83 protein-coding genes, 1 tRNA gene, 3 rRNA genes and 2 pseudogenes (2 of these 89 cut by a window edge) are annotated in these 115,343 nt (G+C 70.5%); 62 read left to right on the plus strand and 27 right to left on the minus strand.

Features of this window, described 5'->3' with window-relative positions:
- Window positions 1-605, plus strand: the final stretch of a protein-coding gene (locus OHU35_RS30750; protein ID WP_233878725.1) for an AAA family ATPase. Its footprint begins 2,200 nt before the window's first position; only the last 605 of its 2,805 coding nucleotides appear in the window; its start codon lies beyond the left edge, outside the window; its stop codon occupies window positions 603-605.
- A 193-nt stretch (window positions 606-798) separates the two neighbouring features.
- On the plus strand, window positions 799-2,442 hold the full coding sequence (locus OHU35_RS30755) for an RNA polymerase sigma factor (protein ID WP_189728086.1): 1,644 nt from the start codon (window positions 799-801) through the stop codon (window positions 2,440-2,442).
- On the opposite strand, the gene OHU35_RS30760 is transcribed toward OHU35_RS30755, so the two are convergent.
- Entirely contained in the window at window positions 2,387-3,112 is a 726-nt protein-coding gene (locus OHU35_RS30760; RefSeq protein ID WP_189728088.1) for a glycerophosphodiester phosphodiesterase, read from the minus strand. The two genes, OHU35_RS30755 and OHU35_RS30760, sit on opposite strands and share 56 nt — an antisense overlap.
- Window positions 3,109-4,227: an adenosine deaminase gene (locus tag OHU35_RS30765; RefSeq protein ID WP_189728239.1), complete on the minus strand. Its 1,119-nt coding sequence runs from the start codon at window positions 4,225-4,227 to the stop codon at window positions 3,109-3,111. Before OHU35_RS30765 ends, OHU35_RS30760 begins: the two co-directional genes overlap by 4 nt.
- 186 nt (window positions 4,228-4,413) lie before the next feature.
- Between OHU35_RS30765 and OHU35_RS30770 the strand changes: the two genes are divergently transcribed.
- The gene (locus tag OHU35_RS30770; protein ID WP_189728090.1) at window positions 4,414-5,067 is read left to right on the plus strand and encodes a DUF4190 domain-containing protein; all 654 of its coding nucleotides are present in this window, start codon (window positions 4,414-4,416) and stop codon (window positions 5,065-5,067) included.
- Window positions 5,068-5,136: 69 nt separating this feature from the next.
- Window positions 5,137-5,601, plus strand: coding sequence for a DUF4190 domain-containing protein (locus OHU35_RS30775; RefSeq protein ID WP_189728092.1), 465 nt, complete (start codon window positions 5,137-5,139; stop codon window positions 5,599-5,601).
- Between the two features lie 68 nt (window positions 5,602-5,669).
- Here OHU35_RS30775 and OHU35_RS30780 read toward each other — a convergent pair whose 3' ends face one another.
- Window positions 5,670-6,239, minus strand: a complete 570-nt coding sequence (locus OHU35_RS30780) for an NADAR family protein (protein ID WP_189728094.1) — start codon at window positions 6,237-6,239, stop codon at window positions 5,670-5,672.
- Between the two features lie 199 nt (window positions 6,240-6,438).
- Here OHU35_RS30780 and OHU35_RS30785 point away from each other — a divergent pair, with 199 nt between their 5' ends.
- The 7 genes from OHU35_RS30785 (at window position 6,439) to OHU35_RS30815 (ending at window position 14,201) form a co-directional block, all read left to right on the plus strand.
- Window positions 6,439-7,974, plus strand: coding sequence for a gamma-aminobutyraldehyde dehydrogenase (locus OHU35_RS30785; protein WP_189728096.1), 1,536 nt, complete (start codon window positions 6,439-6,441; stop codon window positions 7,972-7,974).
- Window positions 7,975-8,030: 56 nt separating this feature from the next.
- Window positions 8,031-9,278 (plus strand): spermidine/putrescine ABC transporter substrate-binding protein, encoded by a 1,248-nt coding sequence (locus OHU35_RS30790; protein WP_189728098.1) that lies wholly within the window; start codon window positions 8,031-8,033, stop codon window positions 9,276-9,278.
- Between the two features lie 5 nt (window positions 9,279-9,283).
- The gene (locus OHU35_RS30795) at window positions 9,284-10,429 is read left to right on the plus strand and encodes an ABC transporter ATP-binding protein (protein WP_405507576.1); all 1,146 of its coding nucleotides are present in this window, start codon (window positions 9,284-9,286) and stop codon (window positions 10,427-10,429) included.
- Window positions 10,429-11,358 (plus strand): ABC transporter permease, encoded by a 930-nt coding sequence (locus OHU35_RS30800; RefSeq protein ID WP_189728102.1) that lies wholly within the window; start codon window positions 10,429-10,431, stop codon window positions 11,356-11,358. The genes OHU35_RS30795 and OHU35_RS30800 overlap by 1 nt, the downstream gene beginning before the upstream one ends.
- Window positions 11,358-12,158, plus strand: coding sequence for an ABC transporter permease (locus OHU35_RS30805; protein ID WP_189728104.1), 801 nt, complete (start codon window positions 11,358-11,360; stop codon window positions 12,156-12,158). Before OHU35_RS30800 ends, OHU35_RS30805 begins: the two co-directional genes overlap by 1 nt.
- Window positions 12,159-12,176: 18 nt before the next feature.
- Window positions 12,177-13,595, plus strand: coding sequence for an FAD-binding oxidoreductase (locus OHU35_RS30810; protein WP_189728106.1), 1,419 nt, complete (start codon window positions 12,177-12,179; stop codon window positions 13,593-13,595).
- 150 nt (window positions 13,596-13,745) lie between these two features.
- The gene (locus tag OHU35_RS30815) at window positions 13,746-14,201 is read left to right on the plus strand and encodes a hypothetical protein (RefSeq protein WP_189728108.1); all 456 of its coding nucleotides are present in this window, start codon (window positions 13,746-13,748) and stop codon (window positions 14,199-14,201) included.
- 16 nt (window positions 14,202-14,217) lie between these two features.
- Here OHU35_RS30815 and OHU35_RS30820 read toward each other — a convergent pair whose 3' ends face one another.
- Window positions 14,218-14,880 carry a phosphatase PAP2 family protein gene (locus tag OHU35_RS30820; RefSeq protein WP_189728110.1) on the minus strand — a complete coding sequence of 221 codons (663 nt, stop codon included), beginning with the start codon at window positions 14,878-14,880 and terminating at the stop codon, window positions 14,218-14,220.
- A gap of 66 nt (window positions 14,881-14,946) precedes the next feature.
- Between OHU35_RS30820 and OHU35_RS30825 the strand changes: the two genes are divergently transcribed.
- Both OHU35_RS30825 and OHU35_RS30830 read left to right on the plus strand, forming a co-directional pair.
- On the plus strand, window positions 14,947-16,674 hold the full coding sequence (locus tag OHU35_RS30825) for an acyltransferase (protein WP_189728112.1): 1,728 nt from the start codon (window positions 14,947-14,949) through the stop codon (window positions 16,672-16,674).
- 29 nt (window positions 16,675-16,703) lie between these two features.
- Window positions 16,704-17,306 carry a DinB family protein gene (locus OHU35_RS30830; RefSeq protein WP_189728114.1) on the plus strand — a complete coding sequence of 201 codons (603 nt, stop codon included), beginning with the start codon at window positions 16,704-16,706 and terminating at the stop codon, window positions 17,304-17,306.
- 26 nt (window positions 17,307-17,332) lie between these two features.
- Here OHU35_RS30830 and OHU35_RS30835 read toward each other — a convergent pair.
- Window positions 17,333-17,530: pseudogene (locus OHU35_RS30835) on the minus strand (hypothetical protein); the annotation flags it as partial.
- 193 nt (window positions 17,531-17,723) lie between these two features.
- Complete coding sequence (gene gabT / locus OHU35_RS30840) at window positions 17,724-19,058, minus strand: 4-aminobutyrate--2-oxoglutarate transaminase (RefSeq protein ID WP_189728116.1); 1,335 nt, start codon at window positions 19,056-19,058, stop codon at window positions 17,724-17,726.
- Window positions 19,059-19,311: 253 nt separating this feature from the next.
- On the opposite strand from gabT, the gene OHU35_RS30845 reads away from it, so the two are divergent.
- The 3 genes from OHU35_RS30845 (at window position 19,312) to OHU35_RS30855 (ending at window position 24,904) form a co-directional block, all read left to right on the plus strand.
- Window positions 19,312-21,507 (plus strand): ATP-binding protein, encoded by a 2,196-nt coding sequence (locus OHU35_RS30845; protein WP_189728118.1) that lies wholly within the window; start codon window positions 19,312-19,314, stop codon window positions 21,505-21,507.
- Window positions 21,508-21,642: 135 nt separating this feature from the next.
- Complete coding sequence (locus OHU35_RS30850) at window positions 21,643-23,337, plus strand: PucR family transcriptional regulator (RefSeq protein WP_233878723.1); 1,695 nt, start codon at window positions 21,643-21,645, stop codon at window positions 23,335-23,337.
- Between the two features lie 121 nt (window positions 23,338-23,458).
- A complete protein-coding gene (locus tag OHU35_RS30855) occupies window positions 23,459-24,904 on the plus strand; it encodes an aldehyde dehydrogenase family protein (protein ID WP_189728122.1) in 1,446 nt (481 codons plus the stop codon).
- Window positions 24,905-25,001: 97 nt separating this feature from the next.
- Here the strand turns inward: OHU35_RS30855 and OHU35_RS30860 are convergent, their stop codons facing one another.
- Window positions 25,002-27,839 (minus strand): glycoside hydrolase family 3 C-terminal domain-containing protein, encoded by a 2,838-nt coding sequence (locus OHU35_RS30860; protein ID WP_405507581.1) that lies wholly within the window; start codon window positions 27,837-27,839, stop codon window positions 25,002-25,004.
- A gap of 371 nt (window positions 27,840-28,210) precedes the next feature.
- Here OHU35_RS30860 and OHU35_RS30865 point away from each other — a divergent pair, with 371 nt between their 5' ends.
- The 7 genes and pseudogenes from OHU35_RS30865 to OHU35_RS30895 all read left to right on the plus strand — a co-directional run bounded on the left by OHU35_RS30865 (window position 28,211) and on the right by OHU35_RS30895 (window position 39,207).
- Complete coding sequence (locus OHU35_RS30865; protein WP_189728127.1) at window positions 28,211-29,899, plus strand: extracellular solute-binding protein; 1,689 nt, start codon at window positions 28,211-28,213, stop codon at window positions 29,897-29,899.
- Window positions 29,900-29,925: 26 nt separating this feature from the next.
- Window positions 29,926-30,969 carry a sugar ABC transporter permease gene (locus OHU35_RS30870; protein WP_189728129.1) on the plus strand — a complete coding sequence of 348 codons (1,044 nt, stop codon included), beginning with the start codon at window positions 29,926-29,928 and terminating at the stop codon, window positions 30,967-30,969.
- Window positions 30,966-31,919: a carbohydrate ABC transporter permease gene (locus tag OHU35_RS30875; RefSeq protein ID WP_189728131.1), complete on the plus strand. Its 954-nt coding sequence runs from the start codon at window positions 30,966-30,968 to the stop codon at window positions 31,917-31,919. The genes OHU35_RS30870 and OHU35_RS30875 overlap by 4 nt, the downstream gene beginning before the upstream one ends.
- 163 nt (window positions 31,920-32,082) lie before the next feature.
- Window positions 32,083-34,293: a 1,4-beta-glucanase gene (locus OHU35_RS30880; RefSeq protein WP_405507582.1), complete on the plus strand. Its 2,211-nt coding sequence runs from the start codon at window positions 32,083-32,085 to the stop codon at window positions 34,291-34,293.
- Window positions 34,293-36,272 carry a beta-galactosidase gene (locus OHU35_RS30885; protein WP_405507584.1) on the plus strand — a complete coding sequence of 660 codons (1,980 nt, stop codon included), beginning with the start codon at window positions 34,293-34,295 and terminating at the stop codon, window positions 36,270-36,272. Before OHU35_RS30880 ends, OHU35_RS30885 begins: the two co-directional genes overlap by 1 nt.
- Window positions 36,269-38,457 (plus strand): annotated as a pseudogene (locus OHU35_RS30890) (glycosyl hydrolase family 95 catalytic domain-containing protein). Before OHU35_RS30885 ends, OHU35_RS30890 begins: the two are co-directional and overlap by 4 nt.
- Window positions 38,458-38,493: 36 nt before the next feature.
- Window positions 38,494-39,207, plus strand: coding sequence for a glycoside hydrolase family 12 protein (locus OHU35_RS30895; protein ID WP_405507585.1), 714 nt, complete (start codon window positions 38,494-38,496; stop codon window positions 39,205-39,207).
- A 30-nt stretch (window positions 39,208-39,237) separates the two neighbouring features.
- On the opposite strand, the gene OHU35_RS30900 is transcribed toward OHU35_RS30895, so the two are convergent.
- From OHU35_RS30900 to OHU35_RS30915, 4 genes are all read right to left on the minus strand, one after another.
- On the minus strand, window positions 39,238-39,723 hold the full coding sequence (locus tag OHU35_RS30900; RefSeq protein ID WP_405509364.1) for a sulfotransferase family protein: 486 nt from the start codon (window positions 39,721-39,723) through the stop codon (window positions 39,238-39,240).
- Window positions 39,684-40,106 carry a hypothetical protein gene (locus tag OHU35_RS30905; RefSeq protein ID WP_308400964.1) on the minus strand — a complete coding sequence of 141 codons (423 nt, stop codon included), beginning with the start codon at window positions 40,104-40,106 and terminating at the stop codon, window positions 39,684-39,686. Before OHU35_RS30905 ends, OHU35_RS30900 begins: the two co-directional genes overlap by 40 nt.
- 110 nt (window positions 40,107-40,216) lie before the next feature.
- The gene (locus tag OHU35_RS30910; protein WP_405507586.1) at window positions 40,217-42,259 is read right to left on the minus strand and encodes a TIM-barrel domain-containing protein; all 2,043 of its coding nucleotides are present in this window, start codon (window positions 42,257-42,259) and stop codon (window positions 40,217-40,219) included.
- Between the two features lie 70 nt (window positions 42,260-42,329).
- On the minus strand, window positions 42,330-43,343 hold the full coding sequence (locus OHU35_RS30915) for a LacI family DNA-binding transcriptional regulator (RefSeq protein ID WP_405507588.1): 1,014 nt from the start codon (window positions 43,341-43,343) through the stop codon (window positions 42,330-42,332).
- Window positions 43,344-43,665: 322 nt separating this feature from the next.
- Between OHU35_RS30915 and OHU35_RS30920 the strand changes: the two genes are divergently transcribed.
- The 7 genes from OHU35_RS30920 to OHU35_RS30950 all read left to right on the plus strand — a co-directional run bounded on the left by OHU35_RS30920 (window position 43,666) and on the right by OHU35_RS30950 (window position 53,019).
- Complete coding sequence (locus OHU35_RS30920; RefSeq protein WP_405507589.1) at window positions 43,666-45,606, plus strand: acyl-CoA dehydrogenase family protein; 1,941 nt, start codon at window positions 43,666-43,668, stop codon at window positions 45,604-45,606.
- A gap of 94 nt (window positions 45,607-45,700) precedes the next feature.
- A complete protein-coding gene (dxr, locus tag OHU35_RS30925) occupies window positions 45,701-46,957 on the plus strand; it encodes a 1-deoxy-D-xylulose-5-phosphate reductoisomerase (RefSeq protein ID WP_189728148.1) in 1,257 nt (418 codons plus the stop codon).
- Between the two features lie 8 nt (window positions 46,958-46,965).
- Window positions 46,966-48,258 carry an RIP metalloprotease gene (locus tag OHU35_RS30930; protein WP_189728241.1) on the plus strand — a complete coding sequence of 431 codons (1,293 nt, stop codon included), beginning with the start codon at window positions 46,966-46,968 and terminating at the stop codon, window positions 48,256-48,258.
- 169 nt (window positions 48,259-48,427) lie between these two features.
- Window positions 48,428-49,585: a flavodoxin-dependent (E)-4-hydroxy-3-methylbut-2-enyl-diphosphate synthase gene (ispG, locus tag OHU35_RS30935; protein WP_189728150.1), complete on the plus strand. Its 1,158-nt coding sequence runs from the start codon at window positions 48,428-48,430 to the stop codon at window positions 49,583-49,585.
- 157 nt (window positions 49,586-49,742) lie between these two features.
- Window positions 49,743-50,591: a GNAT family N-acetyltransferase gene (locus OHU35_RS30940; RefSeq protein WP_189728152.1), complete on the plus strand. Its 849-nt coding sequence runs from the start codon at window positions 49,743-49,745 to the stop codon at window positions 50,589-50,591.
- 93 nt (window positions 50,592-50,684) lie between these two features.
- On the plus strand, window positions 50,685-51,215 hold the full coding sequence (locus OHU35_RS30945; protein WP_189728154.1) for a GNAT family N-acetyltransferase: 531 nt from the start codon (window positions 50,685-50,687) through the stop codon (window positions 51,213-51,215).
- Window positions 51,216-51,318: 103 nt separating this feature from the next.
- The gene (locus OHU35_RS30950) at window positions 51,319-53,019 is read left to right on the plus strand and encodes a proline--tRNA ligase (protein WP_359896392.1); all 1,701 of its coding nucleotides are present in this window, start codon (window positions 51,319-51,321) and stop codon (window positions 53,017-53,019) included.
- A gap of 39 nt (window positions 53,020-53,058) precedes the next feature.
- On the opposite strand, the gene OHU35_RS30955 is transcribed toward OHU35_RS30950, so the two are convergent.
- Genes OHU35_RS30955 through OHU35_RS30965 form a run of 3 tightly spaced genes read right to left on the minus strand, consistent with a single transcriptional unit; the run spans window position 53,059 to window position 55,003 of the window.
- On the minus strand, window positions 53,059-53,958 hold the full coding sequence (locus tag OHU35_RS30955) for an aminoglycoside phosphotransferase family protein (RefSeq protein ID WP_189728158.1): 900 nt from the start codon (window positions 53,956-53,958) through the stop codon (window positions 53,059-53,061).
- 47 nt (window positions 53,959-54,005) lie between these two features.
- Window positions 54,006-54,470 (minus strand): ferritin-like domain-containing protein, encoded by a 465-nt coding sequence (locus OHU35_RS30960; protein WP_233878721.1) that lies wholly within the window; start codon window positions 54,468-54,470, stop codon window positions 54,006-54,008.
- Complete coding sequence (locus OHU35_RS30965) at window positions 54,467-55,003, minus strand: hypothetical protein (RefSeq protein WP_405507593.1); 537 nt, start codon at window positions 55,001-55,003, stop codon at window positions 54,467-54,469. Before OHU35_RS30965 ends, OHU35_RS30960 begins: the two co-directional genes overlap by 4 nt.
- Window positions 55,004-55,209: 206 nt before the next feature.
- On the opposite strand from OHU35_RS30965, the gene rimP reads away from it, so the two are divergent.
- The 9 genes from rimP (at window position 55,210) to OHU35_RS31010 (ending at window position 67,063) form a co-directional block, all read left to right on the plus strand.
- The gene (rimP, locus tag OHU35_RS30970) at window positions 55,210-55,710 is read left to right on the plus strand and encodes a ribosome maturation factor RimP (protein WP_184598386.1); all 501 of its coding nucleotides are present in this window, start codon (window positions 55,210-55,212) and stop codon (window positions 55,708-55,710) included.
- Window positions 55,711-55,712: 2 nt separating this feature from the next.
- The gene (gene nusA, locus OHU35_RS30975; protein ID WP_189728164.1) at window positions 55,713-56,723 is read left to right on the plus strand and encodes a transcription termination factor NusA; all 1,011 of its coding nucleotides are present in this window, start codon (window positions 55,713-55,715) and stop codon (window positions 56,721-56,723) included.
- Between the two features lie 102 nt (window positions 56,724-56,825).
- Window positions 56,826-57,122: a YlxR family protein gene (locus tag OHU35_RS30980; RefSeq protein ID WP_189728166.1), complete on the plus strand. Its 297-nt coding sequence runs from the start codon at window positions 56,826-56,828 to the stop codon at window positions 57,120-57,122.
- Window positions 57,123-57,268: 146 nt separating this feature from the next.
- Window positions 57,269-60,331, plus strand: a complete 3,063-nt coding sequence (infB, locus tag OHU35_RS30985) for a translation initiation factor IF-2 (protein ID WP_233878719.1) — start codon at window positions 57,269-57,271, stop codon at window positions 60,329-60,331.
- A gap of 259 nt (window positions 60,332-60,590) precedes the next feature.
- Window positions 60,591-60,884 (plus strand): DUF503 domain-containing protein, encoded by a 294-nt coding sequence (locus OHU35_RS30990; RefSeq protein WP_405507596.1) that lies wholly within the window; start codon window positions 60,591-60,593, stop codon window positions 60,882-60,884.
- Between the two features lie 45 nt (window positions 60,885-60,929).
- Entirely contained in the window at window positions 60,930-61,382 is a 453-nt protein-coding gene (gene rbfA / locus OHU35_RS30995; RefSeq protein WP_189728170.1) for a 30S ribosome-binding factor RbfA, read from the plus strand.
- Window positions 61,379-62,284 (plus strand): tRNA pseudouridine(55) synthase TruB, encoded by a 906-nt coding sequence (gene truB / locus OHU35_RS31000; RefSeq protein WP_189728173.1) that lies wholly within the window; start codon window positions 61,379-61,381, stop codon window positions 62,282-62,284. The genes rbfA and truB overlap by 4 nt, the downstream gene beginning before the upstream one ends.
- Window positions 62,285-62,547: 263 nt before the next feature.
- Complete coding sequence (locus OHU35_RS31005; protein WP_405507599.1) at window positions 62,548-65,943, plus strand: trypsin-like peptidase domain-containing protein; 3,396 nt, start codon at window positions 62,548-62,550, stop codon at window positions 65,941-65,943.
- A 163-nt stretch (window positions 65,944-66,106) separates the two neighbouring features.
- Window positions 66,107-67,063, plus strand: a complete 957-nt coding sequence (locus OHU35_RS31010) for a bifunctional riboflavin kinase/FAD synthetase (protein WP_189728177.1) — start codon at window positions 66,107-66,109, stop codon at window positions 67,061-67,063.
- Here the strand turns inward: OHU35_RS31010 and OHU35_RS31015 are convergent.
- The 7 genes from OHU35_RS31015 to OHU35_RS31045 all read right to left on the minus strand — a co-directional run bounded on the left by OHU35_RS31015 (window position 67,060) and on the right by OHU35_RS31045 (window position 77,691).
- Window positions 67,060-68,133, minus strand: a complete 1,074-nt coding sequence (locus tag OHU35_RS31015) for an oligopeptide/dipeptide ABC transporter ATP-binding protein (RefSeq protein ID WP_405507601.1) — start codon at window positions 68,131-68,133, stop codon at window positions 67,060-67,062. The genes OHU35_RS31010 and OHU35_RS31015 overlap by 4 nt on opposite strands.
- Window positions 68,130-69,149 (minus strand): ABC transporter ATP-binding protein, encoded by a 1,020-nt coding sequence (locus OHU35_RS31020; RefSeq protein ID WP_359897386.1) that lies wholly within the window; start codon window positions 69,147-69,149, stop codon window positions 68,130-68,132. The genes OHU35_RS31015 and OHU35_RS31020 overlap by 4 nt, the downstream gene beginning before the upstream one ends.
- A complete protein-coding gene (locus OHU35_RS31025; protein ID WP_189728183.1) occupies window positions 69,146-70,060 on the minus strand; it encodes an ABC transporter permease in 915 nt (304 codons plus the stop codon). The genes OHU35_RS31020 and OHU35_RS31025 overlap by 4 nt, the downstream gene beginning before the upstream one ends.
- Window positions 70,057-71,103 (minus strand): ABC transporter permease, encoded by a 1,047-nt coding sequence (locus OHU35_RS31030; protein WP_189728184.1) that lies wholly within the window; start codon window positions 71,101-71,103, stop codon window positions 70,057-70,059. The genes OHU35_RS31025 and OHU35_RS31030 overlap by 4 nt, the downstream gene beginning before the upstream one ends.
- Before the next feature lie 19 nt (window positions 71,104-71,122).
- Window positions 71,123-72,973 (minus strand): ABC transporter substrate-binding protein, encoded by a 1,851-nt coding sequence (locus tag OHU35_RS31035; protein ID WP_405507604.1) that lies wholly within the window; start codon window positions 72,971-72,973, stop codon window positions 71,123-71,125.
- Between the two features lie 297 nt (window positions 72,974-73,270).
- Complete coding sequence (locus tag OHU35_RS31040) at window positions 73,271-76,945, minus strand: SCO5717 family growth-regulating ATPase (protein ID WP_405507606.1); 3,675 nt, start codon at window positions 76,943-76,945, stop codon at window positions 73,271-73,273.
- 443 nt (window positions 76,946-77,388) lie between these two features.
- Window positions 77,389-77,691 carry a DUF397 domain-containing protein gene (locus tag OHU35_RS31045; RefSeq protein ID WP_189728195.1) on the minus strand — a complete coding sequence of 101 codons (303 nt, stop codon included), beginning with the start codon at window positions 77,689-77,691 and terminating at the stop codon, window positions 77,389-77,391.
- Between the two features lie 297 nt (window positions 77,692-77,988).
- Here OHU35_RS31045 and rpsO point away from each other — a divergent pair, with 297 nt between their 5' ends.
- The 5 genes from rpsO (at window position 77,989) to OHU35_RS31070 (ending at window position 83,413) form a co-directional block, all read left to right on the plus strand.
- Window positions 77,989-78,276 (plus strand): 30S ribosomal protein S15, encoded by a 288-nt coding sequence (gene rpsO, locus OHU35_RS31050; protein WP_189728200.1) that lies wholly within the window; start codon window positions 77,989-77,991, stop codon window positions 78,274-78,276.
- A gap of 294 nt (window positions 78,277-78,570) precedes the next feature.
- On the plus strand, window positions 78,571-80,787 hold the full coding sequence (locus OHU35_RS31055) for a polyribonucleotide nucleotidyltransferase (RefSeq protein WP_189728202.1): 2,217 nt from the start codon (window positions 78,571-78,573) through the stop codon (window positions 80,785-80,787).
- On the plus strand, window positions 80,784-82,163 hold the full coding sequence (locus tag OHU35_RS31060) for a pitrilysin family protein (RefSeq protein WP_189728204.1): 1,380 nt from the start codon (window positions 80,784-80,786) through the stop codon (window positions 82,161-82,163). The genes OHU35_RS31055 and OHU35_RS31060 overlap by 4 nt, the downstream gene beginning before the upstream one ends.
- A 28-nt stretch (window positions 82,164-82,191) precedes the next feature.
- Window positions 82,192-82,944 (plus strand): 4-hydroxy-tetrahydrodipicolinate reductase, encoded by a 753-nt coding sequence (dapB, locus tag OHU35_RS31065; protein WP_189728206.1) that lies wholly within the window; start codon window positions 82,192-82,194, stop codon window positions 82,942-82,944.
- 13 nt (window positions 82,945-82,957) lie between these two features.
- Window positions 82,958-83,413 carry a hypothetical protein gene (locus OHU35_RS31070; protein WP_359897376.1) on the plus strand — a complete coding sequence of 152 codons (456 nt, stop codon included), beginning with the start codon at window positions 82,958-82,960 and terminating at the stop codon, window positions 83,411-83,413.
- Between the two features lie 69 nt (window positions 83,414-83,482).
- Here the strand turns inward: OHU35_RS31070 and OHU35_RS31075 are convergent, their stop codons facing one another.
- Window positions 83,483-84,037, minus strand: a complete 555-nt coding sequence (locus tag OHU35_RS31075) for a hypothetical protein (RefSeq protein ID WP_189728210.1) — start codon at window positions 84,035-84,037, stop codon at window positions 83,483-83,485.
- A gap of 112 nt (window positions 84,038-84,149) precedes the next feature.
- The gene (locus OHU35_RS31080; RefSeq protein WP_189728212.1) at window positions 84,150-84,389 is read right to left on the minus strand and encodes a hypothetical protein; all 240 of its coding nucleotides are present in this window, start codon (window positions 84,387-84,389) and stop codon (window positions 84,150-84,152) included.
- 175 nt (window positions 84,390-84,564) lie between these two features.
- Here OHU35_RS31080 and thyX point away from each other — a divergent pair, with 175 nt between their 5' ends.
- The 8 genes from thyX (at window position 84,565) to OHU35_RS31120 (ending at window position 94,841) form a co-directional block, all read left to right on the plus strand.
- Window positions 84,565-85,305 (plus strand): FAD-dependent thymidylate synthase, encoded by a 741-nt coding sequence (thyX, locus tag OHU35_RS31085; RefSeq protein ID WP_189728213.1) that lies wholly within the window; start codon window positions 84,565-84,567, stop codon window positions 85,303-85,305.
- Between the two features lie 211 nt (window positions 85,306-85,516).
- Window positions 85,517-86,416, plus strand: a complete 900-nt coding sequence (gene dapA / locus OHU35_RS31090) for a 4-hydroxy-tetrahydrodipicolinate synthase (protein WP_359897373.1) — start codon at window positions 85,517-85,519, stop codon at window positions 86,414-86,416.
- Between the two features lie 156 nt (window positions 86,417-86,572).
- Window positions 86,573-88,258 carry a ribonuclease J gene (locus tag OHU35_RS31095; RefSeq protein ID WP_359897371.1) on the plus strand — a complete coding sequence of 562 codons (1,686 nt, stop codon included), beginning with the start codon at window positions 86,573-86,575 and terminating at the stop codon, window positions 88,256-88,258.
- 502 nt (window positions 88,259-88,760) lie between these two features.
- Window positions 88,761-90,286: ribosomal RNA gene (locus OHU35_RS31100) — 16S ribosomal RNA — on the plus strand.
- A 302-nt stretch (window positions 90,287-90,588) separates the two neighbouring features.
- A 23S ribosomal RNA gene (locus tag OHU35_RS31105) occupies window positions 90,589-93,708 on the plus strand.
- 91 nt (window positions 93,709-93,799) lie between these two features.
- Window positions 93,800-93,916 (plus strand): 5S ribosomal RNA (rrf, locus tag OHU35_RS31110).
- Together the 16S, 23S and 5S rRNA genes form the textbook arrangement of a ribosomal RNA operon.
- A gap of 114 nt (window positions 93,917-94,030) precedes the next feature.
- On the plus strand, window positions 94,031-94,693 hold the full coding sequence (locus OHU35_RS31115) for a DegT/DnrJ/EryC1/StrS family aminotransferase (protein ID WP_189721939.1): 663 nt from the start codon (window positions 94,031-94,033) through the stop codon (window positions 94,691-94,693).
- A 72-nt stretch (window positions 94,694-94,765) separates the two neighbouring features.
- Window positions 94,766-94,841: transfer RNA gene (locus OHU35_RS31120), tRNA-Thr, on the plus strand.
- A 43-nt stretch (window positions 94,842-94,884) separates the two neighbouring features.
- Here OHU35_RS31120 and OHU35_RS31125 read toward each other — a convergent pair.
- Window positions 94,885-97,638: a SpoIIE family protein phosphatase gene (locus OHU35_RS31125; protein ID WP_189721892.1), complete on the minus strand. Its 2,754-nt coding sequence runs from the start codon at window positions 97,636-97,638 to the stop codon at window positions 94,885-94,887.
- 378 nt (window positions 97,639-98,016) lie between these two features.
- Here OHU35_RS31125 and OHU35_RS31130 point away from each other — a divergent pair, with 378 nt between their 5' ends.
- The 10 genes from OHU35_RS31130 (at window position 98,017) to OHU35_RS31175 (ending at window position 112,958) form a co-directional block, all read left to right on the plus strand.
- Window positions 98,017-103,512: a HAMP domain-containing protein gene (locus tag OHU35_RS31130; RefSeq protein ID WP_359889052.1), complete on the plus strand. Its 5,496-nt coding sequence runs from the start codon at window positions 98,017-98,019 to the stop codon at window positions 103,510-103,512.
- A 307-nt stretch (window positions 103,513-103,819) separates the two neighbouring features.
- Window positions 103,820-104,500 (plus strand): two-component system response regulator, encoded by a 681-nt coding sequence (locus tag OHU35_RS31135; protein WP_189721890.1) that lies wholly within the window; start codon window positions 103,820-103,822, stop codon window positions 104,498-104,500.
- A 127-nt stretch (window positions 104,501-104,627) separates the two neighbouring features.
- Window positions 104,628-107,384, plus strand: a complete 2,757-nt coding sequence (locus OHU35_RS31140) for a DNA translocase FtsK (RefSeq protein ID WP_405507614.1) — start codon at window positions 104,628-104,630, stop codon at window positions 107,382-107,384.
- Between the two features lie 256 nt (window positions 107,385-107,640).
- Window positions 107,641-108,489 (plus strand): helix-turn-helix domain-containing protein, encoded by an 849-nt coding sequence (locus OHU35_RS31145; RefSeq protein ID WP_189721888.1) that lies wholly within the window; start codon window positions 107,641-107,643, stop codon window positions 108,487-108,489.
- A gap of 93 nt (window positions 108,490-108,582) precedes the next feature.
- Complete coding sequence (gene rimO / locus OHU35_RS31150) at window positions 108,583-110,061, plus strand: 30S ribosomal protein S12 methylthiotransferase RimO (RefSeq protein ID WP_405507616.1); 1,479 nt, start codon at window positions 108,583-108,585, stop codon at window positions 110,059-110,061.
- On the plus strand, window positions 110,058-110,906 hold the full coding sequence (gene pgsA / locus OHU35_RS31155) for a CDP-diacylglycerol--glycerol-3-phosphate 3-phosphatidyltransferase (RefSeq protein ID WP_359889046.1): 849 nt from the start codon (window positions 110,058-110,060) through the stop codon (window positions 110,904-110,906). The genes rimO and pgsA overlap by 4 nt, the downstream gene beginning before the upstream one ends.
- The gene (locus tag OHU35_RS31160; protein ID WP_359889043.1) at window positions 110,903-111,325 is read left to right on the plus strand and encodes a CinA family protein; all 423 of its coding nucleotides are present in this window, start codon (window positions 110,903-110,905) and stop codon (window positions 111,323-111,325) included. Before pgsA ends, OHU35_RS31160 begins: the two co-directional genes overlap by 4 nt.
- A 109-nt stretch (window positions 111,326-111,434) precedes the next feature.
- Window positions 111,435-111,815 (plus strand): helix-turn-helix domain-containing protein, encoded by a 381-nt coding sequence (locus OHU35_RS31165; protein WP_003993396.1) that lies wholly within the window; start codon window positions 111,435-111,437, stop codon window positions 111,813-111,815.
- A 224-nt stretch (window positions 111,816-112,039) separates the two neighbouring features.
- Window positions 112,040-112,510, plus strand: coding sequence for a Dps family protein (locus OHU35_RS31170; protein ID WP_189721884.1), 471 nt, complete (start codon window positions 112,040-112,042; stop codon window positions 112,508-112,510).
- Between the two features lie 133 nt (window positions 112,511-112,643).
- A complete protein-coding gene (locus tag OHU35_RS31175) occupies window positions 112,644-112,958 on the plus strand; it encodes a hypothetical protein (RefSeq protein WP_359889039.1) in 315 nt (104 codons plus the stop codon).
- On the opposite strand, the gene OHU35_RS31180 is transcribed toward OHU35_RS31175, so the two are convergent.
- The 3 genes from OHU35_RS31180 to OHU35_RS31190 all read right to left on the minus strand — a co-directional run.
- On the minus strand, window positions 112,906-113,670 hold the full coding sequence (locus OHU35_RS31180) for an SDR family NAD(P)-dependent oxidoreductase (RefSeq protein WP_405507620.1): 765 nt from the start codon (window positions 113,668-113,670) through the stop codon (window positions 112,906-112,908). The two genes, OHU35_RS31175 and OHU35_RS31180, sit on opposite strands and share 53 nt — an antisense overlap.
- Window positions 113,671-113,702: 32 nt before the next feature.
- On the minus strand, window positions 113,703-114,533 hold the full coding sequence (locus OHU35_RS31185; protein ID WP_359889033.1) for a DNA-formamidopyrimidine glycosylase family protein: 831 nt from the start codon (window positions 114,531-114,533) through the stop codon (window positions 113,703-113,705).
- Window positions 114,534-114,669: 136 nt separating this feature from the next.
- Window positions 114,670-115,343 carry the 3' end of an ATP-dependent helicase gene (locus tag OHU35_RS31190; RefSeq protein ID WP_405507622.1) on the minus strand. The gene runs 4,252 nt beyond the window's last position, so only the last 674 of its 4,926 coding nucleotides appear in the window; its start codon lies off the right edge, out of view; its stop codon occupies window positions 114,670-114,672.

Consider the following 115,343-nt stretch of genomic DNA (forward strand, 5'->3'; position numbering starts at 1 on the left):
TCACCCCGTGGCGCTCCGCCGCCGCCGAATGCCGGCTGGCCCTCGGCAGCCCCCAGGAGGCGCTCGCCCTGGCCGAGGAGGAGCTGCGGCTGGCCCGGGTGTGGGGCACGCCCCGCACGGTCGGCCGCGCCCTCAGGGTGCTCGGCACGGTCACCGGCGGCCGCCGGGGCCTGCGCCTGGCCGAGGAGGCCGTCGCCCTCCTCGCGGACGCGCCGGCCGCCACGGAGGGGGAGCTGGTGGCCGCGCTCCTCGCGCAGGGCCGGCAGCTGACCGCCGCGGGCGAACGCGTCCGCGCCCGGGCCTGTCTGCGGACCGCCGCGGAACGCGCCGAGCGCCTGGGCGCGGTGCGGCTGCGGACCCTGGCGGAGGAGGCCCTGCGCGAGGGCGGGGCCCGCCGCGCCGCCACCGCCCGCACCGGCTCCGGCGCCCTCACCGGGAGCGAGCTGCGCATCGCCCGGCTCGCGGCCGGCGGCCGTACGAACGCCGAGATCGCCGGCCTCCTCCACCTCGCCCGGCGCACCGTGGAGACCCATCTGACCAGCACGTACAAGAAGCTGGGCATACGGCGGAGAGGTGAGCTGGGGCAGGCGCTGAGCAAGGACTGACCCCGCGGAGCGAAGCTCTCGGCGCCAGGACCCGGTGCCGAGGCTCGGCGCAAAAAAGTGTTATCGCCTCGCCCTTCACGCCGTCTCCACCTTGTGATCCCCGACATAGCGGGGACCCCGGGACCTGCTGAGAGGGTGCGTGCGGAACATCAGCGATCCGGACATCAGTGATCCCAGGCGTCGAGAGGCCACCGTGGACAGTCAGCACTGGCGCGCCACCGTCACGGCGGCGCAGGACGGCGACCGGCAGGCGCTGGACGAGCTGGTCGCGGGCTGGCTGCCGCTGGTCTACAACATCGTGGGCCGGGCCCTGAACGGCCACGCCGACGTCGACGACGTCGTCCAGGAGACCATGCTGCGCGCGGTCGGCAACCTCGGCTCCCTGCGCGACCCGGACAGCTTCCGGTCCTGGCTGGTGGCGATCGCCATGCGGCAGATACGGGACCGCGCGCGTCGCAGGACCCCGGACCGGCTGCAGGAGACGGCCTCCTCCGACTTCGCCGAACTGACCGTGCTGCGGCTCCAGTTGGATGGCCAGCGGCGCGAGGTCGCCGAGGCGGCGCGATGGCTCGACGACGAGGACCGGCAACTGCTGTCGCTGTGGTGGCTGGAGGTCGCGGGCGAACTGACCCGGCGCGAACTGGCCGCCGCCGTCGGCATCACCCGGCAGCACGCCGCCGTGCGCGTCCAGCGGATGAAGGAGCGCCTGGAGACCTCGCGCGGCATCGTCCGCGCCCTGGACGGCGCCTGTGCCGACCTGCGCGAGCTGACCGGCCGCTGGAACGGCCGGCCCGACTCGGTGTGGCGCAAACGGCTGGCCCGCCACATCCGCGGCTGCGGCTACTGCGGCGACACCCGCGCGTCCGTCGTACCGGCGGAACGCCTCCTGGTCGGCATCGCGCTCGTCCCGCTGCCCGTCGGGTTCACCCTGTCGCTCGCCTTCGGCGGCAAGACGGCCGTGGCCGCGGGCACCGCAGGCTCCGTCGGCTGGTCGGCCAAGCTGCTCGGCGCCCTCACCAAGCCTGCCGTCGCGATGACCGCCGGCGCGACCATCGTCGCGGGCGGCGCCTACGTCGTCACCCAGCCGCCGGACGCCCCGCCGCCCCGGGCCGCGGTCACCCCCACGGCCACGGCCACCACGCCCGGACCACCCCCACCGTCCTCCGCGCCGCCCGCCCCGAAGCCCACGCCGACGAAGAAGGCCGACCTCTACGGCACGGTCGTCGACGCCGTGGACCGCGCACCCGACCCGAACACCCGGCCCGCCGCCCTGCCGCGCCGCCCCGAGGCCGGCATCACCAGCACCGGCGGCCCGAAGGCCGTCATGCAGCACCGGGGCGACAGCGTGACGCTGAGCGGCCGGGGCTATGTCCTGGTCCGCTGGCAGATCTCGCCCAAGTCCCGGCCCGGCGCGCTGGTCATGCCCTCCTGGACCGGCCTGAAGGGCAAGCTCTTCCACGTGGCCTCCGGCGGCTGGCGCCGGTTGGACGACCCACTGGCCGGCGCCCCGGACGGCTACGCCACCGGCATGGGCGGGCCCGCCATCGGATACGCCGAACTGCCGTCAGGCACCCAGCAGATGTGGCAGAACGAGTACTTCTGGGTCGACGGCACCGTCACCCTCACCCAGAACGAACGGGGCTGCGACTACGGCCTGACCGTCTTCCCGTCGAACCGGCAGGCCGTGGAGGAGGACATCAACGCCGGTCCCGCCCAGGGCGCCCTCCGCTACGGCCTCGTCCGCGACACCGGCACGGACAGCGCGCCGGTGCCGCAGTACGTCACCCGCTCGACCCCGGCCGATCCGGCGACGGTGGCGCAGCGCTCGCGCGTGTAGCGCACAGCTCGTCGACGCGGTTGGTCGTGATCGAGTCCACCCCGGCGGCCAGGAGCCGTCGCATGGAGCGGCGGGTGTCGGGGGTCCACACGGACAGCAGGTACCCGTCGCGGTGCACCTGCTCGGCGAGGGGCCGGTCCACCAGGGAGAAGCGGTAGTTGAGCCAGCGCGGGCGGATCGCCTCCAGCAGGCCCGGCCGGGGCGGGGCCAGGGTCGTCCAGGTGAGGGCGATCTCCGCGTCCGGGTCCGCCGCGCGTACGGCGAGCATGGTCTCGGCGCCCGCGCAGTAGTACACGCGGTCCGCCGCCCCGGCCTCCCGTACGGCGTCCATGACCCGGCGCACCGCCCGCACGCCGGGCGAGCCGGGCAGGTCGATCATCACCCGGTGCCCGTCGGTCGCGGCCAGCGCCTCCGCCAGGGACGGCACCCCGCCGCCGGTCAGCCCGCGCACCTCCTCCCAGGACAGCGCGCGCACCGGCCGCTCCTGCTCCCACAGGCGCTTCAGCGTCTCGTCGTGCAGCAGCACCGGCACGCCGTCCCGGGTCAGGCGTACGTCGATCTCCACCGCGTCCGCGCCCCGTCGAAGCGCGGAACGCAGCGAGGCGACGGTGTTCTCGCGGTGCCGGTAGGGGTCGCCACGGTGGCCGACGGCGAGGGGAACAGGGGTCACCGGTCGAGCCACCCCGCGGTGTACGTGTCGATCTCGCCCTTGATCCGGGCCTTGCCCGCCGCGTCCAGGAACGACACGTCGACGGCGTTCTTCGCCAGCTCGGCCAGGCCCCGCTCGTCGAGGCCGAGCAGCCGGGCGGCCACCGCGTACTCGTTGTCGAGGTCGGTGCCGAACATCGGCGGGTCGTCGGAGTTGATCGTGACGACGACCCCGGCCTCGACGAACTCCTTGATCGGGTGCTCGTCGAGGGTGGCGACCGCGCGCGTGGCGATGTTGGACGTCGGGCACACCTCCAGCGCGATCCCGTGCTCGGCGAGGTGCGCGAGGAGCTTCGGGTCCTGCGCGGAGCTGGTGCCGTGGCCGATGCGCTCGGCCCGCAGATGCGTGAGGGCGTCCCACACCGTCTCCGGGCCGGTGGTCTCACCGGCGTGCGGTACGGAGTGCAGCCCGGCCGCTATCGCCCGGTCGAAGTACGGCTTGAACTGCGGACGCGGCACGCCGACTTCGGGCCCGCCCAGGCCGAAGGAGACCAGGCCCTCCGGGCGCAGCCGGTCGTCGGTGGCGAGCCGGGTCGTCTCCTCGGCGGCCTCCAGACCGGCCTCGCCGGGGATGTCGAAGCACCAGCGCAGCACGGTCCCGAACTCGGACTCGGCGGCCTTGCGGGCGTCCTCGATCGCGTCCATGAAGGCACGCTCGTCGATGCCGCGGCGGGTGGAGGAGAACGGCGTGATGGTCAGCTCGGCGTACCGCACCTGCTGCCGTGCCAGGTCACGGGCCACCTCGTAGGTGAGCAGCCGGACGTCCTCCGGGGTGCGGATCAGATCGACGACCGACAGGTACACCTCGATGAAGTGGGCGAAGTCGGTGAAGCTGAAGTAGTCGACCAGGGCCGCGGGATCGGTCGGCACCTTGGAGTCGGGATGCCGGGCGGCCAGCTCGGACACGATCCGGGGAGAGGCGGAACCCACGTGGTGCACATGCAGTTCGGCCTTGGGCAGTTCCGCGATGAACGCCGCGAGATCGCGCGGGGCGCGGGGGTCGACAAGATGCTGGGTCAAGGGTTCCTCCCCGGAACGGCGCCCCGGCCGGCACGAGGCGGGCGGGGCGCGGGTGATCGGCTGATCGATGACTCGGATTCATCGTATGCGGTAGGTGCAGCGCCCCTTCTTTTCAGGGGCGCGGGGCGGTATCGATATGCGGCTCCGCCGCGTGGGCGCGATCAACCCCCACGCACCCGCACGATGGCACGCACCGAACTGCCCCGTAGCATGACGGCACGAACGATCCCGGGGGGATACACGATGACGGACGCGACGCAGCCAGACGGAAACAGCCACGACCCGTGGGCGCCTCCGGAGAGCAAGACCTCACTCGACAAGAACCAGACGCCTCAGCCGCCCTCCGTGCACGACCAGGCCACGGTCACCTCGATGCCGGGCTTCACCCCGCCCACCGGCACACCGCAGTTCGACAACACCGGCTCCGGCCCCACCGTCCCACCCCCGCCCGCCGCCCCCGGCGGCTACGGTTACCCCGGCTACCCGCAGACGGGCTCGGGCTACCCCCAGACGGGCTCCGGCTACCCCCAGGCCGGCTACGGCTGGCCCGGCATGCCCCCGGCCCCCCAGAACGGCATGGGCATAGCGGCGATGGTGCTCGGCATCGTCTCCTGCACGCTGTTCTGCCTCTACGGCATCGTCTCCCTCGTCACCGGCATCCTCGCCGTGGTCTTCGGCATCAAGGGCCGCAAGCGGGCCGAGGCGGGAGTCGCCACCAACCACGGCCAGGCCCAGGCGGGTCTGATCATGGGCATCATCGGGATCATCCTCGGCATCACGGTGATCGTCCTGATCGCCGTCGGCATCACGGCCGCGATCAACAGCGACACCTCGTCCGACGACGACCCGTACTACGGCGCCCGCGGCCCCGTGGCCACCGCCCCGTCCCACCGCTGAAACACCCGTCCTCCTCGGCGGACTTGGCTACTACGATGCCTTGGTCTGACAACGGAGGGGAGATCGTCCATGTCCAACACCAACCCCACACCCGGTGGGTTCGGTCCGCCGTCCCAGCCCCCGCAGCAGCCGGCCCCCGGCTACGGCTATCCGCAGCAGTCCGGCCCGGGCTACGGCTACCCCCAGGGCAGCCCCGGCTACCCGGCCGCGCCGCCCGTGGGCTACCCGCAGGCGCCCGGCTACGCGATGCCCGCGCAGCCGAGCAACGGCATGGGAACCACCGGACTGGTGCTGGGCATCATCGGCGTGGTGTGCAGCGTGACCTTCCTGCTGTGGTTCTTCGGCGTGATCCTGGGCATCCTCGCGATCATCTTCGGCGCCATCGGCCGGGGTAGGGCCACCCGTGGTGAGGCCACCAACAAGGGCGCGGCGACCGCCGGCCTGGTCTGCGGCATCATCGCGACCGTGATCCTGCCGCTGCTGGGGTTCCTGCTCTTCGCCAGCATCATGGGCGGACTCGGCGCGGCGAGCTGAAACCGCTGCTCACAGGGGGCCGGTCCCCAGGACCGGCCCCTCTCTCATGCCCTCACTCATGCCCGCACTCAGACCCCGCGCAGCCGCTCCCGCGCCGCCATCAGCGCGAACCCCAGCAGGTTGGGCCCCCGCCACCGCTCCGGATCCGACGCCGCCTCGTCGTCCGCGGCCAGCCCGATGCCCCACACCCGGTCCACGGGGCTGGCCTCGACCAGCACCCTCTCGCCCGTGTTCAGCAGGAACTCCCGCAGCCCGGGATGCGCGGCGAACTTGTGGACGCTGCCGTCGACGACGATCCGGAACCGCTCCCGCTCCCACAGCGCCTCGTCGAAACCGCGCACCAGCCGCCCGGCCTTCTTCGCCTCGGCGGGATGCCCTGCGGCCAGCACGGCACGCTCCGCCGCCGCGTCCCCGAACAGCCGGGCCTTGCCCGCCATCATCCAGTGCTCGGCCGTCGCGTACTCCACGCCGGCCACCGTGAACGGCGCGGGCCACCACTGGCTCAGACAGCTCGCCCCGATCGTGCCGTCCGGCCGCGGCCGGTGTCCCCAGAAGTGCAGATACCTGATCCTCGCCCCGCCCCGGGACGCCCTGATCAGGGCCTCCCGGGAGACGACCGCCCCCGTGATCTTCTCCATGCACGCGAGTCTGGCACGCACCACTGACACACCGTCCCGCCTTTTCGCGGCGGACTCGACACCTGGTCGACAGATTCCGTCGCGTAACCAAAAATCAACAACGGAATCACTTGTTGGTGTGTCATTGCTCTGCCAGGATCGGCACTCAAATCGAGCCTGAGCCACGCCGGCCCCACCAGGGGACACGGAGGAGAGCGACATGCACAACCCGGGCAACGCCACCCCGGACCGATTTCCGGCCGCGGAGCGCTTCGCGGAGGGCGCGCAGTTCATCGCGGGCCGTCTGACCAGGGGCACCTCCGGCCGTACCCACGCGGTCGTCGACCCGGCGTCGGGCGAGGAGGTCCTCCGCTACGAACTGGCCGGCACGGCCGACGTCGACCGGGCCGTCGCCGCGGCCCGCGAGGCCTTCCCCGGCTGGGCGGGGGCCACGCCCGGCGAGCGTTCCGACGCCCTGCACCGGTTCGCCGCGGTCCTGGCCGACCGGGCCGAGGACTTCGCCCGCGCCGAGTCGCTGCAGTGCGGCAAGCCGCTGAAGCTGTCCCGCGAGTTCGACGTCCCCGGGACCATCGACAACACCGCCTTCTTCGCCGGTGCCGCACGGCATCTCCAGGGGCAGTCCGCCGGTGAGTACTCCGGCGACCACACGTCGTACGTCCGGCGTGAGCCCATCGGTGTCGTCGGGTCGATCGCGCCCTGGAACTATCCCCTCCAGATGGCCGCCTGGAAGGTCCTCCCGGCGATCGCGGCGGGCAACACCATCGTCCTGAAGCCCGCCGAGCTCACCCCGCTGACCTCGCTGCTCTTCGCCCAGGCGGCGACGGACGCGGGGATCCCGGACGGTGTGATCAACATCGTCACGGGCACCGGCAGGGAGGCCGGTGAGCACCTCGTCGGCCACCCCGACGTGGCCATGACCTCCTTCACCGGCTCCACCGCCGTCGGCAAGCGCGTCGCGGAGATCGCCACCGCCACCGTCAAGCGCCTCCATCTGGAGCTCGGCGGCAAGGCGCCCTTCGTGGTGTTCGACGACGCCGACCCGGAGGCCGCCGCCCACGGCGCGGTCGCGGGCGCGCTCATCAACACCGGGCAGGACTGCACGGCCGCCACGCGCGCGTATGTGCAGCGGCCGCTGTACGAGGCCTTCGTGCAGCGGACCGCCGCGCTCATGGAGAGCGTCCGGCTCGGCGATCCCTTCGCCCCCGGCACCGACCTCGGACCGCTGATCTCGCACGTCCAGCGGGACCGGGTCGCCGGCTTCGTCGACCGGGCGCGTGCCTACGCGCGCGTGGTGACCGGCGGAGAGGCACCGGAAGGCGAGCTGGCCAAGGGCGCCTACTACCGGCCGACCCTCATCGCCGACGCCGCCCAGGACAGCGAGGTCGTCCAGTCCGAGATCTTCGGTCCGGTCCTGGTCGTGCTGCCCTTCGACACCGACGACGAGGGCATCGCGCTCGCCAACGACACGCCGTACGGGCTGGCGGCCTCCGCCTGGAGCCGGGACGTGTACCGGGCCAACCGGGCCACGCGCGAGATCAAGGCGGGCTGTGTCTGGGTCAACGACCACATCCCGATCATCAGTGAGATGCCGCACGGCGGTCACAAGTCCTCCGGCTACGGCAAGGACATGTCCGCGTACTCGTTCGAGGAGTACACCCAGATCAAGCACGTCATGTTCGACAACACCGCGGTGGCGGCCAAGGACTGGCACCGCACCGTCTTCGGGGACCGATAGCCGCACTCAGGCCGCCCGACCCGCGGCCGCCCACCCTCCGAAAGGGCACCACGCGCATGGAGCAGTACGAGCCCGACCGCCTGTCCCCGGCCCAAGTGGCCGCCATGCGGCGCAGCTTCAGGAACGGCAGGGCCGCCCTCACCCGGCGGTCCCTGCTCCGCGCCTCCGCCGGCGGGGCGCTCGCGGCCGGCGGACTCGGGACGCTGAGCGCCTGCGGCATCCCGGCGGCGGGCCAGTCGCAGGGCGGCGTCTCGGCGCAGGACCACTCGGCCAAGGAGAAGACCGTCTCCTTCTCCAACTGGACCGAGTACATGGACGTCGACGACAGCGGCAAGCACCACCCGACGCTGGAGCAGTTCACCGAGCGCACCGGCATCAAGGTCAAGTACACCGAGGACATCAACGACAACAACGAGTTCTTCGGCAAGATCAAGCCGCAGCTCGCCGCGGGCCAGGACACCGGCCGCGACCTGATCGTCCTCACCGACTGGCTGGCCGGACGGCTCATCCGCCTGGGCTGGGCGCAGAAGCTCGACCCGAGCAACCTGCCGCACGCCTACGCCAACCTGTCGGCCCAGTTCCGCAGCCCCGACTGGGACCCGGGCCGCGCCTACTCGTACGTCTGGCAGGGCATCTCCACCGTCATCGCGTACAACAAGAAGGCCCTCGACGGCGTCGAGGTGAAGTCGCTCTCCGACCTGCTCGACAACCCCAAGCTCAAGGGGCGTGTGGGCTTCCTCTCGGAGATGCGCGACAGCATCGGCATGACGCTGCTCGACATGGGCAAGGACCCGGCGGACTTCACCGCCGACGACTACGACGCGGCCATCGCCCGGCTCCAGAAGGCCGTCGACAAGGGCCAGATCCGCCGCTTCACCGGCAACGACTACACCTCGGACCTGACCAGCGGCGACTTCGCGGCCTGCGTCGCCTGGGCCGGGGACGTCGTCCAGCTCAAGGCGGACAGCCCCGACATCGACTTCCTCATTCCGGACAGCGGGTACGTGACGTCGACCGACAACCTGCTGATCCCCAACAAGGCCCGTCACAAGACGAACGCCGAGCGGCTCATCGACTTCTACTACGAGCCCGAACAGGCCGCCGAACTCGCCGCGTACATCAACTACGTGTGCCCCGTCGACGGGGTGAAGGCCGAGCTGGAGAAGATCGACAAGGACGCGGCGAACAACCCGCTGATCATCCCCGACAAGGCCATGGCCGCGAAGTCCCACGCCTTCCGCTCGCTGAGCTCGAAGGAAGAGACCGAGTTCGAAGCGAAGTTCGCGAAGCTGACGGGGGCGTGACCACCATGACGAACAAGACAGACCCCACCGGCGAAGTCCGCCTCGAGGGCATAGCCAAGACCTACGGCGCCTTCACCGCCGTCCACCCGCTCGACCTGACCGTGCCGCAGGGCTCCTTCTTCGCCCTGCTCGGCGCGTCCGGCTGCGGCAAGACCACCACCCTGCGCATGATCGCCGGCCTGGAGGAACCTTCCTCCGGGACCGTGTCGCTGGGCGACCAGGACGTGACGGCGCTCCCGCCGTACAAGCGGCCGGTGAACACGGTCTTCCAGTCGTACGCCCTCTTCCCGCACCTCGACATCTACGAGAACGTCGCCTTCGGTCTGCGCCGGCGCGGCGTCAAGTCGGTGAAGAAGCAGGTCGGGGAGATGCTCGACCTCGTGCAGCTCGGCGAGCAGGCCCGTAAGAAGCCGCACCAGCTCTCCGGCGGCCAGCAGCAGCGCGTCGCCGTGGCCCGCGCGCTGATCAACCACCCCAAGGTGCTGCTGCTCGACGAGCCGCTCGGCGCCCTCGACCTCAAGCTGCGCCGCCAGATGCAGCTGGAGCTCAAGCGCATCCAGACCGAGGTCGGCATCACCTTCGTGCACGTCACGCACGACCAGGAGGAGGCCATGACCATGGCCGACACGGTCGCCGTGATGAACGCGGGCCGCGTGGAGCAACTGGGCGCGCCCACCGACCTCTACGAGAACCCGCGCACCACGTTCGTCGCCAACTTCCTCGGCACCTCGAACTTCATCGAGGCCGAGGTCGACTCCAAGAGCGGGGAGGAGATCGTGCTGAAGGCGGGCGGCGGCAAGCTCGTCCTGCCCGGGGCCCGGTGCGGAGCGCCCGTGACGGCCGGCGGAAAGGTGCTGGTCGGGGTCCGCCCGGAGAAGATCTCCCTCACCCACGCGGACGACGCCGGCGAGATACCCGAGGGCCGCAACCGCATCACCGGCCGGATCGCCGACTCCAGCTTCATCGGCGTCTCGACGCAGTACGTCGTCGACAGCCCGGTCTGTTCCGACTTCGAGGTCTACGCCCAGAACATCGACCGCGACCCCCGGCTGGTGCCCGGCGCCGAGGTCGTCCTGCACTGGAACCCGGCCCACACCTTCGGCCTGGACGCCAACCAGGACGCCGACGCCGGAGTGGAAGAGGCGGCCTGATGTCCACACTCACCGAGGCGCCACCGCCCCTCGCACCGGAAGCCCCCGAGCCGAAACCCCCGAAGCGCAGGGGCCGCTGGACGCCGTACTGGCTGCTGCTCCCCGGCATCCTCTGGCTGCTGGTCTTCTTCGCGCTGCCGATGATCTACCAGGCCTCTACGTCCGTACAGACGGGCTCCCTGGAGGAGGGCTACAAGGTCACCTGGCACTTCGCCACGTACTGGGACGCGCTGTCCGCGTACTGGCCGCAGTTCACCAGGTCGGTGCTCTACGCCGGCACCGCCACGATCCTGTGCCTGCTGCTCGGCTACCCGCTCGCGTATCTGATCGCCTTCCGCGCGGGCCGCTGGCGGAACCTGATCATGATCCTGGTGATCGCGCCGTTCTTCACCAGCTTCCTGATCCGCACCCTGGCCTGGAAGACGATCCTCGCGGACGGCGGCCCGCTGGTCGGCGCGCTCGACACGCTGCACGTCCTGGACGTCACCAACTGGCTCGGCTGGACCGCCGGCGACCGCGTCCTGGCCACGCCGCTCGCCGTGGTGTGCGGTCTGACGTACAACTTCCTGCCGTTCATGATCCTGCCGCTCTACACCTCGCTGGAGCGCATCGACGGCCGGCTGCACGAGGCCGCGGGCGATCTGTACGCCCGGCCCTGGACGACCTTCCGCAAGGTCACCTTCCCGCTGTCGATGCCGGGTGTCGTCTCCGGCACGCTGCTCACCTTCATCCCGGCGACCGGCGACTACGTCAACGCCGACCTTCTCGGCTCCACGGACACCCGCATGGTCGGAAACGTCATCCAGACGCAGTTCCTGAGGGTGCTGGACTATCCGACGGCGGCCGCACTCTCCTTCATTCTCATGGCGGCCATTCTGCTCATGGTCACCCTCTACATCCGCAGGTCGGGGACGGAGGATCTGGTCTAATGCCCTTCGTCAACTGGCTCAAGAGAAATCTCGTCGTCATCGCGGGACTGCTGACACTCGGCTATCTCCTGCTGCCCAACGTCATCGTGACGGTGTTCTCCTTCAACAAACCGAAGGGGCGCTTCAATTACGAATGGCAGCGGTTCTCCCTGGACGCCTGGAAGGACCCGTGCGGGGTCTCCGACCTGTGCGGCTCGCTGTCGCTCAGCCTCCAGATCGCGGTATGGGCGACGCTCGGTGCCACCCTCCTCGGCACCCTGATCGCCTTCGCGCTGGTCCGCTACCGGTTCCGCGCCCGCGGTGCCGTGAACTCGCTGATCTTCCTGCCGATGGCGATGCCCGAGGTCGTCATGGCCGCCTCGCTGCTCACCCTGTTCCTCAACATGGGCGCCCGGCTGGGCTTCTGGACGATCCTCATCGCACACATCATGTTCTGCCTGAGTTTCGTGGTCACGGCCGTGAAAGCACGCGTCATGTCGATGGATCCAAAACTGGAGGAGGCGGCACGGGACCTGTACGCGGGCCCGGTGCAGACCTTCGTGCGGGTCACCCTGCCGATAGCCGCCCCCGGAATCGCGGCGGGCGCTCTGCTCGCCTTCGCCCTCTCCTTCGACGACTTCATCATCACCAATTTCAACGCCGGCTCGACCGTCACCTTCCCCATGTTCGTCTGGGGCTCGGCGCAGCGTGGAACGCCCGTTCAGATCAATGTCATCGGCACGACCATGTTCGTCGTCGCCGTACTGTTCGTTCTGGCTTCCATGGCCGTCGGAAATCGCCGCAACAGGCAAAAGGCATAACCGTAGGGAGTTGAAATCATGGCCCCGAGCGCCATGAATCAGTGGACTCGTTCGCTCTCCGACGTCCAGCCGGTCCCGTACTGGCTGGACGACCCCGGCCGGCCCCGTCCGGAACCCGCGCTCACCACCTCCGAGACCTGCGACCTGCTGGTCGTCGGCGGCGGCTACAGCGGACTGTGGACGGCGTTGATCGCCAAGGAACGCGACCCGGGACGGGACGTGGTGCTGGTGGAGGGCCGCGAGGTGGGCTGGGCCGCCTCCGGCCGCAACGGCGGATTCTGCGCCGCCTCCCTCACCCACGGCCTGCCCAACGGCCTCGCCCGCTGGCCCGACGAGATCCACACGCTCCAGGAGCTCGGCACCCGCAACCTCGACGCCATCGAGGCCGCCGTCGCCCGGCACTCCATCGACTGCGACTTCGAACGCACCGGCGAGATCGACGTCGCCACCGAGCCGTATCAGGCGGCGGAACTGCGCGACTGGCACGAGGAGACGGCCCGCCGGGGCCTCGCCGAGGACGTCGAGTTCCTGGACGCGGAGGCCGTACGGGAGCAGGTGGACTCACCCACCTTCCAGGCGGGCCTGTGGGACCGCAGGGGTGTCGCCATGCTGCACCCGGCGAAGCTCGCCTGGGGCCTCAAGCAGGCGTGCCTCCGGCTCGGCGTCCGCGTCTACGAGCACACCCCGGCGCTGACCCTGAAGCCGTACGGCCCCGGCATGGCCGTACGCACGCCCTACGGCCGGATCCGCGCCCGCCAGGTCGCCCTCGGCACGAACATCTTCCCGAACCTGGTCAGACGCGTCCGCTCGTACACCGTCCCGGTCTACGACTACGCCCTGATGACCGAGCCGCTCACCGCCGGCCAGCTGGCGTCGATCGGCTGGAAGAACCGCCAGGGACTCGGCGACAGCGCCAACCAGTTCCACTACTTCCGCCTGTCCGCCGACAACCGGATCCTGTGGGGCGGCTACGACGCGATCTACCCCTACGGCGGCCGCGTCCGCGCCGAGTACGACGACCGCCCGGAGACCTACGCCAAGCTCGCCGGGCACTTCTTCACCTGCTTCCCGCAACTGGAGGGCGTCCGCTTCAGCCACGCCTGGGGCGGCGCGATCGACACCTGCTCCCGCTTCTCGGCGTTCTTCGGCACCGCCCACCAGAAGAAGGTCGCCTACGCGGCGGGCTACACGGGCCTGGGCGTCGGCTCCACCCGCTTCGGCGCCGAGGTGATGCTGGACCTGCTGTCCGGCGAGCCCACGCAACGCACGGAACTGGAAATGGTCCGCAAGAAGCCCCTCCCCTTCCCTCCGGAGCCCTTCGCCTGGACGGGCATCGCCCTGACCAAGTGGTCCCTGGCCCGCGCGGACGCCCAGGGCGGCCGCCGCAACCTGTGGCTGCGCACGATGGACCGGCTGGGGCTGGGCTTCGACAGCTGATCGAGCGGGGTGTGAGCCGGTTCACTCCAACGAGGTGCCGGAACCCGCGTAATGACCGTACGGAGACCCCCTTCTCCCTCGTGACGCCCTCGGGACGCGCCGCGCGTCCGCGAGATTCACGAGCTTCACGAGAGAACAGGGGGTCTCCTCATGACCGGTGCGAAGACGGCGGTCGAGTGGCTCGCATCCGCCGCACCCGACCCCGAGGCCTGCCGCTGGGAGTGGGAGCGCAACCCGCTCGGGGTCGCGCTGCTGCCGGCCGGCGGCGCCTGGGACGTGCTCATCCTGCCCGGAGACCTCGGCTACGCCACGCTCGACGTGCTCACCCGCGTGCTCGACCGGCCGGGGCCCGTGCTCGTCGACTTCGGCGACGAGCGCATCGGGTTCTTCGTGCCGCCGGGCACCGCGGCCCGCTGGCTCGGCACGGGCATCAGGACGGCGGGCGCCGGCACCTGGATCGTCGTGCCGTACCCGGGCCGTTCCTCCCCCGGCGGCGTCCGCTGGCTGATCCCACCGGACGGCTCGGGCATGCTGACGGACCCGACGCTGCTGGAACTGGCGATGCACGAGGCGGCGGCGCGGCTGGCCACGGAATGGGACGGCTAGGACACATGGCCGGGACTCACCGCGGCTGCTCGGCGGTCCCTCGCCTCAGCAGCAGCCACAGCGAGGAGAGCAGCACCGCACACAGACACCAGCTGGCCGCCACGTCCAGGGGCCAGTGGTAGCCACGGCGGACCAGGCCGTAGCTCGCGCCGAGGACGAGGGCGGCGCAGACGGCGACCAGGGCGCCGCGGGCGAGGGGCGTGCGGAGCCGGGGGAGCAGGAGCAGGGCCGAGCAGCCGTAGGCGATGGCGGCCGTGGCGGTGTGGCCGGAGGGGTAGTAGCCGGTGCCCGGCGGGACGGCCGGGGTGCCCGGGCGGTCCGTGAGGTCCTTGAGCGGGATGATCAGCGCCGGGACCAGGGCCATGAGAACGGCAGCGGCGGTGACCGGCAGCCACCAGCGTTCCGTACGGCGGGTCCGCAGGGCGACGTATCCGAGGGCCACGGCGAGGACCGGGACCGCGACCTGGACGTTGCCGAGGTCGGCGAGGAGTTCGGAGTAGCGGTCCGGGTGGACGAGTTGGCGGCTGGCGCGCTCGTCGAGGCGGATGAGCGGGCCGTCGGCGACGACCTGCCAGGTGATCAGGACGAAGAGCAGAGCCGGGAGGCTGAGCAGAAGGGCCAGGACGCGCGAGTATGTCGCGGTGGGCTCGTCGCGAACCTGGTTCCCGGAGATCGGCATGGGACACAGCTTGGCACGGGCACGGATGTTCCTTGCCCACCCCGCGCGACCCCTGTGGAGGATCACGTGAACCAGCCGGAGAGCGACGACGGCCTCTTCGACCACTGCCCGTGGCTCTACGCCGAGCAGGCGTCGCAGGCGCAGCGTGCGGCACAGGAGCAGCGCCGGAAGCGGCTCCTCGCGGGGGCGGGGACGGTACAACTGGGCGAGGGCTGCTTCGTCGCGCGGACGGCCGCCGTGTACCCGGACCACCTGGACCTGGGCGACCGCTCGTACATCGCGGCCCACGCGTATGTCACCGGCGACATACGCACCGGCGCCGACTGCACGATCAACCCCTTCACCGTGGTGCGCGGCACCGTCGCCCTCGGGGACGGCGTACGCGTCGGTGCCCACAGCTCGCTGCTCGGCTTCAACCACGGGACCGATCCCGACCTGCCGGTCCACCGGCAGCCGGTCACCAGCCGCGGGATCACGATCGGGGACGACGTGTGGATCGGCTCGCACGTGGTCGTCCTGGACGGCGTCACCATCGGCGACCACTGCGTCATCGGCGCGGGCGCCGTCGTCACCAAGGACCTGCCCGCCTGGACGATGGCGGCCGGCAACCCGGCCCGCCGCATCAGGGACCGCCGCGATCCGCGCGAAGCGGAGCCCGGCCGTGGGACAGGGGGGAGTACGGCACCGGGCGGTACCGCGCCGCGCCCCGCCGGCACCCCCGCCCTCGTCGAGGAGCTCTCGGCCTTCGCCGGGGCCGCCCGTGCGCAGGCGGTCGATGTGCTGGACCGCTGCTGGCGGCCGGACACGCGCCGGTATGCCGACCGGCCCGGCGCCGAGCCCACCGTGCGGGCGCACTGCGACGCCGTCGAGATCGCCGACCTCCTCCTCGGGGAGGCGCCGTCCCAGCTGCCCGCCGCCGAGCACGTGGCACGACTGCGCGGCCTCCAGGACCCGGCCACCGGCCTGATACCCGAGTACGGCGCACCGCCGCCGCTCCCCGGCCCGGCCGGAGTGCCGGACGACGGGGCCCCGGCCTATCACGTGCTGTGCGTGGGGTACGCGCTGGACCTGCTCGACAGCTCCTTCGCCCACCCCGTCCACGCGGTCCGCCGCACCACCGCGGAGCAACTGGTCCCCCACCTGGCCCGACTGCCCTGGCACGACCGTGCCTGGCACGCCGGCGCGTGGGTCGACTCCTGGGCCACGGCCGCGCACTGGAACCTGCGCCTCGGCGCGGAACCGGCCGCGCCCGGGGCACTGGAGGCGCTGTTCGGCCGGCTGCACACCCGGGTCGACCGCCGTACCGGCATGTGGGGTTCGCCCACACCGCGGGACGGACACCTCCAGCCGGTCAACGGCTACTACCGGCTCACCCGCGGCTCCTTCGCCCAGTTCGGCCTGCCCGTGCCGTACCCGGAGCGCGTGATCGACACGGTCCTCGACCACACACGCGACCCCCGCCACTTCGCACCCGGCCGCGAGAACGCCTGCAACATCCTGGACGTCATCCACCCCCTGTGGCTCTGCGCCCGGCAGACCACCCACCGCTCCGAAGAGGCCCGCGCCTGGGCGGCGGCCCAGCTCACCGCCGCCCTGCGCCACTGGCATCCCGGCCAGGGCTTCGCCTTCGGCCCGGCCCCCGACGGCACCGGCCCGGGCCGAGACCCCGGCCTCCAGGGCACGGAGATGTGGCTCGCGATCATCTGGCTGCTCGCGGATGTCGTCGGTGTCGCCGACGCCCTGGGCTACCGGCCGCGCGGCATCCACCGCCCGGAGCCCGCTCTGCCCGGCTGATTGTCAGTGCCGGGTGCCAGACTCCCCGCATGACCGAACCCAACCCGAAAGCCGACCTGCTCCGTTACCTCCAGGACGCCCGCGGCGCCCTGCTCTGGAAGCTCGAAGAGCTCTCCGAGTACGACGTCCGCCGCCCGCTCACGCCGACCGGGACCAACCTGCTGGGCCTGGTCAAGCACGTCGCCGGGGTGGAGCTGGGGTATTTCGGCGACACGTTCGGGCGGCCCTATTTCGTCGAGGAACCGCCCCCGTCCTGGTGGTACACGGAAGACGCCGAACCCAACGCGGACATGTGGGCCACGGCGGACGAGTCGCGTGAGCAGATCGCCGGGCTCTATCGCGCGGCGTGGGAGCACTCGAACCGCACGATCGAGACGCTGGCACTGGACGCGACCGGTCAGGTCCCGTGGTGGCCCGAGGAGCGCCGGGAGGTGACGCTGCACCACATCCTGGTCCGGGTGATCGCCGACACGCAGCGGCACGCCGGCCACGCCGACATCGTGCGCGAACTCATCGACGGCAGTGTCGGGCTGACGAAGCGCACCGACACCATGCCGGAAGGCGATCAGGACTGGTGGGAGAACCACAGACGCCGGCTGGAGCGCGTCGCGCGGGAGGCCGATGACAGCTGATCCGGCTCGCGAGCCGCGGCGGAAGAGGAGAGGGAGGTCGGCCGCCCCGGAACAGGGGGGGTGGTTCCGAGGCGGCCGTCCGGACCGGAACGTCGCGCGCCCCGGGGGGTTTGGGGCGGGCGACTGTCCGATCGGTGAGGAGATCCAGAGCCTCGGGCTCCGGTTGTGTGCGCGAGGGCACGACCAGGTCGAAGCTGGGGAGGCCCCGGCCTGATGTCACCCACAGTCCCCTGTGGGCGGGGGTGTATCTCTCATCTGGTTAGAACCTACGACAGGGGCTGGGCGGAGGACAGGCCATAGGGCCGCCTGTCATCCACCTCGCACACCTTCTTCACACGCTCTGCCGCTCGCCGCCCCGGGAGCGGAACCGGGACGGCTCACCTGCCCCGACGGCGGCTCAGATGCGCAACTGCCGTGTCAGATACGGGCGAAGGCCTGCTCGATGATGTCGAGGCCCTCGTTCAGCAGGTCCTCGCCGATCACCAGCGGGGGCAGGAAGCGGAGCACGTTGCCGTAGGTGCCACAGGTCAGGACCAGCAGGCCCTCCGCGTGGCAGGCCTTGGCGAGCGCGGCGGTCGCCTCCGGGTTCGGCTCCTTCGTGGCACGGTCCTTGACCAGCTCGATGGCGATCATCGCGCCGCGCCCGCGGATGTCGCCGATGGCGTCGTACTTCTCGGCCATGGCGGTGAGGCGGGCCTTCATGACCGCCTCGATGGCCTTCGCCCTGGCGTTGAGGTCGAGCTCCTTCATCGTCTCGATGGAGCCGAGCGCACCGGCACACGCGACGGGGTTGCCGCCGTAGGTGCCGCCCAGGCCGCCCGCGTGCGCCGCGTCCATGATCTCGGCGCGACCGGTCACGGCGGCCAGCGGGAGACCGCCGGCGATGCCCTTGGCGGTGGTGATCAGGTCCGGGACGATGCCCTCGTCCTCACACGCGAACCACTGCCCGGTACGGCAGAAGCCGGACTGGATCTCGTCGGCGACGAAGACGATGCCGTTGTCCGAGGCGAACTTGCTGATCGCCGGCAGGAAGCCCTTGGCCGGCTCGATGAAACCGCCCTCGCCGAGCACCGGCTCGATGATGACAGCGGCCACGTTCTCCGCGCCGACCTGCTTGCTGATCTGGTCGATGGCCTGCGCGGCGGCCTCGGGGCCCGCGTTCTCCGCGCCGGTCGGCCAGCGGTAGCCGTACGCCACCGGCACCCGGTAGACCTCGGGAGCGAACGGCCCGAAGCCGTGCTTGTACGGCATGTTCTTCGAGGTCAGCGCCATGGTCAGGTTGGTCCGCCCGTGGTAGCCGTGGTCGAACACGACGACTGCCTGGCGCTTGGTGTAGGAGCGGGCGATCTTGACGGCGTTCTCGACGGCCTCGGCGCCGGAGTTGAACAGGGCGCTCTTCTTGGCGTGGTCACCGGGGGTCAGCTCGGCGAGCGCCTCGGCGACCTCGACGTACCCCTCGTACGGCGTGACCATGAAACAGGTGTGGGTGAAGTCGGCGAGCTGGGCGGAGGCCCGGCGGACGACGGCCTCGGCGGAGGCACCGACGGACGTCACGGCGATGCCCGAGCCGAAGTCGATGAGCCGGTTGCCGTCGACGTCCTCGATGATCCCGCCGCCCGCGCGCGCCGTGAACACGGGCAGTACGGAGCCCACACCCTGCGCGACCGCGGCGGTGCGGCGGGCCTGCAGTTCCTGCGACTTCGGTCCGGGGATGGCGGTGACGACGCGGCGCTCCTGCGGAAGTGAGGTCATGCGGGGCTCCTGGGGTGGTGCGGACGGTGTTCTTGCGGACGCTTGCCTTCTTTTCTCGCAGGCTAGGGCGGGGAAAGGGGGGTGGGCATGCTCCATGTGGGCGTTGTCGGAGGGGCGGCTTGTCCGGGGTGGACATGGCGCTCTGGTGGGCTGCTGCCCACGACCCGGCCGTGTAAGCGGTGAACTCCCCAGGGGAGGGCGTTAGATTGGCACGCTGATGGTGGACGGAGCGGCTGGTCAGGGGGCAAGGGCGATGGACAGCGACGGGACGCAGGAGGCGCGGGGTACGCATGCGAATCCCGTACCGCGTCCGGCGGGGGCGCCGGAGGTGCCCTCGGTGCCACCGAACGGCCCCGGCGAGCCACCGGGCGGCCGGAGCGGGCCCCCGGCCGGACCGGCCGTGCCGCCCCGGCCCACGCGGGCTCCCGGGACCCCGCCGGTGCCCGACGGCTCGTCCTTCATGACCTGGCTGCGCACGCCCCGGCCCGACGCGGCGCCCGGCGTCTGGCGGTTCGGACACCGGCCGCGGCCCGCGGAGGAGCCCGAGGAGATCCCCACCCGGCAGTTGCTGAGCGGGGCGCTGATCGCCTTCCTGGTGGGATGGCTGATCTGGTCGCTGCTGCAGAACGGGTACCTCGGCAACTGGTGGTGGGTGCCGTTCGACCTGATCATTCCCGATGCCTGGCGCGGCGGCGACAGCGATCTCGGCGAGACCGGCACGTTCATCGTGTACCAGGGATACGAGCTGCTCGTCGCCCTGGGGATCATGGTCGGGGTGGCCCGGCTCGGCCGCTGGGGCGAGGTGTGGCGCCGCTTCGTCGTCCCACGCTTCCGCCGGCCGGAACCCCAGACGGCCCAGCGGGACCCTCAGGACGACCCGGCCCAGTGGAACGAGCTCCGCGCCGCCGGAGCCGTCGACGCCGCCGAGCGGCTCGCCGCCGAGGCACGCTCCGGGCTCATGCGGGACGTCGACCACGCCCGGATCCTCCGTGCCTGGCAGGGCGTGCGCACCGGACGGCACAGCCTCGCCACCTTCAGCTCCACCGTCCTGCGGGACGGCGCCGCCGCCTGCCTCCACCCCTCCGGAGAGCGCGACCTGCCCGCCCGCCTCGCCCGGCACGACCTCGTCACCGGGCAGGTGCGGCTGGGGACCACCGTCGACGACATCCGTAACCCGTACGCCTACCGAGGCGCGGGGCTCGGTCTGGGACCCGACCTGCTCGGCACCTCGCTCGTGGCCGTCGGCCCCGCCGGGTCAGGCAAGACCGGTACCGTCGTCCGGCCGCTCGCCGAGTCGCTGTGTCTGCACGCGCTGGCCGGGCGGGCCGCCGTGGTCGTGGTCGGAGCGGCGGGCGCGGGGCTCGGGCCGGCCGACGCGTACGACGTCGTCGTGCGGATCGGGAACCAGGACTCCGAGTACGACCTCGACCTGTACGGCGGGACCGCCGACCCGGACGAGGCCGCGGCCGTGCTCGCCGAGGCACTCGTCGGGGACCTCGCCGATCCGCACCCGGGCAGTGACACCCGGCGCTCCACGACCGTCCTCGCCCAGCTGCTCGGACCGTTCCGGGCCGTGCACGGGCGTTTTCCCTCCGTACCGGAGCTGCGGCAGCTCCTGGACGGCGCTCCCGGGCCGTTCGCCGCGCTGCGGCAGGGGCTGCAGGACTCCGGGCAGGAGTCGCTGCTGCGGGAGCTCGACGCCCGCGAGCGGCAGATGGGGCAGCCCGGAGACGTCGGCGGAGTGCTCGCGGACCGGGTCGCGCTGCTGGACCGTCCCGCCTTCGCCTCGTTCTTCGACACGTCCGGGGCCACCCGGCCCTTCACCCTCAAGGCCCTCGACCACCCCGTGCGGGTGCGGATCGATCTGCCCGAGCGCGGGCACGCCGACGCCTCCCGGATGCTGGCGCGGCTGGTGCTCGCGCAGTTCTCGGCGAGTGTCGCGGTGCGCGAGGACCGGTCGCTGTTCGCCTGCCTGGTGCTGGACGACGCGACCGGCGTGGTGACGCCGGAGGCCGTGCGCGGCATCCAGCGGCTGCGGTCCGGCAACGCCGGTGTCGTGCTCACCCTGCGGACGCTGGACGACGTGGCCCGGCCGCTGCGCGGACCGCTGCTCGGGGCCACCGGATGCCGGATGGCGCTGTCGGGGCTGACGCCCTGGGACGGGCAGGACTTCGCCGAGGTGTGGGGCAAGGAGTGGATCGAGGCCCGGGACGTCACCGACCGGCAGATCATCGCCGAGACCCCGGCCGGCAAGGCCGTGCACATGCTGCGCCGGGTGATCACCGGAAAGGCGCCGACCGCGCGGGCGGTGACCGTGCGGCAGGTCGAGCGGGAGCGCTGGTCAGCCTCCGAGCTGGCGCACGGCGTACCGGCGGGGCACGCGGTGCTGTCGCTGACCGATGTGAAGGGCGAGCACGCGCCGCCGCTGCTGGTGGATCTGCGGGGCTGACGCCCGCCGGCACGGAGTGGGTACGCGGGGACCGTACGGTGAGGCAGAATCATCACAGGTCGTTCATACGCGGCGGCCAAATGAGCACAGAGATCACACAGCACCGCACAGCCCTGACGCAGACATGAAGGCCTCATGCCCCCGACGCTCGCCTCGCTCGTCCACCACTCCGCGCTGAAACTGACCGTGCGGGCGGGCGAAGACCGCCTTGACGTGCCGGTGCGCTGGGCACATGTCAGCGAGCTGGCCGACCCCGTGCCCTACATGGAGGGCGGGGAGCTGCTGCTGATCACCGCGCTCAAGCTGGACGCCGAGGACCCGGAGACCATGCGCCGTTACGTGCGGCGGCTGGCCGGGGCCGGAGTGGTCGGGCTCGGCTTCGCCATAGGCGTCAACTACGAGGAGACGCCCAAGGCGCTCGTCGACGCGGCCGGGGAAGAGGGCCTGCCGCTGCTGGAGGTGCCGCGCCGCACCCCTTTCCTCGCCATCAGCAAGGCCGTGTCCGCCGCGATCGCCGCCGACCAGTACCGGGCCGTCACGGCCGGGTTCGCCGCTCAGCGTGAGCTGACCCGGCAGGCGCAGACCGGCGGACCGGAAGGGCTGCTGTCCGCGCTGGCCTCGCAGGTCGACGGGTGGGCGGCGCTGTACGACGCCTCGGGCGCCGTCGTCGCCACGGCACCGGAGTGGGCCGGCCGGCGCGCCGCGCGGCTCACCGGCGACGTCGAGCGGCTGCGGGAACGCCCCGCGCCCGCCTCCTCGGTGGTCGGCGGGCCGGAGAACGAGGACCGGGTCGAGCTGCACACCATCGGCACGGGCCGGCGCCCTCGCGCGGCCCTCGCGGTCGGTACGGCCGCCGCCCTCGGCACCGCCGAGCGCTACGCCGTCCACTCGGCCATAGCGCTGCTGACCCTGACCACGGAACGCTCCCGGTCCCTCCAGGCCGCCGAGCAGCGGGTCGGCGCCGCGGTACTGCGGATGCTGCTGGCCGGGGAGCCGGACCACGCCCGCACGGTCGCCGGGAGCCTGTACGGCGAGCTGCTGGACGCGCCGTTCCGGATGCTGGTCGCGGAGCGGGTGCCGGTGTCGGCCTCGGCCGCGCTGGCCCGTGCCGAGGCCCGGGCGGGCGTCCCGGCCGTGGACCGGCCGTCGGCCGCCGCGCTCGCCGCCGCCGACACCGGCGGCGACCCCCTCGCGGCGCTCGCCGACGTCATGGAGTCCGCCGCGGCCCGGGCCGGCGAGGCCGTCCTGGTGGTGCCGGAGGGGGAGCGGCTGGTGGTGCTGGCCGCGGACCGCGGTGCCGCCGCCGCGGCCTGCGGGGAGTACGCGGCAGCCCTGGAGGCGGCCCGGGCGGGCGTACGCGAGAAGGTGCCTGGCGGGGAGGAGGCCGAGCTGGTCGTGGGCCTTTCGGCACCGGCCGGGCCCATCGCCGCCTCCTCCGCGTACAAGCAGGCCGAGCAGGCCCTGTCGGTGGCCCGGCGGCGCGGACGCGTCCTGGTGGAGCACGAGCAGATGGCGGCCGGATCCGTGCTGCCGCTGCTGGCGGACGACGCGGTGCGGGCCTTCGCCGACGGGATGCTGCGGCCGCTGTACGAGCACGACGCCACGGGCCGCGGCGACCTCGTCGCCTCCCTGCGCGCCTGGCTGTCCCGGCACGGCCAGTGGGACGCGGCGGCGGCCGACCTCGGCGTCCACCGGCACACCCTGCGCTACCGCATGCGCCGCGTCGAGGAGATCCTCGGCCGGTCCCTGGACGACGCGGACGCGCGGATGGAGCTCTGGCTGGCCCTCAAGGCGACGACCACGGAACCGGCCCCGTCCGCCAAACCGTAGTGTTCACGACCGGCACTGCTACACCCCGTACAAACGCCGTTCGGCCGCCCCGCCCCTACCGTGGGAACCCGCACCACAGGAACCACGGAACCACCCCCGACGCCGAAGGGCCGGAACTGAGATGACTTCCACCCACGCCTTCTGGCTCGCCGGCCGCCAGGCCACCGGCGAGGACACCTTCGACGTCGGCTCCCCGTGGGACGGGCGGCTCGTCGGCCGGGTGAGCGTGCCGACGGACGCGCAGGTCGAGGAGGCCGTGGCCGCCGCGTACGCCGTGCGGGACGAGTTCGCCGCCACCCCCGCCCACGTGCGGGCCGCCGCCCTCGACCACGTCAGCAAGCGCCTCGTCGAGCGCACCGAGGAGATCGCCCGGCTGATCTCCGCCGAGAACGGCAAGCCGCTCAAGTGGGCGCGCGGCGAGGTCGGACGGGCCGTGTCCGTCTTCCGGTTCGCCGCCGAGGAGGCCCGGCGCTTCAACGGCGGTGAGGCCCAGCGCCTCGACACCGACCTGGGCGGCCAGGGGCGGCTCGCCCTCACCCGCCGTTTCCCGAAGGGTGTCGTGCTCGGCATCGCGCCCTTCAACTTCCCGCTCAACCTCTGCGCCCACAAGATCGCCCCGGCCATCGCCGCCGGCACGCCGATCATCCTCAAGCCGGCCCCGGCCACCCCGCTGTCCGGCCTGATCATCGGCGACCTGCTCGCCGAGACCGAGCTGCCGGCGGGCTCCTGGAGCGTCCTGCCCGTCGCCAACGACAAGATGCCGGCCCTCGTGCAGGACGAGCGCCTGCCCGTCATCTCCTTCACCGGCTCCGAGAAGGTCGGCTACGCGATCATGGACTCGGTGCCGCGCAAGCACTGCACCCTGGAGCTGGGCGGCAACGGCGCGGCCGTCGTCCTCGCCGACTGGGCGAGCGACGAGGACCTGGACCGGGCGGCGCAGCGCATCGCCACCTTCTCCAACTACCAGGGCGGCCAGTCCTGCATCTCCGTCCAGCGCGTCATCGCCGACGCCTCGGTGTACGACCGGCTCCTGCCGCGCGTCGTCGCCGCCGTCGAGGCCCAGGTCACCGGCGACCCGGGTGACGACGCGACCGACGTCGGCCCGCTGGTCAGCGAGGACGCCGCCAAGCGTGTCGAGACGTGGGTCCAGGAGGCCGTGGACGCCGGTGCCGCGCTGCTCACCGGCGGTAAGCGGGACGGCGCCTCGTACGCGCCGACCGTCCTGGCCGACGTACCGGCCGACGTCACGATCTCCTGCGAGGAGGTCTTCGGTCCGGTCCTCACCGTGCAGAAGGTGAACGGCGAGGCCGAGGCCTTCGCCGCCGTCAACGACTCCAAGTACGGCCTCCAGGCGGGCGTCTTCACGCACGACCTCCAGACCGCCTTCCGTGCCCACCGGGCCCTGGAGGTCGGCGGTGTCGTCGTCGGCGACGTGCCGTCCTACCGCGCCGACCAGATGCCGTACGGCGGCGTCAAGCAGTCCGGCGTGGGCCGCGAGGGCGTGCGGTTCGCCATGGAGGACTACACCTACGAGCGCGTGCTGGTCCTGACCGGAATCGAGCTCTAGCTCATGGGAACCATTTTCATATAGGCTCTGCGAAGAGGCCCGGCACCGATGCCTTCCGGTGCCGGGCCCCTTCTGTGCGCCGGCCTGCTCCGGACCCTCAGCCGGAGAAGCCGACGTGCGCGAGCCGCAGCGGGCCGCGCAGCCTGAGACGGACCTCGTGCACGCCCGCGGCGGCGAGGGAAGCGCCGAGGGAGACGTAGTCGTACGGACCCGAGGTGGGGGCGCTCGTCGACAGCACCGCGAGGGCCGGGCCGCCGTCGAGGGACACTTCGACCGTGCCCTCGCCGGCCACCTCCACCGTCACCTCGCTGATGCCGTGGCCGAAGTCGCAGTCGCGGTAGACCAGTTCACCCGTGGCCCCGCCCGCCGGCGTCACCGCGTCGCCCGACACCTTCGTCCGGTCGACGATCTCGATGCCGCTCTGCTCGTCGAAACCGGCCGCGGCCAGGCCGCCCGCGACGACCGGGCGCGGCAGGGTGGGCTCGCCCTCCAGCGTGACGGCCGTCCGCAGCCGGACGTCCTCGCTCGAGGCCCCGGCCAGCAGCTCGTACGCGCCCGGCGCCACGCGCCACCGGTCCTGGGTCACGTCCCAGAACGCGAACGCGGACAGCGGGACCTCGAAGCTCAGCTCCGCCGTCGTGCCGGGGGCGAGGGTGACGCGGCGGTGGTCCAGCAGCTCGCGGCGCGGACGCGGCACGGTCGGGTCGACGGCCCGCGTGTAGAGCTGCGCGACCTCGTCGGCGGTGACGTCACCGGTGTTCCTGACCGAGAACGAGACATGCAGTGTGCCGCCCTCGACCCGGGTCGTCAGGCCGTCGTACGCGAACGACGAGTACGACAGGCCGTGCCCGAACGGGAACAGGGGCGTGCCCTCGAAGTACAGATACGTCTGGCGGGCGCCGATCACGTCGTAGTCGAGGAGGCCGGGCAGATCGGCGTCGTCTGCGTACCAGGTCTGCGGCAGGCGGCCGGCGGGGGAGACGTCGCCCGCCAGCACACGGGCCAGGGCGGTGCCGGTCGCCTGGCCGCCGTGCGCGGTCCACAGCACGGCCGGGAGGGTGGCCGGGTCGACGGCGTACGGGTAGGCGGAGACCAGCGCCAGCACGGTCGCCGGGTTCGCCGCGCGGGCGGCCCGCAGCAGCCGCTCCTGGTGCTCCGGCAGACGCAGGGTCGTACGGTCCTCGGTCTCACGGCCGTTGATGTGCGGGTCGTTGCCCGCGACCACCACGACCACGTCGGCCTCCGCGGCGGCCCGCGCCACCGCGTCCTCGCCGCGCTCGGCGACGACCAGCTCGAACACCTCGGGATCTTCCTCGGCAACCTTCACGCCGTCGGCGGAGACACACACGTGGCGACCCGTTCCCACGTGCTTCAGGAGGTGCCCGCCATCGTGCGGTTCCAGGCGGAACGTCTCCTGGACGACCCAGCCGCCCGGCTGGTCGGCGGAGGCGCGGACCCGGCCGTCCTCGGCGACCGAGAGGTAGCGGCCGTCGGGCGCGCGCAGCGTCAGGACGCCCTCGCCCCAGTCGACCAGCGCCAGTTCGGTGCCGGTCGCGTCGGTGGTCAGCGGGGGCAGGTCCGTGCGGCCCGCGAGCAGCGCCGGGTCGAGCGCTCCCTCGGCGCCGCGCACCTCGTCGGCGGCGTCCTCCGCCACCGGCACATGCAGGAACACGCCCGCGGAGGTCTTCAGCCGGACCCGGTCCACACCCTCCGCGAACTCCACCCGCTCCGCGCCGAACCGCTCGTACAGCCCCTCCAGCGGGGTCGAGCGGTGGATCAGCGTGCCGCTGTACCAGTCGAGCTTGCACTCGTCGGCGAGCAGCCCGACCACGGCGATCCGGGTGTCCGGGGCGAGCGGCAGCACTCCGTCGTTCTTCAGCAGCACGACGGCCTGCTCGGCCGCCTCCTGGGCGAGGGCGCGGTGCCCCGGGGAGTCGAACTCGCTGGTGGCGTCGTGCGGGTCGTACTCCGGGTCGAACTCGCCGAGGCGGAAACGGACCGAGAGCTGGCGGCGGACGGCCGTGTCGAGGTCGGCCTCGGTGAGCAGACCGCGCTCCAGGGCGACGCGCAGCCGCCCCGTCATCTGCGAGGAGTCCGTGCCGTGGTCGGTGAAGCTGTCGACGCCCGCCACGAGGGAGGCGGCGGTGGCCTCCTCGTGGGTGTCGAAGTAGTGCTCGGAGTCGACCAGGTTGCTCGGCGCGCCCGCGTCCGAGCAGACCAGCAGCTCCTCGTCGGTCCAGGCCCGCAGATGCTCGCCGAGGTAGGGGGAGACGTGGTTCGGCCGGCCGTTGACCAGGTTGTACGCGGGCATCACCCCGGCCACCGCACCCGCCTCGACGGTCTCGCGGAAGGCTCGCAGGTCGTACTCGTGCAGCACGCGCGGGCGCACCGAGCTCGACGTCGTCGACCGGTCCGTCTCGTTGTTGTGGGCGAGCCAGTGCTTCAGCACGGGCGCGGTGCGCCAGTAGGTGGGGTGGTCGCCGCGCAGGCCGTGCGTGTAGGCGGTGGCGATCGCCGAGGTGAGCTTCGGGTCCTCCGAGTAGCCCTCTTCGTTGCGGCCCCACAGGGGGTGGCGCAGCAGGTTGACCGTCGGTGCCCAGACGTTGAGGCCGACGCGCTCGTCCTTGCCGCGCATCGCGCGGACCTCCTTGGACACCGCGTCGCCGACCCGCCGCACCAGCTCCGGGTTCCAGGTGGCGCCGAGGCCGACCGCCTGCGGGAACACCGTCGCCGGGCCCATCCATGCCACGCCGTGCAGGGCCTCCTGGCCGGTGCGGAAGGCGGCGACGCCGAGCCGCTCGACGGCGGGCGCGAACTGGTGCAGGAAGGCGGTCTTCTCCTCGCGCGTGAGCCGCGACAGGAGGTCGTCGATCCGCTTCGCGAACGGCAGGCGCGGATCGCGGAACGGCGGCGTGGGCGGCGTGTGTGCGGTCACGTGGGAATCCCTTTGCGATGGAGCGGTGAGACGCTTTCGAAGCGCTTCGATGCTGGTTCGACGTGGGGGTGGGTGTCAAGACACCTCGGCGCAACAACTCCGACCCTGCGGCGCCATTCCAAGCGCCATTTGTGTCAGATCGCGATCGTGCACACCTCGGGAGAATCTTGGAATCGCCCCTTGTGCACCCCTGGGTGTTCACTTAATCTCGCAGCAACATCGAAGCGCTTCGACTGTGAAGTCCGCCACCCGGTGGTGCGCATTCCTCGTCACTCGTCGGAGTATCGCTTCGGCTCAGCCAGTTCCACTCGAGACACCGCAGCCGACGGCCCTCCGCCGGGTGTCCTGGTGTGCCATGAAGGGTTGACGCAATGACGCCGAACGCCGCCTCCGCCTCCTCCGGACCGAGCCGGAGATCCTTCCTCGCCTCCACGGCGGTCGCCACCGCCGCTGTGGCGGGCGGGATGCCGTTGCTCGCCGCCTGCGGCGGCGGGCAAGAGGGACAGAAGGACGGAGCCACGTCGGGCAAGAAAGCCGCGAAGATCCTCCCGGCCTACGTCGCGTCGAACGTCGTGACCCCGGACCTCCCCTCCAAGAACGGCTCGCCGGTCGGCTTCACCAAGGCGATCCCGGCGGCCGAGCTGAAGACCTCGGTGTCGCAGAAGCTGGGCAGCGGCGGCAAGCTGACCATCATGGCCCCCTACTGGGGCGCCCCGCCCAAGGGCGACAACCCGTACTACACGGCCATGAACAAGGCCATCGGCGTGGACATCACCTGGCAGAACCAGGACGGCGTCACGTACGACCAGAAGCTCGGCGCGATCCTCGCCTCCAGCGACATCCCCGACGCCGTGGTGGTGCCCGACTGGAACCTGACGGGCCGGATACCCACCGCGATCAACGCCAAGTTCGCCGACCTCGGCCCGTACCTTTCCGGCGACAAGGTCAAGGACTACCCGAACCTCGCGGCCGTGCCCTCCGACGCGTGGCAGCGCGGCATCTTCGGCGGCCAGCTCCGCGCGATCCCGATGCCGAACTCCTCCGTCACCACCATGGCGGCCATGTACCGCAAGGACATCTTCGAGAAGGAGGGCTACGCCGTCCCGAAGAGCCCCGAGGAGTTCCTGTCCTGGGCGAAGGAGGCGACCCGGGCCAAGTCGAAGGTCTGGGCCTGCGACGACATGAAGTGGTCGGCGCTGCAGATCTTCGGTGTCCAGCCGGGCGGCGACAAGGCGCTGTGGTGGAACATGGAGGACGGCAAGCTCGTCAACCGCATCGAGACCGAGCAGTACCTGGAAGCCCTGGAGTGGACGCGCAAGCTCTACGCGGCGAAGGTGGTCCACCCGGACGCGGTCTCGGGCAAGGCGGGCGGCAGCGCGGCCAACCGCTTCACCGCCGGACAGGTCCTGGTCTACAACAACAACATCTCCGACTGGTGGGGCAAGACCGCCGAACAGCGGACCCAGAACCCCGACTTCGAGATGGGCGTCTTCGACGTCTTCGGGCCGGACGGGGGCGATCCCACGCTCTGGGCCAGCCAGCCGGGCGGCATGTTCACCTTCGTCAGCAAGAAGGCCAGCAAGCAGCAGATCAAGGACTTCCTCGCGCTCTGCAACTACTGCGCCGCTCCGTACGGCACCAAGGAGTTCATGCTCACCGCCTACGGCGTCGAGGGCACCGACTACACGGTGAAGAGCGGCCTGCCGACCAAGACGCAGCAGGGCATCAACGAGGTCAGCAGCACCTATGACCTCACCGGCAACCCCGCACCGTACGTCGCCTACCCCGACTTCCCCGACATCACCCGGGGCATCGTCGAGTGGCAGCAGCGCATGGGCGCCTTCACCAAGAAGACCTCCTTCTACGGGCTGACCGTCACCGAGCCCACCCGCTGGGCCAACCTCGCCGACGACTTCGAGCAGCTCGAGGACGACGTGGTGCGCGGCCGGAAGAAGATCAGCGACGTGCAGCAGGCCGTGTCCGACTGGAAGAAGAAGGGCGGCGACGACCTGCGCGACTGGTACAAGAAGCTGCTCGACGACAACGGCTCGGCGAACTGATCCGGGGCTCAGGCAAGGAGACGGCCGTGTCCAACAGCACGGTGCCTCGGACTCCGACCGAGGCAAAGACCCCCGCGAGGACTCAGGCGGCGTCCGGCGGCGCCGCCGCACGCCGGGCCCGCGGCGAGAAGAAGAAGTCGGGCAAGCTGAGCCTGAAGGTCAGATTCAGGCGTGACCGCACGCTGATCCTCATGACACTGCCGGCGGTCCTGCTGATCCTGGTCTTCAACTACATACCGATCCTCGGCAATGTGGTGGCCTTCCAGGACTACGACCCGTACGCCGGCGACAACGGCTTCGTCGCCATCTTCAACAGCCCCTGGATCGGCTTCGAGCAGTTCGAGCGGATCTTCGCCGACTCGGCCTTCTGGCACGCGGTGCAGAACACGCTGGTGCTGTTCTTCCTGCAACTGGTGCTCTACTTCCCGATCCCCATCCTGCTCGCGCTGCTCATCAACAGTGTGGTCAGGCCCCGGGTGCGGGCGGTCGCCCAGGCGGTCATGTATTTGCCGCACTTCTTCTCCTGGGTCCTCGTCGTCACCGTCTTCATGCAGATCTTCGGCGGCGCCGGAATCATCGCCCAGACCCTGCGCCAGCACGGCTACGAGGGCTTCGACGTGATGACCGACCCGGAGGTCTTCAAGTACCTGGTCACGGCCCAGACCGTCTGGAAGGACGCGGGCTGGGGCATCATCGTCTTCCTCGCCGCGCTCTCCTCGGTCTCGGGCGACCTGTACGAGGCCGCCGCCATGGACGGCGCAGGACGCTGGCGGCGGATGTGGCACATCACGCTGCCCGCCCTGCGACCGGTGATCGCCCTCCTGCTCGTGCTGCGCGTCGGCGACGCCCTCACCGTCGGCTTCGAGCAACTCCTCCTCCAACGACAAGCCGTGGGTGTCAACGCCTCCGAGGTCCTCGACACCTACGTGTGGTGGAACGGCATCCGCAACCAGGACTTCAGCTATGCCGCCGCCGCCGGGCTCATCAAGGGTGTGGTCGGGCTGGCGCTCGTACTGATCGCCAACAAGGTGGCCCATCTCATGGGCGAGCAGGGGGTGTACAAGAAGTGACCGCCGTCCTCGACACTCCGCCCGACGACGCGCCGCACGTCTCGAAACCGAGCCGCTGGGCCGCCCCGCCCCGCCCCGTCTGGGAGGAGCCGCCCAACAAGGCCGGACTGGCCGGCAAGGGCATCGCCCTGACCCTGGCCTGCCTGGCCATCCTCTTCCCGCTGTGGATCGTCATCGTCACCAGCCTCCAGTCGAAGAAGACCATCGACGAGGCCGGCGGCCTGGTGGTGATCCCCAAGGGCATCACCTTCATCGCCTACCAGGAACTCCTCAGCGGCGGCCAGGTCCAGAAGGCCGCCCTGGTGAGCATCGGCGTGACCGTGGTCGGCACGCTGTTCAGCATGACGGTGTCGGTCCTGTGCGCGTACGGCCTGTCGCGCAGCGGCTCGCTCGGCCACCGCGGCATCCTGATGACACTGCTGGCGACGATGTTCTTCGGGGCCGGCCTCATCCCCACCTACCTGCTGGTGCAGGCCCTCGGCCTGACGGACACCTATCTGGCGCTGATCCTGCCCAGCGCCGTCAGCGTCTTCAACATCCTGGTGCTCCGCGCGTTCTTCATGAACATCTCCCAGGAGCTGATCGACAGCGCCCGCATCGACGGCGCCGGCGACTGGCGGATCCTGTGGAAGATCGTTCTGCCGCTCTCCCGGGCGGTCCTCGCGGTGATCGGCCTCTTCTACGCCGTGGGGTACTGGAGTGCCTGGTTCAACGCGTCGATCTACCTGACCGACCAGGAGATGATGCCGCTGCAGAACGTGATGATCCAGCTGGTGCAGATGCAGCAGCGTCCGGTGGGACTCCAGGCACAGATCAACACCGGGCAGCTCTCGCCGCTCGCGATCCAGATGGCGGTGATGGTGATGGCCCTGCTGCCGGTGGCCGTCCTCTCCCCCTTCGTCCAGAAGCATTTCAAGAAGGGCATGCTCACGGGGGCCGTCAAGGGGTGACGCCCTTGTCTCGAGTCTCGCCGTAGGGCTGTCGGTTGTTTGTGTCCGCGGCTGCGCTGTGGTCGTTCGCGCCCGCGCGGCGGAGCCGCAGATCGATGCAGTCCCGCGCCCCCAAAAAAGGGCCTCCGCCCCCCTCCCTGTCTTGTAAGGACCGAGGTACGTCATGCGCACTTTCCACCTCAGCAGACGCGCTGTGCTCGCCGGGACCGCCGCCACCGCCGCCGTCGCCGCACTTCCGATCGTCCAGGGCAGCGCTCAGGCCGCCACGCCCGCGGCCGCCGCGGGAACCGCGTACCGCTGGCGCAACGCGGTCCAGGGCGGCACCGGGTTCGTCACCGGCGTGCTGTTCCACCCCTCCGTCCGAGGCCTCGCCTACGCCCGTACCGACATCGGCGGCGCCTACCGCTGGGACGACCGGACCGACCGGTGGGTCCCGCTGACCGACCACATCGGCTGGGACGACTGGAACCTGCTCGGCGTGGAGGCCATGGCGGTCGACCCGGCCCACCCGAACCGGCTGTACCTCGCCCTCGGTACGTACGCGCAGTCCTGGGCCGGCAACGGGGCCGTGCTGCGGTCAGAGGACCGCGGGGCCACCTGGAAGCGCACCGACCTCACCGTGAAGCTCGGGGCCAATGAGGACGGGCGTGGGTGCGGGGAGCGGCTGCTCGTGGACCCGCGGGACAGCGACACCCTGTGGCTCGGCACCCGGCACGACGGACTGCTCAAGTCGACCGACCGGGGCGCCACCTGGAAGGCGGTGGGCTTCCCGGCCACGCCCAGCGCCACCGGCCAGGGCGTCACGCTCCTGGTCGCGGCGGGCCGTACGGTCTACGCCGGCTGGGGCGACTCCGACGGTACGGCCGGCAAGCCCAACCTGTACCGCACGTCCGACGCCACGACCTGGGAGGCCGTCCCCAAGCAGCCCGCCGGCACCGCCGCCAAGGTGCCGATCCGGGCCGCGTACGACCGGCACACGCGCGAGCTGTACGTGACGTACGCCAACGCCCCCGGCCCCAACGGCCAGTCCGACGGCAGCGTGCACAAGCTGCGGACGACGGACGGGAAGTGGACCGAGGTCACGCCGGTGAAGCCCGGCGGGGCGACGGAGGACGGCGGGACCGACTCCTTCGGGTACGGCGGTGTCGCCGTCGACGCCCGCCGGCCCGGCACCGTCGTCGTCTCCACCAACAACCGCTGGGCGCTGGTCGACACCCTGTACCGGACCACCGACGGCGGCCGCACCTGGAAGTCCCTGAAGGACAAGGCCGTCCTCGACGTCTCCGAGACCCCCTACCTCACGTTCGGCGCGGACAAGCCCAAGTTCGGGTGGTGGATCCAGGCCGTCGGCGTCGACCCCTTCGACTCCGAGCACGTCGTCTACGGCACGGGCGCGACCCTCTACGGCACCCGCGACCTCAAGCACTGGGCGCCGCAGATCCGGGGTCTGGAGGAGGCGTCCATACGCCAGCTGATCTCCCCTCCGGCCGGAGAGGCGCACCTGATCAGCGGGTCCGGGGACATCGGCGTGATGTACCACGAGCGGCTCACCGCCTCCCCCTCCCGCGGCATGGCGTCGAACCCGGTGTTCGGCACGGCGACGGGGCTCGCGCTGGCCGCGGCCGAGCCGTCGTACGTCGTGCGGGCCGGGTGGGGCGACAACGGCAACGGCGCCTACTCGAACGACGGCGGCAAGAGCTGGGCGCCCTTCAAGGCCCAGCCGGCCATGGCCAGGTCCGCGCCGGGGCCGATCGCCACCAACGCCGACGGCAGCGTGCTGCTGTGGTCCTTCGGCTCGGCCAACCCGGGCTACCGCTCGGCGGACAACGGTGCCACCTGGTCCGAGGTCGCCACCTTCCCGAAGGGCGCCGTCCCGGTCGCGGACCCTGCCGACGCGACGCGTTTCTACGCCTTCGACACCACGACCGGGACGCTCCACGCCAGCACCGACAGCGGCAAGACCTTCACCGCGCGCGCCACCGGCCTGAACTCGGGCGACAGCGAATTCCAGCTGGCCGCGGCCCCGGGCCGCTCCGGCGACCTGTGGCTGAGCCTGAAGTGGAACGGGCTGTACCGCTCCACCGACGGCGGCGCCACCTTCACCAAGGTCGGCAGCTGCTGGGCCTCGTACACCCTCGGCTTCGGCAAGGCCGCCGAGGGCGCCTCCTACCCGGCCCTCTACCTGGTCGGCTCCACCGAGAGCAGCACCGCCGTGTACCGCTCCGACGACGAGGCGAAGACCTGGACGCGGATCAACGACGACCAGCACCAGTGGGGCTGGACCGGCGCGGCCGTCACCGGCGACCCGCGCGTGTACGGCCGGGTCTACATCGCCACCAACGGCCGCGGCGTGCAGTACGGGGAGCCCTCCTGATGTCCGAGAGGAAGCGTCCCGACCTGTCCGATGCCACCTGGGGCCGGCTCCTCTTCGGCGGCGACTACAACCCGGAGCAGTGGCCGGAGGAGACCTGGCACGAGGACGTCCGGCTGATGAAGGACGCAGGCGTCAACTCCGTCACCCTCGGGGTGTTCTCCTGGTCGAAGCTGGAACCGGAACCCGGGGCACGGGAGTTCGGCTGGCTGGACACGCTGATGGACCTGATGCACGAGGGCGGCATCGGGGTCGTCCTCGCCACCCCCACCTCCTCGCCCCCGCCCTGGATGGGCCGGCTGCACCCCGACACCCTGCCCGTCACCGAGGACGGCCGCACCGAGTGGTGGGGCGGCCGGCAGCACTTCTCGCACTCCAGCGCCACCTACCGGCGCCACGCCGCCGCCGTCACCGAGGACCTGGCCGCCCGCTACGGCGGCCACCCGGCCCTGACGATGTGGCACATCAACAACGAGTACTGCACCTTCGACTACGGCGACGAGGCCGCCGCCGCCTTCCGGCGGTGGCTGCGCGAGAAGTACCGCACGCTCGACGCCCTCAACGAGGCCTGGGGCACCGCCTTCTGGAGCCAGGGCTACGACACCTGGGACGGCATCCTGCCGCCCCGCCTGCCCCACTACATGCGCAACCCCGGCCAGGTCCTGGACTTCCGGCGCTTCACCTCCGACATGCTCCTGGAGTGTTACGTCGCCGAGCGGGACATCGTCCGGCGCCACACCCCGGACCTGCCGGTCACCAGCAACTTCATGCCGCTGTGGTTCGGCCAGGACGCCTGGCGCTGGGCGGGGGAGGAGGACGTCGTCTCCGTCGACCTCTACCCCGACCCGCGCGATCCGCTCGGCGCCCAGAACGGCGCCCTGGTGCAGGACATGACCCGTTCCCAGGCGCGCGGGCCGTGGATGCTCATGGAGCAGGCGGCCGGGCCGGTCAACTGGCGCGGAGTGAACCACCCCAAGCCGCGCGGCCTCAACCGGCTGTGGTCGCTCCAGGCCGTGGCCCGGGGTGCCGACGCCGTCTGCTACTTCCAGTGGCGGCAGTCCCGGCAGGGCGCGGAGAAGTTCCACTCCGGCATGGTCAGCCACGCCGGGGAGGAGGGCCGTACGTACCAGGAGGTCAAGCGGCTCGGGGCGGACCTGGCGAGGATCGCCCCCGAGGTGACCGGCCGCCACATCACCGCGAACGTCGCGGTCCTGCACGACTGGAACGCCTGGTGGGCCGGCGCCCAGGACGGCCGCCTCTCCACCCGGGTCGACTACCCGGACGTGCTGCGCGCCTGGCACCGGGCCCTGTGGCAGGCCCACCTCACCACCGACTTCGCGCACCCCGAGCACGATCTGACGCCGTACTCGATGGTCGTCGTGCCCCAGCTGTACGCGCTCACCGACGCGGCGATCGACAACCTCCTCGCCTACGCGCGCGGCGGCGGCACCCTCGTCTGCGGTTTCCTGACCGGCGTCGCGGACGAGGACGACCGGGTGCGCCCCGGCGGCATGGACGCCCGGCTGCGGGAGCTGTTCGGGATCCGCACCCTGCACGAGTGGTGGCCGCTGGACGCGGGGGAGACCGTCGCCTGCGAGGGCTTCCGGGGCACGCTGTGGTCCGAGGAGATCGAGCCCGCCGATCCAGACGACACGAACCGCTACAAGGGCGGCGAACTGGACGGCATGCCCGCCGTCCTGCGCAAGGGCAGCGCCTGGTACCTCTCCACGCTCCCGGAGCCGGAGGCGCTGCGCGACCTGCTGGCCCGGATCGCCGACGGCGCGGGCGTCCGGCCGGTGCTCGACGGCCTTCCCGAGCAGGTGGAGGCCGTACGCCGGGGCGAGCTGCTGTTCCTGCTCAACCACGGCCGCGAGCCGGTGACCGTCGAGGTCCCCGGCACCCACCACGACCTGCTGGCGGGCACGGCCGTCACCGACCGGGTCACCCTCGGCCGCTACGAGGCGGCGGTGCTCCGGCCATGACCGCCTCCACCCCCGTCCACGGCACGTGGGAGCCAGGACCGGCCGGCCGCTGGGAGGACGGCTTCCTGAGCGGCAACGGCCACCACGGCGCCCTTGTGTTCGGTGACCCGGACATCGAGCGGGTCGTCGTCACGCACCACACCCTGGTGCGCCCCAACGGCAGGAACCCCCGGCCGCCGCAGCTCGCCGGGGACCTCCCCGCGCTCCAGGACCGCCTCCTGGCCGGCGACACGACCGCCGCCGAGAGCTTCACCGACGGCCGGCCGCACCAGTGGGTGCAGCCCTTCCACCCCGCCTTCCAGGTCAGACTGCGCCGTCCGCCCGGTGCCCGGCGCGACTACCGCCGCGACGTCGACTTCACCACGGGCGTGGTGCGGGCCTCCTGTGCCGGCTGGACCAGCCGTGTCTTCGTCTCCCGCGCCGACGACGTGATCGTCCAGCAGGTCACCGGCCCCGGCCTCACCCTCGACGTCGACCTGGACCACCGGCTGCCCGGCGCCCCCACCGGACTGGGCATCGGCCACGGCGCCGTCCTCACCCCCGAGGGCGCCCTGCTCAGCCTGCGCGCCCGCTACCCGGACAGTGACCTGGCCTGCACCGGCGTCACCCTGGTCGCCGTCACGGGCGGCACGACGACCCTCGTGCCCCCCGGCGTGCGCATCGAGGGCGCCCGGTCCGTGCTGCTCCTCACCCGGGTGCACCGGCACACCGGCGAACTGGACGTCGTCGCGCAGGGCCGCACCCTGCGTGATCTGCCCCCGGAGTACGACGAGCTCCTCGACCGCCATGTCGCCCTCCACCGCACCGCCTACGAGCGTGTCACCCTCGACCTGGCCGCCGACCCCGCCGAACGGGCCCTGCCGGGCTCCGAGTTGCTGAAGCGGCCCCGCAGCGCCGCCCTGCTGGAGCGCCTCTTCGCGGCCGGCCGCTACCACCTGCTGTCCGCCGGCGGCCTCTTCCCGCCCCGCCTGACCGGACTGTGGAGCGGCGACTGGAACACCGCCTGGTCGGGCGCTTTCACCACCAACGCCAACCTCAACCTCCAGACCGCGTCCGCGGCCGCCGCGGCCCTGCCCGAGGTCACCGAGGCCCACGCGAACCTGATCGACCGCCAGCTCCCGGACTGGCGTGACAACGCCCGCGCGGTCTTCGGTGCCCGGGGTGTCGTCGCGCCCACGCACACCGACGGCGAGTCGGGCCACACGTACCACTTCGCTCGCGAGTACCCCCACCAGCTGTGGACCGCCGGTGCAGACTGGCTGCTCAAGCCGCTCGTCGACCACGACGAGACCCGGGGTACCCGCGACCCGCGCACCGCCGCGGCACTCGCCGAAGTCGCCCTGTTCTACGAGGACTTCCTCACCCGCACGGACGAGCACGGGCAGCTCGTCGTCGTCCCGTCCTACTCGCCCGAGAACCGCCCGGCCAACGCGAGCTGGGGCACCCTCAACGCGGCCATGGACCTCTCAGCGGCCCGCCACGCCCTGCGCACGGCCGCCTCCTACCACCCCGGCCCCGACGCCGACCGCTGGCACGCCCTCGCCGACCGCCTCCCGCCGCACCGGATCAACGCGGACGGGGCACTGGCCGAATGGGCCTGGCCGGGCCTTGAGGACTCCTACGACCACCGCCACTCAGCCACCTCTACGGCGTCTGGCCGCTCGACGAGATCACCCCCTACGACAGCCCCGAACTCGCGGCAGCCGCCCACCGCGCCCTCGAACTGCGCGGCGCCGAGAACGACTCCGCGCACGGCCATCTGCACCACGCGCTCATCGCGGCCCGGCTCAGGGACTCAGACCGCGTCGCCCACGCCCTCGGCCAGGTCCTGGACGGCGACTTCTTCCATGCCTCCCTGATGAGCGCCCACTACCCGAAGCGTGACGTCTACAACGCGGACGCCGCGCACACCCTGCCCGCCGTGCTGATCGAGATGCTCGTGCAGTCGACCCCGGACCGGCTGGTCCTGCTGCCCGCGCTTCCGGCGGCGTATCCGAGCGGCGCACTGCGCGGTGTGCGCACCCGCTTCGGGGCCGAGCTCGACCTCACCTGGACCCGGGACGGCGCCGCCGCCGTCATCAGGCCGGGCCGCACCCACCGCGTCGAACTCCGGACTTCCACCGGCACAGAATCCCTCCACCTGGTCGCCGGAGAAGACCACGTCCTCACCCTGAGGTCGTGGTAGTTCCCCCCCATCCCCCCACCCCATGGAAGGGACACCATGGCATCACGCACCCTCGGCAGGGTCACCAAGGCCCTGCTCGCCCCGGCCCTGGCACTCGGCGCGACCGTAGCCCTCGCCTCCGCCCCCGCCTCGGCCGCCGTCTGGAACTCCTGCGACCAGTGGGCCAACGCGAACCTGAACGGCTACACGCTCTACAACAACATCTGGGGCAGCGGCGCCGGCGCCCAGTGCATCTGGGCCAACTCGGGCACCAACTGGGGCGTCAACGCCAACCACCCCAACACCGGTGGCATCAAGTCCTACCCGAACCAGACGAAGGCGATCAACAAGTCCATCACCTCGCTGGGCTCGCTCTCCAGCAGCTACAACGTCAGCGTCCCGTCGTCCGGCGCGTACAACACGTCGTACGACATCTGGGACACGGACCACGACTACGAGATCATGCTCTGGGTCAACAAGACCGGGGCCGTCGGCCCGATCGGCACCTCGCAGGGCAGCGTCAGTCTCGGCGGCCACTCCTGGACCGTCTACAAGGGCACCAACGGCGCCAACGAGGTGTTCTCGTTCATCCGCACCTCCAACTCCAGCTCCGGCACCGTGAACATCCTGCCGATCCTGAAGTGGATCAAGGACACCAAGGGCTGGATGGGCAACGAGACCATCGGTGACGTCCAGTTCGGCTTCGAGATCACCTCGTCGTCCGGCGGCCTGGACTTCCGCACCAACAGCATGACCGTCAGCAGCAGCTGACGCCGTACCCGGGGCCGGGGCCGACCGCCGTCAAGCGCGGTCGGCCCCGGCCCGCAGCGCGTTGTAGTCCGCGAAGGCCGACTCGACCTCGGCGCGGGTCAGGCCGTAGCGGGACAGGTCGTAGGTGTGGCGGCGGGTGCCCTTGGGACGGGCGACGGCCGCGGGGAGACGGGCCGCGTCGGCCTCGGTCCAGGGGGCGCCGACGGCGGCGTGGAGCTTCGGGGCGCCGGTCGCGGGATCCGAGCCGAGCCACGAGTACGGGGCGTCCACCAGCTGCTCCGGCGGGATGGCGGCCCGGGCCGCGAGACCGCGGGTCATGGCGCGGCTCAGCAGGTCCAGCCAGGTCGCGCCGATGCCGGCCAGGTCGACCGGGCGGGAGCTGACGGCCATGCCGTGCTCGATCAGCGAGCAGAAGGACGCCATGACGGTGACCGGGTCGCGGTGGCACCACACGAGCGTGGCGTCGGGGAAGACCGTTACCGGTAGTCGGCGGTGAAGTCCCGCGCGCGGTGCCAGGTCTGGTACTCGGGGATACGGGCCTGGGAGAACGGCATCAGGGCGTGCGGAAGCGCGAACGTGCGCTCCTCGGGGCCCTCGGCGGCCATCGCGTGGATGTCGCGGAAGCGCGGCGCGAAGAGGTCCGTGCCCTGCACCATCCGGCGCCCGGCGGTGATCGCCTCGCGCCGCTGCCGGGGCGGCAGCTCCAGGTCGGGAGCGAGCAGTTCCAGCCGCCGCACCCGGGCGCGATTGGCCAGGTGCCGTCTGACGTGCGCCTGCGCGGACTGCCAGCCCACCGGAGTGAGGTTCCCGGCCTTCGCCCACCACCCCAGCAGCGCCCGGAAGCCGTCGACGAACTCCCGCAGCAGCAGGTCGGTGAGGGCGAGCGGAGACGAGGACACGCAGAGAACCTAGCCCCTCCAACTGCCCCGTGGTGGGTGGAAGTTGGCCGAACAGTCACGAAGGGGTGGCCGGTAGACCTCCATCGACCCGGCCACCCCTCGCGACACGGCTACTCCGCTACAGGCAGCCGTGCCCCGTCCCGCAGAAAGAGCGGGATGCGGTCCAGCGGGGCGTCGACCGTCACGGCCTGACCGCCCTCGTACGTCTCACCCGTCCACGCGTCCGTCCAGACGGCCCCCGCCGGCAGATACGCCGTACGGGCGGTGGCGCCGGCGGTCAGCACCGGGGCGACCAGCAGATCCGGGCCGAAGAGGTAGGAGTCGTCGACCGACCAGCCGGCCTGGTCGTCCGGGAACTCCAGGAACAGCGGCCGCATCACCGGCAGGCCCTCCTCGTGGGCCGCGCGCATCACGTCCAGCACATACGGCTTCAGACGCTCGCGCAGCCGCAGGTACTTCTCCAGGACGGCCCCGGCCTCCTCGCCGTACGACCACACCTCGTTCGGGCCGCCCGTCATCTCCGGGCCCAGCGGCATGCCCGGGTCGCGGAAGCCGTGCAGGCGCATCAGCGGGGACAGCGCGCCGAACTGGAACCAGCGGACCATCACCTCCCGGTACGCCGGGTCGTCCGGGTCGCCCCCGTGGAAGCCGCCGATGTCGGTGTTCCACCACGGGATGCCCGACAGGGCCGTGTTGAGGCCGGCGGCGATCTGGCGGCGCAGGGTCGGGAAGTCGGTGCCGATGTCACCCGACCACAGGGCGGCGCCGTAGCGCTGACTGCCCGCCCACGCCGAGCGGTTGAGGGTGACGATCTCCTCCTCGCCGGTCGCGAGCAGGCCCTCGTAGAAGGTCCGGGCGTTCTCGGCCGGGTAGGCGTTGCCGACCTCCAGGCCCGGGCCCGCCCAGTAGCGCAGGTTCTCCTGGAAGCCCGGCTTCAGCTCGGGCTCGCAGGCGTCCAGCCAGAACGCCGTGATGCCGTACGGGTCGAGGTAGTTCTCCTTCACCTTCGACCACACGAACTCCCGGGCGTCCGGGTTGGTGGCGTCGTAGAAGGCCACCTGGACCGTGGAGGCGACCTCCTTGTCGGGCCAGTCGGCGTGGGCCATCGGGCCGTACTGGGTGCCGATGAAGTACCCGCGCTGCTCCATGACCGGGTGGTTCTCGCTCAGCGGCGACACCGACGGCCAGACGCTCACCACGAGCTTGATGCCGAGCTCGTCCAGCTCACGCACCATCGCCCCCGGGTCGGGCCACTCCTTCGGGTCGAACTTCCACTCCCCGAGGTGCGTCCAGTGGAAGAAGTCGCAGACGATCGCGGAGATGGGCAGGCCGCGCCGCTTGTACTCCCTTGCCACCGCCATGAGTTCGTCCTGGGTGCGGTAGCGCAGCTTGCACTGCCAGAAGCCCGCCGCCCACTCCGGCAGCATCGGGCTGCGGCCGGTCACCGCGCTGTAGCGGCTCTGGGCACCGGCGGGGTCGCCCGCCGTGATCCAGTAGTCGATCTGCCGGGCCGAGTCGGCGACCCACCGGGTGCCGTTGTGTGCCAGCTCCACGCGGCCGATCGCCGGGTTGTTCCACAGCAGCGTGTAGCCCCGGCTGGAGGTCAGCACCGGGATGCCGACCTCGGCGTTGCGCTGGACCAGGTCCAGCACCAGGCCCTTCTGGTCGAGGCGCCCGTGCTGGTGCTGGCCGAGGCCGAACAGCTTCTCGTCGTCGTAGGCGGCGAAGCGCTGCTCCAGGCGGTGGTGGCCGTTGCCGACGGCCGTGTAGAGGCGCGATCCGGGCCACCAGAAGTGCGCGCGGTCCTCGGCGAGCAGCTCGGCGGAGTCCTCCGTCCGCAGGAAGCGGACCAGGCCCTCGGCGTTCACCTCGACGGTGAGCGCGCCGACGGTCAGCTGCCCTCGGCCGTCCTCGATCTTCACCGTGGACGGCGTCGCCGGGGCCTCGTCGAGCAGCGCGCCCGGGAGCCCCTCGAGGACCGGGCCGCCGAGCCGGGCACGCACCCGGACCGCGTCCGGACCCCACGGCTCGATCCGTACGGTCTCCTGGCGGCCGCTCCACTCCAGCGCGCCGTCCCGCTCGCGGAACGTGCCGACGGTGGGGGAGGACTGCGCCAGGCTCACCTGGGGCTGGGTTTCAGCAGGCTGATTCACGAGGCGGGCTCCTGTGCGGAAGCAGACAAGGGGGTGCCCTGGAAGGGGCGCTGTGCGAGGAACGGGACGACTACGGCCGGCTGGGCGCCGGTCCCGTGCTCGTCCGTACCGTCAGCTCGGGCGCGATCAGCACGACCTCGTCGCTGCCGCGCCCCTCGAGCTTGGCGACCAGGTGGTCCACGGCGTGCCGGCCCATCTCCTGCGCGGGGATGGCGACCGACGTGAGCCGCACGGAGGCCTGCGTCGCGACCTGGTCGGGGCAGATCGCGACCACCGACACGTCCTCCGGCACGGCCCGGCCCTGCTGCCGCAGCAGCGCGAGCAGCGGCTCGACCGCCGACTCGTTCTGCACGATGATCCCCGAGGTGTCCGGGCGCTCGTCGAGGATCCGGGCGAGGGTCACGGCCATCGCGTCGTACCCGCCCTCGCACGGCCGGTGCAGCAGCCGCACTCCCAGCTCCCGGCCACGGGACCGCAGCCCGTCGAGGGTGCGCTCGGCGAAGCCGGTGTGCCGCTCGTAGACGGCCGGGGCCTCCCCGATGACAGCGATGTCGTGGTGCCCCTGCTTCGCCAGATGCTCCACACACAGCGCTCCCGTCGCCCGGAAGTCCAGATCGACGCAGGTCAGACCGGAGGTGTCGGCGGGCAGCCCGATGAGCACGGACGGCTGGTCCGTCGCGCGCAGCAACGGCAGCCGTTCGTCGTCGAGCTCGACGTCCATCAGGATCATTCCGTCGGCGAGCCCGCTCCCGGCGACGCGGCGCACCGCGTCGGGGCCCTCCTCACCGGTGAGCAGCAGCACGTCGTACCCGTGCGTGCGGGCGGAGGTCGCCACCGCGATGGCGATCTCCATCATCACGGGCACATACATGTCCGTGCGCAGCGGGATCATCAGCGCGATGATGTTCGACTTGCTGCTGGCCAGGGCGCGGGCCCCGGCGTTCGGGTGGTACCCGAGCTCGCGGATGCTCCGCTCGACCCGCTGCCGGGTGTTCGCGGAGATGGACCGCTTGCCGCTGAGGACATAGCTCACCGTGCTCGCCGAGACTCCGGCGTGCTGGGCGACCTCGGCGAGGGTGACCATCCAGCTCTCCAAGCTTTGTGAAGCGCTTCGACAATGCGCATTGCTGATATGGGCGGGTGAGAGTGGTTCGACAGTAGCTCCAGCAGGAGTACGTGTCCATAGGTTGTCGAAGCGCTTCGATACCGATTTCCGGGGAGGGGGTCAGTCTCGCGGAAGGCGCTCCGCTGCACCACCGCCGTCGAGCGCGCGACAGAGCCGCACCTTCGGCTGAACGGACGCGCGAGGACTGGTGGGAGCGTCCGGTTTCGGGTACCAACGATCCAGTAGCACTGGTCGGTAACGTACAGTCCTCAATAAACCTAGTTGCGGCGAGGTGCCCCTCATGCCCGCTTCCACCCCTCCCTCTTCCCGTCCCGCCGTCACCGAGCGGGAGGCCCGTGAGGTGGCGGAGGCCGCCCGGGAACAGCACTGGCGCAAGCCCAGCTTCGCCAAGGAGCTGTTCCTCGGCCGCTTCCGGCTCGACCTCATCCACCCCCACCCCCTCCCCGGCGACGAGGCGGCCCAGCGCGGCGAGGAGTTCCTCGCCAAGCTCCGCGACTTCGTCGAGACGAAGGTCGACCCGGCCGTCATCGAGCGCGACGCCAGGATCCCCGACGAGGTGATCGACGGCCTGAAGGAGCTCGGCGCCTTCGGCATGAAGATCGACACCAAGTACGGCGGGCTGGGCCTCACGCAGGTGTACTACAACAAGGCCCTCTCCCTGGCCGGCTCCGCCAGCCCCGCGATCGGCGTGCTGCTCTCCGCGCACCAGTCGATCGGCGTGCCGCAGCCCCTGAAGCTGTTCGGCACGCAGGAGCAGCGCGAGCGCTTCCTGCCGCGCTGCGCCCGCACCGACATCAGCGCCTTCCTGCTCACCGAACCCGACGTCGGCTCCGACCCGGCCCGGCTCGCCACCACCGCGGTGCCCGACGGGGACGACTACGTCCTCGACGGCGTGAAGCTGTGGACCACCAACGGCGTCGTCGCCGACCTGCTGGTCGTCATGGCCCGGGTGCCGAGGAGCGAGGGCCACAAGGGCGGCATCACCGCCTTCGTCGTGGAGACGAACTCGCCGGGCGTCACCGTGGAGAACCGCAACGCCTTCATGGGCCTGCGCGGCATCGAGAACGGCGTCACCCGCTTCCACCAGGTCCGTGTCCCCGCCGCCAACCGCGTCGGCGAGGAGGGCCAGGGCCTGAAGATCGCCCTGACCACGCTCAACACCGGGCGGCTCTCCCTGCCGGCCTCCTGTGTCGCGGCCGGCAAGTGGTGCCTGAGGATCGCCCGCGAGTGGACGGCCGTCCGCGAGCAGTGGGGCAAGCCCGTCGCGCACCACGAGGCGGTCGGCTCCAAGATCTCCTTCATCGCGGCCACCACCTTCGCCCTGGAGGCTGTGACGGACCTGGCCTCGCAGATGGCCGACGAGGACCGCAACGACATCCGCATCGAAGGCGCCCTCGCCAAGCTGTACGCCTCCGAGATGGCCTGGACGATGGCCGACGAACTCGTCCAGATCCGCGGCGGACGCGGCTTCGAGACGGCCGAGTCGCTCCGGGCCCGCGGCGAGCGCGGCGTCCCCGCCGAGCAGCTCCTGCGCGACCTGCGCATCAACCGCATCTTCGAGGGCTCCACGGAGATCATGCACCTGCTGATCGCCCGCGAGGCAGTCGACGCCCACCTCTCGGTCGCCGGTGACCTCATCGACCCCGAGAAGTCCCTGGGCGACAAGGCGAAGGCGGGCGCGAACGCGGGCGCCTTCTACGCCAAGTGGCTCCCCAAGCTCGTCGCGGGACCGGGGCAACTCCCCACCTCCTACGGCGACTTCAAACACGGCGTGGACCTCTCCGGGCACCTGCGCTACGTCGAGCGCACGTCCCGCAAACTCGCCCGTTCCACCTTCTACGCCATGTCCCGCTGGCAGGGCCGGATGGAGTCCAAGCAGGGCTTCCTCGGCCGGATCGTCGACATCGGCGCCGAACTGTTCGCCATGAGCGCGGCCTGCGTACGCGCCGAACTCCTGCGCGGCCAGGGCGAGAACGGCCGCGAGGCCTACCAGCTCGCCGACGTCTTCTGCCGCCAGGCCCGCATCCGGATCGAAGAGCTCTTCAACCGCCTGTGGACCAACACCGACGACCTCGACCGCAAGGTCGTCAAGGGCGTCCTCTCCGGCACGTACGAGTGGCTGGAGCAGGGCATCGTCGACCCGTCGGACGACGGCCCCTGGATCGCGGACGCGACGCCGGGCCCGAGTCAGCGGGAGAACCTGCACCGCCCGATCCGGTAACCGGGCCCTTGCGGGGGCGCGAGCCGTTGTGGCGCGCGCCCCTGGGAGGGGATGCGCTGTCCTCACACGCCACCCTTACGGCAACAATGGAGGAATGAGCGACAGTCCAGCCCCCCTCGCCGATCCCCACCTGGTCTATGACCCCGTAGCGGGCGACGGCCCGAAGGACGTGGTGATCCTCGGCTCCACCGGGTCCATCGGCACGCAGGCCATCGACCTCGTGCTGCGCAACCCCGACCGCTTCCGGGTCACCGGCCTGTCCGCCAACGGCGGCCGGGTCGCCCTGCTCGCCGAGCAGGCGTACCGGCTGCGGGTGCCCACGGTCGCGGTCGCCCGCGAGGACGTCGTACCGGCCCTGCGCGAGGCGCTCTCCGCGCAGTACGGCACGGGCGAGCCGCTCCCCGAGATCCTCGCAGGACCGGACGCGGCCACGCGGCTGGCGGCGTCCGACTGCCACACCGTCCTGAACGGCATCACCGGCTCCATCGGCCTCGCCCCGACCCTGGCCGCCCTGGAGGCGGGCCGCACCCTCGCGCTCGCCAACAAGGAGTCGCTCATCGTGGGCGGCCCGCTGGTCAAGGGCCTCGCCAAGCCCGGCCAGATCATCCCGGTCGACTCCGAGCACGCGGCCCTCTTCCAGGCCCTGGCCGCCGGCACCCGCGCCGACGTCCGCAAGCTGGTCGTCACGGCCTCCGGCGGCCCCTTCCGCGGCCGTACGAAGCAGGAACTGGCGAACGTCACCGTCGAGGACGCCCTCGCACACCCCACCTGGGCGATGGGCCCGGTCATCACGATCAACTCCGCGACCCTCGTCAACAAGGGCCTGGAGGTCATCGAGGCACACCTCCTCTACGACATTCCCTTCGACCGCATTGAGGTCGTCGTGCATCCGCAGTCGTATGTCCACTCGATGGTTGAGTTCACGGATGGATCGACACTGGCCCAGGCGACCCCGCCCGACATGCGCGGGCCCATCGCCATCGGCATCGGCTGGCCCGAGCGCGTCCCCGACGCGGCCCCCACCTTCGACTGGAGCAAGGCCTCGACCTGGGAATTCTTCCCGCTCGACAACGAGGCCTTCCCCTCGGTGAACCTCGCCCGGCACGTCGGCGAGCTCGCGGGCACCGCCCCGGCGGTGTTCAATGCGGCCAACGAGGAGTGCGTGGAGGCGTTCCGCCAGGGCGCGCTGCCCTTCAACGGCATCATGGAGACCGTCACCCGGGTCGTCGAGGAGCACGGCACCCCGAGTACGGGAACCTCACTCACCGTGTCGGACGTCCTCGAAGCGGAGACCTGGGCGCGGACCCGGGCCCGGGAACTGGCGGCACAGACGGCGGAGGCCCGTGCATGACGACCCTGATGTTCATCCTCGGCATAGTTCTCTTCGTGGTCGGCCTGCTGTTCTCGATCGCGTGGCACGAGCTGGGGCACCTGTCGACCGCCAAGCTGTTCGGCATCCGCGTGCCGCAGTACATGGTCGGCTTCGGCCCGACGATCTGGTCGCGCAAGAAGGGCGAGACCGAGTACGGGATCAAGGCCATCCCGTTCGGCGGCTACATCCGCATGATCGGCATGTTCCCGCCCGGCCCCGACGGCCGGCTGACGGCACGCTCCACCTCCCCGTGGCGCGGCATGATCGAGGACGCCCGCACCGCCGCCTACGAGGAGCTCCGGCCGGGCGACGAGAACCGCCTGTTCTACACGCGCAAGCCCTGGAAGCGCGTGATCGTGATGTTCGCGGGCCCCTTCATGAACCTGGTCCTCGCGGTGGCGCTGTTCCTCGGCATCCTGATGGGCTTCGGCATCACCCAGCAGACGACGACCGTCAGCTCCGTCTCCCAGTGCGTCATCGCCCAGAGCGAGAACCGCGACAAGTGCGAGAAGGGCGACGCGGCCAGCCCGGCCGCAGCCGCCGGCCTGAAGGCGGGCGACAAGATCGTCTCCTTCGACGGCGTGCGCACCGACGACTGGAACAAGCTGTCCGACCTCATCCGCGCCACTCCCGGCCAGGAGGTGCCGATCGTCGTCGACCGCAAGGGCCAGGACGTCACCCTCCAGGCGAAGATCGCCACCAACCAGGTCGCCAAGAAGGACTCGAGCGGGCAGATCGTCGAGGGCCAGTACGTCCAGGCCGGCTTCCTCGGCTTCAGCGCGGCCACCGGCGTGGTCAAGCAGGACTTCGGCGAGTCCGTGAGCTGGATGGGAGACCGCATCGGCGACGCCGTCGACTCCCTCGCCGCCCTCCCCGGCAAGATCCCGGCCCTGTGGAACGCGGCCTTCGACGGCGCGCCCCGCGAGGCCGACTCCCCGATGGGCGTGGTCGGCGCGGCCCGCGTCGGCGGCGAGATCTTCACCCTGGACATCCCGCCGACCCAGCAACTGGCCATGGCCCTCATGCTGGTCGCCGGCTTCAACCTCTCCCTGTTCCTGTTCAACATGCTCCCGCTGCTGCCGCTCGACGGCGGCCATGTCGCGGGCGCGCTGTGGGAGTCGCTGCGCCGCAACACCGCCAAGGTGCTGCGCCGGCCGGACCCGGGCCCCTTCGACGTGGCGAAGCTCATGCCGGTCGCCTACGTGGTCGCGGGGATCTTCATCTGCTTCACGATCCTGGTGCTGATCGCGGACGTGGTGAACCCGGTGAGAATCTCCTAGTCATACGCGGTTCCGTGGCGGCCCGGCACTCTTCGTGCCGGGCCGCCCCCCATGGAGTGGCGATGCGGGTGGGATGTGCCCGGCCCCGGTCATGTGCCGTAATCTCGAGGCTCGGAGCCCGCTGCTCACGGGACCGGACCTTGATCCACGACTTGGGGTTGCACAGCAGATGACTGCGATTTCTCTCGGCATGCCGTCCGTACCGACCAAGCTCGCCGAGCGCCGGAAGAGCCGCCAGATCCAGGTCGGGGCCGTGGCGGTCGGCGGAGACGCCCCCGTCTCGGTGCAGTCGATGACGACGACGCGTACGTCCGACATCGGCTCCACCCTCCAGCAGATCGCCGAGCTGACCGCCTCCGGCTGTCAGATCGTCCGCGTCGCCTGCCCGACGCAGGACGACGCCGACGCCCTGTCGACCATCGCCCGCAAGTCGCAGCTCCCGGTCATCGCCGACATCCACTTCCAGCCGAAGTACGTCTTCGCCGCGATCGAGGCGGGCTGCGCGGCCGTCCGCGTCAACCCGGGCAACATCAAGCAGTTCGACGACAAGGTCAAGGAGATCGCCAAGGCGGCCCGGGACCACGGCACCCCGATCCGCATCGGCGTCAACGCGGGCTCCCTCGACCGGCGCCTGCTCCAGAAGTACGGCAAGGCGACGCCGGAAGCGCTGGTGGAGAGCGCGCTGTGGGAGGCCTCGCTGTTCGAGGAGCACGACTTCCGCGACATCAAGATCTCCGTCAAGCACAACGACCCGGTCGTGATGATCGAGGCCTACAAGCAGCTCGCCGCCCAGTGCGACTACCCGCTGCACCTCGGCGTCACCGAGGCGGGCCCGGCCTTCCAGGGCACGATCAAGTCCGCGGTGGCCTTCGGCGCGCTCCTCTCGCAGGGCATCGGCGACACGATCCGCGTCTCCCTCTCGGCGCCCCCCGTGGAGGAGGTCAAGGTCGGCAACCAGATCCTGGAGTCCCTGAACCTCAAGCAGCGCGGCCTGGAGATCGTCTCCTGCCCCTCCTGCGGCCGTGCCCAGGTCGACGTCTACAAGCTGGCCGAAGAGGTCACGGCCGGCCTGACCGGCATGGAGGTCCCCCTCCGCGTCGCCGTCATGGGCTGCGTCGTCAACGGCCCCGGCGAGGCCCGCGAGGCCGACCTCGGCGTCGCCTCCGGCAACGGCAAGGGCCAGATCTTCGTCAAGGGCGAGGTCATCAAGACCGTCCCCGAGTCCAAGATCGTGGAAACCCTCATCGAGGAGGCCATGAAGCTGGCCGAGAAGATGGAGGCGGACGGCATCGCCTCGGGCGAGCCCTCGGTGGCGGTAGCGGGCTGAGGCCTGCCTTTCGGGGGCGCGGGGAACTGCGCGACAAGCCACAACGCACCCGCGCCCGCCGCTGAACCTTCGCTCCCGAACTCCAAGGCGCCCCGCCCAAGCAGCGCAGCTATAGTGCGGAGACCAAAGCCGACCCCAGTGTGTGAGGGCCCCGCACTTGTTGACGCAGACCACCTCACGGGTTCTCGAACCGAGCGACCTGGACGCCGCGCTCGCCGTACTCGACCGCGAGCCGGTCACGAACGCCTTCGTGACGTCCCGGGTGCAGATCGCCGGCCTCGACCCGTGGCGGCTCGGCGGCGAGATGTGGGGCTGGTACGAGGACGGCATGCTGACGTCCCTCTGCTACGCGGGCGCCAACCTGGTCCCGATCTGCGCCACCCCGCGCGCCGTGCGCGCCTTCGCCGACCGGGCCCGCCGGGCCGGCCGCCGCTGCTCCTCCATCGTCGGGCCCGCCGGGTCCACCGCCGATCTGTGGCGACTGCTGGAACCCCAGTGGGGCCCGGCCCGCGACGTCCGCCGCCGGCAGCCGCTCATGGTCACCGACAGCCTGTCGGCCGGCATCGCCCCGGACCCCTACGTCCGCCGCGTCCGCAAGGACGAGATGGAAGCGCTCATGCCGGCCTGCGTGGCGATGTTCACCGAGGAGGTCGGCGTCTCCCCGCTGGCAGGCGACGGGGGCCTCCTCTACCAGGCCCGCGTCGCCGAACTCGTCGGCTCCGGCCGCGCGTTCGCCCGCTTCGACGCGGACGGCAAGGTCGTCTTCAAGGCAGAGATCGGCGCCGCGACGGACCGCGCCTGCCAGATCCAGGGCGTATGGGTGGCCCCCGAGTACCGGGGCACGGGCCTGGCGGCCCCCGGCATGGCAGCCGTGCTGCGCTACGCCCTGGCCGACGTCGCCCCGGTGGTGAGCCTCTACGTGAACGACTTCAACACGGCGGCCAGAAGGACGTACCAGAGAGTGGGCTTCCAGGAAGTGGGAGCCTTCATGAGCGTCCTGTTCTGAAGCGCCCCAAAAGGGGCGCGGGGAACTGCGCGACCAGCCACATCCAAGCCGCCACTCGGCAATGAACGGGAACCCCCCTGTAGGCTCCCCGCCATGGACCTGGTGATCGGCCCACTCGACCTCTCCGCTCACGTAGACGAGGCTCTGGCCATCCAAGCCGTGGCTTTCGGCCTCGGCCCGGACGAGGTAGCCGTCCGCCGCCAGATCGTCCTCCGCCACATGACGTACCCGGGCGCCCGCGCCCTCGGCGCGAAAGAGGGCGGAAACCTCGTAGGGTTCGTCTACGGCATGCCCAACGACCGCACCCACTGGTGGTCCACCGTCGTGGAGCCGTACCTCAGGGCGAACCACCACGACCACTGGCTCGACGACTCCTTCGTGATCACCGAACTGCACGTCCACCCCGCCCACCAGAGCCGCGGCATCGGACGCACGCTGATCACCACCATCACCGACGGCGCCGCCGAACCCCGCACGATCCTCTCCGCGATCGACACCGAGAGCCCCGCCCGCGCCCTCTACCGCTCCCTCGGCTACCAGGACCTGGCCCGCCAGGTCCTCTTCCCCAGCGCCCCGAAGCCGTACGCCGTGATGGGCGCCCCGCTCCCGCTCCTGCGCCGCTAACCGATTTCCACCGCCCCGCACCCCCCGGATAACCTCCTGCCATCACCTTCCCCACTCTCGGCTTCGCTCGAGCGGGGGGACCCCCATCAGCAGGAGCTAAACCATGGCGAACGTACCGGTCCAGCGCATGTCCCAGTTGATGGCGAAGACGTTGCGCGACGACCCGGCGGACGCCGAGGTCCTCAGCCACAAGCTCCTCGTCCGCGCCGGGTACGTGCGCCGTACCGCCGCCGGCATCTGGAGCTGGCTGCCGCTCGGCAAGCGGGTCCTCTCCAACGTGGAGCGCATCGTCCGCGAGGAGATGGACGCGATCGGCGCCCAGGAGGTGCTGCTCCCCGCCATCCTGCCGCGTGAGCCCTACGACGCCACCGGCCGCTGGGACGAGTACGGCCCCGAGCTGTTCCGTCTCCAGGACCGCAGGGGCGGCGACTACCTCCTCGGCCCCACCCACGAGGAGATCTTCACCCTGCTGGTGAAGGACCAGGCGTCCTCCTACAAGGACCTGCCGGTGATCCTCTACCAGATCCAGAACAAGTACCGCGACGAGGCCCGGCCCCGCGCGGGCATCCTGCGCGGCCGCGAGTTCCTGATGAAGGACTCCTACTCCTTCGACACCGAGGACGAGGGCCTGGCCCGGTCCTACGCCCTGCACCGCGAGGCCTACCAGAAGATCTTCGCGCGCCTCGGCCTCGACTACCGCATCTGCGCCGCCACCGCCGGCGCGATGGGCGGCTCCAAGTCCGAGGAGTTCCTCGCCCCGGCCGAGGCCGGCGAGGACACCTTCGCCGACTGCCCCAACTGTGACTTCGCCGCCAACACCGAGGCGATCACGTACGAGTTGAAGCCGGTCGAGGCCTCCGGCGTCCCGGCCGCCGAGGACATCCCGACCCCCGACACCCCGACCATCGAGACCCTCGCCGCCTCCCTCGGCGTCCCGGCCTCCGCCACACTGAAGAACCTCCTGGTCAAGGTCGACGGCGAGATCGTCGCCGTCGGCGTCCCCGGCGACCGCGAGGTCGACATGGACAAGGTCGAGGCGCACTTCGCCCCGGCCGCCGTCGAGCTGGTCACCGAGACGGACTTCGCGACCCGTCCCGACCTGGTCCGCGGCTACGTCGGACCGCAGGGCCTGGAGAAGGTCACCTACATCGCCGACCCGCGCGTGGCACCCGGCACGGCCTGGATCACCGGCGCCAACAAGGCCGGCACGCACACGAAGAACGTCGTCGCGGGCCGCGACTTCGAGGTCGGCGAGTACGTCGACGTCGTGGTCGTGCAGGAGGGCGACCCCTGCCCGAAGTGCGGCACCGGCCTCGTCCTCGACCGCGCCATCGAGATCGGCCACATCTTCCAGCTGGGCCGCAAGTACACCGACGCCCTCAAGCTCGACGTCCTCGGCCAGAACGGCAAGCCGGTCCGCGTCACCATGGGCTCCTACGGCGTGGGCGTCTCCCGCGCGGTCGCCGCCCTCGCCGAGCAGAGCGCCGACGACAAGGGCCTGTGCTGGCCCCAGGAGGTCGCACCGGCCGACGTCCACGTGGTCGCCGCCGGCAAGGCCCTGCAGACCGAACTGGCCCTCGACATCTCCGAGAAGCTGGCCAAGGCCGGTGTCCGCGTCCTGGTCGACGACCGCGCCGGCGTCTCCCCGGGCGTCAAGTTCACGGACTCCGAGCTGATCGGCGTACCGCAGATCCTGGTGGCCGGCCGGCGCGCGGCCGACGGCGTCGTGGAACTGAAGGACCGCCGCACCGGCGAGCGCGAGGAGCTGACGGTCGAGGAGGCCATCGCCCGGCTCACCGCCTGAGCGTGCGCGCCCTGTGAGCGCTCCGGTCCTCCGGAGCGCTCACAGCCAGGCCGCGAACTCCAGCAGCAACTCCGCGTCGCGCGGCCGGCCCACCCGCCCCGCCCGCACACCGGACTCCACGGCCCGGAACAGCGTCCACCCGCGCAGCCGCTCCTGGTCCACGTCCAGGGACTCCGCCAGCCGCTTGATCCGGCGCCGGGTCGTGGCCGCGCCGGACGGCTGGGCGATCAGGTCCTCCACCCGGTCGCGGACCAGCCGGGCCAGATCGAAGGCGCACTCGCCGACCACCGGGTCGGGGCCCACGGCCAGCCACGGCATCCGCTCCCCGGCGAGCACCTTGCTCTGCCGGAACGTGCCGTGCAGCAGCCGGTGTTCGGGCGGCGCGGCCAGCAGCTCCTCGCGCGCCGCGAGCGCCAGGTCGACGAGCGGGGCCACCTCGGGATCGGCCTGCGCCCGCGCCCGCATGGCCTCGGCCTGCCGCCCGGTCCGCTCGGCCACGGTCTCGAAGGGGAAGCCGGCGGGCGGCTCGACCCACAGCCGCCGCAGCGTCCCCGCCGCCTCCAGCAGCGCCTTCGCCTCCGGCAGCGACCGCACCGACACATCAGGATGCAGCCGCTCCAGCAGCAGCACACCCTCGGCCGTGAAGGAGTCGAGCAGCTGTACGGCACCCCGCCCGCCCCAGTGCGCGAGCGCGGCCCGCTCCGCCTCCGGGCGGGCCCGGCCCGGCGCCAGCTTGAGCACGGCGGGCGTCCCGTCGGCCGTCCGCACCAGGACGACCAGGCTGCTGCGCCCGCCGGGCATCTGCACCCGTTCCACGGTCAACTCGCGTAGAGCGACGGCCCGCTGCGCCGCCTCGGGCAGCTTCTCCAGCCAGTCGTCACCGTCCGGTGCCGTCTCACCGAGCGCCCTGACCAGGCGCTTCGGCGGTTCGAAAACCATGCGCGAGTCGTTCCCTTCGTGCTGTCCGCGGTGCGTGCCCCAGGAGGTCACGCCGTGGGCGCGGCCGCGGGCGGAGCCGTGTCCGCCCGCTCGGCGAGCCCAGGGAAGGCTACGCTCTCGCCGCGCCAGCGCACCGCCCGCACCGCCGCCTCCCGCAGCGCCTCGGCGGCCAGGACCCGCCGCCCGCCGCCCGCCGCGCGCACCAGGTCGGAGTAGACCCCGGCCACCCGGTCCTCCAGCTCGGCGGCCAGCCGCACGGCGGCCGCGGCGTCCGCCACCGGGAACGGCAGCGCGTACCCGGCGGCCGCGGCCGCGGGCCTGCCCCCCAGGTCCTTCACCTCGCGCGCCAGCGCATCCCTGCGCGCCCGGTGCGCGTCGTACGCCGTCCGTGCCTCAACGCGCTGCCCGTCGCCGATCCGCCCGCCGACGACGCCGTACCCGTACACCGCCGCGTGCTCGGCGGCCAGCGCCGCCTGGAGGGCCCGCAGCTCCTGGTCCTTCGCGTCGCTCACGCGTCACCCTCCGTCAGCAGATAGACGTGCGCCGCCCCGGCGGCCGCCACCGAGGCCAGCAGCCGAGCCAGCTCGCCCTCCACCCCGACCAGTGCCTTGGCCCGCCGGTCGGCGAGCTCCCGCTCCGCGGCGGCGAGCACGGCGACCGCGTCCCGGTCGTTCCCCGGCACGACGGGGGCCGAGGGGGATGAAGGAGCGGAGGAGGCAGAAGAAGAGGGAGTGGAGGGAGACGCCTTCCGGCCGCCGCCGAACGCCCGCGCGTGCCGTACGACCTCCTCCCGCAGCGGCCGCAGCCACTCCGCGAGCCCCGGGCGGGCGGCGATCACCGCGTCGTACCGCTCGGCCAGTTCCTCGCTGTCCCGAGCCGCACGCGCGCGTGCCCGGCGGTCGGCGGCCGACGGGCCGTCGCCCGGGTCACCGGAGTCCTCGTCACCGGCGGTGCAGCCCGCCAGGGCGAGGGCCGTCGAGCCGACGGCGAGCAGACTCCTTCTGCGCGGCCCCGAGCGGGCGCGCGGCAATGGGGGAAACGGCACTTCAGACGTCCTCGGGGGGCTCGTGCGAGAAAGAAGCGACTGGCAGGGCTGCACGCCCGTGATCACGGTACCCGGGCCTTCGCCCGGGACCACTCAGCGGCACCGTTCGTCACCGGGTGGACGGCAACACTCCCTGCGACCGGATACCCTTTGACCAGACACGCGCCCCATCCCACAACAGCACACGCGGCCGAGGAGTCACCCGGATGAGCACCACCCAGAGCGAGAGGCTGCGAGAACTACTGGAACCGCTCGTCAGCTCTCAGGGCCTGGACCTCGAAGAGATCGAAGTGGACTCCGTCGGACGGAAGCGTGTGCTGCGCGTGGTCGTCGACTCGGACACGGGCGCCGATCTGGACCAGATCGCCGATGTGAGCCGCGCGCTCTCGGCGAAGCTCGACGAGTCGGACGCGATGGGCGAGGGGGAGTACACCCTCGAGGTCGGCACCCCGGGCGCGGAGCGCCTCCTCACGGAACACCGGCACTACGTGCGCGCCACGGACCGCCTGGTGAAGTTCCAGCTGGCCGAGGGCGGCGAGCTGGTCGCCCGGATCCTGAAGGTCGACGACGACGGTGTCGACACCGAGATCCCCGGAGTCAAGGGCCGCAAGCCCACCGCACGCAGACTCGCCTTCGACGACATCGTCCGGGCGCGTGTCCAGGTCGAGTTCAGCCGCAAGGACAACAAGAAGGAAGAGGAGGCGTAGCCGTGGACATCGACATGAGCGCCCTGCGGGGCTTGGTTCGGGAGAAGGAGATCTCCTTCGACCTGCTGGTCGAGGCGATCGAGTCGGCCCTCCTCATCGCCTACCACCGCACCGAGGGAAGCCGCCGTCACGCGCGCGTGGAGCTCAACCGGCAGAGCGGCCATGTGACCGTGTGGGCGAAGGAGGACCCTGACGACCTCGAGGAGGGCCAGGAGGCCCGCGAGTTCGACGACACCCCCACGGGCTTCGGCCGTATCGCCGCCACCACGGCCAAGCAGGTCATCCTGCAGCGCCTGCGCGACGCCGAGGACGACGCGACGCTCGGTGAGTACGCCGGCCGCGAGGGCGACATCGTCACCGGTGTGGTCCAGCAGGGCCGCGACCCGAAGAACGTGCTCGTCGACATCGGCAAGCTCGAGGCCATCCTGCCGGTGCAGGAGCAGGTGCCGGGGGAGACCTACCAGCACGGCATGCGCCTGCGGTCGTACGTGGTCCGGGTGGCCAAGGGCGTACGCGGCCCGTCCGTGACGCTGTCCCGCACGCATCCCAATCTGGTGAAGAAGCTGTTCGCCCTGGAGGTGCCGGAGATCGCCGACGGGTCCGTGGAGATCTCCGCGATCGCCCGCGAGGCCGGTCACCGGACGAAGATCGCCGTACGGTCCACCCGGTCCGGGCTGAACGCCAAGGGCGCCTGCATCGGCCCCATGGGCGGCCGTGTGCGCAATGTGATGGGCGAGCTGAACGGCGAGAAGATCGACATCGTCGACTGGTCGGAGGACCCGGCCGAGATGGTCGCGAACGCGCTGTCCCCGGCCCGCGTCTCCAAGGTGGAGATCGTGGACATGGCGACCCGGTCGGCCCGGGTGACCGTGCCCGACTACCAGCTCTCCCTGGCCATCGGCAAGGAAGGGCAGAACGCCCGGCTCGCGGCCCGCCTGACCGGCTGGCGGATCGACATCCGCCCGGACACGGAACCCGCCGGGGAGGGCCCGGAGAATAGCTCCGGGGAATAGATCCAAGCCGCGCGTCGTTCAGATCACGACAGGTTCATGCGCGGCAACTGTTCGAATCCTGCCCCAAAGGGGTGAGGAGCGTACGGGGAGGTAGACTTAACGGTGTCTGGCCGGACGCGCGTCCGCGCATGCCCTGAACGCACTTGTGTGGGGTGTCGGGAGCGAGCGGCCAAGGCCGATCTGTTGCGGATCGTGTTGATCGAGGGCGCATGCGCCCCTGATCCTCGCGGTACGCTGCCCGGCCGGGGTGCGTACGTACACCCCGCCCAGATCTGTCTCGACCAGGCGGTACGCCGACGGGCGTTCACGAGGGCACTGCGCGCCCCGGGACCGCTCGACACAAAGGCGTTGCGCCGATACGTCGAGCAGACAACAGTTGCCGACCAGGCAACACGGTAAAGACGTGTCGCACGGAACACCGTGCGGCTTGGTACCTCGCGAGTCGAAAGCAGGTCGAGATTGCGATGAGCACTCGATGAGTACGCGATGAGTACGCCCATGAACTAGCGACGGTCCGGACGTAACCCGGACCTCAAAGGAGCGAAGTGGCTAAGGTCCGGGTCTACGAACTCGCCAAGGAGTTCGGTGTCGAGAGCAAGGTCGTCATGGCCAAGCTCCAGGAACTCGGTGAATTCGTCCGTTCGGCGTCTTCGACGATCGAAGCGCCCGTCGTACGCAAACTGACTGACGCCTTCCAGGGCGGCGGCAACGGCAAGTCCGCCGCGAAGCCCGCAGCCCCCAAGAAGGCCGCCCCCCGTCCCGCCGCGCCCTCTCCGGCGCAGGCGGCGCGTCCGGCTGCCCCGAAGCCGCCGGCCGCACCCAAGCCCGCAGCGGCCCAGGAGCCGTCGGCCCCCGCGGCCCCGTCGGCCCCCGCGCCGGCCCCGGGTCCGCGTCCGACGCCGGGCCCCAAGCCCGCGCCGCGTCCGGCCCCGGCCGCGCCCGAGTTCACGGCGCCGCCCGCGGCGGCTCCGTCCCCGGCCGCGCCGAAGCCCGCCGGCGGGCGCCCCGGCGCCCCCAAGCCCGGTGGTGGCCGCCCCTCCGGCGGTCCCGGCCAGGGCCAGGGCGGCCAGGGCCGTCCCGGTGGCGAGCGTGGCCCGCGTCCCGGTGCTCCGGCGCCGCGTCAGGGCGGTTCCCGTCCGGCCGGTCCGCGTCCGGGTAACAACCCCTTCACCTCCGGTGGCTCCACCGGTATGGCGCGCCCGCAGGCGCCCCGTCCGCAGGGTGGCCGTCCCGGCCCCGGCGGCCAGGGCGGCGGTCCCCGTCCCCAGGCGCCCGGCGCCCAGGGTGGCGGTCCGCGTCCCCAGGCTCCGGGCGGCAACCGTCCGAGCCCGGGCTCGATGCCGCGTCCGCAGGGCGGCGGCCCGCGTCCCGGCGGTGGTTCCGCCGGTCCTCGTCCGAACCCCGGCATGATGCCGCAGCGTCCCGCTGCCGGCCCGCGTCCCGGCGGCGGTGGCCCCGGTGGCCGCGGTCCCGGTGGCGGCGGTCGTCCCGGTGGCGGCGGCGGTCGCCCGGGTGGCGGCGGCGGCTTCGCCGGTCGTCCGGGTGGCGGCGGCGGTTTCGCCGGTCGTCCGGGTGGTCCCGGTGGCGGTGGCGGCGGTTTCGCCGGTCGTCCGGGTGGTCCCGGCGGCGGTGGCCGTCCCGGCTTCGGTGGTCGTCCCGGCGGTCCCGGTGGCCGTGGTGGCACGCAGGGTGCCTTCGGCCGTCCCGGCGGTCCGGCGCGTCGTGGCCGCAAGTCGAAGCGGCAGAGGCGCCAGGAGTACGAGGCCATGCAGGCCCCGTCGGTCGGCGGTGTGATGCTGCCTCGCGGCAACGGCGAGACCGTTCGCCTGTCGCGCGGTGCTTCCCTCACCGACTTCGCGGAGAAGATCAACGCCAACCCGGCGTCGCTCGTCGCGGTCATGATGAACCTCGGCGAGATGGTCACGGCCACGCAGTCCGTCTCCGACGAGACGCTCCAGCTCCTCGCCGGCGAGATGAACTACACGGTTCAGATCGTCAGCCCGGAGGAGGAGGACCGCGAGCTCCTCGAGTCCTTCGACATCGAGTTCGGCGAGGACGAGGGCGACGAGGAGGACCTGATGGTCCGCCCGCCCGTCGTCACCGTCATGGGTCACGTCGACCACGGTAAGACCCGGCTCCTCGACGCCATCCGCAAGACGAACGTCATCGCGGGCGAGGCCGGCGGCATCACCCAGCACATCGGTGCCTACCAGGTCGCGACCGAGGTCAACGAGGAAGAGCGCAAGATCACCTTCATCGACACCCCGGGTCACGAGGCGTTCACCGCCATGCGTGCCCGTGGTGCGAGGTCGACCGACATCGCGATCCTGGTCGTCGCGGCCAACGACGGCGTCATGCCGCAGACGGTCGAGGCGCTCAACCACGCCAAGGCGGCCGAGGTCCCGATCGTCGTCGCGGTCAACAAGATCGACGTCGAGGGTGCGGACCCGACCAAGGTGCGCGGTCAGCTGACCGAGTACGGCCTGGTGGCCGAGGAGTACGGCGGCGAAACCATGTTCGTCGACATCTCCGCCAAGCAGGGTCTGCACATCGACTCCCTGCTGGAGGCCGTGGTCCTCACGGCCGACGCCTCGCTCGACCTGCGGGCCAACCCGAACCAGGACGCGCAGGGCATCTCGATCGAGTCCCGTCTCGACCGCGGCCGTGGTGCCGTGTCGACGGTCCTCGTCCAGCGAGGCACGCTGCGGGTCGGCGACACCATGGTGGTCGGCGACGCGTACGGCCGAGTCCGGGCGATGCACGACGACAACGGCAACAGCGTTGCCGAGGCCGGTCCGTCGACGCCGGTTCAGGTCCTGGGCCTGACCAACGTCCCGGGTGCGGGCGACAACTTCCTGGTGGTCGACGAGGACCGTACGGCCCGTCAGATCGCGGAGAAGCGCGCCGCCCGCGAGCGGAACGCAGCGTTCGCCAAGCGCACGCGCCGCGTGTCGCTGGAGGACCTGGACAAGGTGCTGAAGGCCGGCGAGGTCCAGCAGCTGAACCTGATCATCAAGGGTGACGCTTCTGGTTCGGTCGAGGCGCTGGAGTCCTCCCTGCTCCAGCTGGACGTCGGCGAAGAGGTCGACATCCGGGTCCTGCACCGCGGCGTCGGTGCGGTCACGGAGTCCGACATCGACCTGGCGATGGGCTCGGACGCGATCGTCATCGGCTTCAACGTCCGCGCTGCCGGACGTGCCCAGCAGATGGCGGAGCGCGAGGGCGTGGACGTCCGCTACTACTCGGTCATCTACCAGGCGATCGAGGAGATCGAGGCGGCCCTCAAGGGCATGCTCAAGCCGGAGTACGAAGAGGTCGAGCTCGGTACGGCGGAGATCCGCGAGGTCTTCAAGTCGTCCAAGCTGGGCAACATCGCGGGTGTTCTCATCCGCTCCGGCGAGGTCAAGCGGAACACCAAGGCCCGCCTGCTGCGCGACGGCAAGGTCATCGCGGAGAGCCTCAACATCGAGGGCCTGCGTCGCTTCAAGGACGACGTCACCGAGATCCGCGAAGGGTTCGAGGGCGGTATCAACCTCGGCAACTTCAACGACATCAAGATCGACGACGTCATCGCGACGTACGAGATGCGCGAGAAGCCGCGGGTGTAACCCACGGTTTCCACCGACCGGCCGACGCGGCACACGCCGCGTCGGCCGGCTGGCCGTTGGCATACCGGTCGGCTTGCCGAGGCGAGTCGGCCGGGGTGCTGGGGCGAAGCCCCGAAAGCCTCCTGGACGACCGTGTCCGGCGGGTGGGCAAAGGAAAACCCCGTCGAGCCACCGGCAGGTTCGCGGTACCGTTCTTGATGTCCCTGCCACCCAAACCGCAGGGCCATCGATCCCGTACCGGCGGGTCATCCGGATACACATGTACGTGGGGACTCTGTCCTTCGACCTGCTCCTCGGCGACCTCCGGTCGCTGAAGGAGAAGCGCTCCGTCGTCCGCCCCATCGTCGCCGAGCTCCAGCGCAAGTACGCGGTGAGCGCGGCCGAGGTGGACCATATGGACCTTCACCGCAGGGCCGTCGTCGGCCTCGCGTTGGTGTCCGGCGACGCGGGGCACCTGAGCGAGGTACTCGACCGGTGCGAACGGCTGGTCGCCGCCCGCCCCGAGGTGGAACTGCTGTCCGTCAGGCGGCGCTTCCACGGCGAAGACGACTGACGACCCAGAGAACGACCCAGACAGGAAAGAACGGGAGACGGACCAGTGGCCGACAACGCGCGGGCTAAAAGGCTGGCGGACCTCATCCGAGAGGTGGTGGCCCAGAAGCTGCAGCGCGGGATCAAGGACCCGCGGCTCGGCTCGCACGTCACCATCACGGACACCCGGGTCACGGGTGACCTGCGGGAGGCGACCGTCTTCTACACCGTGTACGGGGACGACGAGGAGCGCAACGAGGCCGCCGCCGGCCTGGAGAGCGCCAAGGGCATCCTGCGCTCCGAGGTGGGCCGGGCCGCCGGCGTGAAGTTCACGCCGACCCTGACCTTCGTCATGGACGCCCTCCCCGACACGGCCCGGAACATCGAGGACCTCCTCGACAAGGCGCGCCAGTCCGACGAGAAGGTGCGCGAGGCCTCCGCCGGCGCGAAGTACGCCGGTGAAGCCGACCCGTACCGCAAGCCGGACGAGGACGACGAGACGGACGACACCGCCGAATGACCCAGAAGCACACCACGCCCGACGGCCTCGTCATCGTCGACAAGCCGTCGGGCTTCACTTCGCACGACGTCGTCGCCAAGATGCGCGGCATCGCCAGAACACGACGCGTCGGGCACGCCGGCACCCTCGACCCGATGGCGACGGGCGTCCTCGTCCTCGGCGTCGAGAAGGCGACCAAGCTCCTCGGCCACCTCGCGCTGACCGAGAAGGAGTACCTGGGCACCATCCGGCTCGGGCAGAACACCCTCACGGACGACGCCGAGGGAGAGCTCAGCTCCTCCGCCGACGCCTCCGAGGTCACCCGCGACGCCATCGACGCCGGTGTCGCCAAGCTGACCGGCGACATCATGCAGGTGCCGTCCAAGGTCAGCGCCATCAAGATCAACGGGGTGCGGTCCTACAAGCGGGCCAGGGAGGGCGAGGAGTTCGACATCCCGGCCCGGCCCGTCACGGTCTCCTCCTTCGGCGTGTACGACGTCAGGGAGGCCGTCGCCGAGGACGGCACGCCCGTACTCGACCTGGTCGTGTCGGTCGTCTGCTCCTCCGGTACGTACATCCGGGCCCTGGCCCGCGACCTGGGCGCCGACCTCGGCGTCGGCGGCCATCTCACCGCCCTGCGCCGTACCCGCGTCGGCCCCTACAAGCTGGACGCGGCGCGCACGCTCGAAGAGCACCAGCAGGAGCTGGCCGTGATGCCGATCGCCGAGGCCGCGACGGCCGCCTTCCCGCGCTGGGACGTCGACGCCCGGCGGGCCAAGCTGCTCACCAACGGCGTACGGCTGGAGATGCCCGACGAGTACACGGGCTCCGGCCCTGTCGCCGTCTTCGACCCGGAGGGCCGCTTCCTCGCCCTCGTCGAGGAGCAGCGGGGCAAGGCCAAGAGCCTGGCCGTCTTCGGCTGACGGACGGACCGGGGGACCGGTGTCCGCCCGTGGAGCGGCGACCACGGGGTACCTCCACTGCCGCCGCTCCACGGTCCCCCCTCGGTTCCCCCACCCCTAGGGTGTATCCAGCCGTCCCCGTCGGTTCACCCGTCCGTGCGGGCGCTCGGAGTGAACGGGGGGAGCGGAAGGGGGCGCTTTCGCCGAGCGGCCTGTCCCGCTGATCATCGCGCCCCTACCGTCGAAAACGCGAGGGCACGGGTGTACGGCGGGGAGGCTCGACGATGGCGTCGGATCAGGCAACGGCGGCAGCGGAGCAGGCGGGCCCGGCCCCCGACGAAGCCCTCGTCCGAATCCACGACCTCGCCGGCCGTCCCCGCGGTACCGGCTTCCTGGCCGACCACCACGGCACGCTCGTCACCAGCCACGAGGCCGTCGACGGACTGTCCCGGTTCGTCCTGTGCGGGGCCGGGGACCGCCGCCGTGTCGTGACCGCCGACGCGGTCACCCCGCTGCCCGCCTTCGACCTGGCCCTCGTACGGACCGAGTGCCTCGAGGTGCCGCCGCTGCCGGTCACCGTGCGGGACGGGGCCCGGACGGGCACTTATGTGCGGATCGCCGCCGCCGGCTGGCGCGAGGCACGTGTCCTGGGCTCTTCCGCCGCGACGTACACGGCCGTGAACCATGTCCACCGCCTCGACGCGCTGGAGCTGGCGGTCGGCACGGCAGGGCGGGACGCACTGCGGCCGGGCGGCGGAGCGGCCGGCGGCCCCGTGCTCGACGCGGCGACCGGTGCCGTCGTCGGTGTGCTCGGTACGGCGCTCAGCTCCGACCACCGCGACGTCGGGTTCGCCGTACCGCTGCATCCACGGGTCCCCGGCGCGGCGGGCCCGCTCGCCGCACTGCTCGCCGAGAACGCGGCGACGGTCCCCGCGTACGGCGCCGACCTCAACCTGGCCGGGGTACTGGAGCTGACCGGCACATCGGTGGCACTGGACGGCCCTGCCTGCCTCCCGGAACCGGTCGAACGGGCGGCTGTGGCAGCCGAGTTCAGCGCCTTCACGGCAGGCCCGGCCGCCGTCCTCGGCCTCGTCGGTCCGCCCGGCAGCGGTCGTACGACGGAACTCGCGGCGCTCGCGGCCCGCCGGGACCGCGGCGGGCACCCCACACTGTGGCTGCGCGGATCCGAACTGCGGGACGACGACGCCTCGGTGGCGGACGCGGCGGGCCGGGCGCTGGCCCGGGCCGCCCTGGCCATGGCGGCCGACCGTGCCCCCTTGCCGGCCGACCTGGGCGACACCACGCCCGAGCGCCTCGCCGGCCTCGCCCGTGCCTCCGGCCGCCCTCTGCTGCTCCTCCTCGACGCCCCCGAGGAGATGCCGCCGGCCCTGGCCCGCCGTCTGGCCTCGTGGACGGAGGGGACGGTGCGGTGGCTGCGGGAGACGGGAGTGCGGCTGGTGGTGGCGTGCCGGGCGGAGTACTGGGAGGGGGCGCTGTTCCCCGCCGAGGTACTGCACCGGCCGGCCGGTGCGGAAGCGCGGCCCGCGTGTGTCCGCCTCGGCGATCTCACCGAGGACGAGGCCCGGGAGGCCCGCCTGCGGCACGGCATCCCGGACGGCGCCCTCGCCGACACCGATGCCCGGCATCCCCTGGCCCTCCGGCTGCTCGCCGAGATCCGGACCGCCCTCGCCGATGCCACCGTCGTGCCCGCCGCCACCCTCGACCGGCACGACGTCTTCGCCGCCCACCTGGACCTGATGTCCCTGCGCATCGCCGCCCGCCTGGCCGCCGGGAACGGCCTGCGCGGCACCGCCGTACGCCGGCTGGCCGCCAAGGTCGCCGGGCAGGTGCACGAGGCCGCCCGGCGCGGTCTCGGCCCCGGGCCGGGGGATGTGGACCGGGAGGCGTTCGAGGCGGTGTTCCCGTGGGGGCCCGCCCCCGCGCGGCTCGGCGGCGACACCGGCTGGGGGCAGGCCGTTCTCGCCGAGGGGCTGCTCGTGCCCGCCGGACCCGGCTACCGCTTCGCCCACGAGGAACTCGCCAACTGGCTCCAGGGCATGCACCTCGACCTCGACGAGGCCCTGCAGGCCCTGGTCCACCGCCGAGGGGAACCGCCGGCCGACCCCGTGCCACACCATCGCATCGGGCCCGTGATCCAGGCCCTGCTGTTCCTCGCCCGCCAGCACGGCACGGGCCGGCTGGCCTCCCGTCTGGCGGACCTGGTGCACGCACTGGACGCCGACCCGCTGTCCTGGTGGGCCGCCCGGCTGCTCGCCGGGACCCTGTCGGCCGTGCCCGACGCGACGCCGTACACCGAGGTGCTGCGGCTGCTCGCCGACCGGATCGTGGCCTGGCGGCGGCAGGAGCGGCCCGTGCCGGAGGAGGCCGGGCCCGCCTTCTGGACCGGCGTACGGCTGCCGCAGGACGTGCGCCTCGGGCTGCTGCGGCGGCTCGTCCACGCCGACGGCCCGCCGTGCGAGGCCGGCCCCCGTTTCCTCGACGCCGTGGCGCGGCTGCTCACCGCCGACCCCACGGGGGTGCAACCGCTGCTCGCCGACTGGTTCGACGACGAGCGACCGCTGCCCGCCACCCCGCACGCGACCGTGGCCACGGCCGCGCAGGCGCTGCTGCACACTCACCGGAGGCGGGCCCTGGACGAGCTGACGGACGTGCTCGTCGACCGCGCGCACCGGCGGGCCGACGAACTGCTCGCCGTGCTGGCCGAGGAGGAACCGTCCGCGGTGTGCCGGGCCGTGGACCGCTGGGCGCTCGACGAGCGGCCCGGGCGCCGGGAGGCAGCGGTGACGCACGGACTGCGTGTCGCACCGCACGCGAGCACAGGAGAGGACCGGGCCCTCCTGCGTTACGCGGCCCTCGCCCTGCTCGCCCGCCCCGCAGGCCACGCCCTGCACGGGGGCGCACTCGCCCTCCTCGTCCAGGACCCGCACACCCGGGCCAAGTACCTCCCACGGGCGCTGGAGTGCTTCGCGGCGGGCGACCCGCGCTTCCCTCAGGACGTGCCGGCCCGTGCCCTCCTGGCTCATCCCGAGCCGGTCCTCGGCGCCTTCGCGGCGCGGCTGCGGCGGCCGGACGCTGAGGAGGCACTGCGGGCACTCGCCGACGCCACCCCGCCCGGCCTGGCCCGGCGGGTCGCCGCACTGGTCCGGGAGGCGGCGGAGCACCGGCCGGAACTCGCCGGGCAGATGGCCGCGTACGTCGACCAGCGGCTCGACCGGGGCCCTGAGGCCCGGGCCGTGCTGCTGCCCCTGGTCACCGGCCTGCTGGACGGCGGGACGGTACGGCTGCGGTGCGCCCTCGCCGCCGTCCTCACCCCGCCCGGCATCCCCGCCTCCCGTCCGCTGCGCCGCGAACTGCGCGACGCGCTCCTGGCCCGCGAGCACCACACGGACGTGCTGGACGCGCTGCTCCAGGCCGCCGCCCGCAACGGCGGCGACGACCTGCGCGACCTCGTCCACCGTGTCGGCCTGCTCCTCGTGCGCACCCCGGAGGGCGCCGGCCGCTTCGACCGCGCCCTGGTCGATCTGGGCCGGCACGTGCCCGGCTTCGCCGCCCGCGCGGCCGGCTGGCTGGCCGACGCGCCCGAGGAGTGGGCGGCGGTGGTCGGGCCGAGTTCCCACCGGATGATCGAGAACCTGGCGGGCGTACGCGTCCCCGCCTGACAGGATGGCCCGGGCCGGACCGGCCCGGGCGCCGTGCGTCCTGTCACAGCCCATGCCGATGCGGGCCGGAGGCATGCGGCATGGCACCCTTAGACCTGCGCACGAGGCAACCACGGACAACCACGGACACGGTTCGACGAGCTTTCGACAAGGAGCAGGCACAGTGCAGCGCTGGCGTGGCTTGGAGGACATCCCCCAGGACTGGGGGCGCAGCGTCGTCACCATCGGCTCCTACGACGGAGTCCACCGCGGACACCAGCTGATCATCCGGCATGCCGTGAACCGCGCCCGGGAGCTGGGGGTGCCCGCCGTCGTCGTCACCTTCGACCCGCACCCCAGCGAGGTCGTCCGGCCCGGCAGCCACCCTCCGCTGCTCGCCCCGCACCACCGCCGCGCCGAACTCATGGCCGACCTGGGCGTGGACGCGGTGCTCATCCTCCCCTTCACCACCGAGTTCTCGAAGCTCTCCCCGGCCGACTTCGTCGTCAAGGTGCTCGTCGACAAGCTGCATGCCAAGGCCGTCGTCGAGGGCCCCAACTTCCGCTTCGGGCACAAGGCCGCCGGCAACGTGGAGTTCCTGGCCACGCAGGGCAAGACCTACGACTTCGAGGTCGAGGTCGTCGACCTGTACGTGACCGGTGAGGCGGGCGGTGGCGAGCCGTTCTCCTCCACGCTGACCCGGCGGTTGGTCGGCGAGGGCGATGTCGAGGGTGCGGCGGAGATCCTGGGGCGTCCTCATCGGGTGGAGGGCGTCGTCGTCCGAGGTGCCCAGCGCGGGCGCGAGCTGGGCTTCCCGACGGCCAATGTCGAGACGCTGCCGCACACGGCCATCCCGGCCGACGGTGTGTATGCCGGCTGGCTGCATGCCCAGGGCGAAGTGATGCCGGCCGCGATCTCCGTCGGTACGAATCCGCAGTTCGAGGGGACCGAGCGCACGGTGGAGGCATATGCCATCGACCGGGTCGGGCTGGATCTGTACGGGTTGCACGTCGCCGTTGATTTTCTGGCCTTTGTGCGGGGGCAGGCCAAGTTCGACACGCTTGACGCTCTGCTGGAGCAGATGGGGCAGGACGTCAAGAGGTGCCGGGAGTTGGTGGCTGCGGCGGACGGGTCTGCCTAGTCCGCTTGTTTGCCGTCTGCGGGTGCGCGGGGGCTGGTCGCGCAGTTCTCCGCGCCCCTTGAGGGCGATGCCGCAACTGCCCAATGGCAGGCCACCTGCGACTCCCCACCGCCACTCAGCACCTCCAGGTCCTGGCCTCTGCACGCGTCTGCCACTCCCGTTCGTTCCGCCTCGCCGCTCGACAGGATCTGGCAGCGGACGTGGAACCGGCAGCCGGACGGAATGCGCGACGGGTCCGGGGGCTCGCCGGTGAGGACCACCGGGGCGCCCGGGGCCTCCGGGAGCACGGACAGCAGGGCCTGGGTGTACGGATGCCGGGGTGCGGTCAGCACCTGTTCCACCGCGCCCGTCTCCACGATCCGGCCCAGATACATCACGGCGACCCGGTCGGCGATGTTCCACGCCAGTCCCAGGTCGTGCGTGACGACCAGCGCGGACAGGCCGAGCTCGGCGCGCAGCCGCAGCAGCAGGGCGAGGATCTCACCGCGCACGGAGGCGTCAAGCGACGCCACCGGCTCGTCGGCGACGAGGAGTTCGGGTTCCAGGACGAGCGCGCCCGCGATGACGACCCGCTGGCGCTGCCCGCCGGACAGCTCGTGCGGATAGCGCAGGAAGAAGCGCTCCGGGGGCCGCAGCCCGGCCCGGGAGAGGGCCTCGGCGACCGCGGTCCGCTCGTCGCCGCCGTAGCCGTGGATGCGCAGCCCCTCGGCGACCGCGTCGTACACCGTGTGCCGTGGGTTGAGCGAGCCGCTCGGGTCCTGCAGGACCAGCTGGACGCGCTTGCGGTACGCCTTCAGGGACCGGCCGGAGTACTCCAGCGGGCGGCCGTCGAAGGTGACCCGGCCCGCGGTCGGCTCGACCAGGCCCAGCAGCGAGCGGGCCAGGGTCGTCTTGCCGCAGCCGGACTCGCCGACCAGCGCGACGATCTCGCCGGGCCGGATGTCGAGGTCCACCCCGTCCACCGCGCGGGCCCGGGGCCCGCCGTGCCGGCCGGGGAACGTGACGTACAGGCCCTGGGCACTCAGCAGGGGTGCCGTGGTGACGTCGGATGCCGTGGGGGACATGGTCATGGCGTGCCGGGCCTCGCTTCCTCCAGGGCATCGGGCTTCTCGTGGTCCTCGCCGGCTCCGTCAGCAGGCGGGCCGACCAGGACACACGCCGCCCGGCGTTCCTGACCCGCCCCCCGCAGCACCGGGTCCTCCTCGGCGCAGGACTCCAGTGCCACCGGGCACCGGGGATGGAACGTGCAGCCGGACGGCAGCGCTGCCGGGTCGGGCGGGTCGCCCGCCAGTCCTTGCGGCGCGAACCGGGACGCCGGGTCGCCGATGCGCGGGAACGCGGCCGACAGGGCCCTGGCATACGGGTGCCGGGCGTCCTCGTACACCTCGGCGGCCGGGCCCTCCTCGACCACCCGCCCCGCGTACATCACCGCGAGCCGGTCGCAGGTGTCGGCGAGGACCGCCAGATCGTGGCTGATCATGATCAGGCCGAGGTCCTGGTCCGCGACGAGCTGTTCGATGAGCCGCAGGATCTGCGCCTGGATCATCACGTCGAGCGCGGTCGTCGGTTCGTCGGCGATGACCAGCCGGGGGTCGCAGGCCAGTGCCATGGCGATCATGACGCGCTGGCGCTGGCCGCCGGACAGCTCGTGCGGGTAGGCGTCCGCGCGGGCGGCGGGCAGGCCCACCTGCTCCAGCAACTCGCCGGTCTTCTTCTTCGCCCCGGCCGGCGTCGCCTTCCTGTGCAGCAGGATCGGCTCGGCGATCTGGTCGCCGATGCGGTGCACGGCGTTCAGCGAATGCATCGCGCCCTGGAAGACGACGGAGGCCCCGGCCCAGCGGACCGCCCGTACCCGGCCCCACTTCATCGTCAGCACGTCCTCGCCGTCGAGGAGCACCTCCCCGGTGATCCGGGTGCCCGCCGGCAGCAGCCGCAGCAGGGCCAGTGCCAGTGTGGACTTGCCGCAGCCGGACTCGCCGGCCAGGCCGAGCTTCTGGCCCGCGTCCAGGCGCAGGTCGACGCCGCGCACGGCGGCCGCCCCGCCCGCGTACGTCACCGTCAGGTCCCTGACGTCGAGCAGACTCAACGCGACACCCCCAGCCTGGGGTTGAGGACGGACTCCACGGCCCGTCCGCACAGCGTGAACGCCAGCGCCACCACGGCGATGGCGATGCCCGGCGGCACCAGGTACCACCAGTCCCCGGCACTGACCGCGCCCGCCTCCCGCGCGTCCTGGAGCAGCCCGCCCCACGACACGATCGTCGGGTCGCCGAGGCCGAGGAAGGCGAGCGTCGCCTCGGCGAGGATCGCCGTGGAGATGATCAGGGTCGTCTGGGCCAGCACCAGCGGCATGACGTTGGGCAGGACGTGCCGGGACATGATGTGCCGGTGCCCGCCGCCGAGCGCCTTGGCCCGCTCGATGTACGGCCGGGTCTCCACCGCCAGCGTCTGTGCCCGCACCAGCCGGGCCGTGGTCGGCCAGGTGGTGACGCCGATCGCCACGACGGTCGTGGTCAGCGAGCGGGACATCACGGTGGCCAGGGCGATCGCCAGCACCAGCGTCGGCATGACCAGGAACCAGTCGGTGATCCGCATCATCACCGTCGCGTACCAGCCCTTGAAATGCCCGGCCGTCACCCCGATCAGGGTGCCGATCGCCACCGACAGCACGGCGGCGAGCAGCCCGACCAGCAGCGACACCCGCGAGCCCCAGATCACCAGGCCCAGCAGGTCCCGGCCGAACTGGTCGGTGCCGAGCGGGAACTCGGCGCTCGGGCTCTGCATCGGACGCCCCGGCGCGTCGGTCACACTGCTCACGTCCGAGCCGACGAACAGCGGCGCGAACAACGCCAGCAGCGCGCACAGCGCGAGCGCGGTCAGGCCGTACAGCCCCGCCCGCTCGGCGCGGTACTGCCGCCAGAAGCGCGCGACGGAGGCCCGGCGGCGCTGCCGGGCGAGGGCGCGCGGACTCAGGGCCGTGTCGGTCGTCGTCGTCATCGGGCCACCCGGGGGTCAAGCAGCGGATAGACCAGGTCGGCGAGGGTGTTCATCACGATCACCGCGGCGGCGAACACGAAGAACAGGCCCTGCACCAGCGGCAGATCGGGCACGCTCAGCGCCTGGTAGAACAGTCCGCCGAGCCCGGGCCAGGAGAACACCGTCTCCACCAGGATCACGCCCGCCACCGTCCTGCCGAGGTTGATGAAGATCAGCGTCACCGTGGGCAGCAGCGCGTTCGGAACGGCGTGCCTGCGCCGCACGAGATCGTCGCGCAGCCCCTTGGCCCGCGCGGTCGTCAGATAGTCGCTGCCCATCTCGTCCAGCAGCGCCGACCGCGTGACCAGCAGCGTCTGCCCGTACTCCACCGCCACCAGCGTCACCACCGGCAGCACCAGATGGTGCGCCACGTCGAGGACGTACGCGAAGCCCTCCTCGCCGCCCGACTCCATGCCGCCGGTGGGGAACATCCCGGGGAGCGGGCCGATGCCCACCGACAGCACGATGATCAGCAGCAGCCCGAGCCAGAAGGACGGGATGGAGTACAGCGTCAGCGCGAGACCGGTGTTGATCCGGTCCCCGACCGTGCCGCGCCGCCACGCCGAGCGCGTGCCGAGGAAGATGCCCAGCGCGGTGTACAGGACGAAGGCGGTCCCGGTGAGCAGCAGGGTGTTCGGCAGCGCTTCGGTGATCTTGTCGACGACGGGCGAGCGGAACTGGTACGACGTCCCGAAGTCGCCCGTGAGCGCCTTGCCGCAGTAGTCGGTGAACTGCCTCCAGAGCGGCAGGTCGAGCCCGAACTCCCTGCGATAGGCGGCCAGCTGCTCGGCCGACACCTGACGGCCGCCCGTCATGGTCTTCACCGGGTCGCCGGGGATCAGCCGGAAGAGGAAGAAGCTGGTGACGAGCACGGCCAGCAGCGATACGGCGGCCCCGGCCACCTTGCCCGCCAGGTACCGCGGGTACGCGGAGCCCTTGCGTACCCGGGGCCCGGCCGCCGGTTCCCGCTCCTCGACCAGCGCGGGTGTCGCGTCAGCGGTCATGTGTGCCCGCTCGCCCGCGCTACTCGCGGTCCTCGGCGGTGGCCCGCCGCCGCATGACAGCGAAACCGCCGAGCCCGGCGAGGAGCACGACAACGGCGACGACCCCGACCACGACCACCGTGGACGACGCGTTCTCCGACGACCCGCCGGAGTCCGCCGGGACAGCCGACCACCAGCTCCAGTAGCCGTCCTGGCCGTAGATGTTCCCTGCCTTCGCCGGCATGGTGGTGATCGACTTGATCTGGTCCGTCCGGTAGGCCTCGACCGCGTTCGGATACGCCATGACGTTCATGTACCCGAGGTCGTACAGCCGCGACTCCATCTGCTGGACGATGTCCGCCCGTTTGGCGGGGTCGTACTCGGCGAGCTGCCGGGCGTAGAGCTCGTCGTACTTCTTGTCGCAGATGAAGTTGTCGGTGGCACCCGTGTCCTCGGGGGTCGCCGGGAGGGCGCCGCAGGTGTGGATGGACATCACGAAGTCGGGGTCGGGGTTGACCGACCAGCCGTCGAACGCCAGGTCGTACTTCCCGGCGAGCCAGGGGTCGGTCACGTTGTCCAGGCAGTTGAGCTGCACGCCGATGCCGAGCTCGCCCCACCACTCCTGGAGGTACTTGCCGACCGCCTTGTCGTTCGGGTCGGTGGCGTGGCACAGCACGCGGTAGCTGATGGGCTTGCCGTCCTTGCCGACGCGCTTGCCGTCGCCGTTCTTCTTGTAACCCGCCTGGTCGAGCAGCCGGGCCGCCTCGGCCGGGTCGTACGTCAGCTTCTGGCTCGCGGACGGCTTCCAGTAGTACTGCGAGAAGCGCGGCGGGATGTAGCCCTCGCCCTCGACGGCGTGCCCCTGGAACACCTTTTCGATGATGGCCTCGCGGTCGACGGCCATGAACAGCGCGTTGCGCACCCGCTGGTCCAGCAGGGAGGGGTGGCCGTCGCCGAACTTCTTGCCGTTCTTGGCCCTGGCGCCCGGGTTGGTGGCGAGGGCGTAGAAGCGCCGGCCGGGGGCGTCGTTGACCTGGATGTTGTCCGCGCCCTCCAGGGACGCCGCCTGAGCGGGGGTCAGGGACGGCGACCCGGCGACGAACGACACCTCGCCCTTGCGCAGCGCCGACACCGCCGCGTCCTGGTCCTTGTAGTAGCGGAAGACCAGCTCGTCGAACTTCGGCGTCCCGCGCCAGAAGCCCTTGTTGGCCTTGAGACGGACATAGCTGTCGGCCTTGTAGCCGGTCAGCGTGAACGGCCCGTTCCCGACGACGGGGAAGCTCTTGTCGTTGTTGAACTCGGAGAAGTCCGAGACCTTCTCCCACACGTGCTTCGGCACGATCGGCACATCGAGGGAGGTCATCGTGGCCTGCGGCTTCTTCAGCTCGACGACCAGCTTGGTAGGGCTCGGGGCCGTCACCTTCTTGAAGTTCCCGACGTAGCTGCCGTTCGCCGTGGCCGCGCCGTCGTCGGTCATCATCTTGTTGAACGTCCACGCCGCGTCCTCGGCGGTTGCCTGCTTGCCGTCCGACCACTTGGAGTTCGAGCGGATCGTGTACGTCCAGGTCAGCTTGTCCGGCGACGACTCCCACTTGGTGGCCAGGCCCGGGATGGCGTGGTTGTCCTTGGGGTCGTAGCTGGTCAGGTACTCGTACATGAGCCGGTGAATGCTCGTACTGAGCAGCCGGACCGCCAGGAACGGGCTGAGCGAGTCCACGGACTGCGCCACCGCGACGGTCAGCACCTTGCCGTCGTCGGCCGCCCGGGCCTGCTGGGGCGCCGGGTCGAGCGGGGTCGCGAGACCGGCGGTGAGGGTGAGCGCGGCCGCCCCGGCCACGGCGACGAGCCGGAGGCCGCGCGGGAGGCTGCGTGTCTGATCGTTCGTGCCCATGGTCGGACCTCGCGTCATCGCTCGGACGGGAAGGACGGGTTGATCAGCTGTCAGACGTTTGATGTGTGTGTATCAGCGGCCGTCTCCACCCGTCAACGGCGCGTTCACCCCTTGTGGCCTGCGGAAATAACGAATTGACGAGCTTTCCGCGCCCATTGGTCGAGACCACTGACGCCCTCCTGGCCAGGGGCTGGCAACGGATTTCGCCCCTGAACGCGCCGAAGCCCGCGCCGAAGGGGAACGGCGCGGGCCAGGAAGGGGATCGGCCCCTCGAAAGGGGCCGATCGGGTGAGGCGATTACTGCGTCGGAGGCGGAGGCGGCGGAGTCTGACCGTCGGGCTGAGCCGGGTAACCGGGCTGACCCGGCTGGCCCTGCTGGGGGTAGCCGTAGCCCGGCTGCGGGGGCGCGGCCGGGGGCTGCCCGGGCTGGGGGTACGGCTGACCGGGCTGCTGCGGCTGCTGCGGCTGCTGCGGGTACGGCGGCTGCCCGGGCTGCGGGTACGGCGGCTGCCCTGCGGCCTGCGGATACGGCTGACCCGGCTGGGCCGGGGGCTGGCCCTGCTGGGGGTACGGCTGGCCGGGCTGCTGGGGATACGGCTGGCCGGGCTGCTGCGGGTACGGGTACGGGCCCGGCTGGCCCGGGATCGGCTGCCCGGGGACCTGCTGGTCGGGGCCCGGCTGGCCGGGGTACGGGGGCTGGCCCGGGGCCTGCTGGCCGGGCAGCGGCGGGGCGGCCACCGGCGGCGGGTTGCCGTCGGAGGTCCACAGGCCGTGCGCCTGCTGGTGGCGGGTGAAGTCCTCGGCGATCAGTGCCGCGAGGTTGAAGTACGCCTCCCGTACCTTCGGCCGCATCATGTCGAGGTTGACCTCGGCACCGGCGGAGAGATGCTCGTCGAACGGCACGACGACGACGCCGCGGCAGCGCGTCTCGAAGTGCGACACGATGTCCTCGACCTTGATCATCTTGCCGGTCTCGCGCACACCGGAGATGACGGTGAGGGACCGCGAGACGAGGTCGGAGTACCCGTGTGCGGACAGCCAGTCCAGCGTCGTGCTCGCGCTGCTCGCACCGTCCACGGACGGAGTCGAGATGATGATGAGCTGGTCGGCGAGGTCCAGCACACCGCGCATGGCGCTGTAGAGCAGCCCGGTACCGGAGTCGGTGAGGATCACCGGGTACTGCTTGCCCAGCACGTCGATCGCGCGCCGGTAGTCCTCGTCGTTGAAGGTCGTGGACACGGCCGGGTCGACGTCGTTGGCGATGATCTCCAGCCCGGACGGAGCCTGGGACGTGAAGCGCCGGATGTCCATGTACGAGTTGAGGTGCGGGATCGCCTGGACCAGGTCACGGATGGTGGCCCCGGTCTCCCGCCGCACACGGCGCCCGAGGGTGCCGGCATCCGGGTTGGCGTCGATCGCGAGGATCTTGTCCTGCCGCTCGGTGGCGAGCGTGGAGCCGAGGGCGGTGGTCGTGGTCGTCTTGCCCACGCCGCCCTTGAGGCTGATCACGGCGATCCGGTAGCAGGACAGCACGGGCGTGCGGATCAGGTCCAGCTTCCGCTGCCGCTCGGCCTCCTCCTTCTTGCCACCGATCTTGAACCGACCGCCACCGGCCGCCGGACGGCTGCTCTTCGCCTTCTGCTTCTTGCTGTTGAGCAGCCGGTCGGACGACAGCTCCACGGCAGCGGTGTAACCGAGCGGAGCGGCCCCGGGGTTGGTCGGCTGCCGCTGGTCGTGCTGCATGGGCTGCGGCCAGGCGGCGCCGGTCCGCGGGTCCACGGGCTGCTGTCCCGGATGCACCGGCTGCTCGGCCTGACCGGGGTGCGGCGGCTGCGCCTGCGGGGGCACGCCGGGCTGCGGCTGAGGCTGGGCCGGGGGCTGCTGGGGGAAGCCGTAGCCGCCTTGGGCGTTGGGGGCACCGGGGTGGGGGAAGCCGTAGCCGCCCTGAGGGGTGGGCCCCGCAGGAGCCGGTGCTCCCTGCTGTGGGAAGCCGTATCCGCCCTGGGGGTTGGGTGCGGGGGCCGGCGGGGTGTCGGGCTGCTGGGCTGCCGGGGCGTGAGCGCCCTGCTGCGGGAAGCCGTAGCCCCCCTGCGGGTTCGGCGCGGGGGCAGGCGGGACCTCCGGCTGCTGGGCCGGGGGCTGCTGAGCGGCCGGGGCCGGGGCGCCGGGGTGGGGGAAGCCGTAGCCGCCCTGGGCGTCGGGTGCGGCCGGGGCGGGTGCGCCCTGCTGGGGGAAGCCGTAGCCACCCTGTGCGTGGGGCGCTGGGGCCGGACCGCCCTGGTGCGGGAAGCCGTAGCCGCCGGGCTGCGGTGTGGGCTGGGCGGGCGGCTGGTGCGGCGGCATCGGTGCGGGCGGCTGGTTCCAGGCGGCAGGCGCGGGCTGCGGCGCCTGTGGCTGGAACGGCGGCTGCTGGGCCGGTACCGACGGCTGGGGCGGCACGGGCGGCTGCCCCTGCGCGGCAGTCGGCTGCGGCTGAGCCGGCGCGTCCGGATCCGTGGGCTGTGCCTGCGGCTGCGCGGGCCACTGGCTCGCGGGCGCCGGCGCGGCCGGCTGGTACGACGGCGGCAGCGGCGGCACGCCCTGCGGGGCCGGGGGAGTCCAGGCGGGCGGGGCGTCGGACGCACCCGGCCCGGCGGTGTCCTGCGGAACGCCGTCGTCGGGAGCGGCGTCGGCGGGCACGGCGTCCGAGGGCTCCGCGTCGGCGGGCTCGGAGCTCACGGGCTGGGCGTCCGCAAGAGGAGCGTCGTCGGGCTGCGCGTCGGCCGGCTCGGGAGCAGCGGAGTCCTCATCCGAAGGCACGGCATCCACGGGCGCCGGGGGCGCAGGCACCCAGTCCTCGGGTTCGGCATCCTGCGACACGGCCTCGTCGGCTTCGGCCTCCGCTGCCGCATCCTCCGAAGCCTCGTCTTCGTCCCCGGCATCATCGGCAGCGGGGGCGTCCGCACCGGACACGTCAGTCACGTCAACAGCGTCCGCCGTATCCGCAGGCTCGGAGGAAACGCCGTCACCGTCCTCGTCGGCATCGTCAATGGGCGCACCCTCGACATCTCCGCCCGAGTCCTCGTCCTGCTCCTCGTCCACCGGCTCCAGCCGGGCCTCGACCTCCGCCTCGGCGGCACGCTCCGCGATCTCCCGCTTCAGGGCGACGGCGGAGAAGCGCATGGTGGCACCGCTCTCCAGATCACCGTTCCCCGACTCGGCGTCCCCGGCAGCCGGAGTGTCCGGAGCATCCGCAGTCGCCGGCGTCGCCGGAACCTCCGAAGCGGCGGGAGCCACCGGAGGCTGCTCCGAAGCGGCGGGAGCCACCGGAGGCTGCTCCGGAGGGGCGGGCGCGACCGGGGCCTCCGGCGGAGCCGACGGCGTCCACTGCGCCTGGTACCCGCCGACGGGGATGTTCGGTACGGCCGTAGGAGAGGCCGGATCCGCTGCGGGCGTCTCGGGCCGACCCTGCGACTGGGACACCTGCGGCTCGAAGCCGCCCTTCATCGGAAGCCTGGGAACGGCGGAAGGACCCTCCCCGGAGGGCGCGGGCGGCGTGAAGGGCGTACCCGGCGCGGGCGCGGGCGGCGTGAACGGAGCGCCAGGAGCGGGCGCCGGCGCGGGCGGCGTGAAAGGCGCCCCGGGCGCGGGAGCCGGAGCCTGAGACGGACCGGAGGTCTGTCCCGGAAGGGACGAGGTCCCGCCGGAAGCATTCGCGTGCGGCGGCGGAGTGAGCCCCGGCAGCGGCGGCACCGGCCCCTTCGGCGCCCCCGAGCCCCCGGAGTCCGCGGGCGCCCCGGAAGCGCTGGAGTCCTCGGACGCACCCGCCCCCTGCCCCGAGCTCGAACTCGCCGAGGCGTTCTGCGTGTACCAGGCGGGCGGCGCGTAGTCGATGGTGAACTCGCCCGTCACCTCTGCTGCGGACTCCGCGTCGGGCTGGTCATCGCCGGGTGTCGCCCAGCCCCCGCGGATCCCGTCCCGATCGCTGCTCACAGTGTTCCTCCTGGTGTGGTCGAGCACCCTCATGCCGTGCTGGGGCGACCCTTGCTTGTCGTCCGACGTCGTACGAAGTCGATTTGAGGCGTACCGAGGTCGTCCGAGGTCGTCCGATCCACAGGCGCCCCGCTCTCCCCCTGGGGCACCGACGCCCACTCCACGGGTTCTGACGTGGCGCCCCGTCCCAGCCTAATCACCACAAGCCCCGCCTCGGCAGGCCCGTCCACCCCCGAGCACCTGTCCGCCGCGTCACAACCTGCTCAGAAGCTGCCCGGAAGTGACGTACGCAGCACACACTTTGGTGAACAAAAAGGGCGATAAACGTGAAGAACCTCGAACCACCTTGCCAGGAAGGTGCCTTGAAGGTGCCTTGAGGTCACGAGAAAAGGCGACGAGGGGCGGCCGGTCACCGGCTCACCCCTCGTCGCGCTCCGCGACACCTACTGCCCGGCCTCCGCCTGCGGCTCCCCGTTGTGCGCCCCCGGCTCCAGATCGAACTCGCCGTCCCGCGCCCCCAGCACGAACGCCCGCCACTCCGCCTCCGTGTAGCGCAGCACCGTGTCCGGGTCGAGCGAGGACCGCATGGCCACGGCCCCCTCGGGCAGGTACGCGATCTCGACCCGCTCCTCGTGCTCCTCGGTGCCCGGCGCGCTGTGCCACTCGACACCGGAGATGTCGAGCGCGTAGAGCTCGTCCCGCTCCCGCTCCTTGCGTGCCTTGATCTCCTCAGCCGTCTCCGCCATGCCGCAGCGACCCCTTCCCGACGTACCCGTTCCCGAAGTGCGGATCATCGACGTGCGAACGATCCGAACCCGCTCACCCTAGTGGCCCCCTCCGCCCCGGCCGGGAGGTTCGGAGACCAGGGCAAGGACGCCCCTGACCGCCTGGTACCCTGGTCGACGGCCGTTTGTGTACGCACCCCCGGAGCTCACCGCCCTGGAGGCCGCGCCCAGCGGATCCCCGCCTTCCGAGTCATGGAAGCTCCCCCGAGACACAGACCGGGGGCACTCGGTGGCCATCACAGACTACGAGGAGTACGCGTGCCGCTCGACGCCGCTACGAAGAAGCAGATCATCACCGAGTTCGGCCAGAAGGAGGGCGACACCGGCTCCCCCGAGGTCCAGGTCGCCATGCTCTCGCGCCGTATCACGGACCTGACCGAGCACCTCAAGACCCACAAGCACGACCACCACTCCCGCCGTGGCCTGCTGATCCTCGTGGGTCAGCGTCGCCGCCTTCTCCAGTACCTGGCGAAGAAGGACATCCAGCGCTTCCGTGTGCTGGTCGACCGCCTCGGCATCCGCCGTGGTGCGGCGGGCGCCAAGTAAGACGTCGTGAGGGGAGCGGTTCCCGGGGAAAGGGGACCGCTCCCTTTGCTGTACGTGCGTAGTGTCGCCGCCCCTTTGTAGTGTGGTAGCACAACGCATGTCGTACGACACAGGACGTACGACCCAGAACGAGGAGAAGCGCACCTAGCCGCCGCCGGTCCTCGGTAGTGGCCCCCGGGGGAATGCGAGCCCCGAGGGCTTCGATCGAAGACCGGCCCGCACAGCACGGCGCGCTCTCCGCAACCGTCTCCCTGCCACACGGGCAGCCGAGACGAGGACGAGGAGATAACGCTAGTGGAGAACGAGACCCACTACGCCGAGGCCGTCATCGACAATGGCGCCTTCGGCACCCGCACCATCCGCTTCGAGACGGGCCGCCTGGCCAAGCAGGCCGCCGGCTCCGCCGTGGCGTACCTGGACGACGACACCATGGTGCTGTCGGCCACCACCGCCTCCAAGAACCCCAAGGACCAGCTCGACTTCTTCCCCCTGACGGTGGACGTCGAGGAGCGGATGTACGCCGCCGGCAAGATCCCCGGCAGCTTCTTCCGCCGCGAGGGCCGTCCCTCCGAGGACGCCATCCTCACCTGCCGCCTGATCGACCGCCCGCTGCGCCCGTCCTTCAAGAAGGGCCTGCGCAACGAGATCCAGGTCGTCGCCACGATCATGGCGCTCAACCCCGACCACCTGTACGACGTCGTGGCGATCAACGCCGCCTCCGCGTCCACGCAGCTGGCCGGCCTGCCCTTCTCCGGCCCGATCGGCGGCGTCCGCGTCGCGCTGATCAACGGCCAGTGGGTGGCCTTCCCGACGCACTCCGAGCTCGAGGACGCCGTCTTCGACATGGTCGTCGCGGGCCGCACCCTGGAGGACGGCGACGTCGCGATCATGATGGTCGAGGCCGAGGCCACCGAGAAGACCATCAAGCTGGTCGAGGGCGGCTCCGAGGCGCCGACCGAGGAGGTCGTCGCGGCCGGTCTGGACGCCGCGAAGCCCTTCATCAAGGTGCTCTGCAAGGCCCAGTCGGACCTCGCCGCCAAGGCCGCCAAGCCCACCGGCGAGTTCCCGATCTTCCTGGACTACCAGGACGACGTCCTCGAGGCCCTCACCGCCGCCGTCAAGCCGGAGCTCGCCTCCGCGCTGACGATCGCCGCCAAGCAGGAGCGCGAGTCCGAGCTGGACCGCGTCAAGGCGCTCGCCGCCGAGAAGCTCCTGCCGGAGTTCGAGGGCCGCGAGAAGGAGATCTCCGCCGCGTACCGCTCGCTGACCAAGACCCTGGTCCGTGAGCGCGTCATCAAGGAGAAGAAGCGCATCGACGGCCGCGGTGTCACCGACATCCGCACCCTGGCCGCCGAGGTCGAGGCCATCCCGCGGGTCCACGGCTCCGCCGTGTTCGAGCGTGGCGAGACCCAGATCCTGGGTGTCACGACGCTGAACATGCTCCGCATGGAGCAGCAGCTCGACACGCTGTCGCCGGTGACGCGCAAGCGCTACATGCACAACTACAACTTCCCGCCGTACTCCACCGGTGAGACCGGCCGCGTCGGCTCCCCGAAGCGCCGCGAGATCGGCCACGGCGCCCTCGCCGAGCGCGCCCTCGTGCCGGTCCTGCCGACGCGCGAGGAGTTCCCCTACGCGATCCGCCAGGTCTCCGAGGCGCTGAGCTCCAACGGCTCGACGTCCATGGGCTCGGTCTGCGCCTCCACCATGTCGCTGCTGAACGCCGGTGTGCCGCTGAAGGCCCCCGTCGCCGGTATCGCCATGGGCCTGATCTCCCAGGAGATCGAGGGCGAGACGCACTACGTCACCCTCACCGACATCCTCGGTGCGGAGGACGCCTTCGGCGACATGGACTTCAAGGTCGCCGGCACGAAGGACTTCGTGACCGCCCTCCAGCTCGACACCAAGCTGGACGGCATCCCGGCCTCCGTCCTGGCCGCCGCCCTCAAGCAGGCCCGTGACGCCCGCCTCCACATCCTCGACGTGATGATGGAAGCGATCGACACGCCGGACGAGATGTCCCCGAACGCCCCGCGGATCATCACCGTCAAGATCCCCGTGGACAAGATCGGCGAGGTCATCGGCCCCAAGGGCAAGATGATCAACCAGATCCAGGAGGACACCGGCGCCGACATCACGATCGAGGACGACGGCACGATCTACATCGGCGCGGTCGACGGACCGTCCGCCGAGGCCGCCCGCACCACGATCAACGGCATCGCCAACCCGACCATGCCGGAGGTCGGCGAGCGCTACCTGGGTACGGTCGTGAAGACCACCACCTTCGGCGCGTTCGTGTCGCTGCTCCCGGGCAAGGACGGTCTGCTGCACATCTCGCAGATCCGCAAGCTCGCCGGCGGCAAGCGCGTGGAGAACGTCGAGGACGTCCTCGGTGTGGGCCACAAGGTCCAGGTCGAGATCGCCGAGATCGACTCCCGCGGCAAGCTCTCCCTGATCCCCGTGATCGAGGGCGAAGACGACGCAGAGACGAAGGACGACACCGACAAGTGACGTCGAGCAGCTCGACGGCGACGGCCCGCACCTCCTCGGAGGCGCGGGCCGTCGCCCGTACCCAAACCCTGATCAAGGGCACCAACGGCATCGGCACGGTCCGCAAGACCACCCTCCCCGGCGGCCTGCGCATCGTCACCGAGACCCTGCCCTCGGTCCGCTCCGCGACCTTCGGCATCTGGGCGCACGTCGGCTCCCGCGACGAGACCCCGGCCCTGAACGGCGCCACGCACTACCTGGAGCACCTGCTCTTCAAGGGCACCGACCGCAGGTCCGCCCTGGACATCTCCGCCGCGATCGACGCGGTCGGCGGCGAGATGAACGCGTTCACGGCCAAGGAGTACACGTGCTACTACGCACGCGTGCTCGACACCGACCTGCCGCTCGCCATCGACGTCGTCTGCGACATGCTGACGGGCTCCCGGATCCTCGAGGAGGACGTCGACGTCGAGCGGGGCGCGATCCTCGAAGAGATCGCCATGACCGAGGACGACCCGGGCGACTGCGTGCACGATCTGTTCGCGCACACGATGTTCGGCGACAACCCCCTCGGCCGCCCGGTCCTCGGCACGGTCGACACGGTCAACGCCCTCACCGCCGACCGCATCCGCCGCTTCTACAAGAAGCACTACGACCCGACCCACCTCGTGGTCGCCTGCGCGGGCAACGTCGACCACGCGAAGGTCGTACGGCAGGTCCGCGCCGCCTTCGAGAAGGCCGGTGCCTTCAGGGAACCGAGCGCCGAGCCCGTAGCCCCGCGCGGTGGCCGGCGCGCCCTGCGCACCGCGGGCCGTCTCGAGCTGATCGACCGCAAGACCGAGCAGGCGCACGTCGTGCTCGGCATGCCGGGCCTGTCCCGCACGGACGAGCGGCGCTGGGCCCTGGGCGTGCTCAACACCGCGCTCGGCGGCGGCATGTCGTCCCGCCTCTTCCAGGAGGTGCGCGAGAAGCGCGGCCTGGCCTACAGCGTGTACTCGTACACCTCCGGCTTCGCCGACTGCGGCCTCTTCGGCGTGTACGCCGGGTGCAGGCCGTCGCAGGTGCACGACGTGCTGAAGATCTGCCGCGACGAACTCGACCAGGTCGCCGAGCACGGCCTCTCCGACGAGGAGATCGGGCGCGCCATCGGCCAGCTCCGGGGCTCCACGGTCCTCGGCCTCGAGGACACCGGCGCGCTGATGAACCGTATCGGCAAGAGCGAGCTGTGCTGGGGCGAGCAGATGTCCGTCGACGACATGCTGGCCCGGATAACGTCGGTCACCCCGGACGACGTTCGCTCGGTGGCCCGCGAGATCCTGGGACGGCGGCCTTCCCTGTCGGTCATCGGCCCGCTGAAGGACAAACAGGCGGCCCGCCTGCACGACGCCGTCGCCTGACGAACCCCCTGGTGAAGGAGCACAAGAGATGAGCAAGCTGCGCGTGGCGGTCCTCGGCGCCAAGGGCCGGATCGGCTCGGAAGCCGTTCGAGCCGTGGAGGCCGCCGAGGACATGGAACTGGTCGCCGCCTTGAGCCGGGGCGACAAGCTGGAGACGCTGGCCGAGACCGGCGCCCAGGTCGTGGTCGAACTGACCACGCCCGACTCGGTCATGGCCAACCTCGACTACTGCGTGCGCCACGGCATCCACGCGGTCGTCGGTACGACGGGCTGGACCGACGAGCGCCTCGCGCAGCTGAACGGCTGGCTGGAGAAGTCCCCGGAGACGGGCGTGCTCATCGCCCCCAACTTCTCCATCGGGGCCGTCCTGACCATGAAGTTCGCACAGCTCGCCGCCCCGTACTTCGAGTCGGTCGAGGTCGTCGAGCTGCACCACCCGAACAAGGTGGACGCCCCCTCCGGCACCGCCACGCGCACCGCCCAGCTCATCGCCGAGGCCCGCCGCAACGCCGGCTCCGCCCCGGCCCCCGACGCCACGGCCACCGCCCTGGACGGCGCCCGCGGCGCCGACGTCGACGGCGTCCCGGTGCACGCCGTCCGGCTGCGCGGGCTGCTGGCCCACCAGGAGGTCCTGCTCGGCGCCGAGGGCGAGACCCTGACGGTCCGGCACGACTCGCTCCACCACAGCAGCTTCATGCCGGGCATCCTGCTCGGCGCCCGCCGTGTGGGGAGCGTCCCTGGCCTGACCTTCGGCCTGGAACACTTCCTGGACCTGAGCTGAGCCCCTGACCGTCATGCGCGCGAAGCTCACCTACGCCCTCACGGCCGCCGTCCTGGTCGTCTACTTCGTCCTGGTCGGCAGCCGAGGCATCCTGCTCATCGAGACCGGCACGCCCCTCACCGTCACCTTCGGCGTCGCGGTGCTGATCCTGCCGGTCATCGGTCTGTGGTTCCTGTGGAAGAACACGCAGTTCGTCCGCAGGGCCAACCAGCTCGCCGCCGAACTCGACGCCGAGGGCGGCCTGCCCGTCGACGAGTTGAGGCGCACCCCCAGCGGGCGCGTCGACCGGGACTCGGCCGACGAGGTGTTCGCCCGGCGCAAGGCCGAGACGGAGGCCGCCCCCGGCGACTGGCGCACCTGGTTCCGCCTGGCCGTGGCCTACCACGACGCCCGCGACACCCCGCGCGCCCGCAAGGCGATGCAACGCGCGATCGCCCTGCACGACGGCAGGCAGCCCGAAGCCGCCTGAGCCGCACCCACACATGCCGGCGGGGCCGGACCGCGCACGGTCCGGCCCCGCCGGCATGTCATCAGGACGTCAGCGCGGGCCGTACTCGTCGGCCCATGCCCCCACCGCGTCGGCCGCTCGCTCGAACGCCTCCGTCCGGCCCAGGAAGTCCGCGTTGTGCGTCGTCAGCAGCGGCGGCACACCGTCCGCGGCCTGTCCCCGCCGGACGAGCAGCAGCGCCTGGCCCTGCAGGGTCCGGGGGAGCCCCAGCCAGCGCACCGGCTGCTGCACCGTGCGCACCGAGACGACCTGCGCCCAGGGCGCCGTACGTGTCGTGAGGAAACCCACGTGCCGCAGCCCGCGCGCACTCACCCACACGCCCATGCGCAGCAGCCGCAGCGCCCCGGCGATGACGAGCAGCGCGAGAGCGAAGACCAGCCCGGCCGAGGTCGGTTCGGCCGTCGCCGCGATGATGACCGCGGCGAACAGCACGAACGAGGCGAGCAGCAGCGCCAGCGCCGCCGCCCCCACCCGCCACGGCCCCGGGCGGTACGGCCGCCGCCAGGTGTCACGGTCGTCGTGCGGCAGCGGAACGTCGTCCGCCGCGTCGAAAACGCGGTCGGCCGTCAGGAAGGGCAGGGGCACGGCTGGTCCTCACTCGATCCATGCGTGGGCTGTGCCCGGTGAGGCTACCGATCTGCTTCGACGGTCACCACTGGCAGGGGGCCGGATGGAGTCACCGCCGGCCCGCGGTGGCTCAGTGGTTCTGGGACGCCTGCGACTGCTGCGGATGCGAGTCCGGGCGCTCGACCGTCAGCGCGGGTGTCCCGATGACCAGGGAACCCACAAGCCCCGCCACGATGGTCAGGCCCATCAGCCAGCGCCCGGCCTTCTGGCTGACCGACAGCCGCTCACGCGGTGGGGGAGTGATATTGCTGCGGAACCTGTCGGCCTCGGCGACGAAGGCAAACGGTACGGGTTCACGCCGACCGAACATCAGGGTTGTTTCTCCTTCGGGGTGGAACGGATCACTCTCGTCTATAGAGACGAAGGAACTCCCTCAGAGGTGCCCTGTTTCACCGACTTCATTGCGGCACGCCACCGATCGCTCTGATTTCGACGGGCCGTAGAGTGACGTCGCCACACGACGAGATGGGAAGGCCCTGCCAACCGTGACCGACACCCCAGCCGACGACCCCAAGCCCAGCTACCGCAGCGACGTCACCGTCGAGCTGGTCAAGCACACCGCGTCCGACGCGGACGTCCTCTTCGCCGCCCGCGTCTCGACCCTCGGCGAGCAGTCCCTGGAGGAGCTGGACAAGGACCCCGAGCGTTCCAAGGGCCTGATCAACTACCTGATGCGGGACCGGCACGGCAGCCCGTTCGAGCACAACTCGATGACCTTCTTCATCAGCGCCCCGATCTTCGTCTTCCGCGAGTTCATGCGGCACCGCGTCGGCTGGTCGTACAACGAGGAGTCGGGCCGGTACCGGGAGCTCGAGTCGGTCTTCTACGTCCCCGACGAGTCCCGCAAGCTCGTCCAGGAGGGCCGTCCCGGCAAGTACGTCTTCGTGGAGGGCACCCAGGCCCAGCAGGAGCTGGTCGGCCGTGTGATGGAGGACTCCTACCGGCAGGCGTACGAGGCCTACCAGGAGATGCTCGCCGCCGGCGTCGCCCGTGAGGTCGCCCGCGCGGTCCTCCCGGTCGGCCTGTATTCCTCGATGTACGCCACCTGCAACGCCCGCTCGCTGATGCACTTCCTCGGCCTGCGCACCCAGCACGAGCTGGCCAAGGTCCCGTCCTTCCCGCAGCGTGAGATCGAGATGGTGGGCGAGAAGATGGAGGCCGAGTGGGCCCGGCTCATGCCGCTCACCTACGCAGCCTTCAACGCGAACGGCCGCGTGGCGCCGTAACGCGGCCCCGTTCCCCGATCAGGTACACATGTACGGTTCAGCCGTGCGAAGTGTCCGTATTGCGGCATTTCGAGAAGTTCACTTAGCCTGATCGAACGGGTCCGGCACTGCTTGAACCCCCGAGCAGGCAGTGCCGGGCTCCACCTTTGTCACGACTTGTCGCCTGCCCCTAGGGCAGACCCGGTCCTGAGCAACGAGTAGCGTGTAACCCATGGCTCCGACCTCGACTCCGCAGACCCCCTTCGGGCGGGTCCTCACCGCCATGGTCACGCCCTTCAAGGCGGACGGCGCACTCGACCTCGACGGCGCGCAGCGGCTCGCCACCCACCTGGTGGACGCAGGCAACGACGGCCTGATCATCAATGGGACCACCGGCGAGTCCCCGACCACCAGCGACGCGGAGAAAGCGGATCTCGTACGGGCGGTCCTGGAGGCGGTGGGCGATCGCGCCCACGTGGTGGCCGGCGTCGGCACCAACGACACCCACCACAGCATCCAACTCGCCCGTGCGGCGGAGCGCACCGGCGCACACGGCCTGCTCGTCGTGACGCCGTACTACAACAAGCCCCCGCAGGAGGGCCTCTACCGGCACTTCACGGCCATCGCCGACGCCGCCGGCCTGCCGGTCATGCTCTACGACATCCCCGGCCGCAGTGGCGTCCCGATCAACACCGAGACGCTCGTCCGCCTCGCCGAGCACCCGCGCATCGTCGCCAACAAGGACGCCAAGGGCGACCTCGGCCGCGCGAGCTGGGCCATCGCCACCTCCGGCCTCGCCTGGTACTCCGGCGACGACATGCTGAACCTCCCCCTGCTCTCGGTCGGCGCGGTCGGCTTCGTCTCCGTCGTCGGCCATGTGGTCACCCCCGAGCTGCGCGCCCTGGTCGAGGCGTACACCTCGGGTGACGTCCAGAAGGCCACCGAGATCCACCAGAAGCTGCTCCCCGTCTACACGGGCATGTTCCGCACCCAGGGCGTGATGACGACCAAGGCGGCGCTCGCCCTCAAGGGCCTGCCCGCCGGGCCCCTGCGCGCCCCCATGGTCGAGTGCGCGCCAGAAGAGATCGAGCAACTCAAGATCGATCTTGCCGCCGGCGGGGTACAGCTCTGACACCAGACTTCGCGCGGGACTCCCGCGCGCGTGCTTCACAACTGAATAAGCGGGCCACCGGTGCCCGCGCACCCCACACAGACAACTGCTTCTGCACGAACGTCACGCGCGCCACGTGCCCTACCGGTACGTGGCGCGTGTGGTGAGGAGAGTCTTTTGAGTCATCCGCATCCTGAACTCGGCCCGCCCCCGCCGCTCCCCGATGGCGGCCTGCGCGTCACCCCGCTCGGCGGTCTCGGTGAGATCGGCCGCAACATGACGGTCTTCGAGTACGGCGGCCGCCTGCTGATCGTCGACTGCGGAGTGCTCTTCCCCGAGGAGGAGCAGCCCGGAATCGACCTGATCCTGCCGGACTTCTCGTCCATCAGGGACCGCCTCGACGACATCGAGGGCATCGTCCTCACGCACGGCCACGAGGACCACATCGGCGGCGTCCCGTTCCTCCTGCGAGAGAAGCCGGACATCCCGCTGATCGGCTCCAAGCTGACCCTCGCCCTCATCGAGGCCAAGCTCCAGGAGCACCGCATCCGCCCGTACACCCTCGAGGTGACGGAAGGGCACCGCGAGCGCATCGGCCCCTTCGACTGCGAGTTCGTCGCGGTCAACCACTCCATCCCGGACGCGCTGGCCGTGGCCATCCGCACCCCTGCGGGCATGGCGGTCCACACCGGCGACTTCAAGATGGACCAGCTCCCGCTGGACAGCCGCCTCACGGACCTCCACGCGTTCGCACGTCTGAGCGAGGAGGGAATCGACCTCCTCCTCTCGGACTCGACGAACGCCGAGGTCCCGGGATTCGTCCCGCCCGAGCGGGAGATCTCCAACGTCCTGCGCCAGGTCTTCGCCGGCGCCCGCAAGCGCATCATCGTCGCGAGCTTCGCCAGCCATGTGCACCGCATCCAGCAGATCCTGGACGCGGCGCACGAGTACGGCCGCCGGGTCGCCTTCGTCGGCCGCTCCATGGTCCGCAACATGGGCATCGCACGGGACCTGGGCTACCTGAAGGTCCCCCCGGGCCTGGTCGTGGACGTCAAGACGCTCGACGACCTCCCGGACAGCGAGGTGGTCCTGGTCTGCACGGGCTCCCAGGGCGAGCCCATGGCGGCGCTCTCCAGGATGGCCAACAGGGACCACCAGATCCGCATCGTCCAGGGCGACACGGTGATCCTGGCGTCGTCCCTGATCCCCGGCAACGAGAACGCGGTCTACCGCGTGATCAACGGCCTCACCCGCTGGGGCGCCAACGTGGTCCACAAGGGCAACGCCAAGGTCCACGTCTCCGGCCACGCGTCCGCGGGCGAGCTGCTGTACTTCTACAACATCTGCCGCCCGAAGAACCTCATGCCGGTGCACGGCGAATGGCGCCACCTGCGCGCCAACGCCGAGCTGGGCGCCCTGACCGGCGTCCCGCACGACCGCATCGTCATCGCCGAGGACGGAGTGGTCGTCGACCTCATCGAGGGCAAGGCGAAGATCTCCGGCAAGGTCCAGGCGGGTTACGTCTACGTCGACGGCCTCTCGGTCGGCGACGTGGGCGAGCCGGCCCTCAAGGACCGCAGGATCCTCGGCGACGAGGGCATCATCTCCGTCTTCCTGGTCATCGACTCGTCCACCGGAAAGATCACCGGCGGCCCGCACATCCAGGCTCGCGGTTCCGGCATCGAGGACTCCGCCTTCGGCGACGTGGCCCCCCGGATCACGGAGGTGCTCGAACGCTCCGCCCAGGACGGCGTGGTCGAACCCCACCAGCTCCAGCAGCTCGTTCGCCGCACGCTGGGCAAGTGGGTCTCGGACAACTACCGGCGCCGGCCGATGATCCTGCCTGTGGTCGTCGAGGTCTGACGGACCGTCGGGTCCGAGCAGGCGCCAACTGGGAGCGGGGCTCCTCGATTTGCATCGAGGAGCCCCGCTCCAGTAGGTTTACAACTCCTCCCGACGGGGCACCCGGCCAACTCAGCGCCGGGGATCATGCTTCGGCCGAGGGAGGGGAAATCCGACTCAGAAACTTCTGATAAAGTCGGAACCGCCGGAAAGGGAAACGCGAAAGCGGGAACCTGGAAAGCACCGAGGAAATCGGATCGGAAAGATCTGATAGAGTCGGAAACGCAAGACCGAAGGGAAGCGCCCGGAGGAAAGCCCGAGAGGGTGAGTACAAAGGAAGCGACCGTTCCTTGAGAACTCAACAGCGTGCCAAAAGTCAACGCCAGATATGTTGATACCCCGTCTCCAGCATTCGCTGGGACGAGGTTCCTTTGAAAAAACACAGCGAGGACGCTGTGAACGGTCGGGCTTATTCCGCCTGACTGTTCCGCTCTCGTGGTGTCGACCGGATTACCGGTACACATTCACGGAGAGTTTGATCCTGGCTCAGGACGAACGCTGGCGGCGTGCTTAACACATGCAAGTCGAACGATGAACCACTTCGGTGGGGATTAGTGGCGAACGGGTGAGTAACACGTGGGCAATCTGCCCTGCACTCTGGGACAAGCCCTGGAAACGGGGTCTAATACCGGATATTGACCATCTTGGGCATCTTTGATGGTGGAAAGCTCCGGCGGTGCAGGATGAGCCCGCGGCCTATCAGCTAGTTGGTGAGGTAATGGCTCACCAAGGCGACGACGGGTAGCCGGCCTGAGAGGGCGACCGGCCACACTGGGACTGAGACACGGCCCAGACTCCTACGGGAGGCAGCAGTGGGGAATATTGCACAATGGGCGAAAGCCTGATGCAGCGACGCCGCGTGAGGGATGACGGCCTTCGGGTTGTAAACCTCTTTCAGCAGGGAAGAAGCGAAAGTGACGGTACCTGCAGAAGAAGCGCCGGCTAACTACGTGCCAGCAGCCGCGGTAATACGTAGGGCGCGAGCGTTGTCCGGAATTATTGGGCGTAAAGAGCTCGTAGGCGGCTTGTCACGTCGGTTGTGAAAGCCCGGGGCTTAACCCCGGGTCTGCAGTCGATACGGGCAGGCTAGAGTTCGGTAGGGGAGATCGGAATTCCTGGTGTAGCGGTGAAATGCGCAGATATCAGGAGGAACACCGGTGGCGAAGGCGGATCTCTGGGCCGATACTGACGCTGAGGAGCGAAAGCGTGGGGAGCGAACAGGATTAGATACCCTGGTAGTCCACGCCGTAAACGGTGGGCACTAGGTGTGGGCAACATTCCACGTTGTCCGTGCCGCAGCTAACGCATTAAGTGCCCCGCCTGGGGAGTACGGCCGCAAGGCTAAAACTCAAAGGAATTGACGGGGGCCCGCACAAGCGGCGGAGCATGTGGCTTAATTCGACGCAACGCGAAGAACCTTACCAAGGCTTGACATACACCGGAAACGTCTGGAGACAGGCGCCCCCTTGTGGTCGGTGTACAGGTGGTGCATGGCTGTCGTCAGCTCGTGTCGTGAGATGTTGGGTTAAGTCCCGCAACGAGCGCAACCCTTGTCCCGTGTTGCCAGCAGGCCCTTGTGGTGCTGGGGACTCACGGGAGACCGCCGGGGTCAACTCGGAGGAAGGTGGGGACGACGTCAAGTCATCATGCCCCTTATGTCTTGGGCTGCACACGTGCTACAATGGCCGGTACAATGAGCTGCGATACCGCGAGGTGGAGCGAATCTCAAAAAGCCGGTCTCAGTTCGGATTGGGGTCTGCAACTCGACCCCATGAAGTCGGAGTCGCTAGTAATCGCAGATCAGCATTGCTGCGGTGAATACGTTCCCGGGCCTTGTACACACCGCCCGTCACGTCACGAAAGTCGGTAACACCCGAAGCCGGTGGCCCAACCCCTTGTGGGAGGGAGCTGTCGAAGGTGGGACTGGCGATTGGGACGAAGTCGTAACAAGGTAGCCGTACCGGAAGGTGCGGCTGGATCACCTCCTTTCTAAGGAGCACTTCTAAGCCAGGCTTGCCTGGTTCAGAGGCCAGTACATCAGCGAATGTCTGATGCTGGTTGCTCATGGGTGGAACGTTGACTATTCGGCACACTTGATCGTCTTCTCCTTCTAGTACTGCTCTTTGAGTGTGGAACGTTGAGGGGAGCGGGGAGTGTGTCGGGCACGCTGTTGGGTGTCTGAGGGAACGAACTTTTCCTCAGTCGCCGGCCCCAGTGAACTCGCCTGAAAGGGTGGGGTGATGGGTGGCTGGTCGTTGTTTGAGAACTGCACAGTGGACGCGAGCATCTGTGGCCAAGTTTTTAAGGGCGCACGGTGGATGCCTTGGCACCAGGAACCGATGAAGGACGTGGGAGGCCACGATAGTCCCCGGGGAGTCGTCAACCAGGCTTTGATCCGGGGGTTTCCGAATGGGGAAACCCGGCAGTCGTCATGGGCTGTCACCCACTGCTGAACACATAGGCAGTGTGGAGGGAACGCGGGGAAGTGAAACATCTCAGTACCCGCAGGAAGAGAAAACAACCGTGATTCCGGGAGTAGTGGCGAGCGAAACCGGATGAGGCCAAACCGTATGCGTGTGAGACCCGGCAGGGGTTGCGTATACGGGGTTGTGGGATCTCTCTTCTGTTGTCTGCCGGCAACAGGACGAGTCAGAAACCGTTGATGTAGGCGAAGGACATGCGAAAGGTCCGGCGTAGAGGGTAAGACCCCCGTAGTCGAAACATCAGCGGCTCGTTTGAGAGACACCCAAGTAGCACGGGGCCCGAGAAATCCCGTGTGAATCTGGCGGGACCACCCGCTAAGCCTAAATATTCCCTGGTGACCGATAGCGGATAGTACCGTGAGGGAATGGTGAAAAGTACCGCGGGAGCGGAGTGAAATAGTACCTGAAACCGTGTGCCTACAAGCCGTGGGAGCGTCGGACATCAGCTTGCTGATGTCTCGTGACTGCGTGCCTTTTGAAGAATGAGCCTGCGAGTTTGCGGTGTGTTGCGAGGTTAACCCGGGTGGGGAAGCCGTAGCGAAAGCGAGTCCGAATAGGGCGTTTTAGTAGCACGCTCAAGACCCGAAGCGGAGTGATCTAGCCATGGGCAGGTTGAAGCGGAGGTAAGACTTCGTGGAGGACCGAACCCACCAGGGTTGAAAACCTGGGGGATGACCTGTGGTTAGGGGTGAAAGGCCAATCAAACTCCGTGATAGCTGGTTCTCCCCGAAATGCATTTAGGTGCAGCGTCGCGTGTTTCTTGCCGGAGGTAGAGCACTGGATAGGCGATGGGCCCTACCGGGTTACTGACCTTAGCCAAACTCCGAATGCCGGTAAGTGAGAGCGCGGCAGTGAGACTGTGGGGGATAAGCTCCATGGTCGAGAGGGAAACAGCCCAGAGCATCGACTAAGGCCCCTAAGCGTACGCTAAGTGGGAAAGGATGTGGAGTCGCAGAGACAACCAGGAGGTTGGCTTAGAAGCAGCCACCCTTGAAAGAGTGCGTAATAGCTCACTGGTCTAGTGATTCCGCGCCGACAATGTAGCGGGGCTCAAGCGTACCGCCGAAGTCGTGTCATTGCAGCATAAGGGCCAACGCCTGCTGTGATGGGTAGGGGAGCGTCGTGTGCCGGGTGAAGCAGCCGCGTAAGCGAGTTGTGGACGGTTCACGAGTGAGAATGCAGGCATGAGTAGCGATACAAACGTGAGAAACGTTTGCGCCGATTGACTAAGGGTTCCTGGGTCAAGCTGATCTGCCCAGGGTAAGTCGGGACCTAAGGCGAGGCCGACAGGCGTAGTCGATGGATAACCGGTTGATATTCCGGTACCCGCTGTGAAGCGTCAAACATCGAGCATCGTGATGCTAAGGCCGTGAAGCCGTTCCGGACCCTTCGGGGAAAGGAAAGTGGTGGAGCCGCCGGACCAAGCGGTTAGTAGGTGAGTGATGGGGTGACGCAGGAAGGTAGTCCATCCCGGGCGGTGGTTGTCCCGGGGTAAGGGTGTAGGCCGTGCGATAGGTAAATCCGTCGCACACAAGGCTGAGACCTGATGCCGAGCCGATTGTGGTGAAGTGGATGATCCTATGCTGTCGAGAAAAGCCTCTAGCGAGTTTCATGGCGGCCCGTACCCTAAACCGACTCAGGTGGTCAGGTAGAGAATACCGAGGCGTTCGGGTGAACTATGGTTAAGGAACTCGGCAAAATGCCCCCGTAACTTCGGGAGAAGGGGGGCCACATCTGGTGAGAGGACTTGCTCCTCGAGCTGGGGGTGGCCGCAGAGACCAGCGAGAAGCGACTGTTTACTAAAAACACAGGTCCGTGCGAAGCCGTAAGGCGATGTATACGGACTGACGCCTGCCCGGTGCTGGAACGTTAAGGGGACCGGTTAGTCACTCTTCGGGGTGGCGAAGCTGAGAACTTAAGCGCCAGTAAACGGCGGTGGTAACTATAACCATCCTAAGGTAGCGAAATTCCTTGTCGGGTAAGTTCCGACCTGCACGAATGGCGTAACGACTTCTCGACTGTCTCAACCATAGGCCCGGTGAAATTGCACTACGAGTAAAGATGCTCGTTTCGCGCAGCAGGACGGAAAGACCCCGGGACCTTTACTACAGTTTGATATTGGTGTTCGGTTCGGCTTGTGTAGGATAGCTGGGAGACTTTGAAACTCGCACGCCAGTGTGGGTGGAGTCGTCGTTGAAATACCAGTCTGGTCGTGCTGGATGTCTAACCTGGGTCCGTGATCCGGATCAGGGACAGTGTCTGATGGGTAGTTTAACTGGGGCGGTTGCCTCCTAAAGAGTAACGGAGGCGCCCAAAGGTTCCCTCAGCCTGGTTGGCAATCAGGTGTTGAGTGTAAGTGCACAAGGGAGCTTGACTGTGAGACCGACGGGTCGAGCAGGGACGAAAGTCGGGACTAGTGATCCGGCGGTGGCTTGTGGAAGCGCCGTCGCTCAACGGATAAAAGGTACCCCGGGGATAACAGGCTGATCTTCCCCAAGAGTCCATATCGACGGGATGGTTTGGCACCTCGATGTCGGCTCGTCGCATCCTGGGGCTGGAGTCGGTCCCAAGGGTTGGGCTGTTCGCCCATTAAAGCGGTACGCGAGCTGGGTTTAGAACGTCGTGAGACAGTTCGGTCCCTATCCGCTGTGCGCGTAGGAATATTGAGAAGGGCTGTCCCTAGTACGAGAGGACCGGGACGGACGAACCTCTGGTGTGCCAGTTGTTCTGCCAAGGGCATGGCTGGTTGGCTACGTTCGGGAGGGATAACCGCTGAAAGCATCTAAGCGGGAAGCCTGCTTCGAGATGAGTATTCCCACCTCCTTGAGAGGGTAAGGCTCCCAGTAGACGACTGGGTTGATAGGCCGGATATGGAAGCACGGTAACGTGTGGAGTTGACCGGTACTAATAGGCCGAGGGCTTGTCCTCAGTTGCTCGCGTCCACTGTGTTGGTTCTGAAACCACGAACAGCCCCATGCCAGGTCACGGTATGGTGCGGCAGTTTACAGTTTCATAGTGTTTCGGTGGTTATAGCGTTAGGGAAACGCCCGGTTACATTTCGAACCCGGAAGCTAAGCCTTTCAGCGCCGATGGTACTGCAGGGGGGACCCTGTGGGAGAGTAGGACGCCGCCGAACAATCATTGAATGGGTTGGTCCCGTAACTTCGGTTACGGGACCAACCCTTTTTTGTTGCGCGTCACTTGAAGTTCACGTTGCGCGCTCAGCATCCAAAGCATGGGTACTGCTGCAATGCTCAGGGCCGCCGGAGTCGGACTCGGTGACGAGGTCGTCGTGCCGGCCTTCGGGAACGTCGAGGTCGCCGAGGCCGTTGCCATGGCCGGGGCGATGCCGGTGTTCGCCGACATAGATCCTGTCACCTACTGCCTCGACGCCGTCGCTGTGGAAGCGGCGGTAACTCCGCGCACCGCGGCCGTGGTTGTCGTGCACCGCTTCGGGCGGCTCGCCGACATCGCGCGGTTGCACACGTTGGGAGCGCGACACGGACTGCTCGTGCTGGAGCAGGGAGAGTCCGAGGCGCCGTACGACGAGATAGCTCAGCGCAGGGAGCGCGCGGGCTACCTCGACGCGAAGCTGAGGGGAGTGCGGACGCCGGACGACGGTGACGGGCACACCTATCAGCAGTACGTCGTGCGGGTTCCGGGCAACGGGCGACCGGACCGGGACGCCTTCGCGCGGGCTGTGCGGGCCAAGGGAGTTGAATGCCGGGTGCCGGTGAAGACCCCGGTGCATCGGCTGCCCGAATTCCGTCGGTGTGTTTCTCTCCCGGAGACGGAGCGAGCTGCTGACGAGACGCTTGCGTTGCCCGTAGATGCGACGCTGACCAAGCGGGACATGCAGCGGATCGTGTCCGCCTGCAACGCCCTTGGAGGGCTGCTGCAGCCCGCCTTCTGACGTGGTTGGGAGCACGGGTCTGTTCGGGGTATGATCTATTCCGTTGCCGAGCGGGAAACCGCAACGCGACAGGCCCCTATAGCTCAGTCGGTAGAGCGTCTCCATGGTAAGGAGAAGGTCAGCGGTTCGATTCCGCTTGGGGGCTCCAGCAGAAAAGGCCCCACCCGTACGGGTGGGGCCTTCTTCATGTCCTAATCCTTTTGGAGGCCCGGGACGCGCATGGCCAGGATCGCCATGTCGTCGGACGGAGCGTCCGACGCGAAGCGTTCCACCGCGCGCATGATGCGGGCCGCGACCGCTCCGGCTGTCAGGCCCGTGCAGGTCGTGAGGACGTCGGCGAGGCCGTCGTCGCCCAGCATGCGGGCGCCTTCGCGGCGTTCGGTGACGCCGTCCGTGACGCACAGGAGGACGTCTCCCGGGTCGAGGGTGACCGTCTGCTCGTAGAGCTCCAGGTCCTCGATGACGCCGAGGAGCGGCTGAGGTTCGGCTGCCGGTTCGACCGAGCCGTCCTGGCGCAGGCGCAGCGGGAGAGGGTGGCCGGCGCAGACGACCTTCAGTTCCGCGCTGCCGTCCTCCTGGGGCCGCATCTCGCCGTAGAGGAGGGTGAGGAAGCGGCTGCGTGCGCCCTCGTCGAGGATCGCGGAGTTGAGGCGTTCCAGGACCGCCGGGCCGCTGAGGCCCTCGCGGGCCAGGAGGCGCAGGGCGTGGCGGGCCAGGCCGGTGACCGCTGCGGCGTTCGGGCCCGTACCGCAGACGTCGCCGATGGCGAAGCCGTAGGCGCCGTCGCTGATGGGGAAGACGTCGTAGAAGTCGCCGCCGACCTCGTTGCCCTCGCCGGCGGCGCGGTAGATGACCTCGACCTCGACGCCCGCGATCACGGGGAGCTCCGGGGGCAGGAGGCTGCGCTGGAGGGCCTGGCTGATCGCCGTGCGCTCCGAGTAGAGGCGGGCGTTGTCGAGGGCCAGGGCGGCTCGGCGAGAGAGGTCCTCGGCGAGTTCCAGGATCTCCTGGCGGAAGTGTTCGTCGGTCGGCTTGCCGAGGGTCAGCATGCCGATGACGCGGTTGCGGGCGACCAAGGGGAGGACGACTGTCTCGCCGCCCACGGCCGAGGCTGTGGCGAGGGTCGGGCCGATGCCGGGCGTGACCTGGCGGGTCGGGCCGCCGCTGAGGCCGAGGCTGCGCATGGAACTGCGCAGGGCCGCCTGGTGGGCCACTTCGCCGGGGGCCGTCCAGACGCGGGCGCCGGGGGTGGGGACCGGGTCCGGCGGGGGGACCTTCGACAGCAGGGACTTGATGCCGTCGATGAGTTCCTCGTCCTCGTGCAGGACGTACGACAGGTACGGCTCCGAAGCCTGGTGGGCGATCGTGTAGACGGCACACCAGGTGGCAAGGGTGGGGACCGTCATCTGGGCCATCAAGGCCAGGGTCTGGTCGCGGTCCAGGGTGCCGGCGAGCAGGTCGGAGGCCTCGACCAGGAAATTCAGGGAGCCACGGCGCAGGCGTTCCAGTTCGCCGAGGCGGGCCGATTCGACGGCGAGTGCGATGCGGTCGGCGGCGAACTGGAGGCGCAGCGCCTCCTCGTTGGAGTATCTGCCGGGGGCTTCGGCGGCGACGCCGAGGGAGCCGGTGAGGCGGCCCTCGACCTTCAGCGGGACCGTGACGATCGAGCGCATGCCCGTGCCGTTCAGCAACGGCACCGCGCCGGGGACCGCCGTCAGGTCGTCGTGGACGGCCGGCATGCGGGCCGAACCGTAGCGGCCGGGGCCCGCCTCGACGGGGACGCGGGCGAAGCGCTGGCGTGCCGAGGGCAGGCCTGTGGAGGCGCGGACCTCCAGCTCCGTCTCGTCGTCGGTGGCCAGCAAGAGGAACGCCGAGTCGCCGTCGAGCATGTCGCGGGCGCGCTCCACCGTGCGCTGGAGGAGGCCGTCGAGGTCGTCCGGGGCGGGGTAGCCGATGAACACCTCGAAGGGGTCGGTGCCCTGGCCCTCGGAGGTGGTCGAGGTGTCGGAGGCGGGGACGCGCAGGGGCGTCTGAAGAACGGCCCGTTCGTGGTCCCGTACGACGAGGCACACAGTTGACGGTTCGCCGCCGGTGTCGCGGACGCGCAGGTGGGAGGCGTAGACGGGGGTGACGCGGCCGCTGGCGGCGCGGATGCCGTAACTGCCCTCCCAGCGGGAGAGCTGGAGTGCCTCGGCGATGCCGGTGCTGGTGCCCGGGGTGTGCGGCCAGGCCGCGAGGTCGGTGAGGGGCTTGCCGGTGACCTGCTCGGCCGGGTAGCCGAAGAGTTCCTCGGCGTCCTCGCTCCAGGCGGTGATGTGGCCGGTGCGGTCGATCTGGATGACGGCCACGCGGACCCGGCCGTCGGCGAGGGGGAGGAGATCGGCGGGGAGGGCAGGTCCGGCCGCTCGGGTGCCCACCGCGCGTGCGGGCAGATCGAGTTGGAACCAGACGGTTTTGTGCGTGGGGGTGTACTCGACGCCCCAGCGGCCGGCGAGGGCCGCGCAGAGCTGGAGGCCGCGGCCGCCTTCGCGGTCGGGGTTGCCCATGTTGATGGCCGCGCCCTGGAGCGGGATCTCGCGCTCGGGATACCGGTCGGCCACCTCGATGCGCACGCCCTCGTCGCTGCGCAGGCACAGCAGGTCGGCGGAGGTGCCGGCGTGGACCACGGCGTTGGTCACCAGTTCGCTCGTGAGAACCACGGCGTCGTCGACGATGTCGGCGAAGCCCCAGCCCTGGAGGGTGTCGCGGACGAAGGAGCGGGCGCTCGCGACAGATCGCCCGACGGGCTCGAAACTGGCGGCCGCGCGCGCGGTGATCACAGAACTCCTTGACCGGTTCTCGACGTGCTGGGCTGCGTGACCGACCGGCTCGCGCCGCTGTTGCGGCAGGCTGCCCGTCGGCCGGGGGTCCGGGGGCTGTCCCCCCGGGATCAGTCCGGTGGTCATGTGTGCGGCCGCCCCTCCGATGCCCGCTCGTCTTCGTGCCACCGCCCAGGCCGGACGGACCGGCGCGGCTGGACAGCCGGATGCAAGGTTACTTACCTTCGCGGTCCATTCGGGTGCCGGTCTGCAGTGTTTCCGTCCGGAGGGTGTGCGGACGATGTGCGAAGCTGCCGAACTGTTATGGCCTGGTTCGGCCAGGGTGAAACACTGGGCAAGCTTCTTGTGAAGGTCCGGGCAGGCTGAGTGCCCAAGGCGTACGGCGGGCAGCAGCCCTCTGGCGAGAGCCTGATATGCAGGGCAGAGAATACGCAGTAGTAACTGGTACGCGGAGCGCGGTACCCGAGCACAGCAGTGACGGTCGACCCCTGCGGGAGGGACACAGTGGAGTCTGGCGCAGCGACGCGTGGCACGAAGACGCGCGCGAAAGGCGGACAGTCCCCGAGCAACCAGGGCAAACAGTCCCCAGGTAATCAGGGCAAAACGCGCAATGGCACCACTGAGGTGGACACGGCAGCCCTGAACCGTCTGATGGCGGCCCTGGTGTCGATGCGGGACGGGAACTTCCGCAAGCGGCTCACGGTGTCCGGGGACGGCGTGATGGCCGAGATCGCGGCCGTTTTCAACGAAGTGGCCGACCGCAATCTGCATCTGACGGGCGAGCTGGCCCGGGTGCGGCGGATGGTGGGCCGTGAGGGCAAGCTCACCGAGCGGCTGGAGACCGGGGCCTGCGAGGGCTCGTGGTCGACGGCGATCGACAACTCGAACGCCCTGGTGGACGACCTGGTGCGGCCGGTTTCCGAGGTCAGCCGGGTGCTGTCCGCGGTGGCCGAGGGCGATCTGTCACCGCGGATGGAATTGCGGACGCAGGCCCCGGACGGGAACGGGCATCCGCTGCGCGGAGAGTTCCTGAAGGTCGGACGGACGGTCAACAACCTGGTTGACCAGCTGTCGACGTTCACCGACGAGGTCACGCGTGTGGCCAGTGAGGTGGGCACCGAGGGCAAGCTGGGCGGGCAGGCGCGCGTACGTGGCATGTCGGGTTCGTGGCGGGATCTCACGGACTCCGTCAACACGATGGCGTACCGGCTGACGGCCCAGGTGAGGGACATCGCGCTGGTGACGACGGCGGTCGCCAAGGGTGATCTGTCGCGGAAGGTCACTGTTCAGGTGGCCGGCGAGATGCTGGAGCTGAAGAACACCGTCAACACGATGGTGGACCAGCTGTCGGCGTTCTCCTCCGAGGTGACCCGGGTGGCCCGAGAGGTGGGCACCGAGGGCGCGCTGGGCGGGCAGGCGCGGGTGCCCGGTGTGGACGGTGTGTGGAAGGAGCTCACCGACTCCGTGAACACCATGGCCGGGAACCTCACGGCCCAGGTGCGCGGCATCGCGGAGGTGACGACGGCGGTCGCCAACGGTGACCTGTCGCGGAAGGTGACCGTGCAGGCGCGGGGCGAGGTCGCGCAGCTCGCCGAGACGATCAACCAGATGACCGAGACGCTGCGGATCTTCGCGGACGAGGTCACGCGTGTGGCCAACGAGGTCGGGGCCGAGGGGCGGCTCGGTGGTCAGGCGAACGTGCCGGGTGCGGCGGGGACGTGGAAGGACCTCACCGATTCGGTGAACACGGTCTTCCGGAATCTGACCACTCAGGTGCGGGACATCGCCGCCGTGACGACGGCCGTGGCCAACGGTGATCTGTCGCAGAAGGTCACCGTGGACGTGGCCGGCGAGATGCTGGAGTTGAAGAACACCGTCAACACGATGGTCGACCAGCTGTCCGCCTTCGGTGCAGAAGTGACCCGTGTGGCACGTGAAATCGGTGTCGAGGGTGAGCTGGGCGGTCAGGCGCAGGTGCCGGGTGTGGCCGGGACGTGGAAGGACCTGACGGACTCCGTCAACACGGCGTTCCGGAACCTCACCGGACAGGTGCGGAACATCGCGCAGGTGACGACGGCGGTGGCCAACGGTGACCTCTCGCAGAAGGTCACGGTCGACGTCTCCGGCGAGATGCTCAAGATGAAGAACACCGTGAACACGATGGTGGACCAGCTGTCGAGCTTCGCCGACCAGGTGACCCGGATGGCCCGGGACGTGGGCACGGAGGGCCGTCTCGGCGGTCAGGCCCGGGTGGACGGCGTGTCCGGTACGTGGAAGGAGCTCACCGACTCCGTCAACTCCATGGCCGGGAACCTCACCTCCCAGGTGCGCAACATCGCGCAGGTGACGACGGCCGTGGCCCGGGGCGACCTGTCCCAGAAGATCGACGTCGACGCGCGCGGGGAGATCCTCGAGCTGAAGAACACCATCAACACGATGGTCGACCAGCTCTCGGCCTTCGCCGACCAGGTGACCCGGGTCGCCCGTGAGGTGGGTACGGACGGCCGGCTGGGCGGTCAGGCGCAGGTGCCCGGGGTAGCCGGTGTGTGGCGTGACCTGACGGACTCCGTGAACGGCATGGCCGGCAACCTCACCGCGCAGGTGCGCAACATCGCGCAGGTCGCGACCGCGGTGGCCCGGGGTGATCTGTCGCAGAAGATCGACGTGGACGCGCGCGGGGAGATCCTGGAGCTGAAGAACACCCTCAACACGATGGTGGATCAGCTGTCGTCGTTCGCCCAGGAGGTCACGCGTGTGGCCCGTGAGGTGGGAACGGAGGGCATCCTGGGCGGCCAGGCCGAGGTACAGGGTGTCTCCGGCACCTGGAAGGACCTCACCCAGTCCGTGAACGGCATGGCGAACAACCTGACCATCCAGGTGCGCAACATCGCCGAGGTCACGACCGCGGTCGCCCGGGGCGATCTGTCGAAGAAGATCACCGTCGACGCCAAGGGCGAGATCCTCGAGCTCGTCACGACCGTCAACACGATGGTGGACCAGCTGTCCTCCTTCGCCGAGCAGGTGACCCGGGTGGCCCGTGAGGTGGGCACCGAGGGCATCCTGGGCGGACAGGCGCACGTGCCGGGTGTCACGGGCATCTGGAAGGACCTGAGCGACAACGTCAACCTGATGGCCAAGAACCTCACCACGCAGGTGCGGAACATCTCCCAGGTCTCGGCGGCGGTCGCCAACGGTGACCTGACGCGGCAGGTCACGATCGAGGCGCGCGGTGAGGTCGCGCAGCTCGCCGACACCATCAACACGATGGTGAAGACGCTGAGTTCGTTCGCCGAGCAGGTCACCAAGGTGGCCCGTGAGGTGGGCACGGACGGCATCCTCGGCGGGCAGGCGCATGTGCCGGGTGTGGCCGGTACGTGGAAGGACCTCACCGAGTCCGTGAACGGCATGGCGTCCAACCTGACCGGCCAGGTGCGCAACATCGCCATGGTGACCACGGCCATCGCCAAGGGTGACCTGACGAAGAAGATCGACATCGACGCGCGCGGCGAGATCCTGGAGCTGAAGACGACCATCAACACGATGGTCGACCAGCTGTCCTCCTTCGCCGAGGAGGTCACCCGGGTCGCCCGCGAGGTGGGTACGGAAGGGCAGCTCGGCGGGCAGGCACGCGTGCGTGACGTCGACGGGACGTGGCGCGACCTGACCGAGTCCGTGAACGAGATGGCCGGGAACCTGACCCGGCAGGTGCGTGCCATCGCGCGCGTGGCGACCGCGGTGACCCGTGGCGACCTGAATCTGAAGATCGACGTGGACGCGTCCGGGGAGATCCAGGAGCTCCAGGACTACATCAACAAGATGATCGCCAACCTGCGTGACACCACGATCGCCAACAAGGAGCAGGACTGGCTCAAGGGCAACCTGGCCCGGATCTCCGCACTGATGCAGGGCCGCCGCGACCTGGAGGACGTGGCCTCGCTGATCATGAGCGAGCTGACGCCGGTGGTGTCCGCGCAGCACGGCGCGTTCTTCCTGGCGATGCCGCTCGTCGACGGCGAGGACAAGAACGCCGCGGGCGACGACCAGTACGAGCTGCGCATGCTCGGCTCGTACGGCTACTCGATGGGTTCCATGCCGACATCGTTCCAGCCGGGTGAGGCGCTGGTCGGGACGGCCGCCGAGGAGAAGCGCACGATCCTGGTGGAGAACGCGCCGAGCGGCTATCTGAAGATCTCCTCGGGGCTCGGCGAGGCGCCGCCCGCGCAGGTGATCGTGCTGCCGGTCCTGTTCGAGGGCAGCGTGCTCGGTGTCATCGAGTTGGCCTCCTTCACTCCCTTTACGCAGATCCAGAAGGATTTCCTCAACCAGATCGCCGAGATGATCGCGACGAGCGTCAACACCATCTCCGTCAACACCAAGACCGAGCTGCTGCTGGCGCAGTCGCAGGAGCTGACCGAGCAACTGCGTGAGCGGTCGGCGGAGTTGGAGCAGCGGCAGAAGGCCCTCCAGGCGTCCAACGCCGAACTGGAGGAGAAGGCCGAGCTGCTGGCCCAGCAGAACCGCGACATCGAGGTGAAGAACACCGAGATCGAGGAGGCGCGGCAGGTCCTGGAGGAGCGCGCCGAGCAGCTCGCCGTGTCGATGCGCTACAAGAGCGAGTTCCTGGCGAACATGTCGCACGAGCTGCGTACGCCGCTCAACTCGCTGCTGATCCTGGCCAAGCTGCTCGCCGACAACGCCGAGGGGAACCTCTCCCCGAAGCAGGTCGAGTTCGCCGAGACCATCCACGGGGCCGGTTCCGACCTGCTCCAGCTCATCAACGACATCCTCGACCTGTCGAAGGTCGAGGCGGGCAAGATGGACGTCTCCCCGACGCGTATCGCGCTCGTCCAGCTCGTGGACTACGTGGAGGCCACGTTCCGCCCGCTGACCGCGGAGAAGGGCCTGGACCTGTCCGTACGGGTGTCGCCGGAGCTGCCCGCCACGCTGCACACCGACGAGCAGCGGCTGCTGCAGGTGCTGCGCAACCTGCTGTCGAACGCGGTGAAGTTCACCGACTCGGGATCGGTGGAGCTGGTGATCAGGCCGGCGCGGGACGATGTGCCGCAGCGGATCCGGGAGCAGCTGCTGGAGACCGGGTCGCTGACCGACCCGGACGCCGAGCTGATCGCGTTCTCCGTGACGGACACCGGCATCGGCATCGCCTCCGGCAAGATGCGGGTGATCTTCGAGGCGTTCAAGCAGGCCGACGGCACGACCAGCCGCAAGTACGGCGGTACGGGTCTCGGGCTGTCCATCTCGCGGGAGATCGCCCAGCTGCTCGGCGGTGAGATTTACGCGCAGAGCGAGACGGGCCGCGGTTCGACGTTCACGCTGTACCTGCCGCTGCACCCCAGCGAACTCCCGCCGCAGGGCTACCAGCAGCAGCTGCCCGCCCTGGAGGCCGGTGACCTGGTGACGCCGTCGTCCGACCCGTCCGAGCTGTCCGAGGTGGAGGTCGACACACCGGCCGAGGTGAAGTCGTACCGCGACACGCAGAACGGACCGGCGGCCCTGTTCCGGCGGCGCCGCAGGATGCCCGAGCTGGAGGCGCGCCCCGCGCCGCCGGAGCAGTGGACGCCCTCCGAGCAGCAGACGGCACCGAAGCCGCACCGCGGTATCCGGTTCGGCGGCCAGAAGGTCCTGATCGTCGACGACGACATCCGCAACGTCTTCGCCCTGACCAGTGTCCTGGAGCAGCACGGCCTGTCCGTGCTGTACGCCGAGAACGGCCGTGAGGGCATCGAGGTGCTGGAGCAGCACGACGACGTGGCGGTCGTCCTGATGGACATCATGATGCCCGAGATGGACGGGTACGCGACGACCACGGCGATCCGCAGGATGCCGCAGTTCGCCGGGCTGCCGATCATCGCGCTGACCGCGAAGGCCATGAAGGGCGACCGGGAGAAGGCGATCGAGTCGGGTGCTTCCGACTACGTCACGAAGCCGGTCGACCCCGATCACCTGCTCGCGGTGATGGATCAGTGGATGCGAGGGGAATGAGGGGAGCGTCGGGTCGTTGCGCAACCGTGGCGGGAAGGTTCGGTGTGCACACGGAGTTGCCGACTCGATGTGTGCATAGTCGTGTAGAAGTACAAGATCTGGGGAACCTTCTGGTCTCCTGCTGCGTTTCCGCTACGTGCACAGTGACATCACGGTGACAGGGTGTGGCGACAGGCAGGGTGCGGCTACGATGACCGGCACAAGGACGGGCGACGCAAGGGAGTCGTCCCCTGGGGCGGCACCCACCGGTGCGTTCTCAGGTCCTGCGGACAGGGGAGGCCCCACGCCGGGGCGAGGAGGGCGGGCCATGGTGCAGAAGGCCAAGATCCTCCTGGTCGATGACCGGCCGGAGAATCTGCTGGCGCTGGAGGCGATCCTCTCTGCGCTCGATCAGACGCTGGTGCGGGCATCGTCCGGGGAGGAAGCACTCAAAGCGCTGCTCACGGACGACTTCGCGGTCATTCTGCTGGACGTCCAGATGCCGGGCATGGACGGCTTCGAGACAGCGGCGCACATCAAGCGGCGTGAGCGGACCCGGGACATCCCGATCATCTTCCTCACGGCGATCAACCACGGCCCGCATCACACCTTCCGGGGTTACGCGGCGGGCGCGGTCGACTACATCTCCAAGCCGTTCGACCCGTGGGTGCTGCGCGCGAAGGTCTCCGTCTTCGTCGAGCTGTACATGAAGAACTGCCAGCTGCGTGAGCAGGCGTCGCTGCTGCGGCTCCAGTTGGAGGGCGGCGACAAGAGCGCGGGCGGCGAGGCCAAGGAGTCGGCCGGGCTGCTCGCGGAGCTCTCCGCGCGGCTCGCGGCCGTCGAGGAGCAGGCCGAGGCGCTGACCAAGCAGCTGAATGACGAGTCGACGGACGCGGCCGCGGTGGCCACGGCGGCTCATCTGGAGCGCAAGCTCACGGGGTTGCGGCGGGCGCTGGACGCGCTGGAACCGGGCACCGGAAGCACGTCTTCGGTGCCCTCACAGAACTGACGTGCGGGCGGGCGTGGTTGCCCGTCCATGAGCAAGCGTCAGTTTCGCGCCTCTCCCGGAGCGACACGAACGGGTGAAGCCGTAGGCACACGTGCCCCCTGTCGTCTCCACCGGTAACCTCACACCCATGGCCTCACGTTCCTCCGCAGCCAAGAAGCCGCCCGCGAAGAAGGCGGCCGCTTCAGCGAAGGCTCCGGCGAAGAAGGCCGCTGCCAAAAAGGCTCCCGCGAAGAAGGCGCCCGCCAAGAAGGCCGCGGCGAAGAAGCCCGCGCCCAAACCGGCACCCAGCCCGACCGGAGGCGTCTACCGGCTCGTGCGCGCGGTGTGGCTCGGCGTCGCGCATGCCGTCGGTGCCGTGTTCCGCGGCATAGGGCAGGGCGCCAAGAACCTGGACCCGGCGCACCGCAAGGACGGCGTCGCGCTGCTGTTGCTCGGCATCGCGCTGATCGTCGCGGCGGGCACCTGGGCCGATCTGAAAGGCCCCGTGGGCGATCTGGTCGAGATCCTGGTGACCGGCGCCTTCGGCCGGCTCGACCTGCTCGTGCCGATACTGCTCGCAGTCATCGCCGTGCGATTCATCCGCCACCCGGAGAAGCCCGAGGCCAACGGACGCATCGTCATCGGCCTGTCCGCGCTCGTCATCGGCGTGCTCGGCCAGGTCCACATCGCCTGCGGCTCGCCCGCGCGCGGCGCCGGCATGCAGGCCATAAGGGACGCCGGCGGGCTCATCGGCTGGGCCATGGCGACGCCGCTGTCGTACGCCATGGGCCATGTGCTCGCCGTACCGCTGCTCGTGCTGCTGACGGTCTTCGGGCTGCTGGTCGTCACGGCCACTCCCGTCAACGCCATTCCGCAGCGGCTGCGGCTGCTCGGGGTGCGGCTCGGGATCGTCCGCGACCCGGCCGAGGACGAGTTCGGCGAGGACGACGAGCGCTACGACGAGCAGTGGCGGGAGGCGCTGCCCGCCCGGCCGCGCGGCCGGCGCACGCCGGCGCCCGCGGAGTACGACCCCGACAGCGCCGAGCAGGAGGCCCTCTCCCGGCGCCGCGGCCGTGCTCGGCGGTCCGCCGTGCCGCAGCCCGACATGGACCGGCCCATGGACGCCGTGGACGTCGCCGCCGCAGCCGCGGCCGCGCTCGACGGTGCCGTCATGCACGGGATGCCGCCCTCGCCGATCGTCGCCGACCTCACCCAGGGCGTGCGGGTGGGAGACCGCGAGGCGACCACGCCGACGCCCGTCCCGGCCGCCCGCCCTCAGCAGGACAAGGCCAAGCCGAAGCAGGACAAGCTCAAGCAGGACGAGCCCGAGCAGGAGAAGCCGAGGGCGGGCGTCCGGGACCTCACCAAGGCCCCGCCCTCCCAGCCCCGCGACCTGCCCCCGCGCGCGGAGCAGCTGCAGCTCTCCGGCGACATCACGTACTCCCTGCCGTCGCTCGACCTGCTGGAGCGCGGCGGTCCGGGCAAGGCCCGCAGCGCCGCCAACGACGCCATCGTCGAGTCGCTGACCACCGTCTTCACCGAGTTCAAGGTGGACGCCAGCGTCACCGGCTTCACCCGCGGGCCGACGGTCACGCGCTACGAGGTGGAGCTCGGCCCCGCCGTGAAGGTCGAGCGGATCACCGCGCTGACCAAGAACATCGCCTACGCCGTCGCCTCCCCGGACGTGCGGATCATCAGCCCGATCCCCGGCAAGTCCGCGGTCGGCATCGAGATCCCGAACACCGACCGGGAGATGGTCAACCTCGGTGACGTTCTCCGTCTGGCGGAGTCCGCGGAGGACGCCGACCCGATGCTGGTCGCCTTCGGCAAGGACGTCGAGGGCGGCTACGTCATGCACTCGCTGGCGAAGATGCCGCACATGCTGGTCGCCGGTGCCACCGGCTCCGGCAAGTCCTCCTGCATCAACTGCCTGATCACCTCGGTCATGATGCGGGCGACCCCCGAGGACGTCCGGATGATCCTCGTCGACCCCAAGCGGGTCGAGCTGACCGCCTACGAGGGCATCCCGCACCTGATCACGCCGATCATCACCAACCCCAAGCGGGCCGCCGAGGCGCTCCAGTGGGTCGTACGCGAGATGGACCTGCGCTACGACGACCTGGCGGCCTACGGATACCGGCACATCGACGACTTCAACCGGGCCGTGCGCGAGGGCAAGGCCAAGACGCCCGAGGGCAGCGAGCGGGAGCTCCAGCCGTACCCGTACCTGCTGGTCATCGTCGATGAGCTCGCCGACCTGATGATGGTCGCGCCGAGGGACGTCGAGGACGCGATCGTGCGCATCACCCAGCTCGCGCGCGCGGCCGGCATCCACCTGGTGCTCGCCACGCAGCGGCCGTCGGTCGACGTCGTCACCGGCCTGATCAAGGCGAACGTGCCCTCCCGGCTGGCCTTCGCCACCTCGTCGCTGGCCGACTCGCGGGTCATCCTCGACCAGCCGGGCGCCGAGAAGCTCATCGGCAAGGGCGACGGGCTGTTCCTGCCGATGGGGGCCAACAAGCCGACCCGTATGCAGGGCGCCTTCGTGACCGAGGAGGAGATCGCGGGCGTCGTCCAGCACTGCAAGGACCAGATGGCGCCCGTCTTCCGGGACGACGTCACCGTCGGCACCAAGCAGAAGAAGGAGATCGACGAGGACATCGGCGACGACCTCGATCTGCTGTGCCAGGCGGCCGAACTGGTCGTCTCCACGCAGTTCGGGTCGACGTCCATGCTCCAGCGCAAACTGCGCGTCGGCTTCGCCAAGGCCGGGCGCCTGATGGACCTCATGGAGTCCCGGAACATCGTCGGGCCGAGCGAGGGCTCCAAGGCACGTGACGTTCTTGTGAAGCCTGATGAGCTGGATGGCGTGCTCGCGCTGATCCGGGGGGAGTCTGAAGGGTAGGGAAGCGGCAGTCGCCTCGCGGGGCGTGTACGGCAATCGGGTGTCCGGATCGTGACTCACCCGTTAGGGATCATCGGCAACCGTTTCCCTCCGGCGTACGTCAAGTTGAGGGAGGCGAAAAGCACCGACCCCACCATCGGAATGTCGGGCCATTCCGATGGCGTACAAAGTGACACCGCCCGGTTGCCCCACCCTTTCATACCCCCCCTAGACTGAACTTCCAGCACAGGCGGCTACACGCTCGAAAGGCGCCCCCGTGTCCATCGGCAACTCCCCTGAAGACGAGCGTCCGTTCGAAGACGAGCGCGTCGAAGACGACCGCGAGGAAGCCCGCCCCTCCATCGGCCGTGTCCTGCAGCAGGCACGTATCGCCGCCGGACTGACCGTCGACGACATCAGTAGCGCCACCCGGGTCCGCATGAACATCGTGCACGCCATCGAGGCGGACGACTTCACCGCCTGCGGCGGGGACGTCTACGCCCGCGGGCACATCAGGACCCTGGCCAAGGCCGTCCACCTCGACCCCGCGCCGCTGCTCGCCCAGTACGGCGGCACGCACGGCGGACATCCGGCTCCGACCCCGGCAGCTCCCCTGTTCGAGGCGGAACGCATCCGTCCAGAGCGGCGGGGGCCCAACTGGACCGCGGCCATGGTCGCCGCGATCGTCGCCGTGATCGGTTTCGTCGGGTTCACCATGTTCCAGGGCGGCGACGACAGCGCCGGCGAGGCCAATGTGGCCGAGGGCTCCACGCCCGGTGCGTCCGCCTCCCCGACCACCAAGTCCAAGAAGCCCGCCGAACCCAAGCCCGAACCCTCCGACAGCGCCATCGCGGCCGCACCTCAGGACAAGGTGACGGTCCGGGTGGCCGCCGCCGACGGCCGCAGCTGGATCGCCGCCAAGGACCACAACGGCCGGATGATCTTCGACGGCGTCCTCAAGCAGGGCGATTCCAAGACCTTCCAGGACAGCTCGAAGGTGCACCTCGTCCTCGGGGACGCCGGCGCGATCGACCTCTTCGTCAACGGCAAGAAGATCGAGGACGACTTCCAGCCCGGCTCCGTGGAACGTCTCACGTACACGAAGGGCGACCCCGAGGCCGGGTAACCGCGCCGAAGAGGTGTCCGACGTACGGGGTTGGCCGGGATCGGCCAACCCCGTCGACGTGGGGTGTCAGCGGGACGAAGTACTCTTGAGCCCATGCCTGAACGCCGTACCGTCGCACTGGTCACCCTTGGCTGCGCCCGTAACGAGGTGGACTCCGAGGAGCTCGCAGGCCGTTTGGAGGCGGACGGCTGGCACCTCGTGGAAGCCGCCGAGGACGCGGACGTCGCCGTCGTGAACACCTGCGGCTTCGTCGAGGCCGCCAAGAAGGACTCCGTCGACGCCCTCCTGGAGGCCAACGACCTCAAGGGGCATGGCAGAACCCAGGCCGTGGTGGCGGTGGGCTGCATGGCCGAGCGGTACGGCAAGGAACTCGCCGAGGCCCTCCCCGAGGCCGACGGCGTGCTCGGTTTCGACGACTACACGGACATCTCGGACCGGCTCCAGACCATCCTCAACGGCGGCATCCACGCCTCGCACACCCCGCGCGACCGTCGCAAGCTGCTGCCGATCAGCCCGGCGGAGCGACAGGAGTCCGCCGCCGAGGTCGCGCTGCCCGGGCACGCCCCGGCCGACCTTCCGGAAGGCCTCGCTCCGGCCTCCGGCCCCCGCGCGCCCCTGCGCCGCCGTCTGGACGGCGCCCCGGTGGCCTCCGTGAAGCTCGCCTCCGGCTGCGACCGGCGCTGCTCCTTCTGCGCCATCCCGTCCTTCCGCGGCTCCTTCATCTCCCGCCGACCCAGCGACGTGCTGAACGAGACGCGCTGGCTGGCCGAGCAGGGCGTGAAGGAGATCATGCTGGTCTCCGAGAACAACACGTCCTACGGCAAGGACCTGGGCGACATCCGCCTGCTGGAGTCGCTGCTGCCCGAGCTCGCCGAGGTCGACGGCATCGAGCGGGTCCGGGTGAGCTACCTGCAGCCCGCTGAGATGCGGCCGGGCCTGATCGACGTCCTGACGTCGACCCCGAAGGTCGCGCCCTACTTCGACCTCTCCTTCCAGCACTCCGCGCCCGGTGTGCTGCGCGCGATGCGCCGCTTCGGTGACACCGACCGCTTCCTGGAACTGCTCGACACCATCCGGAGCAAGGCGCCCGAGGCCGGCGTGCGCTCCAACTTCATCGTCGGCTTCCCCGGCGAGAGCGAGGCCGACCTCGCCGAACTGGAGCGGTTCCTGACCGGCGCGCGGCTGGACGCCATCGGCGTCTTCGGCTACTCCGACGAGGAGGGCACCGAGGCGGCGACCTACGAGAACAAGCTCGACGAGGACGTGGTCGCCGAGCGGCTGGCCCGGGTCTCGCGGCTGGCCGAGGAACTCGTCTCGCAGCGCGCCGAGGAGCGCGTCGGACAGACGGTGCACGTGCTCGTCGAGTCCGTCGACGAGGAGGGCGTGTACGGCCGCGCCGCGCACCAGGCGCCCGAGACGGACGGCCAGGTGCAGCTCACGAGCGGCGCGGGGCTCCATAGCGGTCGTATGGTCGAGGCGAAGGTGGTCGGTACGGAGGGTGTCGACCTGGTGGCCGAGCCCCTGCAGGGTTCGTTCGCGTCGCCTGCGTGGAGTGAGGAGGCGGGCAGATGACCGGTGTCCCGGCAGCCGCGGCGGGAGGCGCCTCCGGCGCGAGGAGGGCCGCGTCCGGTGCGGCCTCGGGGAAGGTGCCCGGGTCGGCGGTCGGCCGTACGGCCGCGCGGTCGGCCGAGGGCGGGACGTCCGGTACGGGGCACGGTGCGGGTGGCAGTGGGGCTGCCGTCGGTGAGGGCTCGGACAGCGCCGGCGTCGAGGCCCAGGGTGAAGACAAGGGTGCGCGGGGCGGGAAGCTGACGGCCGCGGCCGTCAACCAGGCCAGCGTCTGGAACATCGCCAACCTCCTGACCATGCTCCGGCTGGTCCTCGTACCGGCCTTCGTGGCGCTGATGCTCGCGGACGGCGGATACGACCCGGCGTGGCGGGCCCTCGCCTGGGCGGCCTTCGCCATCGCCATGATCACGGACATCTTCGACGGTCATCTGGCGCGCACGTACAACCTGGTCACTGACTTCGGGAAGATCGCCGACCCCATCGCCGACAAGGCGATCATGGGGGCGGCGCTGATCTGTCTGTCCGCGCTCGGGGATCTGCCGTGGTGGGTGACCGGCGTCATCCTCGGGCGGGAACTCGGGATCACCCTGCTGCGTTTTGTTGTCATCCGGTACGGCGTCATCCCCGCCAGCCGCGGAGGCAAGCTCAAGACCCTCACCCAGGGCGTTGCCGTGGGCATGTATGTCCTGGCGCTGACGGGGTGGCTGGCCACCCTGAGGTGGTGGGTGATGGCCGCGGCGGTCGTTCTGACCGTGGTGACCGGGCTCGACTATGTGAAACAGGCCATTGTGCTGCGCAGGCAGGGAATCGCCGAGCGCAAGGCCGCGTTGGAGGAGAAGGAAGCGTGAGTTCCACGGCCACTGACGTGGTGCGATCACTCACGGTGAAGAGCGGGACGCTCGCCGTCGCGGAGTCGCTGACCGGTGGCCTCGTCGCGGCGGAGGTCACATCGGCCTCCAAGGCGCCCCGGGCCTTCCGGGGCTCCCTGACTGCCCGTGCCACCGGCTTGACCACCGGTGTCGTGTGTCCCGAGCCGCGGGGCGGACGGGTCGTCGGGACGGTCTTCGTCGCCGGGGACGGGCCCTTCGAGGGCGATTCCGGTTCTGCCGGCGGCGGAAAAGTGGAGGCTCTGCGGTTGAACGGCGACCGCGAGGAAATTCGTAGAGAGAGTGTACGGAGCGTACTCGCACTGCTCCTGAAGGAGCTTGCGGGCGAACAGACTGGGAATGAGCGGGCACAGGATACGGAACGGAACGGGGGGTTTTGATGTTTGCAGCCCTGAGTGAACACGACATCGCTCCCCGCACGGCCGCGGCGCAAGGCGGTACGGTGGGGCGTAATGGATGCGGCTACGCGGTCCGAGGAGGGAGCCACCGATGATTCTGCTCCGTCGCCTGCTGGGTGACGTGCTGCGTCGGCAGCGCCAGCGCCAGGGCCGTACTCTGCGCGAAGTCTCCTCGTCCGCCCGAGTCTCACTCGGCTATCTCTCCGAGGTGGAGCGGGGGCAGAAGGAGGCTTCCTCCGAGCTGCTCTCCGCCATCTGCGACGCGCTGGACGTACGGATGTCCGAGCTCATGCGGGAAGTGAGCGACGAACTCGCACTCGCCGAGCTGGCCCAGTCTGCTGCGGCCACTCCCAGCGAGCCTGTACCCACGCCGGTTCGTCCGATGCTGGGTTCCGTTTCGGTGACCGGTGTGCCACCGGAACGGGTGACCATCAAGGCGCCCGCCGAGGCGGTGGACGTCGTCGCCGCGTGAGCGTTTTCGCGTACGCGGCATGAATCGAACGGCGCCGACCAGGCGCTGAGAAGTGCTGAGGCCCCGGCCGGGCCTCTCCGGGAGATCCGGAGGGGTGCCCGCCCGGGGTTTTTGCTTGCGCGCGGGCAGTCCGGCGCCGACTGCCCGTTTCGTGTGCGTTTGCCGGTGTGGCGTACGGCGGTCATCGTTGAGGGGATGGCGGGGGGCAGTCCACGGAGGTGCGGATGTACGTCGTGAAGAGCCCGTTGTCCGACGCGAGCTTGAAGACCGTGTCAGATGCGCTGCAGGGCGCTCTGGTCGACCTGGTGGATCTCGCCCTCGTGGCGAAGCAGATCCACTGGAACGTGGTGGGACCGCGCTTCCGCTCCGTGCATCTCCAGCTCGACGAGGTCGTCGACACCGCGCGGAAGTACTCCGACACCGTGGCGGAGCGCGCCGCGGCGCTCGGTGTCTCGCCCGACGGACGTGCCGCGACGGTGGCCGTCGGCAGTGGAATCGGCGTGACCCCTGAAGGGTGGGTCGATGACACGACCGCCGTGGGGACGCTCGTCGAGGCGCTGGGCGCGGTGATCGCGCGGATGCGGGAGCGGGTCGAGGCGACCGGTGAGCCGGACCCGGTGAGCCAGGACATCTTCATCGGGATCACTGCGGACCTGGAGAAGCATCACTGGATGTTCCAGGCCGAGAACGGGTGACGGAACCGGGTGATGGGCCGGCCGGGCGCGTTGCCGCCCGGCTTCGAGTGGTGCGCGGTGCGCCTGTGTGCCGCTGGTGCGCCCTGCCCGCGGGCCCGAGCGGCCGAATAGCGTCGGGCTGGAGGTGGCGGCCATGGCGGGGATAGGGCGCTGGGGGGTCTGGGGCTGGGGGGTCCGCGGGGCCGTGCTCGGGCTGGGGGTGCTGTGGTGGTGGGCCGTGCTCCGGCTGGTGGTCGTGCCCGGGGCCGGGGTGCTGGAGGCGGCGGTCGCGGCCGGGGGGTGGGGGCTGAGCGTGTTGCCGGTGCACTGTGTGCCGAAGGAGCGGGCGAGCGGGGTCGTCGGTTCGGGGCGGTGGCGGAGGGTGTGGGGGGTGCGGGGGGATCGCGGGGCCCGGGCTACCACGGCATCGCCACACCCCCGTTCGGGCGGAGAATCTGGCCTGTGGTGAAGGCCGAGGCGTCGGATGCCAGGTGCAGGACCGCGTGAGCGATGTCCTCGGGTTCGCCCACCCGGCCCAGGGGTGACATACGGGCCATGACGGACTCCGTGTGCGTCTGCGCCTCGCTGTCGTGGCGGTCGGTCATCGGCGTACGGATCCAGCCGGGAGCGACCGCGTTGACGCGGATGCCGTGCCGGCCGATCTCCGTCGCGAGGGTCTTCGTCAGCTGGACCACCGCCGCCTTCGCCGCGCCGTAGCAGAGCAGCCCGGGACCGCCGGTGTCGACGGCGCCCGAGGCCATGGTGACGATGCTGCCCCGGGTGCCGGTGGCGATCATCAGACGGGCCGCCTCCTGGCAGGCGTACAGCACACCCTTGAAGTTCACGTCCAGCACCCGGTCGAGGTCCTCGTCCCGGGTCTCCAGCACAGGGCTGCTGTGCATGATGCCGGCGATCGCGGCCAGGGCGTCCAGGCGTTCGCAGGAGGTGATGGCCTGCCTCAGCCGCGAGCGGTCGGTGACGTCGAGGGGGTGCGGGTGGGCGGTGCCGCCGGTGTCCTTGATCAGGGTCGCCGTCTCGTGCAGGCCCTCGGTGTCGCGGTCCGCGCAGTGCACGGTCGCGCCCGCCTCGGCGAGCAGGAGGGCCGAGGCGCGGCCGATACCGCTCGCGGCCCCGGTGACGAACACGGTGCGGCCGGTGAGGTCGTACGCCGTGACGGGCATGCAGGGACCGTACGAGCGGAACTGACGGGTCGTCAATTGCCTGGGTCGGGCCGGACACGTCTGGACGGAGCCGGGGCGGGGCCCGGCTGGCAGCTGGGACACCAGTAGGTGGGGCGTTCGCGGGAGCCGTCGCCCTGGTCGGCGACGCGGACGGAGGTGCGGCAGCGTAGGCAGGGGCGCGGAGCCCGGCCGTAGACGAAGAGGTCCTGGCCGCGGCGGTCCGTCGTGCTGCGGACCGGGCGGTCGCGGTTGCTCTCCAGCAGCTTCTTGGCCAGCGCGGGCAGCTTCGCGGCGCGTTCGGCGGGCAGGTCGCCCACGGGGAGCCAGGGGGTGACGCCGAGCAGGAAGCAGAGCTCGCTCTTGTACACATTGCCGATGCCGGCGAGGTTGCGCTGGTCGAGCAGGGCCTCGCCGAGGGGGCGAGAGGGGTCCTGGAAGAGGTTGGCGAGGGCGCGGTCGGGGTCCCAGTCCGGGCCCAGGAGGTCCGGGCCGAGGTGGCCCACGGCGCGGTGCTCGTCGGTGGTGCGCAGGAGTTCCAGGACGGGGAGGCGGTAGCCGACGGCTGTGCTGTCCGCGTTTGCGAGGATCGCTCGGATCTGGTGGCCGGGGCCGCCGCTCCAGCGCCGGCCGTTCGCGTAGACCTTCCAGGAGCCGTCCATCCGCAGGTGGGAGTGCAGCGTCAGGCCGCCCTCCACCCGGGTCAGGAGGTGCTTGCCGCGCGGGGTGACGTCGAGGACCGTACGGCCCGTGAGGTCGGCCGTGGCGAACCGGGGCACCCGCAGGTCGCTGCGGGTCAGCACCTTGCCCGCGAGGGCGCCGTGCAGCCGCTTCGCGGTCTGCCAGACCGTGTCACCTTCGGGCATGGGTCAAGGGTGGCACGGGGGCGGGGTGGGCGGCCGGTGGTGTGGGCGGGGGCTCGTGGTGTGGACGGTGTGCGGGCGGGGGCTTGTGGTGTGGACGGCGGCTGTGGGTGGGTGTCCGCTGGTGGGCGGGTGGTGATCAGGCGCGGAGGCGGAGTCCGCGGGGCGTCGCGATGAAGCCCGCTCCTTCCAGGAGGGCGCCGATGGGGGAGGTCAGGGCCTGGGTGCCGTTGACCCGCTCCACCGTGACCGTGCCGAGGGAGCCCGCGCGAGCGGCTGCGGCGAGTGCCTCCGCCGCGGCGCGCAGGCGGGGGTCGTCGGTGGGGGCGCCGTCCGGGTCGGCGGCCCAGGCCAGCAGGGTCTTGCCGCCGCGCTCCATGTAGAGCGTCAGCTCGCCCTCGACGAGCACCACCAGGGAGCCCGCCTTGCGGCCCGGCTTGTGCCCGGCGCCGGTCGGGGGCTCGGGCCAGGCCAGGGCGGCGCCGTACGCGTTCGCCGGATCGGCGGCGGCGAGGACGACGGCCCGGGACGCGGGGTCCGGACGGGTACGGCGGCTCGGGAATCCGGGGTCGTACGCCGCGCGTCCGCCGTTCTGCCAGGGCGGGGCGGCCTGCGGGGCGTAGTCGCGAGGCGAGACGTAGTCGCCCGGGGACGGCTGCGGTGCCGGGGTGTCGTAGGCGGGGCCGAAGTCGGGGAAGCCGTCGGGGCCGGGGTCGTCGGTGTGGCCGTTGGAGCGGGGCGCGTCGTCCAGCTGGGCGAAGTCATGCGCTGGGAACGGATCGAGGTCGGGGCCCGGAGGAGGGCCGGGCAGGT

The organism is Streptomyces purpurascens (assembly GCF_045040895.1).
Taxonomy (GTDB): domain Bacteria; phylum Actinomycetota; class Actinomycetes; order Streptomycetales; family Streptomycetaceae; genus Streptomyces; species Streptomyces purpurascens.

Coding starts and splice junctions, on each gene's coding strand:
- OHU35_RS30770 (WP_189728090.1), top strand. CDS start 4,414: ATGACGGACGCGACGCAGCCAGACGGAAACAGCCACGACCCGTGGGCG.
- OHU35_RS30775 (WP_189728092.1), top strand. CDS start 5,137: ATGTCCAACACCAACCCCACACCCGGTGGGTTCGGTCCGCCGTCCCAG.
- OHU35_RS30780 (WP_189728094.1), bottom strand. CDS start 6,239: ATGGAGAAGATCACGGGGGCGGTCGTCTCCCGGGAGGCCCTGATCAGG.
- OHU35_RS30785 (WP_189728096.1), top strand. CDS start 6,439: ATGCACAACCCGGGCAACGCCACCCCGGACCGATTTCCGGCCGCGGAG.
- OHU35_RS30790 (WP_189728098.1), top strand. CDS start 8,031: ATGGAGCAGTACGAGCCCGACCGCCTGTCCCCGGCCCAAGTGGCCGCC.
- OHU35_RS30795 (WP_405507576.1), top strand. CDS start 9,284: ATGACGAACAAGACAGACCCCACCGGCGAAGTCCGCCTCGAGGGCATA.
- OHU35_RS30800 (WP_189728102.1), top strand. CDS start 10,429: ATGTCCACACTCACCGAGGCGCCACCGCCCCTCGCACCGGAAGCCCCC.
- OHU35_RS30805 (WP_189728104.1), top strand. CDS start 11,358: ATGCCCTTCGTCAACTGGCTCAAGAGAAATCTCGTCGTCATCGCGGGA.
- OHU35_RS30810 (WP_189728106.1), top strand. CDS start 12,177: ATGGCCCCGAGCGCCATGAATCAGTGGACTCGTTCGCTCTCCGACGTC.
- OHU35_RS30815 (WP_189728108.1), top strand. CDS start 13,746: ATGACCGGTGCGAAGACGGCGGTCGAGTGGCTCGCATCCGCCGCACCC.
- OHU35_RS30820 (WP_189728110.1), bottom strand. CDS start 14,880: ATGCCGATCTCCGGGAACCAGGTTCGCGACGAGCCCACCGCGACATAC.
- OHU35_RS30830 (WP_189728114.1), top strand. CDS start 16,704: ATGACCGAACCCAACCCGAAAGCCGACCTGCTCCGTTACCTCCAGGAC.
- gabT (WP_189728116.1), bottom strand. CDS start 19,058: ATGACCTCACTTCCGCAGGAGCGCCGCGTCGTCACCGCCATCCCCGGA.
- OHU35_RS30845 (WP_189728118.1), top strand. CDS start 19,312: ATGGACAGCGACGGGACGCAGGAGGCGCGGGGTACGCATGCGAATCCC.
- OHU35_RS30850 (WP_233878723.1), top strand. CDS start 21,643: ATGCCCCCGACGCTCGCCTCGCTCGTCCACCACTCCGCGCTGAAACTG.
- OHU35_RS30855 (WP_189728122.1), top strand. CDS start 23,459: ATGACTTCCACCCACGCCTTCTGGCTCGCCGGCCGCCAGGCCACCGGC.
- OHU35_RS30865 (WP_189728127.1), top strand. CDS start 28,211: ATGACGCCGAACGCCGCCTCCGCCTCCTCCGGACCGAGCCGGAGATCC.
- OHU35_RS30880 (WP_405507582.1), top strand. CDS start 32,083: ATGCGCACTTTCCACCTCAGCAGACGCGCTGTGCTCGCCGGGACCGCC.
- OHU35_RS30885 (WP_405507584.1), top strand. CDS start 34,293: ATGTCCGAGAGGAAGCGTCCCGACCTGTCCGATGCCACCTGGGGCCGG.
- OHU35_RS30895 (WP_405507585.1), top strand. CDS start 38,494: ATGGCATCACGCACCCTCGGCAGGGTCACCAAGGCCCTGCTCGCCCCG.
- OHU35_RS30915 (WP_405507588.1), bottom strand. CDS start 43,343: ATGGTCACCCTCGCCGAGGTCGCCCAGCACGCCGGAGTCTCGGCGAGC.
- OHU35_RS30920 (WP_405507589.1), top strand. CDS start 43,666: ATGCCCGCTTCCACCCCTCCCTCTTCCCGTCCCGCCGTCACCGAGCGG.
- dxr (WP_189728148.1), top strand. CDS start 45,701: ATGAGCGACAGTCCAGCCCCCCTCGCCGATCCCCACCTGGTCTATGAC.
- OHU35_RS30930 (WP_189728241.1), top strand. CDS start 46,966: ATGTTCATCCTCGGCATAGTTCTCTTCGTGGTCGGCCTGCTGTTCTCG.
- ispG (WP_189728150.1), top strand. CDS start 48,428: ATGACTGCGATTTCTCTCGGCATGCCGTCCGTACCGACCAAGCTCGCC.
- OHU35_RS30945 (WP_189728154.1), top strand. CDS start 50,685: ATGGACCTGGTGATCGGCCCACTCGACCTCTCCGCTCACGTAGACGAG.
- OHU35_RS30950 (WP_359896392.1), top strand. CDS start 51,319: ATGGCGAACGTACCGGTCCAGCGCATGTCCCAGTTGATGGCGAAGACG.
- OHU35_RS30955 (WP_189728158.1), bottom strand. CDS start 53,958: ATGGTTTTCGAACCGCCGAAGCGCCTGGTCAGGGCGCTCGGTGAGACG.
- rimP (WP_184598386.1), top strand. CDS start 55,210: ATGAGCACCACCCAGAGCGAGAGGCTGCGAGAACTACTGGAACCGCTC.
- OHU35_RS30990 (WP_405507596.1), top strand. CDS start 60,591: ATGTACGTGGGGACTCTGTCCTTCGACCTGCTCCTCGGCGACCTCCGG.
- truB (WP_189728173.1), top strand. CDS start 61,379: ATGACCCAGAAGCACACCACGCCCGACGGCCTCGTCATCGTCGACAAG.
- OHU35_RS31005 (WP_405507599.1), top strand. CDS start 62,548: ATGGCGTCGGATCAGGCAACGGCGGCAGCGGAGCAGGCGGGCCCGGCC.
- OHU35_RS31015 (WP_405507601.1), bottom strand. CDS start 68,133: ATGACCATGTCCCCCACGGCATCCGACGTCACCACGGCACCCCTGCTG.
- OHU35_RS31025 (WP_189728183.1), bottom strand. CDS start 70,060: ATGACGACGACGACCGACACGGCCCTGAGTCCGCGCGCCCTCGCCCGG.
- OHU35_RS31030 (WP_189728184.1), bottom strand. CDS start 71,103: ATGACCGCTGACGCGACACCCGCGCTGGTCGAGGAGCGGGAACCGGCG.
- OHU35_RS31035 (WP_405507604.1), bottom strand. CDS start 72,973: ATGGGCACGAACGATCAGACACGCAGCCTCCCGCGCGGCCTCCGGCTC.
- OHU35_RS31045 (WP_189728195.1), bottom strand. CDS start 77,691: ATGGCGGAGACGGCTGAGGAGATCAAGGCACGCAAGGAGCGGGAGCGG.
- dapB (WP_189728206.1), top strand. CDS start 82,192: ATGAGCAAGCTGCGCGTGGCGGTCCTCGGCGCCAAGGGCCGGATCGGC.
- OHU35_RS31070 (WP_359897376.1), top strand. CDS start 82,958: ATGCGCGCGAAGCTCACCTACGCCCTCACGGCCGCCGTCCTGGTCGTC.
- OHU35_RS31080 (WP_189728212.1), bottom strand. CDS start 84,389: ATGTTCGGTCGGCGTGAACCCGTACCGTTTGCCTTCGTCGCCGAGGCC.
- dapA (WP_359897373.1), top strand. CDS start 85,517: ATGGCTCCGACCTCGACTCCGCAGACCCCCTTCGGGCGGGTCCTCACC.
- OHU35_RS31115 (WP_189721939.1), top strand. CDS start 94,031: ATGCTCAGGGCCGCCGGAGTCGGACTCGGTGACGAGGTCGTCGTGCCG.
- OHU35_RS31125 (WP_189721892.1), bottom strand. CDS start 97,638: ATGACCACCGGACTGATCCCGGGGGGACAGCCCCCGGACCCCCGGCCG.
- OHU35_RS31135 (WP_189721890.1), top strand. CDS start 103,820: ATGGTGCAGAAGGCCAAGATCCTCCTGGTCGATGACCGGCCGGAGAAT.
- OHU35_RS31140 (WP_405507614.1), top strand. CDS start 104,628: ATGGCCTCACGTTCCTCCGCAGCCAAGAAGCCGCCCGCGAAGAAGGCG.
- rimO (WP_405507616.1), top strand. CDS start 108,583: ATGCCTGAACGCCGTACCGTCGCACTGGTCACCCTTGGCTGCGCCCGT.
- pgsA (WP_359889046.1), top strand. CDS start 110,058: ATGACCGGTGTCCCGGCAGCCGCGGCGGGAGGCGCCTCCGGCGCGAGG.
- OHU35_RS31165 (WP_003993396.1), top strand. CDS start 111,435: ATGATTCTGCTCCGTCGCCTGCTGGGTGACGTGCTGCGTCGGCAGCGC.
- OHU35_RS31170 (WP_189721884.1), top strand. CDS start 112,040: ATGTACGTCGTGAAGAGCCCGTTGTCCGACGCGAGCTTGAAGACCGTG.
- OHU35_RS31175 (WP_359889039.1), top strand. CDS start 112,644: ATGGCGGGGATAGGGCGCTGGGGGGTCTGGGGCTGGGGGGTCCGCGGG.
- OHU35_RS31180 (WP_405507620.1), bottom strand. CDS start 113,670: ATGCCCGTCACGGCGTACGACCTCACCGGCCGCACCGTGTTCGTCACC.
- OHU35_RS31185 (WP_359889033.1), bottom strand. CDS start 114,533: ATGCCCGAAGGTGACACGGTCTGGCAGACCGCGAAGCGGCTGCACGGC.